This window comes from Streptomyces sp. G45, assembly GCF_049542095.1.
In the GTDB taxonomy this organism is placed as follows: domain Bacteria; phylum Actinomycetota; class Actinomycetes; order Streptomycetales; family Streptomycetaceae; genus Streptomyces.
The window spans coordinates 4,994,740-5,106,972 of the sequence record NZ_JBMUZU010000001.1 but is presented as its reverse complement, the minus strand read 5'-3'; the positions used below and the strand labels follow the sequence as shown (position 1 = coordinate 5,106,972).

The window sequence follows — 112,233 nt, the reverse complement described above, 5'->3', positions numbered from 1 at the left end:
TTCGCCGCCGAGGTCGCCCTCTTCAACGAGCTGCTGGCCAAGGCCGTCGCCGACCTCGACACGCCCGCCTCGCCGGTGCTGCTGGTGCCGCCTCCGGCGTCGTACGACATCTCGGCCGACACGTACGACGGGACGCACCCCAACCAGAGCGGCGAGCGGAAGCTGGCCGACGCGTTCGCGCTGGCGCTGGCTCAGGGGTGGGGCATGGGGGACGTGCCGCTCCCCTGAGCGGGCCCCCAGCGGTGGATCGCGAACGCGTCGCCCCGCCTGCGGACCTCCGCGACCCCCGGGCCCCCGAAGTGGGCCGGGATCACCAGTTCCCGCTCGTCGGCCGCGCGCTGGAGGACCCGGCGGCGGGTGGCGGCCGCCGCCCTCGGGTCCTCGCACAGGCAGGTGCCGCAGTCGGGGGCGAGGATCTGCAGGGGGGTGTGCAGGACGTCGCCGACGAACACCGCGCGATCGGTGCCGGAGGCCAGGCGGAGGACCGCCGAGCCGGGGGTGTGGCCGGGGGCCGCTTCGAGGGTGAGGTGGGCGTCGACACGGTACGCGTCCCGCCACAGCACGGCCTGGCCCGCGCGCACCACCGGCTCGACGCTCTCGGCGAAGAACGGCAGCTGGTCCGCGCTCCGGGCGGAACCGCCGCCGGGGCCGAAGTAGGCGTGGTCGGCGGCGGGCAGCAGATAGCGGGCGCGGGGAAGGCCGGTACCCACGCGCCGTCGTGCTCGCGGGTGTTCCAGCCCACGTGGTCGCCGTGCAGATGGGTGTTCACGACGACGTCCACGTCCTCGGGGCGCACTCCGGCGGCGGCAAGGCGGTCCAGGAAGCCGGTGCGCAGGCGGTGGAAGAGGGGCCGCCCCGGCCGCTCGCGGCCGTCGCCGACGCCGGTGTCGACGAGGACGACGCGGCCCTCGCTGCGCAGCACCCAGGTCTGGACGACACCCACCACGGCGTCGCCGCCGCCCTGGCTTTCGGGGGCCGCTTGTCCTTCGGGGGCCGTCTGCCCTTCGGAGGCCGCCCGTCCTTCGGGGGCCGGGTCCCAGAAGTCCGGTACGAGCCAGTCCTGGTGCGCCCGCCACAGCTCCTCCGGCAGGTCCGGCACCAGCGCGCGGGCCGGTCCGAAGCGCCCCCGCAGCTCCTCGATCCGGATGACCTCGACGTCCCCCAGCATGAACCGCGACGCGTCTCCCACGGCGGCCCCCCTTCTCTCACGTGTCTCACGTGTCTCGCATGTCTCGCGTAACGTCCGCTCACGCTAGGGGGGAGCGAGTGAGCGTCTCAATGCGCGCCTGACTCATGTGGATACGCGAGCGGCTCACCGGCTCGCCTAGGCTGGGGCCATGGATGTGGTGAGCGACGCGATCGCGGCCGTCCGCACGGGGCGGCCGGTGGTGAACCGCGCCCGGGTCGCCGGGCGTTGGTGCACGCGGCTCGCGCCGTACGAGGGCGCCGGGTTCCACGCCGTCCTGGAGGGCAGCTGCCGACTGCTGCCCGACGACGGGCCGCCGGTCACGCTGGGCGCGGGCGATGTGCTGCTGCTGCCGCACGGCTCGGGCCACGTCCTGGCGGACATGACGGCGGACCGGGACACGGCCGGGCACGCGGTGCCGTTCGAGCGGTGGCTCGAAGACGGGGGCGCGGGCGTGGGCGGGGGCGCGCGGGCCGACGGCGGTGGTGGCGGTGACAGTGGTGTCGGCGGTGTCGGCGGTGTCGGCGATGACGGCGGTGACGGCGGTGTCGGTGCGCGGGGCGACGGGGGCGGCTCCGTCGCCCCGGTCGAGGTGCTCTGCGGCAAGTACCGCTTCGACCGCAGCCACCCGCACCCGCTGCTCACCGAGCTGCCCGACGTCGTCCACCTGCCGCACCGCCCCGGCAGCCACCCCGAACTCCGCTCGGCCATCGGCCTGTTGGCCGCCGAGACCGCGGGCCCCCGGCCCGGCGGCTGCATCGCCGTACCGGGCCTGCTCGACCTGCTCCTGGTGTACCTGGTGCGGGCCTGGGCGGCGGAGCGGGCGGCCGGGGGCGCGGCGGGCTGGGCGGGCGCGCTCCAGGACCCGGCGGTGGCGGCGGCCCTGCGCCTGCTGCACGAGGACCCCGCCCGCCCCTGGACCACCGCGCGGCTCGCCGCCCGCGCCGGGGTCTCCCGGGCGACGCTCACCCGGCGGTTCACGGCGCTGGTGGGGCGGCCGCCCATGGCGTACCTGACGTGGTGGCGGATGACGCGCGCGGCGGCGCTGCTGCGCGCGGGCGACGCCCCGCTCGCGGCCGTCGCGCGGCAGGTCGGCTACGGCTCTCCGTACGCCCTGTCGCACGCGTTCACTCGGGCGTTCGGCACGACGCCGGGCCGCTACCGCGCGAACGGCGGTGTCACAGCCCCTTCTTGACCAGGCGGTCCACGAACTTGTCGAGGACCCGGGCGGCGTCGTCGCGCGGCTGGCCCTCCACATGGGCGCCGATGACCAGCGCCGTGGCGGACCGGGCCGCGAGGAAGCCGACGAAGGCGTCCCGGCCGAGCACCCGGCCCCGCTGCCCCGCGCCCCTCGACCCGTACAGCGTGCGGCCGTCGACGCCCAGGTCGGCGTACGTGTGCTCGCCGAGCGTCACCGACCCGTCCCGCGCGCCGGGGGCACCGCCGTCCAGGAGTTCGCCGACGACGTACGCCTGCTTCGGGGAGACCTGGAAGCCCGGGGACGCGGCGAGCGTGGTGCCCTCGGAGTCGAGGATCGCGGCACCGCCGAACGCGCCGCTGCCCATCAGGTAGTAGTCGACGTACTGCTGCCACTCGTCGCCGGGTTCGCGCGACCACTGCTCACCGGGGCGCTGCCACTGGTCCCCGTACTTGTCGCCCTGCTCCAGGAACTTCTGCCACCGCTCACGCATCCGTGTCTCCTCCGCATCCCCGTAGCGGTGTCCCCCGAGTGATCACCCCCGCAACGTAGCGCCCGACAACACCCCGGCGATACGGGGAACTTGGCCAGACACCCCCGACCCGCCCATGCCCCGGCGCACGGCCGCCGCCCGCACGCCCCGCAGCTCCACCGCCACGCGCTACGCCACCCCGCGCCCACCCCCTACGGCATCCCGCCGGACTTCCCTCCCCTTCCGGCGGAAACCGGTGACAACCAGCCAACAGGGGGAGAAGACTGGCCACCACCGACGCGAGGGGGCAGCCCATGAAGGTGTGGCGGTTCACGGGCGAGCGGACGTCCACGGGTGCGCGGGACAGGGTGCGCGGGGCCGAGCGGCGCGCCGCCGAGGCGCAGCGGGCCGCCGCGGCGGCCTTGGCGGACATCGTCCTCATCACCGTCTTCGACTCCGTGACCGGCGGCTTCGTCTCCTTGGCGAACCTGGTGCGGCTCGCCCTGTCCGGGCGCGCGGAACGCGACGCCGCGCGGGCCGCCGCACGGGGCGGCACCAGGGGCCCGGGACACCACGGGCACCACGGTCACCGCTGGGGGCGCCGCCGGTAGGCCGCCGCGGGCCGGAAGGCCAACCACCGGTAGCCGTAAGGCGCCCCGCCCCTAGCCGGAAGGCGGACGCCCGGCGCCCGCCCCGCTTCCTAGCGTCGAGCCATGACGGCCGACACCACGAACGGAACCCCCCGCGCCGCGGCGGGCGCGCCACCGCCCACCGGCGTCGCGGCCGCCGACCGGGCCCTCGCGCCCGACCTGGCGCGCGGTCTGATGCTGCTGCTCATCGCGGCCTCCAACACCGCCTTCCACCTGTGGAAGTCCACCACGTACGGGCCGTCGGGCTGGCAGCCCGTGAACGGCGGACCGCTCGACCACGCCGCCCAGTTCGCCATGATCACCGTGCTGGACCTGCGCGTCTACCCGCTCTTCGCGTTCCTCTTCGGCTACGGCATGACGCAGCTGTTCCTGCGCCAGACCGCCGCGGGCGCCTCGGAGCGCGACGCGGTACGGCTGCTGCGCCGCCGCAGCCTGCTCCTCGTTCCGATCGGGCTCACCCACGCGACGCTGCTGATGGCGGGCGACATCGTGGGCTACTACGGCGTCATGAGCCTCGTCGTCGGCTGGCTGTTCCTGCGCCGCAGCGAGCGCGCGCTGCTCTGGTGGGCGGGCGCGAGCGCGCTCCTGGCGCTCGTGGTCACGCTGGGGCCGACGGTCACCGCGCTGCTCCAGGGCGACGTCGGCTCGCTGGGCGACCCGGACACCGAGCCCGGCGCCGCGGCGTACGCGGCGGACGAGCACAGCTGGGCCGCCGCCACCGCCACCCGCTTCAAGACCGGCCTGTTCGTGACGTTCGCGGCGGCGCCGCTGTCCCTGGTCGGCGGCGGGACACTGGTGTTCCTGCTGGGCTTCTGGGCGGCGCGGCGCCGGATCCTGGAGGATCCGGGCCGCCATCTGCGGCTGCTGCGCCGCACCGCCGTGGTGGGTGTCGCGGTGGGCTGGCTGGGGGCGCTGCCCGCGGCGCTCGCGCACGTCGGGGCGCTCGATGTGCCGGACGACGCGCAGAGCGAGGGGGGTGCCCTCACCGCGCTGCGGGACGCCACCGGCAGCGCGGGCGGGCTCGGCTACGTCGCCGCCGTCGCCCTCTTCGTCCACTGGTGGACGCGGCGGCCCCGGCGGCGCGGGAACCTGGCGGTCACCGCCGTCTCCGCGGTCGGCAAGCGCTCCCTCTCCTGCTACCTCACCCACTCCCTCCTCTTCGCCCCCCTCCTCTCCGCGTGGGGCCTCGGGCTCGGCGCCCACCTCTCCAGCGCGACGATGGTCCTCTTCGCCACGGGGGTGTGGCTGGTGACGGTCGCCGGGGCGCTGGCGCTGGAGCGGTGGGGGCTGCGGGGGCCTGCCGAGGCGGTGCTGCGCCGCGCGATGTATGGCCGCGGGCCCTCGCGGGGCGCCCCAGACCCGCCCCTTTCCCGAAACTAGGGGCCAGCCCCTAGCACCCCGCCCTCATCGGCGCTCCGCGCCTCGCCCTCAAACGCCGGGCAGGCTGAGTCTCGCCTCCTCGCCGTCTTCGGCTCTCCGTGATCCGCCGCTACCGCGGCGGATGTTCCCCGCCCACCCGCCCCCTCCGGGGCGGGTGGTCTGTGTCTAGCCCGCCCGGCGCTTGAGGACGAGCCGCGGAGCGGCGATGGGCGGGGGTCCGGGGGCGGAGTCCCTGGAAAGGGCGGGCGGGTGGGGGAGACAGAGCCCGCCCGGCGTTTGAGGGCGAGGCGCGGAGCGGCGAAAGGGCGCGGGGTGCTAGGGGCGGCTGCCCCTAGTTCGGGGAGGGGCGGGTCTGGGGCGCGCCCCGCGAGGGCATGCCCGACAGGGCCGCGCGCGCCGCCGCCTCCCAGTGGGCGGCCCCGGCCCGCCGGGCCAGCGCCAGCGCCTGGCAGTAGTGCGTGAGGGCGGCGTCATCCCGCCCCAGGTACTCCGCGATCTCGCCCAGGAACTGGGCGACCGGCCCCAGCGTCACCATCCCGCACGCCGCCCCCGCCAACTCCTCGGCGGCCGGGAGCAGTTCCTCGTACACGGCCTCGGCGACATCCCGCTCCCCGAGGCGCACTGCGGCGAGCCCCGCCGCGGCGAGCCGCAGCTCGTAGAGGAAGTCCCGCCGCATGGTGAGGAGTCCGGGCACCAGCGCCCGCGCCTGCGCGGTGCGCCCGGCGGCGGCCAGCGTCAGCACGTGCGTGGCCTCGACGCCCGCGCAGTCGGCGAAGGCCCGCCGCGACAGGTCGAGGTGCTCGGCGAGCCGCCCCTGCTGCTGCCGCAGGCAGAACAGGGCGAGCCCGTACAGGGCGTGCTCGGTGCCCCAGGCGCCGAGCACGCCGAGGGCGTCGCGCGCGGCGGCGTAGGCCCGCTCGGCGTCGTCGTACCGCCGCTCCACGGCCGCGCGCAGCGCGTCGTACAGCATCGGCACGGTGGTCAGCGACGGCAGGTCGTGCTCGGCGGCGAGCCGCCGCACGGCGCGGGCCTGCTCGTCGGCCTCGTGGAACGCGGCGCGGGCCGCGTGCGCCTGCATCAGTACGGTGCGGGCGAGGGCCTCCGCCGCGGTGAGGCCAGCGCCGCGCGCGACGGCGAGGAGTTCCTCGGCGATCCGGGTGCGGCGCGGGGCGAGACCGGCGCTGCCGTAGGTCTGCGTGAGCTGGCTGTTGAGGGCGAGCGCGAGGAGCCGCGGGTCGCCGACGCGGCGGGCGAGCCGCTCGGCGTCGGCGGCGGCGCCCCGCCCGCGCTCACCGCCGACGCCGTCCAGCTCCATGGCGAGCGTCGCGAGCAGGCGGCAGCGCAACTCCTCCTCGTCCTCGGGCAGTTCCCTCAGCAGCCGCTCGACGGCGTCGACGACGCGCCGGTCCGCGCCGGTGCCGCTGCCGCCGTGGTACCAGAGCCCCGGCACGTCGTTGCAGGTGGCGATACGGGCCAGGGCGTACGGGTCGCCGTCGGCCGGGAAGTGCTCCAGGGCGGCGGCCTGCTGGGCGCGCGCGGTCGGCACGTCCCCGGCGAGCGCGAGGGTCCGTACGAGCCCGATGACGAGGTCGGGCCCGTCGTCGACGGTCACCAGCGGGACCGTGCCGAGGCGTTCGTACGCGGCGAGGGCGCGCCGCCACAGCTGCGCGGCCTCCCGGTGGGCGAACCGGCGCCGGGCGAGCGCCGCCGCCGCGTGCGTGTGCCGGACGGCGCGCAGCACGTCGCGGGGGCCCGCCGACTCCAGGCAGTGGTGCGCGAGCGCCGTCACGTCGTCGGGGCGGAGGCGTTCGATGGCGCGGGCGGCGCGGGCGTGCCAGCGGGCGCGGCGCAGCCGGGACACGTCCTGGTAGAGGGTGTCGCGCACCAGGGCGTGTGCGAAGCGGACCCGGCCGGGCTCCGGTTCGGTGACGACCCCGGCCCGCACGGCCTCCTCGACGGCGTCCTCCAGGGCCTGCGCCACACCGTCCGCCGCGCCGTCGGACGGCCCGCCGGGCGCCGCCTCCGACGCGCAGATGTCCAGCAGGACATCGAAGTCGACCTCCGTGCCGACGGCGGCGGCCTGGCGGAGCACGCCACGCGTGTAGGGGGTGAGCTGGCTCGTCCGGCGCCGGATCACGTCCTTGACGCCCAGGGGCACTTGGGAGGTCGCGGCCCGTACGCCCTCGGCGCGCAGCAGCCGCGCGGTCTCGCGGACGAAGAACGGGTTGCCGCCGGTGCGGTCGGCGATGAGCCGGATGGTGTCCGCGTCCAGCTCGGGGTCGTCGGCGCCGCGCCCGGTGACGGCCCGGACGAGCGCGGCCACCGCGTCGAGGCCGAGGCCCGCGAGGACGACGCGGGCCGGTTCGTGGCGGGCGAGTTCGGCGAGCGTCGCGCAGGCGGCGTCGGTGACCTCCTCGGCGCGGTAGGTGACCAGGAGCAGCACGGGCCGCTCGGCGAGGGCGGCGGGCAGGCGGCGCAGCAGCGCGAGGGTCTCGTCGTCGGCGCGGTGCAGGTCTTCGAGTACGAGGACCAGGGGTGCCGCCTCGGCCACCGCCGCGAGGTGGGCACCGGCGGCGGTGTGCGCCTGGAAGCGGGTGACGTCGGCGGCGCGCGGCTCCGGGGCGTCGTGCAGCAGCGGCGCCAGGGCGTGCCGCAGCGCGGGCGGCGGCGCGTGCCCGGCGGCGACGAGCGTGCGCAGGAGTTCCGCCCACGGGTACCCGGCGGGGGCGCCCTCCGCCTCCGGGCACCGGCACCAGGCGGCCGTCCAGCCGTGCCCGGTCAGCCGCCGGGCCACCGCCTCGACGAGCGCGGACTTGCCGGTGCCCGGGGCGCCGCTGACCAGCGCGACGCGGAGCGCCCCCTGGGCGGCGTACCGCGCCTCGGTGGCGAGGCGCCGCAGCTCGGCGGCGCGACCGGAGACGGCACTGGGGACGGGGGCACCACGGTCCGCCGCCCCGGCTTCCGGCAGGTCCGCGAGGCCCGGAGCATCCAGCACGCCCGGTACACCCAGCACATCCGGTACGCCTGACCTACCCGATGCACCTGAAAGGCCCGGCACAGCCGAGAGACCCGAGACACGCGGCCCGTCCACCACATCCAACGTGTCCAACACGTCCAACGCGGGCACCTCCGCAAGCGCGACGGCACCGGCACCGGCGCCCGCACCCGCACCCGCAGACGCACCCGCACCCGCAGACGCACCGGCACCCGCAGACGCACCGGCACCCGCAGACGCACCGGCACCCGCAGACGCAGACGCACCGGCACCGGCAGACGCACCCGCGCCCACACCCGCGCCCCCCGACGCCCCCGAAGACACCGACGCACCCGCCCCCCGCTCGGGGCCAGGGGCCAGCCCCGGTTCCTGGCGCAGGATGTCCCGCTCCAGGTTCCGCAGCGGCAGCCCCGGGTCGATGCCCAGCTCGTCGGCGAGGACCGTGCGGGCGGTGCGCAGGGCGGCGAGGGCGTCGGCCTGGCGGCCGGTGCGGTAGAGGGCGAGGGCGAGCAGGCGCCAGCCCTCCTCGCGCAGGGGGTGGGCGCGGGTGTGCGCCTCCAGGTCGGCGACGACCCGCGCGGCGGCGCCGAGGGCGAGTTCGGCCTCGGCGAGCCGTTCGGCGGCCAGCAGCCGCAGTTCGGTGAGCCGGGTGGCCTCGGGCGCGGCCCAGTCCTGCGCGGCGAACTCCGCGTAGGCGCCGCCCCGCCACAGGTCGAGCGCTGCGGTGAGCCGGTCGCGGGTCTCGGCGGGCCCGTCCGGCGCCGGTGTCCGCACGGACCGCCGGACCAGGTCCTCGAACCGCCAGGCGTCGACGGCCGCGTGGTCCAGGCGCAGGGCGTAGCCGGGCGGGGCGGTGACGAGGACACGGGGCGGGGTGCGGGAGGGGCGGCCCGGTTCGAGGGCCTTGCGGAGCGTGGAGACGAGGGTGCGCAGGGAGCCGAGCGCCCGCTCGGACGGGGTGTCCCGCCACAGGTCGCCGATGAGCAGGTCCAGCGGTACGACCCGGCCGCGGGCCATCAGCAGCCGGGCCAGGACGGCCCGGTGGCGGGGCCCGCGCAGGTCGACGCGGTCACCGCCGTCCCACGCCTCCACGGCTCCCAGTACGCGCAACTCGATCACGGCGCCTCCCCCTTCGGCACAGTCGGCACAGGGGGACGCGCCGCGTCGGTCGCCGCGGCGTGTGGTCTGCCCCCCGATGGCCGACCGCCACGGAGTGCCCCGGACCACCCCGCGCGTCGACCGCGCCGTCCATTGGACGCGGGAGCGTGACCCGGCGTCAATTCGTGTCCGATTCACGGCGCGTCCCGCCCGCCGGGACGCGCCCCTGAGGCGGCGCGGTGCCGGTCACACCGCTCTCACCAGCCGGTTCGCGAGCGTGGACATCGTGTACGTGCCGATGCCGTGGACGACCTCAAGGGCGTTGCGCCGGGTGTGGCCGTGGTCGAGGAAGTCCTTCAGGTCGGTGTCGTCGACGCCGCCCGAGGTGGCGAGGACGCGCAGCGCGAAACGGCGTACGGCGGCCAGGCGGCCCTGGTCCGCGGGCAGTTCGGCGCCGGTGCGCAGGGCGGCGATGAGCGCGGCGTCGGCGCCGAGGTCGCGGAGCCTGCCGGTGTGCAGGGCCACGCACACGCAGCAGCCGTTGCGCACGGCTACGGTCATGATCACGGTCTCGCGGGCCAGCGGTTCGAGGGTGGCGCGCTCGAAGCTCCGGCTCATCTCCAGGAACCCGGTGAGCAGTTCGGGCGACTCGGCGAGCTTGGCGACGGCGTCGGGCAGCTCCCCGAAGGCCCGGGTGACGGCCTCCATGGCGGGCCGGGAGGCGGGCGGCGCGGTCTCGACGGTGTGGGCGGTGAAGGCGGTGGCGGTGGTGGCAGAGGAGGTGGCGGTGGCGGACATGGAGGACCCCTAAAATCGACAACATGGTTGACGAAGCGACGGACCAGGCGAAGGTAAACCAGGTTGTCGAAAAGCGGAAGGGCACCCCCGCGACCAGCGGCGCGCACGAGCCCTCCGAAGACCGCCGGACGCCTCCCGAAGACCGCCGGGAGCCCCCCGGATACGAGCTGCCCCTCCTCCTCTTCGCCGGTTTCCGCACCCTCATCGACCGCCTGCACGCCGAACTCGCCCGCCAGGGCCACCCGGACCTGCGCCCCGCGCACGGCTTCGCGATGCAGGCCGTCGGCCCCGACGGCGCCACCGCGAGCGAGATCGGCCGCCGCCTCGGCGTGACCAAGCAGGCGGCGGGCAAGACCGTCGACCGCCTCGTCGCCCTCGGCTACGCGGAGCGCGCCGACGACCCGTCCGACGCCCGCCGCAAACTGGTCCGCCTCACCCCGCGCGGCCTGGACGCGCTGGCCCGCTCGGCGGCGCTCTTCGACGAGCTGCGCGCGGACTGGGCCCGGACCCTCGGCGCGGACCGCGTACGCGCGCTGGAGGACGACCTGCGCGCGGTCGTGCCGCCGGAGGCGTTCCGCCTGGACGCGGCGGGCTGGCTGGGCGGAACGTGACCGCGCGCGGGCGCGGCTCGCACGTCCGTACGTGACCTGGGCGCCGTGCGTATCGTTGTACTGCGCGGCTGCGCTCGACCGAGCGTCGGCCGGGGAGGAGCGCCACGATGACCGTCGTAGAAGACAGGATCAAGATGGCCGACGAGAACACGCGAACGCTGGATGCGATGTTCGAGGCGTTCGAAGGGCTGCCCATCCTCGAAGGAATGAAGATCGAGGTCGTGGAGGGGTGCGTCCACATGACGCCGCAGCGGTCGACCCGCTGGGAGACCATCTGGTGCATTGTTTCGCAGCTCAGCGCCGATCCCCCGCGCAGGCGGGTGTTCTCCGACGTGCGTATCGACTACCCCGGTCACCTCAACGGCCTGTGCAGCGATGTGGCGCTCCTGGTCGAGGACGCGGAGACAGACAGCGAGGATCGCTGGCGGTGCGAGGACGTCGAGTTCGTCGCCGAAGTGATCTCCCGTGGCACCGCGGAGAACGACTACGGACCGAAGCGGACCGCGTATGCCACGGCCGGGGTCGCCGTCTACCTGATCGCCGACCCTTACGAAGGCAAGGTGCGGGTCTACACCCGGCCCGAGGACGGCGCGTACACGGAGGAGTGGCCGCCCATCGCCTACGGCGACGACGTCGACCTCACCGCCACCCCTCTCGGACTCACCCTCACCACCGCTCGCTTCCCCCGCGACTGACCCCGCCCCCCTTGCCTAGAGCCCACTCCACCCCGTTGGCTTGCTGACCATGAAGTACACGCAGCTGGGACGCACCGGACTCAAGGTCAGCCGCCTCACCCTCGGCACGATGAACTTCGGGCCACAGACGGGCGAGGCCGAAAGCCACGCGATCATGGACGCCGCGCTCGACGCGGGCATCAACTTCTTCGACACCGCCAACGTCTACGGCTGGGGCGAGAACAAGGGCCGCACCGAGGAGATCATCGGCACCTGGTTCGCCCAGGGCGGCGGCCGCCGCGACAAGACGGTGATCGCCACCAAGGTGTACGGGAACATGAGCGCCGACGGCGAGGCCGCCTGGCCCAACCACGACCGCCTCTCGGCCGTCAGCATCCGCCGCGCCGTCGAGGCCTCCCTGAAGCGCCTGGGCACCGACCACATCGACGTCTACCAGTTCCACCACATCGACCGGAACACCCCGTTCGAGGAGATCTGGCAGGCCGTCGACGTCCTCGTCCAGCAGGGCAAGGTCCTCTACGCGGGCTCCTCCAATTTCCCCGGCTACAAGATCGCCCAGGCCAACGAGACCGCCGCCCGGCGCGGCAGCCTCGGCCTGGTCAGCGAGCAGTGCCTGTACAACCTCGCCGAGCGCCGCGCCGAGATGGAGGTCATCCCCGCCGCGCGGGAGTACGGACTCGGCGTCATCCCCTGGTCCCCGCTGCACGGCGGGCTGCTCGGCGGCACGCTGAAGAAGGAGGTCCAGGGCGGGCGCCGGGCCTCGGGCCGGGCGGCCGACGCGCTCGCCGACCCCGCCGTGCGGGCGCGGGTCCAGGCGTACGAGGACCTGCTCGACAAGCACGGCCTGGAACCCGGCGAGGTCGCGCTGGCCTGGCTGCTCACCCGGCCCGGCGTCACCGGGCCGATCGTGGGGCCGCGCACCGCCGACCAGCTCGCGTCCGCGCTGCGCGCCGTGGACCTTGAGCTGGACGGGGAGCTGCTCACCGCCCTCGACGAGATCTTCCCCGGGCCCGGGCCCTCGCCGGAGGCGTTCGCCTGGTGACGGCCCGGGTCAGCGGCCGAGGGCTGCCGCCAGGGCCACGACGGCGAACATCAGCACGAGCACACCGGCCATGATCCGGTTCCTGGTCTTCGGGTCCACGCCACGAGCCTAACGGCAGGTCCAGCAGCCCTCGCGGGGCGCCCCAGACCCGCCCCTTCCCCGAAACCATGGGGCGCCGCCCCCTGGCACCCCCGCCCTCATTGCCGCTCCGCGGCTCGTCCTCAAACGCCGGACAGGCTTGTTCCCCGCCCGCCCGCCCCTAAAAGGGGCGGGCGGGCGGAGAAATCCGCCGCGGTAGCGGCGGATCACGGAAAGCCGACGACGGCGAGCAAGCGACAGATAGGGCGGGGGTGCCAGGGGGGCCGCCCCCTAGCCTCGGGCGCCCCCCGCGAGGGGCCAGGCGTGGAGCGGCTCGTAGCGCGGTCGCGCCCCGGCGCCCAGGTGGCTGCGGACCAGCACCATCCGGTCCACCCCCCACTCCTCGCCCGCGAACGCGGCGAGCCCGGCGGCGAACGGCCGCAGATCGACCTCCCCCCGCCCCCGCGCCAGCGTGAGGTGCGCCCGGTACGCCCGCTCCTCCCGCAGCACCACCCCGGCCTCGCGCGCCGCCGCCTCCGCCCGCCGTGCCAGCGTCCGCAGCGCGGCCACGTCCCCGGCCGCCCCCGCCCACAGGGCCCGGTCGCCGAAGCGCCCGCCGCCGTGGAGGGCCAGCGGGAAGGGCGCGGTGCGCCGCGCCGCCCGCTCCAGGCACTCGTACAGCGCGGGCAGCATTTCGTCGGGGACCTCGCCCAGGAAGGCGAGGGTGAGGTGCCAGCCCGCCCGGTCGGTCCAGCGCAGCCGGTCGGCGCCCGGCAGGGCCCGTACCCGGTCGACGGAGCGGGCCAGCTCGGCCGCCGCCGACTCGGGGGGCAGCACCGCGGTGAACAGTCTCATGCGGAGAGTGTCACGCCGCGGGCGTGAGCACCCGCTCGCGGGGCACGAACCGCACGTGCTGGTGCCCGCGCCTGAGGTCCACCTGGAGCCGCAGGTTCGCGGCCCGCGCCAGCATCAGGCCGACGGCGGCGGACGCGACGGCGACGACCAGGCCGCCGAGCGCGAAGCTGACCCGGACGCCGTAGGTGTCGGCGAGCCAGCCGAACAGGGGCCCGCCGAGCGGCGTACCGCCGACGAAGACCATCATGAACAGGCTCATCACCCGGCCCCGCATCTCGGGGTCGGTGGCCATCTGCACCGACGAGTTGGCGGTGACGTTCACAGTCAGGCCGATCGCGCCGACCGGGACGAGCAGCGCCGCGAAGACGTACGCGTTCGGCACCGCGGCCACCGCGACCAGGAGCACGCCGAACAGGCCCGCCGCGCCCGCGAGCATCCGCAGCCGCGCGGAGCGGCGCCGGGCGGACAGCAGCGCGCCGATGAGTGAGCCCGCGGCCATCAGCGTGGTGAACGCCGCGTACAGGCCGGAGCCGCCGTGGAAGACGTCGTCGGCGTACGCGCTCAGCCAGATCGGGAAGTTGAAGCCGAACGTGCCGATGAACCCGATGAGCACGATCGGCCAGATCAGCTCGGGGTGGGCGCGGACATAGCCCAGGCCCTCACGGAGCTGGCCCTTGCCGCGGCGGGGCGCCAGCGGGGAGTGGGTCAGCTCGCTGGTGCGCATCAGCGCCAGGCAGGTCAGCGGCGCGAGGAACGACAGGCCGTTGGCGAGGAAGGCCCAGCCGGGGCCGACCGCCGCGGTGACCACGCCCGCGACCGCCGGGCCGATGAGCCGGGCGGACTGGAAGTTGGCCGAGTTCAGGCTGACGGCGTTGCGCACCTGGTCGGGGCCGACCATCTCCGACACGAAGGACTGCCGGGTCGGGTTGTCGACGACGGTGACCAGGCCGGTGAAGAACGCCGTGACGTAGACGTGCCAGACCTGGACGTGGCCCGAGAGGGTCATCGCGGCCAGGAACAGGCCGCCCAGGCCCATCGCGCCCTGGGTGCAGAACAGCAGGCTGCGCTTGGCGAAGCGGTCGGCGATGACGCCGCCGTACAGGCCGAAGAGCAGCATGGGCAGGAACTGCATCGCGGTCGTGATGCCCACGGCCGCGGAGGAGCCGGTGAGGCTGAGGACCAGCCAGTCCTGGGTGATGCGGGCCATCCAGGTGCCCGTGTTGGACACGACGGCGCCGGTCGCGAAGAGCCGGTAGTTCCGGATCCTCAGCGAGCTGAACATGGAGTTCTTCGAGGGGTGGATCGTCTTGTCGAGGGTGGTTGGTGCGGGGGCGGAGTCTGCTCCGGATCCCGTACTCAAAGGGGTTCGCCTCCTTGGGGGCCACGTGCGGCGGGCCCCCGAGGGGGCCCGCGGTCGGTCAGAGGTGCGCGAGCTTCTCCAGGACGGGTGCCGCGGCGCGGAGCCTCGCCCACTCGTCGTCGTCCAGTTCCTCGGCGAGTCTCGCCAGCCAGGCGTTCCGCTTGCGGCGGCTCTCCTCCAGCATCGCCTCGGCCTGCTCGGTCTGGGTGACCACCTTCTGGCGGCGGTCGTCGGGGTGCGGTTCGAGCCTGACCAGGCCCTTGGCTTCGAGGAGCGCCACGATGCGGGTCATCGACGGCGGCTGCACGTGCTCCTTGCGGGCTAGCTCGCCCGGTGTGGCACTGCCGCAGCGGGCGAGGGTGCCGAGCACCGACATCTCTGTCGGGCTGAGCGACTCGTCGACCCTCTGGTGCTTGAGCCGACGGGACAGGCGCATCACGGCGGAGCGCAACGAGTTCACGGCGGCGGCGTCGTCGCCATGGGAGAGGTCCGGCATGGTCTTTAGCGTAACTCATTACCCAGGCTAAGTACCACCGCGTATGCACGTGCAGCCGCACGGCCCGCCCGGGACAAGGCACGATCTGCCCACGGCGCGGCGGACAGAACCCGCGAACCACCCGAACGAGTGAGCTGGAATCGGAAACCGGCGCATCGTCCGGCGGGGGGCGGCGACCCTGGCACGCATGGGATCGACAGTGCTCAGCGTGCGGATAGACGAAGAGCTGTTCGACCGGCTCCGGCAGCATGCCGCCAAAAGGGGAATGAGCGTCCAGGACTATGTGGTCCGGACGCTCATCAGGGACGACTTCGACGAACGGTTCAAGACGTCCGTGGAGAAGACGGAGAAGTTCTACGGAGCGGCATGACCCGGGCCTGCCGGGTCACGCCTGGCTCCGCCGCCGCGGCGGCCTAGGTCAGGCCGAGCGCGGGCATCAGGTAGTAGAAGACGAAGACCGCCGAGACCGCGTACATCGCGATCGGCACCTCGCGGGCCCGCCCGGCCGCGACCCGCAGCACGGTGAAGGTGACGAAGCCCATGCCGATGCCGTTGGTGATCGAGTACGTGAACGGCATCATCAGCATCGTCACGAACGCCGGGATCGCGATCGTGTAGTCGCTCCAGTCGATCTCCCTGACCGAGCCGGACAGGATCAGGAAGCCGACCGCGAGCAGCGCGGGCGTCGCCGCCTGCGAGGGCACCATCGTGGCGAGCGGCGTCAGGAACAGGGCGACGGAGAACAGGGCACCGGTGACCACGTTGGCGAGGCCGGTGCGGGCGCCCTCGCCGACGCCCGCGGTGGACTCCACGAAGCAGGTGGTGGCCGACGAGGAGGAGGCGCCGCCCGCGGCGACGGCGATGCCGTCGACGAACAGGACCTTGTTGATGCCGGGGAAGTTGCCCTTGTCGTCGGTCAGGTGGGCCTCGTCGCCGACGCCCATGATCGTGCCCATCGCGTCGAAGAAGCACGACAGCAGCACGGTGAAGACGAAGAGCACGCCGGTGAGGACGCCGACCTTCTCGAAGCCGCCGAACAGGCTGATCTCGCCGATGAGGCCGAAATCAGGCGTCGAGACCGGGTTGCCGGGCCACTCGGGCGTGGTCAGGCCCCAGGAGGGCACATCCGCCGCCGCGTGGATGACCATGGCGAGGACGGTCATGGCCACGATGGACAGCAGGATCGCGCCGGGCACCTTGCGCACCAGGAGCACCAGGGTGAGCAGGACGCCGAGGACGAAGACGAGCACCGGCCAGCCGTTAAGGTGGCCGTCGCCGCCGAGCTGGAGCGGCACGGTGGTGTGGGCGGCGTCCGGGATGCGCGAGACGAAGCCCGCGTCGACGAGGCCGATCAGCATGATGAACAGGCCGATGCCGATCGCGATGCCCTTGCGCAGGCCGAGCGGCACCGCGCTCATCACCCGCTCCCGCAGGCCGGTCGCCACCAGCAGCATCACGACGAAGCCCGCGAGCACCACCATGCCCATGGCGTCCGGCCAGGACATGCGCGGCGCGAGCTGGAGGGCGACCACGGTGTTCACGCCGAGCCCGGCGGCGAGCGCGATCGGCACGTTGCCGATGACGCCCATGAGCAGCGTGGTGAACGCCGCCGTCAGGACGGTGGCGGTGACCAGCTGCTTGTTGTCGAGCTGATGGCCGTACATGTCCTTCGCGCTGCCGAGGATGATCGGGTTCAGCACGATGATGTAGGCCATCGCGAAGAAGGTGGCGAAGCCGCCGCGGACCTCCCTGACCACGGTGGAGCCCCGCTCCGTGATCTTGAAGAATCCGTCCAGGCCGCCCCGCGGGGCGTCGGGCGGTGTGGCGTCGACCGGGGCGGTGGCCGAGGGGGACATGCGAGACCTCATGACCTCTGTTGAACGGGATAGGGCCGAGCTTGCACGATCTTGTGTCTTCGTACGAAAGCAATCGGCCATTCAGAAGCGGTTTCAGTATGAATGCATAAGGCTGAAATGACTATCTCCGCGCGTAGAGCCTTGGGGCCCAAGGGGTGCGGGAGCGCGGCGGGGGCCGGGACACGGCCCGTCTAAGCTGGTGCGCATGGCGAAGTGGACACCCAAGCACGAGGCGCCCGAGCCCCTGGAAGGGCCCGTCGTCGCCACCATCACGGGCGGCACGATCCTCTGGTTCGTCCTCTTCCTGGTCCAGCTGCCGTTCTACGGCTGGTTCGACGACCGCGGCTCCACCTGGTGGGTGTGGACCTGCCTCGCGGGCGGCGGCCTCGGCCTGATCGGCGTCTGGTACGTCCGCAAGCGCGACGCGGCGATCAAGCGCGCCGCCGCGACCCGCGCCGCTGGCGCGGAGCGAGCCGAGAAGGCCGCGTAGGGGCTCCGCTGCTGGGGGTGCCGGACCATGGCGTCGTTCGGCCGCGGCTGTCGTCGTGGCCGGGCGCGCCCCCACGGCGGAGCCGTTTGTCGACACAGGCCCGCGCCCCTTCGGGGCGCACCACGCGCCGCGTACGCTCCGGTCACGCGCAGCCTCACCTCGTACCCCCGCAGTACGGCATGCGACCTGAGGGCAAACCCTGTCCTACCAGGGTCGGATCTTCCGGACATTCGAGGGGTGACAGCGCCCCGGGCGTTTTACCGTCGACTGCATGACGCATATCGACGCGGGCGCCGAGCTGGACCCGGTCCACCCGGTGGCGCCGCCCACGGGTCGTGCCACGGGGCTCACGGCGGCGGAGGTCGCCGAGCGGGTCGCCCGCGGCGAGGTCAACGACGTACCGGTCCGCAGCAGCCGCTCCACCACCGAGATCGTCCGGGGCAACGTCTTCACGCGGTTCAACGCGATCATCGGCGTGCTCTGGGTGATCATGCTGTTCGTCGCGCCGATCCAGGACAGCCTCTTCGGCTTCGTGATCGTCGCGAACACCGGCATCGGCATCATCCAGGAGCTGCGCGCCAAGAAGACCCTCGACGGGCTCGCCGTCATCGGCGAGGCCAAGCCGACGGTGCGGCGCGACGGCGTCGCCGCCGAGATCTCCACCTCCGAGATCGTCCTCGGCGACCTGGTGGAACTCGGGCCCGGCGACAAGATCGTGGTCGACGGCGAGACCGTCGAGGCCGACGGCCTCGAAGTCGACGAGTCCCTGCTCACCGGCGAGGCCGACCCCGTCCTGAAGAAGCCCGGCGACAAGCTGATGTCGGGCTCGTTCGTGGTCGCGGGCGGCGGCGCGTTCACCGCCACCAAGGTCGGCCGCGAGGCCTACGCCGCCCAGCTCGCCGAGGAGGCGAGCCGCTTCACCCTCGTCCACTCCGAGCTGCGCTCGGGCATCTCCACGATCCTCAAGTACGTGACCTGGCTGATGATCCCGACCTCCATCGGCCTGATCATCTCCCAGCTCGTCGTCAAGGACGACAACTTCAAGGAGTCCATCGCCTACACCGTCGGCGGCATCGTCCCGATGATCCCCGAGGGCCTGGTGCTGCTCACCTCCGTGGCCTTCGCGATCGGCGTCATCCGGCTCGGCCGCAAGCAGTGCCTGGTGCAGGAACTCCCCGCCATCGAGGGCCTCGCCCGCGTCGACACCGTCTGCCTCGACAAGACGGGCACCCTCACCGAGGGCGGCATGGACGTCACCGAGCTGCGCCCGCTGAACGGCTCCGACGAGGCGTACGTACGCAAGGTCCTCGGCGCGCTCGGCGAGTCCGACCCGCGGCCGAACGCCTCGCTCCAGGCCATCATCGACGCCTACCCCGACAGCGAGGAGTGGCGCTGCACGGAGTCGCTGCCGTTTTCCTCCGCCCGCAAGTACAGCGGCGCGCGCTTCAGCGAGGGCGACGGCGACAGCTCGACCTGGCTGCTCGGCGCGCCCGACGTGCTGCTTCCCGCCGGTGACCCGGCGCTGGAGGAGATCGAGCACCTCAACCACCAGGGCCTGCGCGTACTGCTGCTCGCACGCGCGGCGGGCGACCTCGACGCCCCCGACGTCGCGGACGGCGCCCGCCCCACCGCCCTCGTCGTCCTCGAACAGCGGCTGCGCCCCGACGCCGCCGAAACCCTGCGGTATTTCGAGGAGCAGAACGTCCAGGCCAAGGTGATCTCCGGCGACAACGCGGTGTCCGTCGGCGCCGTCGCGGGCAAACTGGGCCTGCCCGGCGCCGAGAACACGGTGGACGCCCGGCAGCTCCCCACCGACCGGGCCGAGATGGCCGACGCCCTCGACGCCCACACCGTCTTCGGCCGCGTCACCCCGCAGCAGAAGCGGGACATGGTCGGCGCGCTCCAGTCCAAGGGCCACACGGTCGCCATGACCGGCGACGGCGTCAACGACGTCCTCGCCCTGAAGGACGCCGACATCGGCGTGAGCATGGGCTCCGGCTCGGAGGCCACCCGGGCCGTCGCCCAGATCGTCCTGCTCAACAACAGCTTCGCCACGCTGCCGTCGGTGGTCGCCGAGGGCCGCCGCGTCATCGGCAACATCACGCGCGTGGCGACGCTGTTCCTGGTCAAGACCGTCTACTCGGTCGTCATCGCGCTGCTGGTGGTCTGCTCCCAGGTGGAGTACCTGTTCCTGCCGCGCCATCTGACGCTGCTGTCCACCCTGACGATCGGCGTCCCCGCCTTCTTCCTGGCCCTGGCCCCCAACAAGGAGCGGGCCAAACCCCACTTCGTCCGCAGGGTCATGCGCTACGCCCTGCCGGGCGGCATCATCGCGGCGCTGTCCACCTTCGCGACGTATCTCCTCGCCCGCCACCACTACGTGGGCGACGGCGCCCGCGAGGCCGAGACCAGCGCGGCGACCCTGACCCTGTTCCTGGTCTCCCTGTGGGTCCTGGCGATCATCGCCCGCCCCTACACGTGGTGGCGGATCGCCCTGGTCGCCGCGATGGGCCTCGGCTTCCTGCTCGTCCTGACCATCCCCTACCTCCAGGACTTCTTCGCCCTGAAGCTGGTCGGTACGACGATGCCGTGGGCGGCGGTCGCGATCGCGGCGGTCGCCGCGGCGGCGACGGAGGTCGCCTTCCGCTGGATCGACCGCCGCTTCCCCGCGTAGCGCGGCGGTTCGAGGCGACGCGGGGGCCCTGCGGGGGGGCTCCCGCTAGCGCACGTCCACGGCGTCGCCCTGGGACGTCACCGCCGGGGTCGTCGACGTGCCCGCGAAGACGTACCGGAAGGTGCCGTCGGCGGATGCCTTCACGGTGGTCCTCAGGTTGCCGCGGGCGTCCGACTTCACCGTCTTGACGGTGGTGTAGGCGCTCGCGCCCTTCTTCTTGAACTGGAGCTTCACCGGCTGCCCGGTGTAGCCCGCGTACTTCTTCGTGTCCCAGTTGGCGCGGGTCAGCGCGCCGGACACGGTGAGGGTCCTGCCCTTCCTCACCGGCTCGGGCGTCGCGTTGACGGTGAGCCTGGCGGCGCGCTTGAGGGTGATGCCGGTCTTGTACGCCACGCGGACGACGTAGTCGTCGTCCTTGCCGCCCGCGGCCGCCAGGACCTTCCAGCCGCTGCCCGCCATGTGGTTGCCGAGGCCGTTGTTCTCCCAGGCCGCCCTCGGGTTCACGGTGATGGCCACCGTGCAGGTCGACGTGGAGGCGCTGAGCTTCTCGCACGTCTCGTCGGCGACCGGCGCCAGCACCCCGTCGAGCTGCCCCTCGGTGAACCGCGTGCCGTGCCACAGCAGGCCCCCGGCGCCATCGATGCCCTTGGGGTCGGTCGCGGTGACCGCGAGGGTGACCTTCTTCTTGGCGGTGGTGCCGACCACGATGTCCTTACCGCCGTTGACCACCACCTTGGTGATCTTGGTGTCGCCGCGCTGGGCGTTCCGCAGCGGGAACTCGGGGTCGGCCGCCTGCGCCGCCGGGGCGACGAGGGCGGACAGGGCGACCGCGCCGGAGACGACGGCCACGGTGGTACGGATGCGCATTGCGTTTCCCCAGGTGGAGAAGGGGCCTCACGGTGCCCAAGCCGTCACGTGAGGCCCAAGTGATCTAGGAGTCTCTTGACCCGCAGATCAGACCCACATCCATGGCCAAAGGTTGTAGGTCCGGTGAAGACGGCGTGCAGGGCGGGAAGGCGCCGCGCGGGGCTAGTCGAACCACCGGTCCCGCGCCAGCTCCGCCGTCCGCGACGGATCCTCAAGGAGCGCCGCCACCTCGAAGCGCCGCGGCCACTGCCGCGCCGCCCACGCCAGGCCCGCCGCCACGCCCTCCAGGGTCGCCGCGTGCACCGTGCCGTCGGGGGTGCGGCGCCACTCCAGGTCGACGCCGTCCACGACGATCTCCTCGTGCTCCCGGTACGTCGCCGGGGTCGCGGGACCCAGCAGCACCCGCACGGACTCCGGAACCTCCCGCTCCACCCCGGACTCCGGGTCGACCTCCGCCCGGACGAACGCGCTCAGCCGCTCCGCCTGGAACAGCTCCGCGAGGTCCCCGGCCCGCGACGGCGCCACCGGCAGCAGCGGCAGCCCCGCCGCCAGCGGCAGCAGATCGGGCACGTCCGCGACCACGGCGTCCCCGGTGTCCACGCACATCGTCTCGCCGTCCTCCCCGCCTGGGCCCCCGAGCACCACCCGCACCTCGTCGGGCAGCGTCACCTGCTCCGGGTCGAGGTCGGCGAGCGCCCCGTACAGGGCGTGCAGCTGGGCGGGGACACGGTCCGCGCCGGGTCCGCGAGCCGGTCGAGCAGTTCGGCCGCTCCCCCGGGCTCGGCGAGCAGCGCGCTCACGGACGTCCGCACGCCGAGCGCCCGCAGCACCTCCTCGTCGTCGAAGCCGGTCGCGTCGGCCTCGTCGTACAGGCCCTCAAGGAGCGGATCGCCGCCCGCCGCCCGCAGGCCCGCCGGGCGGCGGCCGTCCAGGACCGGGTGCCCGCGCAGCCACCACGCCGTGTACGGCCGCACCGACTCCGTCGTACCGTCCGGCAGCAGCACCCGCACCGGCTGCGTGAGCGCGTCCCGCAGCGGCGGCCGCGACAGCAGCGCGAGCGCCTGCGGCCAGCGGTCGTCGTCGACGAGGTCCAGATCGCGTACGGCGACGAGTTCCGTCGCCACCGGCGGCACCGGCGCGTCGGGCAGCCGGTCCAGGACGTCCTCGCACCACACGTCGACCGCGTCGAGCAGGCCCGCGTCGTCGGGCTCGGCGAAGTCCCCGTCGCGGGGCTCCAGTTCGTCGGGGTCCAGGACGACGTCCGTGGCCCGTACGAGGGTGAAGGACGCCAGCACCCCGCACGCGGCCAGCGGCTGCTCGCCCCACCGCTCGGCCAGCTCCGCGTCCACGAACGCCAGCTCACCCTCCCGCATGACCTGCGCGAACGCGCTGCCGGGCAGGACCAGTTCACCGGCGGGCGCCGCCTCGCCGTCCTCGTCGGGCAGCGCCAGCGCCCCCAGCCACGGCTCGTCGCCCGGCGCGAGGTCCGCGTCCCGCACCAGCGTGAGGACGACGTCCACCAGCTCGTCGGCGCCCAGGGCGCCGCCGTCGCCGAAGTCGTCGTCGTACCAGGCGTCGTCGTCCAGGGACGCGGCGACGGCCGCCCGCACCTGCGGCGTCGTCAGGACCGCGCGGGGCGTCGCGGGCAGCGCGCCCAGCTTCTCCAGGAGCGGGTGCGCGGCGTCCGCGTGCGCCACCTTCAGGCCGAGCCGGGCCAGCGTCACCGGGTCCGGACCGTCGCCGGGCGCGGGCAGCAGGACCTGGCGCGGCCCGATCGTCGTACGCCCGTCGGCGAGCGGCACCGGCAGGCCCGACAGGCGCTCCGGGTCGACGCCCGCGAGCGTGTCGTACAGCCGCCGCCACCAGGCGGGCTCCCGCTCCAGGCCCGCGAGCCGGTCGACGGCCTCCGTCAGCGGCACCCGCGCCACGCCGAGCGTGCGCAGCTCGCTCCGCCGCTCCAGGCCCGCCGGAAGCAGGCTCGGCATGACCTCCGCGAGCACCCGCACCGTGTCGGCGCCCGCACTCTCCACGACCTCCGCGTCCCGGGGCCGCAGCGCGACCGGCTCGTCGGGGTCGGTGCGCGGGAGCGCGGGCGGCAGGAACTCCGTGCGCGGCAGCCGCTCCAGGATCGCCTGCCGCAGCGCCCCGTCGAGCGCGCTCTGCCCGAGCGGCCCCGGCACGAGCCCGATGATCCCGTCGGTCACCGGCCGCCATCCGGCGAGGAGTTCGGCGTACGCGTCCGCCGCGCGCGCCACCAGGAAGTCCGTGAGCGGGCCCGGCGCGGCGTGACGGCGGCTGGTGTCCAGCGGGAACGTGCCGATGAGCAGCGCGGGCACGCCAAGGGGTTCGTCGCTCGGGGTCGGCGCGTGCACGACGGCGCTGGTGCGCGGCGCCCGCGGCGCGCCGTCGGCGTCCACGGGCACGGCCCACGTCAGCTGCCAGTAGGGGCGCAGCCGCTCCTCCACCGGGCGGTCCGCGAGCAGCTCCGGCTCCAGGGGGCCCTCGTGGGTGACGGTGCGCCAGCGCGTGGTGCCGTCGCGGGTGTCCTCGATGGTCGTGTACGGGGCCTCCGGCGTGCCCGGGGTGCGGCGCAGGACGCGGGTCGCGCCGTCCGGGGTGCGTACGGACACCTCCGTCAGGCCCGGCAGGGCGAGCAGCAGCGCGTCGTCGACGCCGTCGAGGAGGCGGGCCACGAGGTCCTCGGCCGCGGCGTCGCGCAGCGGCAGGATGACGACCGTGTCGTAGCCGTCCGGGGCGGTGCCCGCGGCGGCCAGCGGCAGCCTCAGCAGGGGGACGTGGCCGTCGCGGCGGCGCATCTCGTCACCCAGGCCCGGGCTGAACCGGGCGGTCTCCGCCGCGAGGTCGCGGGCCTCCGCCAGGGACCAGCGGACACCGCCGGTGCGGCCCACCACGGCGGGCTCGTCCGACACCGCGAGCACCGCGGCGAAGCCGACGCCGAAGCGGCCCGTGGCCCGCGTCTGCCCCTCCCGCTTCGCGGACGCGCGCAGCGTCGACAGCGACTCCACGCCCGTCGCGTCCAGCGGGGCGCCGGTGTTCGCCGCGGCGAGGACCCCGTCCTGGAGGGTGAGGGCGAGACGGCCCGGTACGCCCGCGCGGGCGGCGGCGTCCGACGCGTTCTGCGCCAGCTCGACGACCAGGCGGTCGCGGTAGCCGCCGAGCGCCAGGTCCTCCTCGGCGTTGGCGTCCTCCCGGAACCGGGAGGGGCTCGCCGCCCAGGAGTCCAGGACGGAGCGGCGCAGGCGGGCGGTCCCGAAGGGGTCCGTGCCCTCGTCCGCGGGCCGCACGGTCTTGCTCACGGTGGTCGCGCTCCCTCTGGCCGGGGGCCCCATCTGGCCGGGGGCCTGATGGGGGGGTGGGGTGGTGTCGCTCTGGGGTTGCTGGGGTTGCTCTGGGCGTGACGTTATCGCGACGCGGCGCCCGCGCGGTCCGTGCCCCTGGCGTGAGCGCCCCTCGTGGGGGTTTGTTCTCCCACCCGCCCGCCGCCGACTGCGGGCGGGTGGGGGGTGCCTTTCCCACCCGCCCGCCCGTGCCCGCCTCGTGGCGGGGCGACGCCCCTCGTGGGGGTTACGCACCGTCGGCGACTGCCGCTGCGCGGGCAGTGCCTTTCCCACCCGCCCACCCGTAACCGCCTCGTGGCGGGGCGACGCCCCTCGTGGGGGTCACGCACCGTCGGCGACTGCCGCTGCGCGGGCAGTGCCTCTCCCACCCGCCCACCCGTGACCGCCTAGTCGCGACGTGGACGTCCCCCGTAGGGGTTGCGCGCCGTCGGCGGGTGCGGGTGCCGGGGAATGCGGTTCGCGAGAGGCACCCATCGGGCGCGCATCAGCGAGGGGCAGGGCGAAGACGCTCCGCGCCCTCACCCAGCCGCAGCCGCCAACGGCGCGCAACCCCCGCCAGGGGCCTCCACCTCTCGAGAGACAGCCACGGGCGGGCGGGTGGGAAAGCACCACCCACCACACAGCCGCAGCCGCCAACGGCGCGCAACCCCCACGGGGGGCGTCCACCTCTCGGGAGACGGTCACGGGCGGGCGGGTGGGAAAACCCCGCCCACCACACAGCGGCAGTCGCCGACGGCGCGCAACCCCCACGGGGGGCGTCCACCTCTCGGGGGACGGTCACGGGCGGGCGGGTGGGAGGGGGCAGGCCCCAGGGGCAGGCGCGCCCCCTTGGGGGAGTTCAGGAGTGGCCCAAGTCCTCGGTCGCATCCGGCGGGGTAACCGAGCCCGTGTCGGCGGCGGGGTGCAGGGGAAGCGGATCGAGCTTCGTCTCGTCCAGGACCGGCGGCGCCGGACGCGGCGGCTTCGGCATGACGGCCGCTTCGGAGTGCCCCCCGCAGCCGTACGACAGGGACACCACGTGGCCGTCCGCCGGACCGAACTCGTTCGCGCAGACACCGAAGGCCTGCCCCAGGGAGCCGCCGATCGGCACCAGGAAGCCGCAGCTCACGCAGGACGCGGGCGCCGCCTGCGCCATCGGCGTCTTCGCCCCGTACCCCTCGTCCCAGCGGTCGGCCGCCGTGTGCAGCCCGTACCGCGACAGGACCCGGGCCCGGCGCATGCCCAGCTCCTCGGCGACCGCCGCGAGGGAGCCGCGCGCGGGCGTCGGCGCGATCTCGGCGGGGGCGCCGTCGGTGACCTCGGCGTCCTCGGCCTCGACGCGCTCGGCCAGCTCCTCGGACAGGACGGAGTTCGGCGGCGGCGCGTCCTCGCCGGTGAAGCCGGGCTCCAGGCGCAGGTCGTCGGCGTCCGTGGGCAGCAGGTCGCCGGGGCCCATGTCGCCGGGGCGCAGCCGCTCGCTCCACGGCACCCACTCGGGGGCGAGGAGGGCGTCCGGGCCGGGCAGCAGGACCGTCTCGTCGAGCGTGACGACCTTCGCGCGGGACGCGCGGGCCACCGTCACCGCCCAGCGCCAGCCGCGGTACCCCGGCTCCTTGCACTCGAAGAGGTGCGTGACCACGCGGTCGCCCTCGACGACGACCTCGACATGCTCACCGACCACACCCGGCGCCGCGGCCTCCTCGGCCGCCGCGCGGGCGAATCCGACCGCCTCGGCGCAGAGGCGGTCGGGGGTGCGCGGGGTGCGCTGGGTACGGCTTCGCGTTGTCGCTGCGCTCACAGGTATCGCTTCTCTCCTACGCCGTCTCACGAGTGCGCCCCCTTACGCGGGGGCACGGACGGAGCGGACCAGCGGGCCGCGTCGACGTCCGCGCCCGACGTCGCCGGGCGCACCTACGCCATCCATTCTGCGGGATGGCTGACAGGCGCGCGGCCGAAGACTGCTGTCGCAGGCGCGTTACGCACGCTACCTGTTCCTGGCCCCTGGGCCCACACCGGCGCTACCGGGTGCTGGGCACCCGGGCCCTTTTCCTTGCCGCTCCGCGGCGGATTTCCTCCCCACCCGCCCGCCCTTCAGTGCGCCAGCGCGATGAAGGGCGGGCGGGTGGGAGAAGCCCGTCCGGCGTTTGAGGACGAGCCGCGGAGCGGCAATGCGACGCGGTATGGGGCGCCCCCGCCAGAAAGGGGCACTATGACTGGGTGGCTGGCATCAAGGTGTCGACGGCTCGCGGGCGGGCCGCCCGGACGGTGGGGCGTGCCCTGCACCTGCCGTTCACCGGGACCGCCCGCGGCATTCGCAAGGCCACGCACGCGCACGGCGCGGGCGAGTCGGGCCTCGGCAAGCTGATCGAACTGCACGCGGTGAACGGCGCGGGCGACGTCATGATCACCGTCTCGCTGGCGTCCACGGTGTTCTTCTCCGTGCCGACGGACGAGGCCCGCGGCCGTGTCGCGCTGTACCTGGCGATCACGATGGCGCCGTTCACGCTCCTCGCCCCCGTCATCGGCCCCCTCCTGGACCGCCTCCCGCACGGCCGCCGCGCCGCCATGGCGGGCGCGATGCTGGCGCGGGCCCTGCTGGCGTTGCTGCTCGCGGGCGCGGTGGCCTCCGGCGGCCTTGAGCTGTACCCGGCGGCGCTCGGCGTCCTCGTCGCGTCGAAGGCGTACGGGGTGGTGCGCAGCGCCGTCGTACCGAGACTGCTGCCGCCCGCGTTCTCCCTGGTCAAGGCGAACTCACGGGTGACGCTGAGCGGGCTGCTCGCCACGGGTGTGGCGGCGCCGATCGGGGCGGGGCTCCAGGCGGTCGGGCCGCGCTGGCCGCTGTACGGGGCGTTCGCGCTGTTCGTCGCGGGCACCTTCCTGTCCTTCACGCTGCCGCCGAAGGTGGACTCGGCGAAGGGCGAGCGCAAGGCGCTGCTCGCCGCCGACGAGCGGCACCTGCACCTGGCGCGCGCCCGCGACCGCCATGACTCGGCGCGGCGCCAGCGGCTCGGGCTGCGCACCGTCGGCCCCTCCGTCACCCACGGCCTGGCCGTCAACGCCGGGCAGCGCGCCCTGTCCGGCTTCCTCATCTTCTTCCTCGCGTTCCTGCTGCGGGAGCATCCGCTGGCCGGGCAGAGCGCGGCGGTCTCGCTGGGCATCGTGGGGGTCGCCGCGGGGACCGGGAACGCGCTCGGTACGGCCGTCGGGGCGTGGCTCAAGGCGCGGGCGCCGGAGCTGATCATCGTGACGGTGGTGGCGGTGGTGCTCGGGGGGGCGGTGTGCGCGGCGCTGTTCTTCGGGACGGTGATGATCGCCGGGCTCGCGACGGTGGCGGGCTTCGCCCAGGCCCTGTCGAAGCTGTCGCTGGACGCGGTGATCCAGCGGGATGTGCCGGAGGAGGTGCGGACGTCGGCGTTCGCCCGTGCGGAGACGCTGCTGCAGATGGCGTGGGTGGTGGGTGGGGGTGTGGGGATCCTGCTGCCGCTGAACGGGACGTTGGGGATGGCCGTGGGCGCGGGGCTCGTGGGGGCGGGGTGGGTGCCGACGGTTCGGGGGCTGTTGGGGGCGGCTCGGCGGGGTGGGGGGCGGTCGGTGCGGGTCGTGTGACCTCGCGGGTGCGCCCCAGACCCGCCCCTTTCCCGAAACCATGGGGCCAGCCCCCTGGCACCCCCGGTTGTCGCCGCTTCGCGGCTCGTCCTCAAACGCCGGACGGGCTGGATCGTCGCGCTGCGCGCTCGCCCTCAAACGCCGGGCGGGCTTGATCCCACCCGCTCGCCCCGGAGGGGGCGGGCGGGTGGGTCCAAGGGGCTCGTGGGCGGGCGTTGAAGGGCGGTGCGGGGCGCCCCCGCCAGGGAAACGCCGGACCCGCCTCGCGGGGAGGCGGGCGGCGCCCGATAGCCTTCCGGTTATGACCTCCCTGGTACCTCGCTCGGCGCGCAGCCGCCGTACCGTCGCCGCGTTCGGCGCCGTATCCGCCGGACTGCTCGTCCTGTCGGCCTGTGACAAGCCGACCCCGCTGGCCACCGTGACGGTCGGCAGCAAGTCCGTGCACTCCGAGGCGGCCTGCTACGACGACGGCAAGGAGCTGAAGTCCGAGGACGTGAAGGACTGTCTGAAGGACAAGACCGACGCCAAGTCGATCACGGTCGACCCGGACGAGAAGGTCCGCTTCGGCGTCGACCCGGAGATCGCCGACAAGGGCTGGATGCTGCTGGTGAACGGCCAGCCGTTCACCGACGTCAGCAAGAAGACGTACCTCGTCATCCCCGGCATGGCGTTCTTCCGCCAGCAGGACGGCAGCAGCGCCTCGTCGACGACCGTGAGCCTGCTGGAGGCCGGTAAGGACGAGGGCGCCGCGAAGGCGACGGGCCTGTGGACGTTCAAGTTCAAGAAGGACAAGGACGCCTGACCGGGTCAGGCACGCGGACCGGACGGCGGCGTCCGCGCGTTCTCGTGGCCACCGCGGTCCCCGCCGAGCGGGACGCGGTGGCCTCCGGTCTGCCCACGGACACCGGCACCGGGGTCGACCTGCTGGTCGCGGGCGTGGGCCCGGCCGCCGCGGCGGCGGCCACGGCGGCGGCGCTGGCCGCGGCGTCCGCCGCCGGTGACCCGTACGGCCTGGTCGTCTCGGCGGGGATCGGCGGCGGCTTCGCGCCGGGCGCCCCCGTGGGCTCCCTGGTCGTCGCCGACGCGATCACCGCGGCGGACCTGGGCGCCGAGACGCCCGACGGCTTCCTGCCGGTCACCGAACTCGGCTTCGGCCGCGTCACGCACACGCCGCCCGCCCCGCTGGTGGACGCCCTCGCCGCCGCGACCGGCGCCGCGAGGGGCACCGTCCTGACCGTCTCCACGGTGACCGGCACCGCCGAGCGCGCCGCCGCCCTGCGCGCCCGCCATCCGCGGGCCCTCGCGGAGGCCATGGAGGGCTTCGGCGTCGCGGAGGCCGCGGCCGTCGCCGGTGCCGCCGTGTGCGAGGTGCGCGCGGTGTCGAACGCGGTGGGCCCCCGCGACCGGGACGCGTGGCGCGTCAAGGACGCGCTCGCCGCGCTGTCGTCCGCGTTCGGGAAGTTCCCGCACGTGGTGGAGGGTTGGAACAGCCATGACTGAACTCCCGGACCGCCCCCTGCGGATCGCGTACTCGCCCTGCCCGAACGACACCTTCGTCTTCGACGCCTGGGCGCACGGCCGTGTGCCGGGCGCGCCCGCGCTCGACGTGACGTTCGCGGACATCGACATCACCAACGGCATGGCCGAGCGCGGCGAGTTCGACGTCCTGAAGGTGTCGTACGCCGTGCTGCCGTACGTCCTCGACGAGTACGCGCTGCTGCCGTGCGGCGGGGCGCTCGGACGGGGCTGCGGGCCGCTGGTGCTCACCCGGGAGCCGGGCCTGGACCTGACGGGCCGGACGGTGGCCGTGCCCAGCGAGCGGTCCACGGCCTATCTGCTGTTCCGGCTGTGGGCCGCGGACGTCCTCGCGGACGGCGTCGGGGAGATCGTCGTGCTGCCCTTCGACCAGATCATGCCCGCGGTGCGGGACGGGAAGGTCGACGCGGGGCTCGTCATCCACGAGGCGCGGTTCACCTATCAGCGGTACGGGCTGCACAAGCTCGCCGACATGGGCGAGCACTGGGAGGCCACGACCGGGCTGCCGATCCCGCTCGGCGCGATCATCGCCAAGCGGGCGCTGGGGGACGACGTGCTGCGGCGGCTCGCCGGGGCCGCGCGGGCGTCCGTGCGGATGGCCTGGGACGACCCCGAGGCGTCCCGGCCGTATGTCCTCGAGCACGCGCAGGAGATGGATCCGGCGGTGGCCGATCAGCACATCGGTCTGTACGTCAACGAGTTCACGGCGGATCTCGGCGAGGACGGTTACGCCGCCGTGCGCGGCCTCCTCACGAGGGCGGCCGCGGAGGGCCTGGTCCCGGCCCTGGCCCCCGACGCCCTCGCGTTCCCGTAACCCTCGCGGGCGCGCCCCAGACCCGCCCCTTCCCGAACCAGGGGCGGCTGCCCCTGGCACCCCGCTTCATTGGCGCTCCGCGCCTCGTCCTCAAACGCCGGACGGGCTAGAACTCTGCCGCACCGGCAGAATCCAGCCCAGCCCGCGACAATCCAGCCCGTCCGGCGTTTGAGGACGAGGCCGAAGGCCGATTTACGGGGGTGCCAGGGGGCAGGCCCCATGGTTTCGGGAAAGGGGCGGGTCTGGGGCGCCCCCCGCGAGGGCCCCTAGACGTCGAGTTGGTCGGCCACCGCGCGCAAGAGCCCCGCGATCTTCGCTCCGGACGCCTTGTCCGGGTAACGCCCCTTCTCCAGCATGGGGGTGATGTTCTCCAGGAGAGTGGTGAGATCCTGCACGATGGACGCCAGCTCATCCGGTTTGCGGCGCTGCGCCGCCGCGACCGACGGAGTCGGGTCGAGAAGGGTCACCGAAAGGGCCTGGTCACCGCGCTGCCCCGCGACGACGCCGAATTCCACGCGCTGGCCGGGCTTGAGTGTGTCGACGCCGTCGGGCAGTACGGAGGAATGCACGAAGACGTCACCGCCGTCGTCGCGGGAGAGAAAGCCGAAGCCCTTCTCGCTGTTGAACCACTTGACCTTGCCGGTAGGCACGTGAAGTCCTCGTCCTCGTACTAGTCGTCGTGTCGGCAGCCGCGCCGCCGCGGGCGCGGTCCGCCGGGCGTAAACGGCTCTGGATAGCACTACAGCGGGTCGCCCGACCCGCCAGCACCAAGACTATGGGTCCCGGGGCCGGTGACAAGACGTCCCCGGTTTCTTCCTACGCGCTGGGAACTACCCTGGTGCGGTGCGTGACAAAACCCAAGCGAATTCCACCGGACCGGGCGACGGCCTCGTACGGATTGGCGCGATCGTTTTCTTCGTCGGCGCCGTGGCCACCCTGGTCACCGTGGCGCCGCTGTTCCTCGGCGGTGACCCTTTCCCGTCCGTCGCGTATGCCGTGTGCATGCTGATGGGCGTGGGGTTCGTGATCGCCGCCGCGGGCGTGCTGCGCGGGATCGCGGTGCAGCGGCGTCAGGCGCGGGCGGCGGCGGGGCCCCCGGCCCGGTAGTCGGCCAGCCAGGCCGGGAAGCGGCGCAAGTCGTCGAGGACGACGTCGGCGCCCGCCGCGCGCAGTTCCGCTGCGTCACACGGACCCGTCGCGACCGCTACGGACAGCGCGCCCGCGGTACGCGCGCCGCGTACGTCGCCGGTGTGGTCCCCGACGTACACCGACGCCCCGTACGCGCGCAGGGCCTCGGCCTTCTTCTCCGCCCACAGGTCACCGACGACGGCGTCCGCGGCGATGCCCAGGTGCTCCACGTGGAGCTTGGCGTTCGGCTCGAACTTGGCGGTCACGACGACCGCCCGGCCCCCGGCGGCGCGCACCGCGTCGACCGCCTCGCGGGCGCCCGGCAGCGCGGGCGTCGCGGCCACCGCGTATGTGGGATACATCTCACGGTAGAGCGCCGCGGTCGCCGCTATCTCCTCGGCCGGGAACCAGTGCGCCAACTCCTGCTCCAGCGGCGGGCCGAGCCGCGTGACCGCCAGGTCCGCGTCGACGTGGGTACCCGTCCGCTCGGCCAGCGCCACATAGCAGGCGTGGATGCCGGGCCGGGAGTCGATCAGGGTCATGTCGAGGTCGAAGCCGACGGTGAGCGCGGCGCGGTCCCGGGGAGTCCGTGAGGTCATGGGGTCCATTGTGCCGAGGGGTGGACGCCGGGGGCCGGGCCATCGCCCCCGCATAGACTTAGCCAAGCCTTACCAATCTCTTCTCGCCTCTTCTCGCCTCTTCGCGTGGCTGATAGTCGCCGTCCGTCCCCGACCCGAAACGAGCCCAGCCGATGCGTGTGTCCGCCAGACGCGCCACCGCCCTCACGGCGGCCGTCGTGGCCCTGCTGCTCGCGGTCCTGTTCAGCCTCGCCGTGGGGGCCCGCGCGATCGCGCCGGGCGCGGTCCTCGACGCCCTGCTCCACGGCGGGCACAGCGACGCCGCCGAGGTGGTCCGCGAGATGCGGGTGCCCCGCACCGTGATCGGCGTCCTCGTCGGCGCCGCCCTCGCCGTCGCGGGCACCGCCCTCCAGGGCATCACCCGCAACCCCATCGCCGACCCCGGCATCCTCGGCATCAGCCAGGGCGCCTCCGTCGGCGTGGTCCTCGCCATCGCCTACACCGGCGTCCACACCCTCACCGGCTACGTCTGGTACGCCTTCGCGGGCGCGGGCCTCGCGGCCGTCGCCGTCTACGCCATCGCCAGCGGCGGCCGCGGCGGCGCGACCCCCGTCAAGCTCGCCCTCGGCGGCGCCGCCGTCAACGCCCTGCTCGTCTCCGTCACCACCGCCGTCCTCACCACCAAGGCGTCGGCGCTGGACGAGTTCCGCTTCTGGCAGGTGGGGTCGCTGTCCGGCCGCGACGCCGAGATCGTCACGCAGATCTGGCCGTTCCTGCTGGTGGGCCTCGTCCTGGTGCTGTCCGTGGCCCGCGGCCTCGACGCGCTCGCGCTCGGCGAGGACGTCGCCAAGGGGCTCGGCCAGAACGTCGCCGCCGTACGGATCGTCGGCGGGCTCGGCGCCACCGTGCTCACCGGCGCCGGCGTCGCCGCCGCCGGGCCCATCGCCTTCACCGGCCTCGCCGTGCCGCACATCGCCCGCGCCATCGTCGGCAGCGACCACCGCTGGGTGCTGCCGCTGGCCGCCCTCATCGGCCCCGTCATGCTGCTCGTCTCCGACACCGTCGGCCGGATCGTGTTCCCGCCGAGCGAGGTCCCCGCGGGCGTCATGACGGCCCTCATCGGGGTGCCGTTCCTGGTGACCCTGGTGCGCCGGAAGGCGGTGGCAGCGTGAACACGACGACGGACCCGGCCACGACGCCCCGCCCCGCCCCCGGCGCCGGGCGCCCCACCCGGGTGCGCCCGGCCGGACACGCCGTGCTCCGCTTCCGGAAGGCCACCTTCCTGGTGCACCGCAGGGCCACGGCGGTCGCCGCCGTCCTCGCCCTGCTCCTGGCCGCGGCCTGCCTGGCGTACCTGTGCGTCGGCGAGACCTTCGTGCCGCCCGCCGAGGTCGTCAAGGTCCTCCTCGGCCAGCCCTCCCCCGACGAGCTGGTCGTGGGCACGCTGCGCGAACCCCGCATGACCGTCGGCCTCCTCGTCGGCGCCGCCTTCGGCGTGGCGGGCGCCCTCATCCAGACCGTCGCCCGCAACCCGCTCGCCAGCCCCGACATCATCGGCATCAGCCAGGGCGCCAGCGCCGTCACGGTCGCCGCGATGACCTTCGGCCTCACCTCGTACACGCTCCTTCCGTACGTGTCCGTCGCGGGCGGCATCCTCGCCGCGGCCCTGGTGTACGTCTTCGCGTGGCGCGGCGGGCTGCACGCCACCCGGTTCGTGCTGATCGGCATCGGCTTCGCGATCGCCCTGCGGTCGGTGACCACGCTGTTCATGACGAAGGGCGACTACCTCGTCGCGCAGCAGGCGCAGATCTGGATGACCGGCTCCCTCAACGGCCGCGGCTGGGCCGAGGCCGAGCCGCTGTCCGTGACGCTGCTCGTGCTGCTGCCCTGTATCGCCTGGGCGGCCCGCGCCCAGCGCACCGTATCCATGGACGACGACACCGCCACCGCCCTCGGCGTCCGGCTCGGCCGGGTGCGGCTCGGGCTCGTCGCGCTCGGCGTGGTCCTCGCGTCGGTGGCCACCGGCGCCGCGGGCCCCGTCGACTTCGTCGCCCTGCTCGCCCCGCAGATCGCCCGCCGCCTCACCCGCACCGCGCAGATCCCGCTGGTCAGCTCGGCGCTCCTCGGCGCCCTCGTGGTGGTCCTCGCCGACCTGCTGGCCCGCAAGCTGTTCGCGCCGACCGAGCTGCCCGTCGGCGTGCTCACCGCGGCCGTCGGGGCGCCGTACCTGATCTGGCTCATCGTCCGCAGCCGTTCCGTCCGCAATGGAGGCACCGCGTGACCGCCCCCGTCGACTCCGCCCCCGCGCGCCTGACCGCCCGCGGGCTGACCCTCGCCTACGAGGACCGCACCGTCGTGCACGACCTCGACCTCGCGATCCCCGACGGCCGGGTCACCGTCATCGTCGGCCCCAACGCCTGCGGCAAGTCCACCACCCTGCGCGCGCTCGGGCGGCTGCTGCGGCCCCGGGGCGGCGCCGTCCTCCTCGACGGCGAGGAGCTGGCGAAGCTGCCCACGCGGCGCATCGCCCAGCGGATCGGGCTGCTCCCGCAGACGCCCGTCGCCCCCGAGGCCATCACCGTCAGCGACCTGGTGGCCCGCGGCCGCCAGCCGCACCAGCGCTGGTGGCAGCAGTGGTCCGACGCCGACGAGCGCGCCGTCACCGAGGCCATGGAGCGCACCGACGTCGCCGCGCTCGCCGACCGCTCCGTGGACGAGCTGTCCGGCGGGCAGCGGCAGCGCGTATGGATCGCCATGGCCCTCGCCCAGGAGACCGAGCTGCTCCTGCTCGACGAGCCCACCACCTACCTGGACATCGCCCACCAGGTCGAGGTCCTGGACCTGGTCCGGCAGCTCAACCACGACCGCGGCCGCACCGTCGCCGTCGTCCTGCACGACCTCAACCAGGCCGCCCGCTACGCCGACCACCTGGTGGCCATGAAGCAGGGCCGGGTCGTCGCCGAGGGCCCGCCCGAGGACGTCGTCACCGCCGACCTCGTACGGGACGTCTTCGGCCTGGAGTGCGTGGTCGTCCCCGATCCGGTGACCGGGTCCCCGCTGGTGGTGCCCGGCAGCCCCTGGCAGCCCCAGGATCTCGCACCCGAGCAGTCACCTCTCGACGAAAGCCCCGACGAACGCCCCGACGAACGCCTCGACGAAAGGCCCGCTCCATGACCCTGTCCCGTCGCGCCCTCACCACCGGCGCCCTCGCCCTGACCGGCGCGCTCGCGCTGTCCGCCTGCGGCTCCTCCGACGACGACACGCCCTCGGGCTCCGGCAGGACGCACACCGTCAAGACCGCCATGGGCGACGTGAAGGTGCCCGTCGCGCCGAAGCGCGTCGTCGTGCTCGACACCGCCGAGCTGGACTCCGCGCTCACCCTCGGCGTGAAGCCGGTCGGCGCCACGCACGTCGAGGCCGCGGGCGGCTTCCCCAGCTACCTGCCCAAGGACGAGCTGACGGGCGTCAAGGACGTCGGCGAGCTGATGAACCCCAACATGGAGGCCATCGCCGGTCTCAAGCCCGACCTGATCCTCACCTCCAAGGTCCGGCACGCCGCCAAGTACGACGCGCTGAAGAAGATCGCGCCGACCGTCATGACGGAGACCACCGGCTACCCCTGGAAGGAGAACTTCCAGACCCACGCCGACGCGCTCGGCAAGAAGGCCGAGGCGAAGAAGGCCGTCGCCGACTACGACGCGCGCGTCAAGAAGGTCACGGCGGCCCTCGGCGGCCCCGCGAAGGCCAAGGCCACCGAGGTCAACGTGGTCCGCTTCGTGGAGGGCGCCGACATCCGCGTCTACGGCGAGCAGTCGTACATCGCCACCCTGCTCAAGGACGTCGGCCTCGGCCGCGCCCCCTCTCCCAGAAGGCCAAGGACGGCTTCTCGTACGACCTGAGCCCCGAGAAGATCGACCTCGCCGACACCGACGTCATCTTCCGCTCCACGTACGGCGACCCGAAGAAGGCCAAGGAGTCCCAGACCGTGAACAGCGGCCTGTGGAAGAACATGAGGGCCGTCAAGTCCGGCAACGTGCACGTCGTCGACGACGAGCTGTGGATCCAGGGCATCGGCTACACCGCCGCCGAGAAGATCCTGGACGAGATGCGGCGGGACCTGACGAAGAAGAAGTGACCCGGCTCCGACGGCCGGACGACGTGAGGCCGCGAGAAGGTGACACCCTCGGCGCGAGTGTCACCTTTTCCCGGCGACAGGTTCTGCCTCCGGGCCGCCGCCCCGGCCGCGGGGCGGGAGGCTACTCCCCCTCGCCCGGCTCCCCCGCGGGCCGCTGCCTCTGCGAGCGCCACACCAGGAACAGCGCCGAGCCGATCGCCGCGCCGCGCACCACCCACGGCCAGGTGCCCGAAAGCGCCTCGTTCATATGGCCCTTGGCGATCGGCTCGCCCCACTTGCCCTGCGAGCGGCCCCACAGCCAGGCGATGCCGCCCGCGACGGACAGCGCGGGCATGCCGATCACCGCGCACTTCACCTCCGCGCGGCTGAGCTTCTTCGAGAACCACGCGATGACCCAACCGCCGCCCAGCGCGAACCAGTTGCCGATGGCCGCGCCGACGACCAGCGCCGCGGCGGCGAGCAGCAGCAGCGGGTTGGACAGCGAGCGGATGCTGGCGAGGGCGCCCAGAACGGGGGTGGCCTCCCTGCCGCGGGCGGCGCTCCCCCCGGCGCCCTCCGCCCCGGACTCCTCGGACTCCTCGGACTCCTCGGCTTCCTCGGGCTCTTCGTACGCCGTGGGCTTGCGGGGCCCGGGAGGCTTGCGGAGCCTGTCGCGCTCGGCGTCGGCCGCCTTCTCCGTGCCGGTGCCCGGCTTCGCCATGTCGACCGGGGGGCGCTTCAGCATCTCCGGGATCTCGATGCCGCCCACGAAGCCGGGCGCGCCCTCCACGCCCTCCGACGGGGAGTGCTGGACGCGCCACCAGTCGGGCTCGATGTCCGGTGCGGAGTCGCCCAGTTCGTCCAGGCCCAGCAGGTGGGGCGGCGTGGGGCGCGGCGCCGTCGGCGGTTCGGGGGCCGGGGCGGGGGCGGGGGCCGCCTCCGCCGCGGAGCGCGGGCGCGGGACCACCCGGCGCAGGCGTCGGCTCGCCTCGGACCGCAGGCTCGCCGAGAGCCGGGGCTCCGGCTTGCGGGGCTCCGGGCGCCGCGGCTCGGGCTGCGGGGCCGCGGCGGCGGGGCTGGCGGCCGCGTCGCCCGAGGGGTTCGCCGCCGCCTCGACCAGGTCGTCCGGTGTGCCGAGGCGGTCCAGGATGCGGCGGACCGCCACCGGGCCGTCGGGGCCCTTGGCGCGGCGGCGCTCGATCTCGCCGCGCAGCTCGGACACGAGCCGCATGCGGACACCGGACGGCAGCTGGCGCTGCTGTGCCAGGTCGCCGACGCGGCTCAGGTAGTCGAAGACGAGCTGGTCGCTCTCGATCCCCACGAACTTCCCTCCGGGGGGTGCGGTGTTGGGGTGCCCGGCATTGACGTTACCGTTTGCCCTGCCTTGCCGTCGTCCGGCTGCGACTTCGTTGTGGCTGGTCGCGCAGTTCCCCGCGCCCCATCGGGCGCGGTCCCCACCGGGCGCGGTCCCCACCGGGCGCGGGCTCAAGAGTCGTTACTCGTCCGCCAGTTCCGCCACGCCCGTGATGCGGTGCAGGGGGTAGGTGCGGACCTCGTCCGCCGTGTGGTCGTACGCCGTGACGAAGCCGCCCTCCACGCGGATGGGGGCGATGACGTGCTGGCTCGCGGCGCCGTCGGCGTTGACGTAGCCGATCCAGAGGGCCTCGCCGGTGAGGACGGCCGCCTGGACCGTGGCCAGGGTCTCGGCCGGTGTGGTCCGGGGCGGCTCGCCGGGCGCGGCGGTGGTGGCGGGGCCGGGCTTGCGCGGGGTGGTGGACGCCAGGTCCCCGGCGCGGATGGCCCGTACGGCGGCGTCGACGAGGGGGGCGTCGGGCAGCGGCGGGCCGTCGGGGACGGGCTCGGGCGCGGTGCGCGGCGGGGTGCGGTGGCTGTGGGCGCGGGTGATGAGGACGTCGCCGTCGGCGCTCTCGGCGGCGGGCGCGAAGCCCATGGCGCGCAGCCCGTCGAGGAGCGCGGCCGGGTCGGCCTGGGCGGCGAGGACGGTGGGCGCGAGGCGGCGCAGGCGCAGGTCCTGGGAGCGCTTGTCCGCCAGGATCTCCTCCAGGACGCCCTCGTCGTCGCAGCGCACATACGCCGAGGCGGCGCCGACGCGCAGGTGGCCGTGTCTGCGGGCCACGTCGTCGATCAGGTACGTCAGGGGCTGCGGGACCGGCGTACGGGAGTGCGCGGCGAGGAAGGCGTGCAGGTCGGAGGCGCTCTGCCCGGCGTCGAGGGCGCGGCGTACGGAGCCCTGCGTGAAGCGGTAGACGGTGGCGCCGCCCTTGGACTCGACGTCGGCGAGCACGGCGAGGGCGTCCGCGAGCGGGCGCTCCAGCGGGCCCGGCGCGACGGCCGTGAGGTCGGCCTGGAGCAGGACGTGGTCGAGGGGTTCGGGCAGCAGGGGCGCGAGCCGTTTGACGGCGGCCTGCGCGGCGGCGGCCCGCTCGACGGGGGTGGTGCCCTCCCCCAGCAGGGCCCGCCCGTGGCCCGACAGCGCGCCGCGCCCCGTCACGCCGAGGAGTTCGGCCTCCTCCAGGGTCCAGTGGGCGAGGCGGGAGCGCAGGTCGGAGGCGCCCGCGGCCGGGGGCCGCTCCCAGGTGAGGCGGGCGAGCACGGACTCCGGGTCGGGGGCGGCCCCTTCGGGGAGCGCGGCGAGGAGGGTGAGGACGCGGTGGCGCACCTCGGGCGCGGCGGAGCGGTCGAGGCCGGGGCCGAGCGCGGACAGGGCGCGGTCCTTGCCGTCGCGGCCGCCGACGACGCCCGCGGTGCGGGTCGCGGTGAGCCAGGCGGTGGCGAGCGCCGCCCAGCGCTCGGCGGCGGGCAGCTCCAGCCAGGTGTCGTACGCGGGCGTCGCCGCGTACCGCTCGTCGGTCTCGCCGTCGGCGGCGATCAGCCCGGCCGCGTACGCCAGCTCCACCCAGAACGCGGCCCGCGGCTCGGTGGTGTCGAGGGCGACGGCGGTGCGCTTGAGGTCGCGTACGCTCAGGCCGCCCGCGCGCAGCACGGCGGGGCCGCCCTCGTCCCAGTCCTTGAGGAGTTCCTCGACGGTGGCGAGCGCCGTGTGCGCCTGGCCCGCGGCGGTGGCGTCCACCACCTGGGGGCGGTACGTGCGGGCCGCCTCCACGGGCGGCGGCACGGCCTCCAGGGCGCGGTGCGCGCGGCCGCCGCGCAGGTGCAGGGCGGCCTCGCGGGGCAGCACGACGGTGCCGGGCGCGGCCGGGAGCAGCAGGCCCCGGTCCAGGAGCCAGCGCACGTGCGCCGCGGGCTCGGCGCTGACCTGCCCGTACGGCGGCCCCCACACGAGCCGCGACAGCACCTCGACCGACTCGGCGGGCGCGGAGTCGAGCAGCGCGGACATCCGCTCCCGGTCGGTGAACAGGCCCGTCAGCGCCTCGACGGCCGACACCGCGTCGTGCGTGGAGCCGAGGCCCGCCGCCGTCACCAGGCTCTGCACGCGGCCCGGCGACATCCCGGCGACGGCCTCGGCGACGGTCGGCCCGAGCCCGGTCGGCGAGGGCCGCTGCGGCGTCGGCGTCAGCAGCTCCCGCGCGGTCCGCACCAGGCGCAGCCGGTCGTCGGGCCCCCAGACGAGGGCCTGCCCGCGCAGCGTGCCGAGCGCCCGGTCGAGGGCGCCCGCCGGTGCCTCGTCGAGCAGCCCGGCCAGCTCCTCGTACGACGCCGGGTCGGACGCCACCGCCAGGGCCTCCGCGACCTGCTGCGCGAACCGGTCGAGCCGGTCCAGGGCCCGCACCACGGACGCGCGCGTGCCCGCCCGCGTCGCGAGCTGCGTCAGATCGCTCGGAACCGGCGTGAGGAGGTCCGGCCGGGCCCGCAACAGCGCGACCAGCGTCGCGTCATCACTCGCCCGGAGGGCTTCCGCCAGTGAACGGGGTGCGTCCGGGGTGCTCATCCTCGCCACGTTAGCGGGTCCCTCCGACGGCGACGGGCCGCGGCGCCCGCCCGGCGCGCGCGGCGGGGCCGCCCCGGGCGCCGATGCGGCACACTGGACGTTTGGCCCGCGCGGAAGGGATGCACGTACGTGAACGGACCGCTGATCGTCCAGTCGGACAAGACGCTCCTCCTGGAAGTCGACCACGAGCTGGCCGACGCCTGCCGTCGGGCGATCGCGCCGTTCGCGGAGCTGGAGCGCGCCCCCGAGCACATCCACACCTACCGCGTGACGCCGCTCGGCCTGTGGAACGCCCGCGCCGCCGGGCACGACGCCGAGCAGGTCGTGGACGCGCTGGTGGAGTACTCCCGCTACCCGGTGCCGCACGCGCTGCTCGTGGACGTCGCCGAGACGATGGCCCGCTACGGCCGCCTCACGCTGTCCAAGCACCCCACGCACGGCCTGGTCCTCACCACCACCGACCGGCCCGTCCTGGAGGAGATCCTGCGGTCGAAGAAGGTGCAGCCGCTGGTCGGCGCCCGCATCGACCCGGACACGGTCGCCGTGCACCCCTCCGAGCGCGGCCAGATCAAGCAGACGCTGCTGAAGCTGGGCTGGCCCGCCGAGGACCTCGCCGGGTACATCGACGGCGAGGCCCACAAGATCGACCTGAACGAGGACGGCTGGGCGCTGCGCCCCTACCAGCGGCAGGCCGTGGAGGGCTTCTGGCACGGCGGCAGCGGCGTGGTCGTGCTGCCGTGCGGGGCGGGCAAGACCCTGGTCGGCGCGGGTGCCATGGCCGAGGCGAAGGCGACGACCCTGATCCTCGTCACCAACACCGTCTCCGCCCGCCAGTGGAAGCACGAGCTGGTCAAGCGGACCTCGCTCACCGAGGACGAGATCGGCGAGTACAGCGGTACGAAGAAGGAGATCCGCCCGGTCACCATCGCCACGTACCAGGTCCTGACGACCAAGCGGAAGGGCGTCTACCCGCACCTGGAGCTGTTCGACTCCCGGGACTGGGGCCTCATCGTCTACGACGAGGTGCACCTGCTGCCCGCGCCGGTCTTCAAGTTCACCGCCGACCTCCAGGCGCGCCGCCGCCTCGGCCTGACGGCCACGCTGGTACGGGAGGACGGCCGCGAGTCGGACGTGTTCTCCCTCATCGGCCCCAAGCGGTTCGACGCGCCCTGGAAGGAGATCGAGGCCCAGGGGTACATCGCCCCCGCCGACTGCGTCGAGGTCCGCGTCGACCTGACCGACTCCGAGCGGCTCGCCTACGCCACGGCCGAGGCGGAGGAGAAGTACCGCTTCTGCGCCACGACCGCCACGAAGCGGAAGGTGACCGAGGCGATCGTCCGGAAGTTCGCGGGCCAGCAGATCCTCGTCATCGGCCAGTACATCGACCAGCTCGACGAGCTGGGCGAGCACCTGGGCGCGCCCGTCATCAAGGGCGAGACGTCCAACGCGCAGCGCGAGAAGCTCTTCGACGCGTTCCGGGAGGGCGAGATCAGCGTCCTCGTCGTGTCGAAGGTCGCCAACTTCTCCATCGACCTGCCGGAGGCGACGGTCGCCATCCAGGTGTCCGGCACGTTCGGGTCCCGGCAGGAGGAGGCCCAGCGGCTCGGCCGCGTGCTGCGGCCGAAGGCCGACGGGCACCAGGCGCACTTCTACTCCGTGGTGGCCCGCGACACCATCGACCAGGACTTCGCGGCGCACCGCCAGCGGTTCCTGGCTGAGCAGGGGTATGCGTACCGCATCGTCGACGCGGCGTCGCTGCTCGCGGAGTAAGCACCCCCGCCCTCAAACGCCGGGCAGGCTCGATTCCCCCATTGCCGCTGCGCGCCCCGTCCTCAATCGCCGGACAGGCTTTTCCCCCACCCACCCGCCCTCCATGGCCGCTCCGCGGCCCGTCCTCAAACGCCGGACGGGCTTCTTCCCCCACCCACCCGCCCTCCATAGCCGCTCCACGGGCCGTCCTCAAACGCCGGACGGGCTCTTCCCCCACCCACCCGCCCTCCATAGCCGCTCCACGGGCCGTCCTGAAACGCCGGACGGGCTTCTTCCCCCACCCACCCGCCCTTCATTGGCGCTGCGCGCCTCGTCCTCAAACGCCGGACAGGCTTTTTCCCCCGCCCGCCCTTTCCAGGGCGAGCGCGCCAGCGCGACAGATTCAGCCCGTCCGGCGTTTGAGGACGAGGCGCGGAGCGCCGATGCGGGGGCGAGGGGCGGAGCCCCAGGAGGGCGGGTGGGTGGGGGAAACAAGCCCGCCCGGCGATTGAGGGCAAGGCGCGCAGCGCCGATACGGGGGGCGGGTGGGTGGGGAGAATCAAGCCCGTCCGGCGTTTGAGGACGAGGCGCGGAGCGGCGATGCGGGGGCGAGGGGCGGAGCCCCAGGAGGGCGGGCGGGTGGGGGAACAAGCCCGCCCGGCGATTGAGGGCAAGGCGCGGAGCGGCGATGTGGGGGGCGGGGCGGAGGCCCGTGGAAGGGCGGGTGGGTGGGGGAGGGCAGAGCCTGCCCGGCGGTTGAGGGCGAGGCGCGCAGCGGCGGTACCCCTGCTCAGGACGCCCCCGTCAGACCTCGTGCGTGGGGAGGATCCCCAACCGCGGAAAGCTCACCCGCCCCGGCCGCGTCACCGCGAAGGAGATCAGCTCGGCCACGTCCCGGCCGGACGGAAGCTCCCCGAGGGAGGCCACCGCCTCCTGCACGGCGGTGGTCAGCTCCGGGTCCCCCAGGTCGTCCCGCAGCTCGGTGTCGACGGCGCCGGGCTCGACGACGGTGACCCGGACGTCCTTCGGCGCGAGTTCCGCCCGCAGGTTGAGCAGCAGATGGCTCACGGCGGCCTTGGACGCCGCGTACCCGCCGAACCCCGGCAGCACGGTGTGCGCCGCCGCCGACGACACCGTGACCAGGTCGGCGTGCCCGCGCTCGGCCGCCGCCGCGATCAGGTCGGGTACGAAGGCGTCCGCGACGGCGAACGCCCCGGTGACGTTCACGTCGATCATGCGCCGCCAGGTGGTGGCACCGCCCTGGCCGAGCTGGTCCGGCAGGGCCAGGCCCGCGTTGTTGACCAGCAGGTCGACGCGGCCGTACGCCTCGTGGACGCGGTCCACGGCGGCGGCGATCGACGCCGGGTCGGTGACGTCGGCCGGTACGGCCACGGCGGTGCCGCCCGCCGCCTCGATCCCGGCGACGTGGCCGGTGAGCCGCTCGGCGCGGCGGGCGAGGAGCGCGACCTTGGCGCCCTGCGCGGCGAGGAGGCGTGCGGTGGCCTCGCCGATGCCGCTGGAAGCGCCGGTGACGACGGCGACCCGCCCGGCGAGGGGAAGGGCGGCGGACTGCGGGGCGGTAGCGGTAGCGGTCGTGACGGTGGCGGTCATCGTGATCTCCAGGAGGTGAGGTCCGGTGCTCGGTGTGATCACGACTCTGCGCCCGGCCCGAGCGCCCAGCCAGGGCACCGTTCGACCCTGGGTCTGGCAGAACCAGGCTTGGCGGACAATGACCCCATGGATTTCCGCGCCGAACTCGCCAGTTTCCTGAAGTCCCGCCGGGCCGCGCTGCGTCCGGAGGACCTCGGCGTACGGCCCTTCAGCGGCCGTCGGCGCGTCCCCGGCCTGCGCCGCGAGGAGCTGGCCGAGCTGGCCGGGGTCAGCATGGACTACTACACGCGGCTTGAACAGGGCCGGGCCCAGAACGTCTCCGACGCCGTGCTCGACGCCGTCTCCCGCGTGCTGCGGCTCGACGCCACGGAGCGGGCCCACTTCGGCAACCTGGTGCGTGCCCTGCACTTCGGCGGCGGTGGCGGCGGCCCCGCGCCCTGCGAGCCGGGCGCGGCGGGCCTCCGCGACGGTGTCCGGTTCCTCCTGGACTCCCTCGGCGGCGTCCCCGCGTACGTCGTCGGCCCCCGTCTGGACGTCCTCGCCGCGAACCCGCTGGCCCGTGCCGTGTTCGCCGACTTCGACGCGGTGCCCGCCGCGCGGCGCAACGTGGCCTGGCACGTGTTCCTCGACGTCCGGGCGCGGGCCCTGTACGCCGACTGGGAGGAGGTCGCGCGGGACACCGTCGGCGCGCTGCGCCTGGACCTCGGCCGGTACCCGTGCGACGACCGGCTGTGCACGCTGCTCGGTGAACTCTCCGTACGCAGTGAGGACTTCCGGCGGCTGTGGGCGGAGCAGGGGGTGCGGGACGCGGCGTACGGGGCGTGGCGGCTGGCGCATCCGGTGGCCGGGGAGCTGACGCTCCACCGGGAGACGCTTCACCTGGCCGGTTCTCCGGGGCGGTCCCTCGTCACCTTCGCCGCTGCCCCGGACTCGGCGTCCGCCGCCGCGCTGCCCCTGCTGCTGCGGTCGCCCTCACCCGCCGGGCGGGCTTGACCGCGTCCCAGAGGGGGCGGGCGGGGGTGAGCAGGAGGAGGGCGAGGAGGGGGTAGGGGGACGCCAAGGGGTGCTGCCACCACGGGAGGTGGAGGTCCAGGGGGCCCTCGTGGGGGATGAGCCACAGGGTGCGGGCGGTGAAGACGGTCGCCGTCGCCACCGCGAGGCGGACCCGGCCCTGCGCGCCCAGCACCACAAGCAGCGGCACGCACCACACCCAGTGGTGCGACCAGCTGATCGGCGACACCAGCAGCGCGGTGAACGCCACGCCCAGCACCCCCCGCTCCCCCGCGCGAGCCGCCCCCCACAGCCCCAGGACGGCGACCCCCGCCGCGGGCACCGCCCACGCGGCCCCGGGCTCGGCGAGGTGCGCCGCCCGCGCCACCAGGCCCTGAAGGGACTGGTTGTCGACGATCCACGCCTTGCCGACCCGCTCGGTGTCGTACAGCCGCCGCGTCCAGAAGTCCACGCTCGCGGCGGGCAGCGCGAGCAGGCCCACGAGCACCGTCGCCGCGAACGCGGCCCCCGCCGTGGCGGCCTCGCGGTGGCGCCGGGTCAGGACGAGGTGGACGACGAAGAGCGCGGGGGTGAGTTTGATCCCGGCGGCCACGCCGAGGGCGACCCCCGTCCAGGGGGCGCCGCGCGGGCGGGTCAGGTCCCACAGGACCAGGCAGGCGAGGGCGAGGTTGACCTGCCCGAACAGGACGGTCTGGAAGACGGGTTCGAGCCACAGGGCGAGCGCGGTCACCGTCAGGACCGCTCCGGTGCGCGGGGCGCGGCCCGCGAGGCGGAAGGAGAGGCGGACGAGGGCGGCGAGCAGGAGGACGTTGCCGACGAGGAACGCCGCCTTCAGGGCGGGCAGCGGAAGCCAGGCCGCCGGTACGAACAGCAGGGCCGCGAAGGGCGGGTACGTGGCGGGCAGGTCCCAGGCGGTGACGGTGAAGCCGTACAGGTCACGGCCCTCGACGACGGCCGCGCCCTCGGCGCGGTAGACGACGGCGTCCGCCATGGGCAGGCCCTGGACGGCGCACAGGGCGGCGAAGGCGGAGCAGGAGAGGGCGAGGAGGAGCCAGGGGGTACGGCGGTACGCGCGCTGATCGCGGTGCGTACGGGGAGGGTGACGGGCCGTGCGGGCACGGCGTGACCCTAGCGGACGGGGCCGCCCCGGCACGGGGACGGCGGCGGCGGGTCAGCGGCGGCGGACCCCGGCCTCCTCGGCGTACTCGCCGAGCACGGTGACGCCGAACGCGGCGGTCACGAAGACCTTCGCCGCCCGCAGGGCGTTGCCGACGCGGTGCGGGCGGTGGGTGTCGCCGACGGCGGTCGCGCCGTCGGCGCCGCGGACGCCGGTGGGACCGGTGGGGCCGGTGGGTACGGACAGGGACGCGGGGGTGATGACTGCGCTGCTCATGTCTCCATGGTCGGTTCCGCGACGGCGCCGGTCATCGGCCTGCGGGGGTAACCGCGGACGTCCGCCGGTACGACTCGGGGGCCGGGGCCCCTACACCTCCGGAGGGAGGGCGTCCCTGAGGGGGATCTCAGGGATGAGTCAGGGTTTCGCCCCCGGCGGCCAGCCCCACAGCGCCGCCCCGGCCCCCCACCGCGCCGGGAAGAGCCCCGGCACCGGCCCCGGCCCCGGCCCCGAAAATCATTGGCCCCACCACCCAGCCCCGAACTAAGATGCCCCCTTCCCCGCCTCCCGCCCGTCGGCGGAGCGCGCCGCCGTCCGGTCGGAAACCGGCGGCACCGGGCCACGCGCACAGCGCGGCCGAGCACGCCCGTACCCCGCCGGAGGAAAGAAGCAGTGAACGCAGCACCCCGCCCTGCCGCCGACCCGCACCCCGCCGACGACCGGCGCCCGGCCGCCGACCCGCACCCGGCCACCGACCCCCTGGCCCGCGAGCGGGCGCACCTCGCCGCGTCCCGGGCCGCGCTGCGCGCCATGCGGGAGGACGTCGAGTCCCTGGACATCAGGGACGTCACGGCGAACTGGGTGAACGCCGAGGTCCTCCAGGGGCAGATCGACGAGCGGATCAAGGCGCTCGCGGACCTCGCGCACACCCCGCTGTTCTTCGGCAGGCTGGACTTCCTGCACGCTCCGGGCGCCGAGCAGGCGGAGGGCGGCGAGGGCGAGCAGTTCTACATCGGCCGCCGCCACGTGCACGACGCCGACGGCGACCCCATGGTCATCGACTGGCGCGCGCCGGTGTCCCAGCCCTTCTACCGGGCCTCCAAGAAGGACCCGATGGACGTGGCGCTGCGCCGCCGCTTCGGTTACACGGGCGGCGACCTGACGGCGTACGAGGACGAGGACCTGACGGACGCCGCCGGGGCCGAGCAGACCAGCAGGCTGCTCCAGCAGGAGATCGAGCGGCCGCGCGTGGGCCCCATGCGGGACATCGTGGCGACGATCCAGCCGGAGCAGGACGAGATCGTCCGCGGCGGGCTCGCCGGTTCGGTGTGCGTGCAGGGCGGGCCGGGCACCGGGAAGACGGCGGTGGGCCTGCACCGGGTGGCGTATCTGCTGTACGCGCACCGGGAGCGCCTCGCGCGCACGGGCACGCTGGTGATCGGGCCGAACCGTTCCTTCCTGCACTACATCGAGCAGGTGCTGCCCGCGCTGGGCGAGCTGGAGGTGCGGCAGGCGACCGTCGACGACCTGGTGGCGCACGTGGAGGTGCGCGGCACCGACGACGCGGCGGCGGCGCTGGTCAAGGGCGACGCGCGGATGGCGGAGGTGCTGCGCCGGGCGCTGCGCTCGCATGTGACGCCGCCGACGGAGGCCGTGGTGGTGGTGCGCGGCTCGCGCCGCTGGCGCGTCCCGGCGTACGAACTGGACGACATCGTGCGGGAGTTGCTGGAGCGGGGCATGCGGTACGGGGCGGCGCGGGAGGCGCTGCCGCAGCGGATCGCGCACGCGGTGCTGGTGCAGATGGAGCGCTCCGGGGAGGCGCCGGACGACCGGGTGCAGGACGCGGTGGCGCGCAACGCGGCGGTGAAGGCGGCGGTGAAGGCGATCTGGCCGCAGGTGGACCCGGCGAAGCTGGTGCACCGGCTGCTGTCCGACGCGGACTTCCTCGCGGCGCACGCCGAGGGGGTGCTCACCGCCGAGGAGCAGAAGGCGGTCCTGTGGGCGAAGCCCGCGCGGACCCCGAAGAGCACCAAGTGGTCGGCGGCGGACGCGGTGCTGATCGACGAGGCGGCGGACCTGGTCAGCCGCACGCACTCGCTGGGCCATGTGGTGCTGGACGAGGCGCAGGACCTGTCGCCGATGCAGTACCGGGCGGTGGGCCGCCGCTGCACGACCGGTTCCGTCACGGTCCTCGGCGACCTGGCGCAGGGCACCACGCCCTGGGCGACGCGGAGTTGGGCCGAGGCGCTGGCCCACCTGGGCAAGGACGACGCGGTGGTGGAGGAGCTGACGGCGGGTTTCCGCGTGCCGCGGGACGTGATCGCGTACGCCTCGCGGCTGCTGCCGCACATCGCGCCGGGCCTCGCGCCGGTGACGTCCGTGCGGGAGAACCCGGGGGCCTTCTCCGTCCGCCCGGTGGCGTCGGCCGCGGACGTGGTGGCGGCGTGCGCGGAGGCGCTGCGCCACGAGGGGTCGATCGGTCTGATCGCCGCGGACGCCCGTGTCCCGGCGCTCGCCGAGGCCCTGGCGGAGGCCGGGATGGCGTATCTGTCGCCCGGCGAGGAGACCACGGCGGACTCCCGCCTGACCCTCGTACCGGCCTCGCTGGCCAAGGGACTCGAGTACGACTACGTGGTCCTGGACGAGCCCGCGGCGGTGGTCGACGGCGAGCCCGACGAACGCACGGGCCTGCGCCGCCTGTACGTGGCCCTGACCCGAGCGGTCTCGGGCCTCACGGTCTGCCACGCCTCCCCGCTGCCGCCCCAACTCGCCTGACCCCGGCGCCGGGTGGCCTCACCCGGGACCGGCGCCCGCGGCCACCGCGAGAGACGGCGTCAGCCCCCGACGGCGGCCCGCCAGCGGCCCACGGCCTCCGAGGAGACGGGACCGCCCCACCCGTGGGGCCTGGCGGCGCCGCCGATGTGGAAGCCGTCGATCCCGGCCTCCCGCAGCCGCCCCAGGTGGTCGAGGCGGAGGCCGCCGCCGACGAGGATCTGGGGCTCGTAGCCGGGCTCGCCGGCGCGGGCGTGTTCCGCGAGGAGGGTGGGCAGGCCCTCGTCGACGCCCGCGGCGGCGCCCGCGGTGAGGTAGGTGTCCAGGCCCGGCAGGTCGGCGATCTGCTTGCGGAGGGCGTCGCGGTCGGCGGCGCGGTCGATGGCCCGGTGGAAGGTCCAGCGGCAGCCGTCGAGCGCGCCCACGACCTCCTCGACGGCGGCGAGGTCGGGGCCCTGGGCGTCGTCGAGGAAGCCGAGCACGAACTCGTCGGCGCCCTCGGCGCGCAGCTCGCGCGCGGAGCGGACCAGGGCGGCGACGTCACCGGCGGCGAAGCCGTCGGCCTGGCGCAGCATGACGCGCAGCGGGATGTCGACGGCGGCGCGGATCGCCGCGAAGGCCTCGGCGGACGGGGTGAGGCCGTCGGCGGCCATGTCGGTGACCAGCTCAAGCCGGTCCGCTCCTCCGGCCTGGGCCGCGACCGCGTCCTCGGCGTCGAGGGCGATCACCTCCAGCAGCGCGCGCTTGCTCATGGGCGTCGTCTTCCTTCTGGGAGTCGGCTCGTGGGACACACGCACGTCTGGTGTCACACACGTACGTGTGGTGCGGGTACGTGGGGTGCACGTACGTGGCGCCGACAACGGAAACACAGGTCTAGTCCAATTACCAGAGTACGCGCAGATCACCCCGGCGCGAATCCGCTCCGCACCGGGGTGATCAGGCCATGTGGGCCGTGTGGCTCAGCTCAGTGGCTGGAAACCGCGCAGCCGCAGGCTGTTGCCCACCACGAAGACCGAGGAGAAGGCCATGGCCGCGCCCGCGATCATCGGGTTGAGGAGGCCCGCCGCGGCGAGCGGCAGCGCCGCCACGTTGTAGGCGAAGGCCCAGAACAGGTTGGACTTGATGGTGCCGAGGGTCTTGCGGGAGAGCCGGATCGCGTCGGCCGCGGCGCGCAGGTCGCCTCGTACGAGGGTGAGGTCCCCGGCCTCGATCGCGGCGTCGGTGCCGGTGCCCATGGCCAGGCCGAGGTCGGCCTGGGCGAGGGCGGCGGCGTCGTTGACGCCGTCGCCGACCATGGCGACCGAGCGGCCCTCGCCCTGGAGGCGCTTGACGACGTCGACCTTGTCCTGGGGCAGGACCTCGGCGATGACGTGCTCGGGGGCGATGCCCACCTCGGCGGCGACGGCCTCGGCGACGGCCTTGTTGTCGCCGGTGAGCAGGATGGGGGTGAGGCCGAGGTCGCGCAGGCGGCGGATGGCCTCGGGGCTGGTGTCCTTCACGGCGTCGGCGACTTCGAGGACGGCCCGCGCCTCGCCGTCCCAGGCGACGGCGATGGCGGTGCGGCCCGCGGCCTCGGCGGCGTCCTTGGCCCGCTTCAGCCCGGCCGGAAGCTCCATGGCCCACTCGGCGAGCAGCTTCTCGCGGCCGACGAGCACCGCGTGGCCCTCGACGACGCCCTGCACGCCGAGCCCGGCGACGTTGGCGAAGTCCTCCGGGGTGGGGAGCGCGCCGACCTGCTGGGCGGCCCCGGCGGCGACGGCCTGGGCGATGGGGTGCTCGGAGGCGTGCTCCAGGGCGCCCGCGAGCCGCAGCATGTCCCGCTCGTCGGTGCCGTCGGCGACGTGCGTGGCGAGCAGCGTCATCCTGCCGGTGGTGACGGTGCCGGTCTTGTCCAGGACGATGGTGTCGACGCGGCGGGTGGTCTCCAGGACCTCCGGGCCCTTGATGAGGATGCCGAGCTGGGCGCCGCGCCCGGTGCCGACCATCAGCGCGGTCGGCGTGGCGAGGCCCAGGGCGCACGGGCAGGCGATGATCAGGACGGCGACGGCGGCGGTGAACGCGGCGGTCAGGCCGACGCCGTTGCCGAGCCAGAAGCCGAGCGTGGCGAGGGCGAGCGCGATGACGACGGGGACGAAGACGCCGGAGATGCGGTCGGCGAGGCGCTGGGCGGCGGCCTTGCCGTTCTGGGCGTCCTCCACGAGCCTGGCCATGCGGGCGAGCTGGGTGTCGGCGCCGACGCGGGTGGCCTCGACGACGAGGCGGCCGCCGACGTTCAGGGTGGCGCCGGTGACGGAGTCGCCCTCGCCGACCTCCACGGGCACGGACTCGCCGGTGAGCATGGAGGCGTCGACGGCGGAGGCGCCCTCGACGACGCGCCCGTCGGTGGCGATCTTCTCGCCGGGCCGCACCAGGAACCGGTCGCCGACCTTCAAGTCGCCGACGGGAACGGTCTCCTCGCGTCCGTCCCGCAGCACGGTGACGTCCTTGGCGCCCAGTTCGAGCAGCGCCTTCAGGGCCGCGCCCGCCTTGCGCTTGGAGCGGGCCTCGAAGTACCGCCCGGCGAGGATGAAGGCGGTGACACCGGCCGCGGCCTCCAGGTAGATGTTCCCGGCGCCGTCGGTGCGCTCGATGGTCAGCTCGAAGGCGTGCGTCATGCCGGGCTCACCGGCGGAGCCGAGGAACAGTGCCCACAGGGACCACAGGAACGCCGCCGACGTGCCGACGGAGATCAGCGTGTCCATGGTGGCCGCGCCGTGCCGCGCGTTGGTGAAGGCGGCCTTGTGGAAGGGCCAGGCGGCGTACGTCACCACGGGCGCCGCGAGCGTCAGGGACAGCCACTGCCAGTACTCGAACTGGAGCGCAGGGACCATCGCCATGGCGATGACCGGTACGGACAGCAGGACGGCGGTGATCAGGCGCTGCCGCAGGGGCCGCAGCTCGGCGTCGTCGTCGGCGTCGCCGTCATCGCCCCGCGCCCCGGGATCGTCCGGTGCGGGACGGGGTGGGGCGGGCTCGCGCGCCGTGTACCCGGTGGCCTCGACGGTGGCGATGAGGTCGGCGACGGCGAGGCCGTCCCCGTCGAAACTCACCTTCGCCTTCTCCGTGGCGTAGTTGACGGTCGCCTCGACGCCGTCCATGCGGTTCAGCTTCTTCTCGATGCGGGCCGCGCAGGAGGCGCAGGTCATGCCGCCGATGGAGAGTTCTACCTGGGTGGTGGACATGCGGGCCGCTCCTCGTGTCGGGAACCGGAGACCGGATACGGATTCGGATACGGATACCGGGGGCCGGTATGGCTTACGGAGAACATTTATACCCCTGGGGGGTACCTGACGCAAGCAGCTCCCCCACTTGCGCTCGATACCCCCCAGGGGTACTTTCGGAGTGAACGGCAACCCCGTACCCCATACCCCGTACCCCTACCGCACCCAGGAGCCGACGCCATGAACACCGGACTGAAGATCACCGCCTTCGCCGCGGCCGTCGCGGCCACGTTCGGCACCGCGTACGCGGTGGGCACGAGCGTCGACACGGTGGGCACGAAACCGGCGGCGCACAGCGAGGAGCACGACCGCGGGCCGGAGCGGCCGGAGAAGGCGGCCCCCGAGCCCCCCGGCGGCCTCGCCCTCTCCGCCCAGGGCTACGCACTGGACCTGAGGACCCCCCGCGCCACCGCGGGCGAGCGCACCGACCTGCGCCTGCGGATCACCCGCGAGGCCACGGGGCGCGCCGTGACGGCGTACGACGAGGACCACGGCAAGGAACTGCACCTGATCGTCGCCTCCCGCGACCTGACGACCTACCGCCATCTGCACCCGACCCGGGCCGCCGACGGCACCTGGTCGGTCCCGGCGACGCTGCCGAAGGCCGGGGACTACCGGGTGTTCGCCGACTTCAAGCCGCGCGGCGCGAAGGAGAAGCTGACGCTCGGCGCGGACCTGGCCGTGACCGGCCGCTACTCCCCCGCCGCGCTGCCGCGCCCCGCCGCGACCGCCGCGGCCCCCGGCGGTTACGAGGTGCGCCTGGACGGCGCGCTGAAGCCCGGCCAGCCGTCCACGCTGACCCTGCGCGTCAGCCGCGACGGCAAGCCCGTCAAGGACCTCCAGCCGTACCTGGGCGCGTACGGCCACCTGGTCGCCCTGCGCTCCGGGGACCTCGCCTACCTCCACGTCCACCCGAACGGCGAGCCCGGCGACGGCACGACGAAGCCGGGCCCGGCGGTGTCCTTCACGGCGACGGCCCCCAGCACGGGCAGCTACCGCCTGTTCCTCGACTTCCAGCACGAGGGGAAGGTCCGCACGGCGGCCTTCACGCTCCGCTCCGGGGCCACCGGGGCGGCAGCGACACCGAAGCCCTCCGGCCACGCCCACTGAAGCCGCCCCCGCCGCACCCCTCGGTCCCACCCACCCGCCCTCAATCGCCGCTCCGCGCCTCGCCCTCAAACGCCGGGCAGGCTGAATGGTGCGTCCTCGCCGTCGTCAGCTCCTCATGCCCCAGACCAAGCCCGCCCGACGCCCGAGGACAAGCGCGCCAGCGCGACAATCCAGCCCGCCCGGCGCCTGAGGGCGAGCGCGCAGCGCGACGATTCAGCCCGTCCGGCGTTTGAGGACGAGGCGCGGAGCGCCGATGGGCGGGGGTGCCAGGGGGCGGCAGCTCCATGGTTTCGGGAAAGGGGCGGGTCTGGGGCACCCCCCGCGAGGGCACCCACGCGCACCGCCTAGGGTCGGCCCATGGACGAAGCAAGCGCGCTGCGCGCCCGCTGGGCCGCGGACCTGGAGGCGGCCCGCCGGGCCCCCGGCCCGGACCCGACCCCGTACGCGGACAACCTCCTCGCACGCTGGGCCGAGCCCCACCGCCGGTACCACACCCTCACCCACCTCACCGCCGTCCTGGACCACATCGACACCCTCCACCCGCACGCGGACACCCCGCACGTGGTGAGGCTCGCCGCCTGGTTCCACGACGCCGTCTACGCCCCCGACCGCTCGGAGAACGAGGAGCGCAGCGCCCGCCTGGCCGAGCGTGCCCTCCCCGAGGCGGGCCTGCCCCCGGAGGCCACCGCGGAGGTGGCCCGCCTGGTCCGCCTGACGGTCACCCACGACCCGGCGGACGGCGACCGCAACGGCGAGACCCTGTGCGACGCCGACCTGGCGATCCTCGCGGCGCCGCCGGAGGCGTACGCGGCGTACGCGGCGGCCGTCCGCGAGGAGTACGCCTTCGTGCCCGACGACGCGTTCCGCCAGGGCCGCGCGGACGTGCTGCGCCAACTCCTCGCCCTGCCCCGCCTGTTCCGCACCCCGCACGGCGCCGCCCACTGGGAGGCCCCGCCCGGGAAAACCTGACGGCGGAACTGGCCCGGCTCACGTAGCCTCGCCGCATGCTGGAGATGGGCGGGAACCAGGTCGACGAGGCGGTGGCGCACGCGACGCGGGCGCTGCGCGCGGTGGCGACGACGGCGTACGACTGGACGGCACACGCGGGCGGCCTGGAGTGGACCTGCCTGGACACGGCCGAGCACGTCGTGAGCGACTTCACGGCGTACGCGGCGCAGCTCACGGGCCGCGCCCAGGGCGCGTACGTGCCGATCGAGGCCACCTTGGAGGAGGGCACGGACCCGGCGGGCGCGGTGTTCGCGATCGAGGCGTCCGGGGGGCTGCTCGCGGCGGTGGTGCGGACGGCGCCGCCGGACGCGCGCGGCTACCACCCGTATCCGTACGGCAGCGCGGACGCGCGCGGCTTCGCCGCCATGGGCATCGTGGAGCTGCTGCTGCACACGTACGACGTCCTGCGCGCCTTCGACGTCGCGTACGAGCCGCCCGAGAACCTGTGCGAGGCCCTGCTGGCCTGGCAGTTCCCGCATGTGCCGCCCGCCCGGGAGGGCGACTCGCACTGGGCGACCCTGCTGTGGGCCACGGGGCGCGGCTCGCTGCCCGGCCGCGCCCGTCTGGAGCGCTGGCGCTGGCACAACCAGATCCACCTGCCCGCCGACCGCGTCGCCCTCCTGGAGGTCGCGCCCCCGGCCGCCGCGGACCTCGCCGCGGGCGGCACCGGCGGCTTCGACTGGATCGAGGGCGGCCCGTACGAGGGCACGCGCGGCGCCGCCGGACGCACGGCACGGGCGTACGCGGCCGGGACGCACCGCCCCGAGTGGGGCATGTACGCCGTCGTCCGCACCGCCGACCACCGCGCGATCGGCGCCATCGGCTTCCACGGCGCCCCCGACGACGAGGGCTGGGCGGAACTCGGCTACGACCTGGCCCCCGCGGCCCGGGGCAACGGCTACGCGACGGAAGCGCTCCGCACGCTCACCGAGTGGGCCCTGACCCTCCCGGACGTCCGGGGCGTACGCGCCCTGGTGGACGAGGGCAACACGGCGTCGGAGGCGGTCCTCACCAGGGCGGGGTACACCCGTGCCGCGGACCGGGGCGCCCGACGGGCCTATGTAGCCCGTCCGGCGTTTGAGGACGAGGCGCGAAGCGCCAACAAGGCGGGGTGCTAGGGGCGGCAGCCCCTGGTTTCGGGAAAGGGGCGGGCCTGGGGCGCCCCGCGGGGACCGGCGCCCTTGCGCCGCCGCAACCCCGCCGCCGTGAGCCGCCGCACCAGTTCCTTCGACCCCACCTCGACGGCCCCCGCCCGCACGGCGTCCCCGTAGCGGTGCGCGGGCAGGTCGTAGTGGTCCCGCTCGAAGGCCCGCGCGGGCACCCCGATGCGCTGGGCGAACGCGTGCAGTTCGTCGTACGACACGTCGCTGACCAGGTGCGACCAGAGCCGCCCGTGGCCGGGCCAGGTGGGCGGGTCGATGTAGAGGGTCACGTCAGGCCGCCGACCGGTGCCACGACGACCCCGGCCTTGCCGCACACCCAGTGCGGGTCGGGTCCCAGCTCGGGCTCGACGTCGAGGGCGTGCGGGTCCCCGGAGCCGCACACGGGGCACAGCGGCCACCGCCCGTACCGCTCCAGGATCTTGTCCTGGACGTCCTGGGCGACGAGCCCGGCGACGTACGCGGCGCCGTCGGGCCACTGCTCGACCCACCAGCGGCGGTGCGTCACGGCCTCCTCGACGAAGGAGACCACGTCGGCCTGGGCCACCTCGCGCGCGGCGAGGTCGGCGAGGACGAGCGCGCGGGCGGCGTGCAGCGCCTGCTCCAGAGGGTCGATCGTGTCCATGCGGCCATTGTCGCCCCACGCGACGCACAGCGGCGCCCGCGTCCGGTGGCCGCCGACAGAGGTCTTGACCCCTGACCGGCGTGAAAATACCTTTCAGGAATGAGTCCGGACGTGAAGGAAATCTTCGCGGGTGGCGCTCCGCCCGCACCCGCCGCGCTCGCGGCGAAGGTGCGGACGCTCGCGCCGTCGATGACGCGTTCCATGCAGCGCGTCGCCGAGGCCGTGGCGAACGACCCGGCGGGCTGCGCCGCCCTCACCGTCACCGGCCTCGCCGAGCTGACCGGCACCAGCGAGGCGACCGTCGTCCGCACGGCCCGCCTCCTCGGCTACCCCGGCTACCGCGACCTGCGCCTGGCGCTCGCCGGGCTCGCCGCCCACCAGCAGTCGGGCCGGGCGCCCGCCGTCACGGCGGACATCGCCGTCGACGACCCGATCGCCGACGTCGTCGCGAAGCTCGCGTACGACGAGCAGCAGACCCTCGCCGACACGGCCGCCGCGCTGGACACCGTGCAGCTCGGCGCCGCCGTCACCGCGCTGGCCGCCGCGCGCCGCGTGGAGGTCTACGGCGTCGCGGCCTCCGGGCTCGTCGCCCAGGACCTGGCCCAGAAGCTGCTGCGCATCGGGCAGGTGGCGCACGCGCACTCCGATCCGCACCTCGCGGTCACCAACGCGGTGACCCTGCGCGCGAAGGACGTGGCGATCGCCATCACCCACTCCGGTTCCACGGGTGACGTCATCGAGCCGCTGCGGGTCGCCTTCGAGCACGGCGCCACCACCGTCGCGATCACCGGCCGCCCCGACGGCCTGGTCTCGCAGTACGCCGACCACATCCTGACGACGTCCACGGCCCGCGAGAGCGAGCTGCGCCCGGCGGCGATGTCGTCCCGCACCAGTCAACTCCTCGTCGTGGACTGCCTGTTCGTGGGGGTGGCCCAGCGTACGTACGAAACGGCGGCGCCCGCGCTCGCGGCGTCGTACGAGGCGTTGGCGCACCGGCACCGCAGCGGCTGACCGCGTCGCGCGGCGCTCGCCTCCCCCGCCCTGTCTTCGCCCACCCACCCATCCACCCGCATCGAAAGAGCCGCACCCCCATGACCTCCACCTCCGACGGTTTCGGCGAACTCCGCGCGCAGCTGGCCTCCCTCACCACCGAGGCGTTCCGGCCCGAGCTGGCCGAGATCGACCGGCTGCCCACCGAGGAGATCGCCCGGATCATGAACGGCGAGGACGCCTCCGTGCCGACCGCCGTCGCCGCGCAGCTGCCGCGGATCGCCGCCGCCATCGACGCCACCGCGGAGCGCATGGCGCGCGGCGGCCGCCTGGTCTACGCGGGCGCGGGCACCGCCGGGCGGCTCGGCGTCCTGGACGCGTCCGAGTGCCCGCCGACCTTCAACACCGACCCGGGTGTCGTCGTCGGCCTCATCGCGGGCGGCCCCGAGGCCATGGTCACGGCCGTGGAGGGCGCGGAGGACAGCGCGGCGCTGGCCGCGGCGGACCTGGACGGGCTCGGCCTCACCGCCGACGACACGGTGGTCGGCGTCTCGGCCTCCGGCCGCACCCCTTACGCCGTCGGCGCGGTGGAGCACGCCCGGGCGCGCGGGGCGCTGACGGTCGGCCTGTCCTGCAACGCGGGCAGCGCGCTGGCGGCGGCCGCCGAGCACGGCATCGAGGTGGTGGTGGGACCCGAGCTGCTGACCGGGTCCACCCGCCTCAAGGCGGGCACCGCCCAGAAGCTCGTCCTCAACATGATCTCGACGATCACCATGATCCGCCTCGGCAAGACGTACGGGAACCTGATGGTCGACGTCCGCGCCTCCAACGACAAGCTCCGCGCCCGCTCCCGGCACATCGTCTCCCTGGCGACGGGCGCGTCCGACGACGAGATCGAGCGGGCGCTCGCGGCGACGGACGGCGAGGTGAAACCGGCGATCCTCACGATCCTGGGCCGCGTCGACGCCCCCACGGCGGCGCGCCTCCTCACCGAGTCCAACGGCCACCTACGCGCCGCCCTCGCGGCCGCCCGCGCCCACTGACCGCCGGGCCCGCGCCCCCGGTCCCCCGCACCCCTCGGTCCCACCCACCCACCCACCCACTCCCCCGGGACACCTGAACGGAAAGCACTCCGCAGACCGCAACCCCCCAAGCCCGTCCGGCGTTTGAGGACAAGGCGCGGAGCGGCGATGAGCGGGGATGCCAGGGGGCGGCAGCCCCATGGTTCCGGTGAAGGGGCGCCCGCGCGAGGGCCCACCCCGCATCGTGCCGCTCACGGTCTTCCGCAAGACCCGCATGCACGAAGCAGGCCAGATCGAACGCGCCGTCAAGGCCCGGAGGGTCTGCGCGAGCGAGCACGGACCGGCCCACATGACGTACGAGCGGGACAGCCGAGACCAGGAGAAGGACGGAGACGCGACATGAGTCACGCACGGTGGAAGCTGCACCGGCAGGGAAAGCTCGGCGAGGGGCACAGCGAGGCGGTCGACGTCGTCGCCGAGCGGGCCGAGATCCGGCTGGCGATGGCGTTCGCCAAGGCCGTCTACGACCGCCGCCAGGAGCTGGGCCTCACTCAGAGCGAACTCGCCGAACGCGCGGGGCTCAATCAGGCCAAGATCTCCCGCATCGAGGGCGCGGACTCCGTCCCCACGCTCCCCCTCCTGCGCCGCCTGGCGTCCGCCATGGACGCGTCCCTCAGCATCGCCCTGGACGCCGACCATGAACAGGTCACCTTCACCGCGCACGACGCGGCGTGACGCACCCGGGGGGGCAAAGCCCGTCCGGCGTTCGCGGACGCCGTCTCGTTCCGTGGCCGATCCGGCGCCGCCGACGACGTATCACCGCCGGAAGGTGACACCCGGCGCCCGAGCGTCACCTTCCGGCGGCTGACTACCGAGACGGCGGCGGTGGTCTCACCCGGCGCCCCCCTCCCCGCACGGCGGGAACGCCTCCGTGTCCACCGTCGCCCCCAGCGGCTCGGGCAGCGTGAAGCACTCCCCGAACGCCACCCGCTCCGCGTGCCGGTACGCCCCGGCCTGCGGCTCACGGAACACCGTGGCCGTCGGCCCGTGCGCGTCGTACCGGTCCACCAGCAGGTACACCGGCACGGGTGCCTGGCCGTAGGCCCGCAGCCGCCGCCCCCGGTCGCCCCCGGCCCCGGTATCGCCCCGCGAAGCGATCTCCACGACGAGCAGCGCCTCCGCCGCGTCCAAGGGCTCCGCGCTGTCGGGCTCCACGTCGTCCACGACGACCTCCCGGGGCGCGACCACCAGACCGGGCACGTACAGCGCCCCCAGCGGGCCGACGTGCACGCCCAGGTTCTGGTAGACCCCCAGGTCCTCCGGCAGGGCCCGGTACAGCGCCCGGTGCAGCACCTCCACGACACCGTGGTGCCACCGGTGCGGCGGCGGCGCCAAGGCCAGGCGGCCCTCGTCGACCTCCGCCCGCCACCCCTCCGGAACGTCCAGCTGGCGGCGCGCCTGAAGCAGGCGGCTCCACGACCGCCGGTCCCCGGCCACCCCGCCCATCATGGCAGCCGCCCCTCCCGGTTCGCCTGCCGCACCCGCGCCCGCAGCACGTCCCCCTGCGACGCCGGTGCCATCGCTTCCGGCGGGCAGTCCCACTCCCGCCCGCCGCCCACCGGCCGCAGCTGCACGTAGCCGCCCTCGCGGCCCATCACCTGGCCGACGCTGCCGTCCCGTACGTCGACCGCGTACTCTCGCTTCCCGATCACCGCCCCACCTCGCGCAGCGCCGCCGCGAGCCGCATCGCCGTGTCCAGGTTGCAGCGCCCCAACTCCACCAGCGGGTACGGTGCTTCCGCCGCCATCGTCAGCGGGTCCACCCTCAGGGAGGGCAGCGTGATGCCGACCCGGGTCAGCTCCGTACGGAGTGTCGCCACCGTTTCCTCGGCCGCGCGGCCCCTTTCCTCCGCCGTCATCGCCATCGCTTTACGCCTTTCCACTGAGTGTCGCGATTCCCTCACCCAGAGTGTTCGCTCCCGCCTACCCTGAAAAGAGCAGAGCACCCAACAGCCCCCGCTGTCCGAGGAGTTCCCCCACGATGACCCGCCCCAAAGACCTGGACCCGTCCTCCAACCCCCGCGCCCTACTGGGTGCGGAGCTGCGTCACGCCCGCGAGCGGGCTGGCCTCAGCCAGGATGAGCTGGGCCGTCGCCTCTTCGTAAGCGGTTCCTTCATCGGCCAGTTGGAGGCTGGTACGCGTCGCATGCAGCCGGACCACGCCGCCATGTTCGACGAAGTACTGGGTACGAACGGATTCTTCACCCGGAACTGCAAGGCTGCGGCAAAGTCCCGTCATCCCGAGCACTTCGCTGAAGTGGCAGAGACTGAGGCGGAAGCCACGGCTATCAGGCAATACGGGGCGCTGCTGATCCCCGGACTGCTCCAGACAGCCGCGTACGCACGGGCCGTGAACCGCGCGTACGCCCCGACGGCACAAGAGGAGACCATCAACGAGTGGGTGGAAGGCCGGATGGCGCGCACTCGCCTGCTCGACCACCCCACAAAACCGTTGTTGTGGACAGTGCTTGACGAGGCGGCGCTGCGCCGAGTGACAGGCGATCGCGCAGTGATGGCAGAGGCCCTGCGCCATATCGCGGACCTGATCCGCCGAGGCCGGGCCATTGTGCAGGTACTGCCGTTCGGAGCAGGAGCGCACGCAGCCATGTCGGGCTCGCTCAAGCTGATGGACTTCGAGGATGCCCCTCCACTGGTCTACTTCGAGGGTCCCGGCACCGGACGGCTGGAGGACGACCCAGCCACCGTCGCCCGCATGAAGTTCACCTTCGAACTGCTCGCAGCCGCCGCGCTCTCGCCGGAGAAGTCCCTAGCCCTGATTGAGGAGATAGCGCAGGATTACGACCATGAGGAGCAGCCCTGAGTTCGACCTGAGTACGGCTGGCTGGCACAAGTCCAGCTACAGCGGCGGCAGCGGCGGCGAGTGCCTGGAGGTCGCCCGCTGGCGCAAGTCCACGTACAGCGGCGGAGGCGGCGACGACTGCCTCGAAGTCGGCGACGGCCACCCCGCCATAGTCCCCGTACGCGACTCCAAGAACCCCCACGGCCCCAAGCTCGTCTTCCACGCCCCCGCGTGGACCGCTTTCGTCACCAATCTCAAGACGCACCGCCCATAGCCACATCCCCCGCCGGGGCTCTGGCCTTGATAGGGCCCCTGGCGGAGCATGACGGACATGGAGAACAGCACCCGCGACTACGACCTGCGCACAGCCCACTGGCACAAGTCCAGCTACAGCGGCGGAGGCGGCGACGAGTGCCTGGAAGTCGCCCGCTGGCGCAAGTCCACCCACAGCGGCGGCAGCGGTGGCGACTGCCTGGAAGTCGGCGACAGCCACCCGGCCGTCGTCCCCGTACGCGACTCCAAGAACCCCCACGGCCCCAAACTCGTCTTCCACGCCCCCGCGTGGACCGCCTTCGTCAACAACCTCAAGGCGGATCACCCGCTCTGGCCCTGACGGGGGCCGTGCCGCACGATGGCGAACATGGAGAACCCCATCCGCGAGCACGGCCCACGCGCAGCCACCTGCACAAGTCCACGTATAGCGATGCCAGCGGTGGCAACTGCCTCGAAGTCGGCGACAGCCACCCCGTCCCCGTACGCGACTCCAAGAACAGCCCCCACGGCCCCACCCTGGTCTTCCACGCCCCCGCGTGGTCCCCCTTCGTCAGCGACATCAAGAGCCGCACCGCATAACCTCACCCCCGGAACCAACTCCCCCGCCGACCGCGTGTGTTGACACGCGTCCGGCACCGGCGGCGGGGCACACGCGGGCACATCACCGGACGGCCGAGGGGGCGACGTGATCGGGGCACAGGTCGGGCACTACGTGATCAAGCGGGAGCTGGGGCACGGCGGCATGGGCGCCGTCTACCTGGCCCGCTCCCGCGCGGGCCGCGCCGTCGCGCTGAAGGTGGTGAAGGCCGAGTACGCGGCGGACCCCCGCTTCCGGGCCCGGTTCCGCAAGGAGGTGGAAGCCGCCCGCAAGGTAGGCGGCTTCCACACGGCGGCGGTGGTGGACGCCGATCCGGACGCGCCGCAGCCGTGGATGGCGAGCGCGTATGTGAAGGGGCCGACGCTGGACGCGGAGATCCGGCGGCGCGGGGCGCTCAGCGAGAGCGAACTGTGGGCCCTGGGTGCCGCGCTGGCGGAGGCGCTGGAGGCCATCCACGCGTGTGGCCTCGTACACCGCGACCTCAAACCGGCGAACATCATCCTGGCGGAGGACGGGCCCCGGGTCCTGGACTTCGGGATCGCGCGGGCGCTGGAGGGGACGGGCCTGACGGGCGAGGCGGTGATCGGCACGGCGGGGTTCATCGCGCCGGAACAGGTGCGGGCGGACGGGAACATCACGGGCGCGTGCGATGTGTTCGCGCTGGGCGCGGTCCTGGTGGCGGCGGCGGGCGGGAGCGCGTTCGGGGAGGGGACGCCGTACGCGATGCTGTACCGGGCGGTGCACGAGCGGGCGGACCTGTCGGCGGTGCCGGGGGCGCTGCGGGATGTGGTCCGCGCGTGCCTGCGCAAGGAGCCGGAGCGGCGGCCGACGCCGAGGGAACTGCTCAACCAGTTCACGGGCGGCGCGGCGGCCACGCCGATCGGCGGCGCCGGGCACGAGGCGGAGCCCGCTGACGCGGCGCCGACGCGGGTGGGCACGCCGGACGTCGCGCCCGCCCTGTACCGGCGCGACCGGCAGGCCCTGGCGCTGCACCTGGCGACCACCGCCTCGTCGGGGGTGGGGTCCGTGGTGGGGATCGTGGTGGGGGCCCAGTTCTTCGATCAGGTGCCCTGGCTGATGGTGCTGAGCGTCATCGGCGCGGTCATCGCGGGGGCGCGGCTGATCGGGCTGCTCACCGCGTCCAAGGACGGGCTGGTGCTGGGCGACGCGGGCATCGGGGTGGGCGGACCGGACACGCTGGCGGTGGTGGGCTGGGGCGATGTGCGGTCGGTGGAGCTGAGCGAGGGCGGGACGCTGCTGACGCTGCGGGTCGAGGACCGGCAGGGGCTGCCGGTCGGCTTCCAGCATCCGACGTGGGTGCGCAAGGACCGGCAGGGCGCCACCCGCATCCGTACCCGGCTGCTGGCCCCGGCCGAGGGGGCGGCGCCGCTGCCGGACACCGTGCGGGCGCTGGCCGCGCGGCACGGCGTACCGCTGACGGAGGCGGAGCGGTGACGGCCGCGCTGCTCGACGAGGACCCGGAGCGGTACGGGAGCTACTGGCTGGCCGCGCGGCTCGGCTCGGGCGGGCAGGGTGTGGTCTACGAGGCGTACGGCGCCGACGGGGCGCGCGTGGCGCTGAAGGCGCTGCACCGGGGCGCGGAGCCGTTCGTGCGGGAGCGGTTCGGGAAGGAGGCCGACGCGGCGCGGCGGGTCGCGTCGTTCTGCACGGCGCGGATCCTCGACGTGTCGGCCGACGGGGACACGCCGTTCATCGTGAGCGAGTACGTGCCGGGGGTGACGCTCGCGGACGCCGTGCGCGGCGGCGGGCCGCTCCCGGCGGACGCGCTGACGCGGCTGGCGATCGGCGCGGCGACCGCCCTCGTCGCCATCCACGGGGCGGGTGTGGTGCACCGCGACCTGAAGCCCGGCAACGTGCTGCTCGGCCCGGACGGGCCCCGCGTCATCGACTTCGGCATCGCGCGCGCCCCTGACATGTCCCTGACTGCCACGGGGAAGATCATGGGCACGTTCGGCTACATGGCACCGGAGGTCCTTGCCGGGCGGCGGGCCACCCAGGCGTCGGACGTGTTCGCGTGGGCGGCGGTCGTGGTGTACGCGGCGAGCGGCACCGAGCCGTTCCGGGGCGCGCACATCGGGGAGGTCGTGCACCGCACGGCGGCCCTGGACCCGGACCTGTCGGCGCTGCCCCCTCGTATGCGGCCCCTGGTGGCGGCGGCGCTCGCGAAGGAGCCGGAACTGCGGCCCACCGCGCGGGAGTTGCTGCTCGGTCTGGTCGGGGAGCTGCCGGAGTCCGCCGACCCGCGCAAGGGGCTGCTTGAGGCGGGGGCGCGGCGGGCGGCGGAACCGGCCGCCACCGAGGCCGTGCCGCCGCTCGGGGACCGCGCGGAAGCCGCGTACGCCGCGCTGCCCGGCCCGGTCCAACTCGCCGCCCAGGAGCTGCTGTTGCGCCTCGTCGTGCCCGGCGACGCGGCCGACGGTGCGCAGGATTCCGTACGGACGGCGGGCCGGGCGGAACTGGAGGCGGAGCGGCCTGGGAGCGAGCGGCGGGCGACGCGCGCGGCGGTGGACGCGCTGGCCGCCGCCGGGGCCCTGGTGGTCGACGAGGACGGCTCCGTACGGCCCGTCAGCGCGGCCCTGATACCCGCCTGGCGGCGGCTGCGCGAGTGGGTCGCCGCCGACCGCGACCGGATCGCCGCCCACCGCAGGCTCGGCGGGGCCGCGCTCGCCTGGCAGGCGGCCGGGGAACGCGCCGACGACCTGCTGCGCGGCACCGCCCTCACCACCGGCCTCGACTGGCTCGCCACCGCGCCCTACCAGCTGCGGCCCAACCCGCTGGAGCTGCGGTTCGTCACCGCCTCCCGCGACGAGGCGGCCCGCGCCGACCGCCGCAGGCGCCAACTCCTGTCCGGGGTGGCCGCGTTGACGGCGCTCGTGCTGCTCGCCGGGACGGTCGCCTGGTTCCAGGCCCGCGACAGCCGCCGCAACGCCGCCGAAGCCGACCGGCGCCGCGCCCAGGCCACCGCCCGGTCCGTCGCCCAGGCCGCCGACCGGCTGCGCGGCGACCAGCCCGACACGTCCCTGCTGCTGAGCCTCGCGGCCTGGCGGATCGCCGAGACCCCGGAGTCACGGTCGGCGCTGAACTCGGCGGCCACGCAGCGGGAGACGGCGGTGCTGTCGCTGCCCAGCGTCAACGGCGCCCACGGCACCGGCGAACTGCTGGTGGACAGCGGGCGCACACTCCTCCAGTACACGCCGGGCAAGGTCACGCTCCGGGACCTGACCCAAGGGCAGAAGGCCGCCGCCAAGCCCTACGCCACGCTCCGGGGCGAGGTCATGGCGGACGATGTCCCCGAGCCCCTGATCAGCGCGGACGGCCGCTTCCTGCTCCTCACCGGCACCGCCGACGACGCCCCGTACCGGGTCGTGTCCACCCGCGACGGCAAGCCCGTCGCGAAGCCGCTGCCCCACCAGCCCGGCTACGGGCCCGACCAGCTGACGAACCAGGGGCAGGTCCTCTTCGGCTCCCGGGACCCGCAGCCCGAGCGCCACTCCTACCGGCTCCTCACCGCCTCCGGCACGCGCGTCGCCGCCTGGTCCCAGAAGAACTCCGCCGCCCTGTCACCGGACGGCGCGCACATCGTGTCCTGCGCCGTCGGCAGCCGCACCAAGGCGGGCCCCATGGAGGTGCGGACGGTCGGCCCCGACGGCGCGGGACGGCTCGTCTTCGACACCCGGGGCAAGGACCTCTACGACAACCTCAACTGCGGCCGGGGCATCACCTTCAGCGCGGACGGCGCCCGCGTCGCCCTGCACACCGAGACGGGCACGTACGTCTGGAAGACCGCCACCGGCGAGCGGGCGGGCTCCGCGCGCGAGGAGGACCTGGAGAGCCCGGCCCTGAGCCGCGACGGCCGCCACGTCCAGGGCGTCACCGAGGACGGCGAGATGGAGATCTGGAGCCTCGACGACTCCGAGAGCCCCCTCTTCCGCCGCTCACCGGGCCGGGGCGTGACCGACGACCAGATCCAGCTGCTGCTCGACGACCGCACCGACACGCTCGTCTACGTCACCGACGTCCCCCACCAGGTCCACCGCCTCGACCTGCGCACCGTCCTCAGCGGCGGCGCACGCGGCAAGGGCGTCACGGGTGCGGGGGTGTCCGCCGACGGGCGCGTGGGCCTGTACCGCACGGGCGGGCGCGACCGGCCCGTGCAGCACCTCGTCGACCTGCGCACCGGCAAGGAGTCCGGCGCCCCCATCCCCCAGGGGCCGGGCCCCGGACAGGCCGTGACCCGCATCTACAGCACCCTGTCCGGCGACGGCCGCGTCCTCGCCTTCACCGACTACCGTCCGCGCCCCGGCAAGCTGAACCTCTCCGTCAGCGTCTGGGACACCCGCGCCCACAAGGAGCTGTTCCGCGCCCCCGTCCCCGAGGGCCGCCTGGTGGCGAACATCGTCCTGTCACCCGACGGCCGCCACCTCGCGTACGCCTACGACTACGGGGGCGTCCCCACCCCCGGCGGCGGCTCCCTGGACGTCTGGGACCTGCGGACGCGCCAGCGCGTGCACACGTACAAGGGGATCGACGGCTACGGCCAGTTCAGCCAGGACAGCCGCCACCACGTCACCACCCGGGGCGACGTCCTCGACCTCGCCACCGGCCGGGTCCGCCGCGTCGACCTCGGCTCGGAGAACATCGTCGACCTGGCCTTCTCCCCCGACGGCCGCCACCTCGCCGTCATCAAGGAGACCGGCTGGGTGGAGCTGTGGGACGGCGAGGTCACCGAACGCCGGGCGCGGATGCCCAGCAGCACCGTCCGGGGCGCCTCCCGGGGCGGCGCCACCCTGTACCGGCCCGCCATCTCGCCCGACGGGAGCCTCCTCGCGGCCGTCGCCGACGAGGACAGCGTGCAGCTGTGGGACCTCGATGCCCGCCTCGCCCTCGGCGAACCCCTCGAACTCATGGGCCGCGACATCGACGGCCTCGCCTTCGACGCCGACGGCGTGCTGCGCGCCCTCACCGGCGACCGGACACCGTCCCTCGACCTGACGCCCCAGCGGCTGGCCGCCGCCGTGTGCGCCAAGGCGGGGCGGGACATCACGCGCGCGGAGTGGCGCACGTACGTGCCGGACGCGCCGTACCGGAGCCTGTGCTGACGCCTCGTACGGCGTGCGGGAACGCCCGAGGGCGGCACCCCTTGCCGGAAGCAAGGAGTGCCGCCCTCGGAAAGGACGAGCCCGAACCGGACCGGGAGAACCGGACCGGATCAGAAGTCCATGTCACCGCCGGGCATGCCGCCCGGAGCGCCCGCCGGGGCGGCCTTCTCCGGCTTGTCGGCGATGACGGCCTCGGTGGTGAGGAACAGCGCGGCGATCGACGCGGCGTTCTGCAGCGCGGAGCGCGTCACCTTCGCCGGGTCGATGATGCCCTCGCCGATCATGTCCACGTACTCACCGGTGGCGGCGTTCAGGCCGTGGCCCGGGGTGAGGTTGCGGACCTTCTCCACGATGACGCCGCCCTCAAGGCCCGCGTTCACGGAGATCTGCTTCAGCGGGGCCTCGAGCGCCAGCTTGACGGCGGCGGCACCGGTGGCCTCGTCGCCCTCCAGCTCCAGCTTCTCGAAGACCGAGGAGGCCTGCAGCAGGGCCACGCCACCACCGGCGACGATGCCCTCCTCGACGGCCGCCTTGGCGTTGCGCACGGCGTCCTCGATGCGGTGCTTGCGCTCCTTCAGCTCCACCTCGGTGGCGGCACCGGCCTTGATGACGGCCACGCCGCCCGCGAGCTTCGCCAGGCGCTCCTGGAGCTTCTCGCGGTCGTAGTCCGAGTCGCTGTTCTCGATCTCGGCGCGGATCTGGTTCACGCGGCCCTGGACGGACTCGCTGTCACCGGCACCGTCGACGATCGTGGTCTCGTCCTTGGTGATGACGACCTTGCGGGCGCGGCCCAGCAGGTCCAGACCGGCGTTCTCCAGCTTGAGGCCGACCTCCTCGGAGATGACCGTGCCGCCCGTGAGGATGGCGATGTCGCCGAGCATGGCCTTGCGGCGGTCGCCGAAGCCCGGGGCCTTGACGGCGACGGACTTGAACGTGCCACGGATCTTGTTGACGACCAGCGTGGACAGGGCCTCGCCCTCGACGTCCTCGGCGATGATCAGCAGCGGCTTGCCCGACTGCATGACCTTCTCCAGGAGCGGAAGGAGGTCCTTCACGTTGGAGATCTTGGAGTTGACGATGAGGATGTACGGGTCCTCGAGCGCCGCCTCCATGCGCTCCATGTCGGTCGCGAAGTACGCCGAGATGTAGCCCTTGTCGAAGCGCATGCCCTCGGTGAGCTCCAGCTCAAGACCGAAGGTCTGCGACTCCTCGACGGTGATGACGCCTTCCTTGCCGACCTTGTCCATGGCCTCGGCGATCAGCTCGCCGATCTGGGTGTCGGCGGCGGAGATGGAGGCCGTGGAGGCGATCTGCTCCTTGGTCTCGACCTCCTTGGCCTGGTCGAGCAGGGCGCCCGAGACGGCCTCGACGGCCTTCTCGATACCGCGCTTCAGGGCCATCGGGTTGGCACCCGCGGCCACGTTGCGCAGGCCCTCGCGGACCAGCGCCTGGGCCAGGACGGTCGCGGTCGTCGTGCCGTCACCGGCGACGTCGTCCGTCTTCTTCGCGACCTCCTTGACCAGCTCGGCGCCGATCTTCTCGTACGGGTCCTCGAGCTCGATCTCCTTGGCGATGGACACACCATCGTTGGTGATCGTGGGGGCGCCCCACTTCTTCTCGAGGACGACGTTGCGACCCTTGGGGCCCAGGGTCACCTTGACGGCGTCGGCGAGCTGGTTCATGCCGCGCTCGAGGCCGCGCCGTGCCTCCTCGTCGAACGCGATGATCTTGGCCATGTGAAGTGGTCCTCCCGGACAGGGGTGGAAAATCCGGACCGCACTGGTGCCCGCGACGGACGGTCCGCAGGCCTTGTGGTTCCTTGCCCCACCCGGTCTGCGGGCCTCACCGGCCCGATCCAAGTTCTGTCACTCTCACTCGTAGAGTGCTAACGCCAATGATTAGCACTCGCCCCCCGCGAGTGCAAGGTCGCCCCCCAAGGCGGTCCGTCCACCCCCGCCCTCGGGGCCCGCCACCGCCGTTGCGCACCCCTTTCCCACCCGCCCGCCCGTGACCGCCCTCGCGGGACGTGACCGCCCCCCGCCGGGGCTGAGCGCCGTCGGCGTCTGCCGGTCCGTGGGGGCGTCCTCTCCCACCCGCCCGCCCATGACCGCCAGCTCACGGGCGAACGCCCCCCGCCGGGGCTGAGCGCCATCGGCGCCTGCCGCTCCGCGGGGCACCCTCTCCCACCCGCCCACCCGTGACCGTCGTCTTGGGGGTGGACGTCCCTCGCGGGGGCTGCCCACCGTCGGCGTCTGCGACCACCCGCACCCGCACACCCCACACAGCCGCAGACGCCAACGGCGCCCAGCGCCAGCGGGGAGCGGCCACATCCGCGAGGGCGGTCACGGGCGGGCGGGTGGGAAAGCAAACGCCCCACGGACCAGCAGACGCCGACGGCGGCCAGCCCCAGCGAGGAGCGGCCACATCCGCGAGGGCGGAAACGGGCGGGCGGGTGGGAAAGCAAACGCCCCACGGACCAGCAGACGCCGACGGCGGCCAGCCCCAGCGAGGAGCGGCCACATCCGCGAGGGCGGAAACGGGCGGGCGGGTGGGAAAGCAAACGCCCCACGGACCGGCAGACGCCGACGGCGACCAGCCCCAGCGGGAAGCGGTCACATCCCACGAGGGCGGAAACGGGTGGGCGGGTGGGAAAGGAGACGAGACGCGGGGCGGCAGGCGCCGACGGTGGCCAGCGCCAGCGAGGGGCGGTCACGGGCAGGGAAGGGCAGCCGCCGGAGGCGAAGACGGCAGCCGCCGGGGACGGTGGCCCTCGGGGAAAGGGAAGGCCCGCACCCCCTGGTGGGGTGCGGGCCTACGCGTCGGTGGCCGATCGCGCCAAACCGCTCAGACGGTGACCTTGACCATGTCCGCCTGGGGACCCTTCTGGCCCTGCGAGATCTCGAACTCGACCCGCTGACCTTCTTCCAGGGTGCGGTAGCCGTCCATCTGGATCGCGCTGTAGTGGACGAAAACATCCGCACCACCGTCGACCGCGATGAAGCCGTATCCCTTCTCCGCGTTGAACCACTTGACGGTGCCCTGAGCCATGCCTAACTCCCCTATTACTGGCCCTTGCGCAGGACCGCACTTCGCGGACCCGGGTCAGACCTCACCCCCCATGGGTTGGGGGTGTGCGCCGGAACGCGTCGACCGCGGCTGAATGTATCTGTCCAACTGCCGTCTGCAACAGGTCAATCGGACGAGAATTCTGGGCACCGCCGATCGCCAATAACCGGAGAATTCACCGGAGTTCAGGGCAAGTCGGGCCCGGCAAATGCCGCGAACGACGCGAATAGGCAGGACACTTTGGCTACTTCTTGTCGGCCCGAGGCCGAGTTCGTCCACACGTTCGCCCCGCGCCGGGACGGTCCGGCGTCAAAGACGAAGCTCCTTTCCCAACTGTACCGCGCTCAACCATGCAGAATTGCCCCCTCCGCTTCTCTCGCGGAGGGGGCAATCGGTGTCACGCACGGTGTAACGACCCGCAGTTGACAGGAAGTCGATGGGAGACGACGGGAGACGGCGGGAGGCGGGAGGCGGGACACGGCGGGCGGGCAAGCAGGCAGGGCAGGAAGCTGCCAGAGGGGCCCGGAAGGGCCGAGAGCCGGGGCCAGGGCCCGGGAAGCCGTACACACCCCGGCACCCACCACGCCCCGGCGACCATCGCGCCCCGGCACCGCAAAGGCCCCGCAGCCACCGCAACCCCACGGCCACCGCAACCCGGTGGTCACCGCGACCCGGCACCCGCCACCCCGGCGGCCACCACGCCCCGGCACCGCAAAGACCCACAGCCACCGCGACCCCACGGCCACCGCAACCCGGTGGTCACCGCGACCCGGCACCCGCCACCCCGGCGGCCACCACGCCCCGGCACCGCAAAGACCCACAGCCACCGCGACCCCACGGCCACCGCAACCCGGTGGTCACCGCGACCCGGCACCCGCCACCCCGGCGGCCACCACGCCCCGGCACCGCAAAGTCCCACGGCCACCGCGACCCCACGGTCACCACGCCCCCGCAGCCACCACGCCCCGGCGGCCACCAAGACCCCGCGGCCACCGCGACCGGCGGTCGCCCCCCGCCGCGCGACCGCGGCTCAGCAGCCGCCCGCGACCGCCGGGATGATGGAGACGCCCGCGCCGTCCGGCGTGGCCGTCTCCAGGCCCTGCTCGAAGCGGACGTCGTCGTCGTTGACGTACACGTTCACGAAGCGGCGCAGCTTGCCCTGGTCGTCCAGGACGCGCGCGGCGATGCCGGTGTGGTTCTTCTCCAGGTCGGCGATGACCTCGGCGAGGGTCGCGCCCTCGGCGGGGACCTCGGCCTGTCCGCCGGTGTAGGTGCGCAGGATGGTGGGGATGCGGACGTTGACGCTCATGGGGACTCCAGCCTCTTCGGTGCGTGTGTCGGCGGGCTCAGCGGGCCAGGCGGGCTTGACGGCCCAGCGGGCGGGCGGCCCGGCGGGCTCGGCGGCGTGACGGCTCGGCGGGCTCAGCGGGCCAGGCCCGCGTCGCGGAACGCGTCCAGGCTCGGGCGGATGGTGGCGGTGGCCTGGGAGGTCTCGGCGACCGCGTCCAGGGTCTTCAGGCCGTCGCCGGTGTTGAGGACGACGGTGGTGAGGGAGGGGTCGAGGAGTCCCTCCTCGATGAGCTTGCGCGTGACCCCGACGGTCACGCCGCCCGCGGTCTCGGCGAAGATCCCCTCGGTGCGGGCGAGCAGCTTGATGGCGTCGACGATCTGCTCGTCGGTGACGTCCTCGACGGCGCCGCCGGTGCGCCGGGCGATGTCCAGGACGTACGGGCCGTCCGCCGGGTTGCCGATGGCGAGGGACTTGGCGATGGTGTTCGGCTTCTGCGGGCGGACCACGTCGTGCCCGGCCTTGAAGGCCGCCGACACCGGCGAGCAGCCCTCCGCCTGCGCCCCGAAGATCTTGTACGGCTTGTCCTCGACCAGGCCGAGCTTGATCAGCTCCTTCAGACCCTTGTCGATCTTCGTGAGCTGCGATCCGGAGGCGATGGGGACCACCAGCTGGTCGGGCAGGCGCCAGCCGAGCTGCTCGCAGATCTCGTACGCGAGGGTCTTGGAGCCCTCGCCGTAGTACGGCCGCAGGTTGACGTTGACGAAGCCCCAGCCCTCGCCGAGCGGGTCGCCGATCAGCTCGGAGCAGAAGCGGTTCACGTCGTCGTAGGTGCCCTCGATGCCGACGAGGTCGCCGCCGTACACCGCGGCCATGACGACCTTGCCCTGCTCCAGGTCGTGCGGGATGAACACGCAGGAGCGGAAGCCCGCGCGGGCCGCCGCGGCGCCGACCGCGCCCGCGAGGTTCCCGGTGGACGAGCACGAGAGGGTGGTGAAGCCGAAGGCGCGCGCCGCTTCGAGCGCCTGGGCGACGACGCGGTCCTTGAAGGAGTGCGTGGGGTTGCCGGAGTCGTCCTTGACGAACAACTTGCCCGGCTCGACGCCGAGTTCGCGGCCCAGGTTGTCGGCCTTGACGAGCTTGGTCCAGCCCGGGTTGAGGTTGGGCTTGTCGGCGACGTCGGCGGGGACGGGCAGCAGCGGGGCGTACCGCCAGATGTTCGCCGGGCCGGACTCGATCTTCGTACGGAGTGCCTCCGGGTCGCCGAGCGGCAGGTCGTACGCGACTTCGAGCGGGCCGAAGCACTCGGCGCAGGCGAAGATCGGGCCGAGCGGGAAGAGCGTGCCGCACTCGCGACAGGAGAGCCCGGACGCGGGACCGAGGTCGACCGCGGTGTCGGCGGGGGTGGCGGAAGAGGTGCCGGACGGGGTGTCGACGGTCTGCACAGCCATGGAGGCGAGGCCCTTTCTCCTCATCTTCCTCGCGACGCATCTCGCCGCGAGACGGAATTGGCACCTTCCCTAGCCGGGAGCCTCGCGGTGCGCCGATGGCGTCGTACGAGAACCGACTGGAGGGTTGCCGGGGCTTCAACGGGCCGTATCCCTCTGCCCCTCTGGATGAGCGGTATGTGGTTGTTATGCGGTTGTCGATGCGGTTGTCGCGGTGCTTGACGCGCCGCTTGGTGCGCTGGTGAACGGCGGTGACCCCCGACATGCGACGGACACCGGCGTTGTTCAAGACTGTAACCGAAGCCCAGGACAGTTGAGATAGTCGTCCGAACCGCGAGATGGATCACACACCGCCACCCGAGGGAGGAGCCCGCGTGCTGGAAGAGGTCGAGCGCTGGCTGAGCAGGCGTTCCTGGTCCGTGGCCGACCGCCCGCTGTCCCAGCTCGGCGCCGCCAAACGCGCGTCCGGCACCACGGTGAGCGTCGTGCTGCCCGCGCTCGACGAGGAGGAGACCGTCGGCGAGATCGTCGCGGAGATCCGGCGCGAGCTGGTCGAGCGGGTGCCGCTGGTCGACGAGCTGGTGGTGCTGGACTCCGGCTCGCGGGACCGCACGGCGGAGGTGGCGCGCGCGGCGGGCGCCCGGGTGGTGCGCCGCGACGACGTGCTGCCGCGCCTCCCGGCGGTGCCCGGCAAGGGCGAGGTGCTGTGGCGGTCACTCCTGGTGACCAGCGGGGACGTGGTGGCGTTCGTCGACGCGGACCTGCGGGAGTTCTCGGCGGACTTCGTGACCGGCATCGTGGGCCCGCTGCTCACGGACCCGGACGTGCAGTTCGTGAAGGCGATGTACGACCGTCCGCTGACCCTCGCGGACGGCGTGGGCGCAGGTCAGGGCGGCCGGGTGACCGAGCTGGTGGCGCGCCCGCTGCTGAACCTGCACTGGCCCCGACTGGCGGGTTTCGTCCAGCCGTTGGGCGGCGAGTACGCGGCCCGGCGGTCCCTGCTGGAGCGGCTGCCGTTCCCCGTGGGGTACGGCGTGGAGCTGGGGCTGCTCGTGGACGCGCTGCACACGGTCGGCCTGGACGCGCTGGCGCAGGTCGACGTGGGCGTGCGCCGGCACCGGCACCAGGACGGGCAGGCGCTCGGGCGGATGGCCGCCGCGATCTACCGCACGGCGCAGCTGCGGCTCGCCCGCGGGCACCTCGTGCGGCCGGAGCTGACGCAGTTCGTGCGGGGCGCGTCGGGGTTCGAGCCGCGGACGTACGCGGTGGACACCGAGGAGCGGCCGCCGATGGCGGAGGTCGCGGAGTACGTGGCGCGGCGCGCCGCCTGAGAGGCGGGGTCTGAGGGGGTGCGGGGCCAGGGAAGGCGCGGGGCGCGTGTGTCCGGATGACGGCGCCGGTCGCGGGGGCGCGTTTACGGGCTCGCGGGACCGGCTAGGTTCGTTTTCATGGTCTCCGCACACGTCGATGCCGCCCAGGTCCTGGTCGCGTCCAACCGCGGCCCCGTTTCGTACGCCGTCGGAGAGGACGGCGCGCTGACCGCCAAGCGCGGCGGGGGCGGGCTCGTGTCCGGGCTCAGCTCCATCGGTCAGCGCGCGGACTCCCTGTGGGTGTGCGCGGCGCTCGGCGACGGCGACCGGGAGGCGGTGCGGCGCGGGGCCGTCGAGCCCGGTGTCCGGATGCTGGACATCGACCCGGCGACGCACGCGGCGGCGTACAACGGCGTCGCGAACTCGGTCCTGTGGTTCGTGCACCACATGCTGTACCAGACGCCGCTGGAACCGTCCTTCGGGCCGGAGTTCCGGACCCAGTGGGCCGCGTACGAGGCGTACAACGAGGCCTTCGCGCGGGCCCTCGCCGACGGCGCGGCCGACGGGGCCGCCGTCCTCGTCCAGGACTACCACCTGGCGCTCGTGCCCGGCCTGCTGCGCGAGCTGCGGCCCGACCTCAGGATCGGGCACTTCTCGCACACCCCGTGGGCGCCGGTCGACTACTTCCGGATGCTGCCCGACGACGTCGCCGAGCAGCTCCTGCGCGGCATGCTCGGCGCCGACCGGCTGGGCTTCCTCACCGGGCGGTGGGCCGACGCCTTCACGGAGACCTGTGTGCGCTACCTGGGCGGCACCTCCGGCACCCGGATCGGCGTGCACGGCCTCGGGGCCGACGCGGACTTCCTGCGCGAGCGGTCGCGGCGCGACGACGTCGAGGAGCGGCTCGTGGCGCTGCGCGAGCGCGTGGGCGAGGGACGGAAGGTCATCGTCCGCGTCGACCGGACCGAGCTGTCCAAGAACATCGTGCGCGGCCTGCACGCCTACCGGCTGCTGCTCGCCGAGCACCCCGAGTGGCGCGAGCGCGTGGTGCACGTGGCGTTCGCCTACCCCTCGCGGCAGGACCTCGCGGTGTACCGCGACTACACCGCGGAGGTCTCACGGGTCGCCGCGGAGATCAACTCCGCCTTCGGTACGGAGGGCTGGACGCCGGTCGTCCTCCATGTCGAGGACGACTTCGCGCGGTCCCTCGCGGCGTACCGTCTCGCCGACGTGGCGCTGGTGAACCCCATCCGGGACGGCATGAACCTCGTCGCCAAGGAGGTGCCGGTCGTCTCCGACGAGGGGTGCGCGCTGGTCCTGTCCCGGGAGGCCGGGGCGTACGAGGAGCTGGGCGAGGACGCGCTGGGGGTGAACCCCTACGACGTGGCGGGGACGGCGGCGGCGTTGCGCTCGGCGCTCGCCATGCCGGTGGAGGAGCGGGCGGAACGCACGAAGCGGTTGGCCGCCGCGGGTACTGCGCTGCCGCCGGGCCGCTGGTTCGCCGACCAGCTGGCCGCGCTGTCGGCCTCCGCGCCTGCCGACACCTGACCCCCGCCCACCCGCCCACCCGTCACCCCCCGACTGCGGAGGCGACCGCCCCTCGCGGGGGTCGCCCACCATCGGCGCCCGCGGGCCCGTGCGTGGTTGCTTCACCCACCCGCCCGCCCGTTACCCCCCAGCTGCGTGGGGTGGACGCCCCTCGTGGGGGTCGCCCGCCGTTGGCGGCTGCGGGTGGCGGGCCCCACCCGGGCGCAGACGCCGACGGCGGGCAACCCCCGCCAGGAGCGCCCGCCTCGCGCAGCCGGGGCGTCACGGGCGGGCGGGTGGGAGAGGCACCCGGTCACGAACCCGCAGGGGCGGCGGTGGGGTCAGGGGAGGGTTTGGGACAGGGCGGTGAGGAGGGTCACCACTGCTGGGGGGCCCGGGAGGGTCAGGTCGGCGCGCCCCGCGAGTTCCGGTACCTCCTCGCTGCCGCTGCACACCAGCAGCCCAGGGACCCCCTCGTCCGCCCGCAGCTTGTCGACCGCCGCGAACGCGGGCAGGTCGCCCAGGTCGTCCCCCGCGTAGAGGACGGACGCGGCGCCCACCTCCCGTACGTACTCCACGAGCGCCACCCCCTTGTCCACGCCGGGCGGCCGCAGCTCAAGCACGAGGCGCCCCGGCTCGACGATGAGCCCGTGGCGCGCGGCCAGCTCCCCGAGGGGGCCGCGCAGCGCCTCGAAGGCCGCCTCGGGATCCCGCGCGCGGCGCGTGTGGACGGCCACGGCGCGCCCCTTCTCCTCGATCCACGTGCCGTGCCAGGCGCCGATGGAGTCCAGGAACCCGGGCAGTTCGGCCCGTACGGCCGCGACCCCGGGGTGCGGTTCCCCGGCCCGTACGGTCGCCGTGACGGCGTCCCAGCGCTCGGCGCCGTAGTGGCCGAGGACGACGAGGTGCTCAAGCCCTGGCACCCCGGCGAACCCGCCGTGGCGGACGGCGACGCCCGCCGGGCGGCCGGTGACGATGGCGACGGAGAGGACCTTGGGGGCGAGCGCGGCGAGCGCGGGTACGGCGCCGGGGTGGGCGCGGGCCTGTTCCGGGTCGGGCACGATCGGCGCGAGCGTGCCGTCGAAGTCGAGGGCGATCACGGCGCGTTCGGGCCGGGCGAGGATCGCGGCGAGTCCGTCGCGTCCGGCGGGGGTCAACGGCTGCGGCAGGGAGTGCGTCAGGTCACCCATGGCCCCAGAGCCTAGGCCCAGGGCTCAGCGTTCCGCGCGGCGGGCCTCGCGGACGCGGCGCAGCCGGTTGACCGTGACGGGGTCGTGGGCGAGGGCGCGCTCGTCGTCGAGGAGGGCGTTGAGGATCTGGTAGTAGCGGACGGGCGCGAGCCCCAGTTCCTCGCGGATGGCCCGTTCCTTGGCTCCGGGCCCCGCCCAGTTGCGCCGCTCAAGGGCGAGCACGGCCCGGGCCCGCCCGGAAAGCCCCCCACCGCCCTCGACCCCTTCTTCACTCATGCCCTCACACTAGCCCCCTCCCGGCGGGCGACCCCCGCGAGGCGCGGCCACGTCCGCAGCCAGGGGGCCACGGGCGGGCGGGTGGGTGAAGCAACCACACACGAACCCGCAGCCGCCAACGGCGGGCAACCCCCACGAGGGGCGTCCACCCCACGCAGCCAGGGGGCAACGGGCGGGCGGGTGGGAGAAGCAACCACGCACGGACCGGCGGCCGCCAACGGCGGGCACCCCCCGGCCAGGGGAACCGCTGGCCCCGCCCGGCAGGGCGCTAGCGCGCGTTCTCCTCGGCGGCGGCCTTCGCCTCGATCTGCCCAAGCGTCGCCTCAGGGTTGCCGTTCTCGGCCACGGTCGTACCGATGTACTTCTTGATCTGCACGGACACCTGCGCCCACGACGTCCGCCCCACGGGGTACAGCTGGGACGTCGGCAGCTCCTTCAGGAAGCTGCCGAGCTTCGCGGAGTCCTCCTTGTCGTCGGCCATGGCCTGGGACGCCGACGTGGTCACCGGCAGCAGGTCGTACTCGCGCGAGAAGTCGAGGACGTTCTTCTTGCTGTAGACGAAGTTGAGGAACTCGCCGACCTCCTTGCGGTGGCCGTTCTGCTTGAAGGCCATCATCCAGTCGGCGACGCCCATCGTGGCCTGCGTCTTGCCGTTGACGCCGGGCATCGGCACCATGCCGAACTTGACGCCCTTCTTGGCGGCCATCCGCATCAGCGTGGGGTGGCCGTTGAGCATGCCGACCTCGCCGCGCGTGAACGCGGCGAAGGCCTGCGCGCGGTTCAGCTTCGCGGGCGGCGTCGGCCCGGTCAGGCCCTTGCCGACCAGCTCGTTCTTCAGCCAGTTGAACGTTTCCACGTTGGGCTTGGCGTCGATGTCGTACGAGCCGACGTTGTCGGTGTAGCCGCCGCCTCCGCTGAGCAGCCACTGGAGGGTCTCGGCCTGCGCCTCCTCGGGGCCGAGCGGCAGCGCGTACGGGTACTTCACGCCGCGCGCCTTCAGCTTCTTCGCGGCGGCCTGGAGTTCGCTCCAGCTCTCCGGCGCGGTGATCCCGGCGCTGCTGAAGAGCTTCTTGTTGTAGAACAGCAGCCGCGTGGACGCCGCGAACGGCATGCCGTACTGCACGCGGTTGACGACGCCCGCCTTGGACAGCGGGGCGAGGAAGTCGGCCTGGGTGGGGATGGAGAGCAGGTCGTCGGCGCTGTACAGCTTGTCCTGCGCGGCGTAGTCGGCGTACGCGCCGATCTGGGCGAGGTCGGGGGCGTCGCCGTCGGCGACCATCTCCTTGACCTTGCGGTCGACGTCCGTCCACGAGTAGACGCTGACGTCGATCTTGACGTCGGGGTGGTCGGCCTCGTACGCCTTGGCCAGCTTGTCCCAGTACTTCTTGGAGCTGTTGGCCGCCGAGTCGCCGTAGTCGGCCGCGACGAGCTTGAGCGTGATCGTGTCCGATCCGCCCGATCCGCCGCACCCGGCGAGCAGCGCCGCCATGCTCAGTGCGGCCACCGCCGCCGTAAGGCCTGTCCCGCGCCGCTGCACCGCTGTACTTCCCAACCTCGTCGGTCCCTGTGCTGAGGTGCGAGTTTGCCCCGCGCCAAGACTCCAGGTCTACACCACCCCAGTATCACTTCCGCAACGGCCGTCACCGTTGCCGCCCCCGCCACAGCGGTGCTAAGCACTGCTCGGGGCGGCGCCGACCGGCCCGCCCCCGCGCGGTCCGCCGCGCAACTCCCGTACCGGCAAGGAGCCTTGGCAGATGTCGCGCACCGCAGCAGAGACAGCCACCCAGCCCGACTGCTGGCGGCGGGCCGCCACGGCGGCCGCCGCCTTCGGCGGACTGCCGGAGCCGGGCGAGCGCGTCGCCGTGACGGGCTGCGGCACGTCGTGGTTCATGGCGCTCGCGTACGCGGCGCTGCGGGAGGCGGCGGGGCAGGGCGAGACGGACGCGTTCGCGGCGTCGGAGTTCCCGGCCGGGCGGGCCTACGACCGGGTCGTGGCGATCACCCGGTCCGGTACGACGACGGAGGTGCTGGACCTGCTGCGCGCGGTGCGCGGCACGGCGCCGACGCTGGCGCTGACCGCCGACCCGGCGACGCCCGTCATGGACGTGGCGGACACCGTGGCGGTCCTGGACTGGGCGGACGAGGAGTCGGTGGTGCAGACCCGGTTCGCCACCACCGCGCTCGCCTTCCTGCGGGCCGGGCTCGGCGCGGTCCCGGGCCTCGGGCCGGTCGAGGAGGCGGCGGCCGACGCGGAGCGCGTGCTGGCGGAGCCGCTGCCCGAGGAGGCCGTCGCGGCCGAGCAGTGGACGTTCCTGGGGCGCGGCTGGACGTACGGGCTCGCGCTGGAGGCGGCGCTGAAGATGCGGGAGGCGGCGGGCGCCTGGACGGAGGCGTACCCCGCGATGGAGTACCGCCACGGCCCGATCTCCATCACCGCGCCCGGCCGCGTCACCTGGATGTTCGGCGCCCTCCCCGAGGGCCTGGCGGCGGACGTGACCCGCGTGGGCGGCCACCTCGTCGCCCGTGACGACGTGGACCCCCTGGCCGACCTGATCCGCGCCCAGCGCCTGGCGGTCGCCCTGGCGGAGTCCCGGGGGCACGACCCCGACGCTCCCCGCAACCTGACCAGAAGCGTGATCCTCAGTTAAAGCCCGTCCGGCGTTTGAGGACGAGCCGCGAAGCGGCGATGAGACGGGGGTGCCGGGGGCGGCAGCCCCCTGGTTTCGGTGAAGGGGCGGGCCTGGGGCGCCCCGCGGGGGCCCACGCCCGCCCCCACCCGCCCCGCCCCGGCGACCCGCCCCACCCCAACCCCGTAACTGGACTAGACCTTTCCCGGTGTCACACGAGACACTGTGCCCGTGAGACATGTCATCGCCCTCGACGTAGGCGGCACCGGGATGAAGGCCGCCCTGGTCGCCCCGGACGGCACTCTGCTGCACGAGGCCCGCCGCCCGACCGGCCGCAGCCGCGGCGCCACCGCGGTCGTCGAGTCGATCCTCGACTTCGCGGCCGACCTCCGCGCCCACGGCGTCGCCGAGTTCGGCGAGCCCGCCGCCGCGGCGGGCGTGGCGGTGCCCGGCATCGTCGACGCCGAGCGCGGCACAGCCGTGTACGCGGCGAACCTGGGCTGGTCCGACGTCCCCCTGAGGGACCTGCTCAGCGCCCGCCTGGAGGGCATCCCCGTGGCGCTCGGCCACGACGTCCGCACCGGCGGCCTCGCCGAGGGCCACGTGGGCGCGGGCCAGGGCGCCGACCGCTTCCTGTTCGTGGCGCTCGGCACGGGCATCGCCGGTGCCATCGGCATCGGCGGCACCATCGAGCCCGGCGCCCACGGCTCCGCGGGCGAGATCGGCCATATCGTCGTGCGCCCCGGCGGCCCCCCTGCGGCTGCGGCCAGCGCGGCTGCCTGGAGCGCCTGGCGTCCGCGTCCGCGGTCAGCGAGGCCTGGGCGAAGGCCAGCGGCGACCCGCACGCGGACGCGGCGGACTGCGCGAAGGCGGTGCGCTCGGGCGACCCGCGCGCCGCCGAGGTCTGGCAGGACGCGGTGGACGCGCTCGCCGACGGCCTGCTCACGGCGCTCACCCTGCTGGACCCGGACACGCTGATCGTCGGTGGCGGCCTCGCGGAAGCCGGGGAAACCTTGTTCGCACCGCTGCGCAAGGCGGTCGCCGACCGCGTGGTCCAGTTCCAGACGCTGCCCGAGATCGTCCCGGCGGCGCTCGGCGACGCGGCGGGCTGCCTGGGCGCGAGCCTGCTGGCCTGGGACCTCCTGGAGCGCGGCGGGAAGCGACCGGCCGCCACCCCCACCCCCACCGCACCCCCCACCGAATCACGGAGGTAACCACCTGATGGCCACTAGCAAGGTCCTCGCCGGTGCCCAGGTGGTACTGCCCACCGGGACCGTCCAGAACGGCCGCGTCATCGTCGACGGCACGCGCATCGCGGGGAGCGCTCCCGCGGACGCCGAGACGATCGACCTCACCGGCCACTGGCTGGTCCCCGGCTTCGTCGACACCCACAACCACGGCGGCGGCGGCGCGTCCTTCACCAACGGCACCGTCGACGACATCCTGCGCGGCGTCCACACCCACCGCCTGCACGGCACCACCACCGTCGTCGCCTCCACGGTGACCGGCGAGATGGACGCGCTCGCCCAGCGCGCCGGGCTGCTCTCCGAGCTGGCCGAGCAGGGCGAGATCGCGGGCATCCACTTCGAGGGCCCCTTCATCTCGCCGTGCCGCAAGGGCGCGCACAGCGAGGCGCTGCTCCGCCACCCCGACCCGGCCGAGGTGCGCAAGCTCCTCGACGCCGCCCGCGGCCAGGCCAAGATGGTCACCCTCGCCACGGAACTGCCCGGCGGCATCGACTCCGTACGCCTCCTCGCCGAGCACGGCGTGATCGCGGCGATCGGCCACACCGACGCCACGTACGAGCAGACCGTCGAGGCCATCGACGCGGGCGCCACCGTCGCCACGCACCTGTACAACGCGATGCCGGGCCTCGGCCACCGCGCGCCGGGGCCGATCGCCGCGCTCCTGGAGGACGAGCGGATCACCGTCGAGCTGATCAACGACGGCACGCACCTGCACCCGGCCTCCTTCCAGCTGGCCTTCCACCACGCGGGCGCCGACCGGGTCGCGCTGATCACCGACGCGATGGACGCGGCGGGCTTCGGCGACGGCGCCTACCACCTGGGCCCCCTTGAGGTCGTGGTGTCGGACGGCGTCGCGCGGCTCGCCGAGGGCGGCGCGATCGCGGGCTCCACACTCACCCTGGACCGGGCCTTCCAGCGGTCGGTGACGGTCGACGGGCTGCCCGTCGAGGACGTCGTCACCGCGATCTCCGCGAACCCGGCGAAGCTCCTCGGCGTCTACGACCGGGTCGGCTCCCTGGAGCCCGGCAAGGACGCCGACGTCGTCGTCCTGGACGAGCGGTTCGCCCTCAAGGGCGTGCTGCGCAAGGGCGAATGGGTCGTCGACCCGCGCTGACGGCGGCACCCAGGCGGTTGGTCCCGAGGTCTGGGCCAACCGCCTTCTTTTTGGCATGATCAGGACCCGAAAGCCGTACGCGGCAGGCGCGTCGCCCGTGCCGCGGAAGTGCCGACAGGGGTTCTCGGGGGTGAAGCAGTGATCGTCACGGTCACGCTGAACGCCGCACTGGACATCACGTACAAGGTCCCCTCCCTCACGCCCCACACCACGCACCGCGTCACCGACGTCACCGAACGCCCCGGCGGCAAGGGCCTCAACGTGGCCCGTGTGCTCGCCGCCCTCGGCCACGACGTGACGGTCACCGGCTTCGCGGGCGGCGACACCGGCCGCACCCTGCGCGAGCGCCTGGCGGGCACCGCACGCCTCACGGACGCGCTGCGGCCCGTCGCGGGCGCCACCCGCCGCACCCTCGCCGTCGTCGACGCCCGCAGCGGCGACACCACCCTCCTCAACGAGCCGGGCCCGCCCGTCACGCCCGCCGAGTGGGCCGACTTCCTCGCCGGGTACGAGGAGTTGGTGCGCGGCGGCGGCGTCACGGCGGTCGCCCTGTGCGGCAGCCTGCCGCCCGGCGTCCCCGTCGGCGCGTACGCCCTGCTCATCCGCACCGCGCGCGCCGCGTCCGTGCCGGTGCTCCTCGACACCAGCGGCGAGCCGCTGCGCCGCGGCGTCGCCGCCCGGCCCGACGTGGTCAAGCCCAACGCCGACGAACTCGCCGAACTCACCGGCGCCCACGAGCCGTCCCAGGCCACCCGCGACGCCCGCCGCCGAGGCGCCCACGCCGTCGTCGCCTCGCTCGGCGCCGACGGCCTGCTGTCCGTCACGCCCGAGGGCACCTGGCGGGCCGCCCCGCCGTCGCCGGTGCGCGGCAACCCGGCGGGCGCGGGCGACTCGGCCGTCGCGGGCCTGCTGTCCGGGCTCGTGACGGGCCTGCCGTGGCCGGAGCGGCTGGCCCGCGCGGTGGCGCTCGCCGCGGCCACCGTCGCGGCGCCCGCCGCGGGCGAGTTCGACCCGGGGGTGTACGACGACGTCCTGCCGCGGGTCGTCGTCACGGGGACGGCCACGGCGGCCTAGCGCCGCCGCCAGGCTTCGACGGGCCCCCGCGGGGCCCACGGCAACGGGCCGCGCTCGCCCGGGAATTGGGGTTGCATGCCACTGGTCACCACCGGCGAGCTGGTCGCCCGCGCCCACGCCGAGGGGTGCGGGGTCGCCGCCTTCAACGTCATCACCCTGGAGCACGCCGAGGCCATCGCCCTGGGCGCGGAGCGGGCCCAGGCCCCCGCGATCCTGCAGATCTCCCAGAACGCCGTCGCCTTCCACGGCGGGCGCCTGGGCCCGATCGCCGCCGCCACCGCCGCGGTGGCCCGCGCCTCCTCCGCTCCCCTCGCCCTCCACCTCGACCACGTCACCGACCCCGAACTGCTGCGCGCCGCCCACCCCGAGGGCTTCAGCTCCGTCATGGTCGACGCGTCGAAGCTGCCGTACGCCGAGAACGTCAAGGCCACGGCTGACGCCGTCCGCTGGGGGCACGAGCGGGGGCTGTGGATCGAGGCGGAACTCGGCGAGGTGGGCGGCAAGTCGGGCGAGCCGCCCCTGGACGCGCACGCTCCCGGTGCGCGCACCGACCCCGCCGAGGCCGCCGCGTACGTCGCCGACACCGGGGTCGACGCGCTCGCCGTCGCGGTCGGCTCCTCCCACGCCATGACCACCCGCACGGCGTCCCTCGACCACGACCTCATCCACGCCCTGCGCGCGGCCGTGCCCGTCCCCCTGGTCCTCCACGGCTCCAGCGGCGTCCCCGACACCGACCTCCGCACGGCGGTCGCGGGCGGCGTCGTCAAGGTCAACGTCGGCACGGCCCTCAACTCGGCGTACACCTCAGCGGTACGCACGGCCCTGGCGGAAGCCCCGGGGGTGGACCCCCGCCCCTACCTGACCCGGGCCCGCCAAGCGATGACCACCACGGTCACCCACTACCTCAGCCTCCTGGGCCCCTGCTGACCGGCAGAATCAAGCCCGTCCGGCGTTTGAGGACGAGGCGCGGAGCGCCGATGAGGGCGGCGCGGGGCGCCCCCGCCAGAATCAGCCCTGGTCGCCCTTCACCAGCCACAGCTTGTCCAGGTTGGCCTCGCACTTGTTCCCCGGCTCACACGCCAGAGTGATCGTGTTGGTGCCCTTGTTGAGCCGCACCACCGACCAGGAGTGCGTCCACCCGTTCTCCCAGTCCCCCTCCTTGGCCCCGGCGAAGTTCTTCATCCGCAGCGGACGGCTCTCCTTGGTGCCGTTGACGACGAGCGTCGCGTCCGCGTCCTTGCCGGGCACCCCGTACTGCACGTACAGGCTGTAACTGCCGCTCTTGGCGACGCCGTTGACGGTCCACGTCACACGCGCGCCGACCTTGTCGAACCCGCCGACGTAGACGCCGCCGTCGGACTTGGCGCCCGGGACGTCGGAGGCGATGGTGGTGCCGCCCTCCAGTTTGAGGGCCTTGGCGTCGGTCTTGGGGAGTTCGGCGGGCTCGGTGGGCTTGTCCTTGGCCTTGGTCGCGGTCGGGCTGGGCTCGGTGGACTCGCTCTGGGACGTGGCGGGCCCGGAGCCCTTGGCGTCGTCGTCGCCGTCGCCGCCGGTGAGCATGGCCGCGCCGATGCCGAGGGACACCACCGCGACGACCGCGATGGCGCCGATCAGCAGCCCCTTGGTGTTGGGACCGCGCCGCCCCGGGGGCGCCACGGGGGGCGCCTGGCGGATGGGCGCGGTGACGCCGGGCTGGGCCTCGGGGGCGGTGTAGTGGGCGCTGGGCTGGCCGTAGGCGGCCCCCTGGGGCTGGACCGGGGGGTAGCCGTAGCCGGGCGCCGCGGGGGGCTGTGGTGCCTGCTGCCCGTACTGCCGCTCGCCGACCGCCCGTACCTGGTGGTACGAGGACCGGGGGCCGGGGTAGCCGTAGCCGCCGCCCGTGGGCGGGGTGGCGCCGGACGCCTGGCCGTCCGCGTACAGATAGCCGAACGGGTCGTCGTCGCCCTGTGGCGTGTTCGGCGTCTGGTCGCCGTTGTTGCCGGGCGTCATTGGCAGGTCACTCCCTCGCGTCGCGGATGCGGGCGAGCCTACCCGCTCTGAGGGACGGCCCAAGGTGATGTTGACTTCATCCGGTGGGCGGCGGGGAGTTCAGCCCGCGCGCCGGTGCTGCTTGGCACGGGAACGTTTCTCGACGTACATCCGCTGGTCAGCCGAGTGCAACACTTCGTCGGCCGACATGCCGCAGTGTGCCCATCCGATGCCGAAGCTGGCGCCGACGCGGACCGCGCGGCCGTCCACCCGGATCGGGGGGATGATCGCGTTGCGCAGGCGCACCGCGAGGTCCTGCGCGTCGGCCCGGCCGAGCCCGTCGGCGAGCACCACGAACTCGTCGCCGCCGAGCCGCGCGACGGTGTCGCCGTCGCGGACGCCGCTGGTCAGTCGTCTGGCGACCTCGATGAGGACGGCGTCGCCCGTGTGGTGCCCGAAGCGGTCGTTGATCGACTTGAAGCCGTCGAGGTCGCAGAAGAGGACGGCGAGCCCCTTGGTGCCGTCGTCGGCCTCGCCGTCGTCGGGGGGCGCGACGGTGTGCACGTGGTGGTCGTAGTCGGCGTGGGCGCCGCTCGGGGCGGCGGGCGCGGGGACGTGGCCGTGGCCCGCCGGGTGGCCGGTGGGGCCGTAGAGGCCGCTGTGGTCGTAGGCCGCGTCGAGGGAGTCGACGGGGCTCGGCTGGCCCGCGTGGGGCCTGCGACAGAGACGGGCGCTCAACCGGGCCCGCAGCTCGGCGGAGTTGGGCAGTCCGGTCAGGGAGTCGTGGGAGGCGCGGTGGGCGAGCTGCAGCTCGCGGCGCTTGCGCTCCTCGATGTCCTCGACGTGGGTGAGCAGGAAGCGGGGGCCGTCGGCGGCGTCGGCGACCACGGAGTTGCGCAGCGAGACCCAGACGTAGGTGCCGTCGCGGCGGGCGAAGCGCAGTTCGGCCCGGCCGCCCTCGGCGGAGGTGCGCAGCAGGGTGCCGATGTCCTCGGGGTGGACGAGGTCGGAGAAGGAGTAGCGGCGCATCTGGGAGGCGGGGCGGCCGAGGAGGCGACAGAGCGCGTCGTTGGTGCGCAGGATGCGGCCGTGCTGGTCGCCGCCCATCTCGGCGATGGCCATGCCGCTCGGCGCGTACTCGAAGGCCTGCCGGAAGCTCTCCTCGCTGGCCCGCAGCGCCTGCTGTTCGCGCTCCAGGCGGACCAGGGCGCGCTGCATGTTGGCCCGCAGGCGGGCGTTGCTGATGGCGATGGCGGCCTGGAAGGCGTACATCTGGAGGGCTTCGCGGCCCCAGGCGCCGGGCCTGCGGCCGTTGCGCGGGCGGTCGACGGAGATCACGCCGAGCAGTTCGCCGCCGGAGCCGCCGGTGGCGTACATGGGCGCGAAGAGGCGGTCGGAGGGGTGCCACTCGTCTTCGAAGCGGGGCTCGGGGCCTTCCGTGTACCACTGCGGGACGTCGTCCTCGTCGAGGACCCAGCCCTCGGTGTACGGGATGAAGCGCAGGCCGCCCCAGGCCTCGCCCATGCTCAGGCGGCGCTCCCAGGACTCGCGGGAGCCGACGCGGCCGGTGATGAGCGCCTCGGCCGCGGGGTTGCCCGCGAACGCGGCGACGACGAGGTCGCCGTCCGGGCGCACCAGGTTGACGCACGCCAGCTCATAGCCCAGGCCGTTCACGACGCCGTCGGCGACCGTCTGCAGCGTGTCCGCGAGGCTGCGGGCGGTGTTGAGGTCCGCCACCACCTGGTGGAGCTGCCGCAGGGTCGCAAGACGGACGTACGGCTCCGACTCGGTCTCCATGCTCGCTCTCCCCGAGACCTCGACAGCAACTCCAGGATCCGCAGCGCCCTCAGTGTCCGATATCCCTGATACCTCTGATATCCCCGTTGTCCCTGATACCGCTGGTCTTTCCGAAAAGCCCGGTGACTCTCGTAACCCTCGTAGTTCTCGTAACTCCGGTGACTCTGCTCTCTCCGGTTTCTCCGGAGCGCATGCCCCGCGCGCCACTGCGCGCATCCGGGTCCGTGCGCTCCGTCGCCCCCTCCGATCGCCACGGTCACTGAATCACAGCGAGCTGCCCACCCGGTACACAGGGTCAACAAAATATGGGTCCTGTGACTCAAGTCACAAGCTGGAGGCTGGGTTTGAGGCCGGAACGTGAGCGTCCGTTGCGTTCCCGGACGCCCCGGGTCCTAGGACCCCGCCCTAGGTCCCCTCTCGGCCCGGGGGCCGATGTGCCGCGGCCGCTTCCCGGCTAGCGTCGGACGCGTGGTTGCCGATCTGACCTTGAACGCCGTGAGCCCGTCGACCCCTCATCCTGTGGGGGTGAGCAACGACGAGTTCCGCGCCGCCATGTCCCGCCTGGCCGCGGGCGTGGTCCTGGTGACGGCGCACGAGCCCCCGCTGGACCCCGACGACCCGACGGCGCCGGGCGGCGAGGACGTCGGCATGACCGCCACGGCCTTCGTGTCGGTCTCCCTCGACCCGCCCCTGGTCATGGTCAGCCTGCGCACGGGCTCCCGCATGGACGACCTGCTCGCGGAGCAGCCCCTGTGGGCGGTGTCGGTGCTCTCGGAGAGCCAGCGGCACATCGCGGGCCGCTTCGCCATGAAGGGCCGCATCAGCGACCGGCTGCTCTTCGAGGACATCGCCTACACCCGCGGCGAGGCGACCGGGGCGCCGCTGGTGGGCGGCGCGCTGTCCACCGTGGAGTGCCGTACGGAGCAGACGGTGGCGGCGGGGGATCACACCCTGGTGATCGGGCGCGTCCTGACGGCGGGGCTGCCCAGTGCGGACGGGGGGCCGCTGCTGTACTTCCGGGGCCGCTACCGGCAGCTCGGCTAGCGCCGCCGCGGGGTCCCCCGGGGGCCGCTTTCCCACCCGCCCGCCCGTTGCCCCCTGGCTGCGTGGGTGTCCGCCCCTCGCGGGGGTCGCCCACCGTCGGCGCCTGCGGGTCCGTGGGGCGCCTTCTCTCCCAGCCGCCCACCCGTGACGCCCCGGCTGCGCGAGGCGGGCGCTCCTGGCGGGGGTCGCCCGCCGTCGGCGCCTGCGGCCGGGTGGGGCCCGCCACCCGCAGCCGCCAACGGCGGGCGACCCCCCACGAGGGGCGTCCACCCCACGCAGCCGGGCCGTAACGGGCGGGCGGGTGGGTGAAGCAACCACGCACGGGCCCGCGGGCGCCGACGGTGGGCGACCCCCGCGAGGGGCGGTCACCTCCGCAGCCGGGGGGCAACGGGCGGGCGGGTGGGAGAGGTGACCGGCTGCGGGCCCGGAGGGGCCGACGGGGTGGGGGCTACGTCCAGCCCTTGCGGGAGCGTCCCTGCTTGGTTTCCGCGCGGCGCTTCTTCTCGCGCAGCCGACGCTCGTTGATGCCCCGGGGCACCCGCGTGGCCCGCCGCGGCGCGGGCGGCGGCGCGGTCGCCTCGCCCAGCAGCGCCGCCAGGCGCACGGCCGCCGCCTCGCGGTTGCGCCACTGCGAGCGGTGCTCACTCGCGCGTACGGTGAGGACGCCGTCGACCAGCCGGGGCGCGAGCCGCTCCAGCGCGCGCCGCTTCCACGCCTCGGGCAGCGCGCCCGTGCGCGCCAGGTCGAAGCGCAGCTCCACCTGCGAGTCGCTGGTGTTGACGTGCTGGCCGCCGGGCCCCGACGAACGGGAGAAACGCCACATCAGCTCGGCCTCCGGCAGGGAGACCGAGCCGCGGATGACGTGTTCGCGACCAGGCATGCCCCCTATGATCCCGCGCCCGCCCGCGCCGCGACACCGCTTTTCCGCCGCCGTGGCCGCGGGCGCGTCACCTTCGGTCGGGAACGGTCGGTAAAGAACGTAAAGAAGCAGGTCCGCATATGGAACCTTCGATACCCCCCGCGGCGTTCATAAGGGTGCCGGTAGCTTCGCCCCCAGAGCGAAGCCCGCATGCAAGGCGACTAGGAAGGGACTCCCAACAATGGCTGTAAGCCTGTCCAAGGGCGGCAACGTCTCGCTCACCAAGGAGGCACCGGGCCTGACCGCCGTCACGGTCGGCCTCGGCTGGGACGTCCGCACCACCACGGGCACCGACTTCGACCTGGACGCCTCCGCGATCGCGGTGAACCCCCAGGGCAAGGTCTACTCGGACGCCCACTTCGTCTTCTTCAACAACAAGTCCACGCCGGACCAGACGATCGTCCACACGGGCGACAACCTCACGGGCCAGGGCGAGGGCGACGACGAGCAGATCAACGTCAACCTGGCGGCCCTCCCGGCCGACGTCGACAAGATCGTCTTCCCGGTCTCGATCTACGACGCCGAGAACCGCTCGCAGAACTTCGGCCAGGTCCGCAACGCGTTCATCCGCATCGTGAACCAGGCGGGCGGCACCGAGATCGCCCGCTACGACCTGTCGGAGGACGCCGCCACCGAGACCGCCATGGTCTTCGGCGAGCTGTACCGCAACGGCGCGGAGTGGAAGTTCCGCGCGGTCGGCCAGGGGTACGCCTCGGGCCTGGTCGGCATCGCCCAGGACTTCGGCGTCAACGTCTGAGCCGCCGCCCGGCGGTAGTGCGACGGGCCCCGGCCGGTATCCCACCGGCCGGGGCCCGTCCCCGTACGGCCACTCGTACGCTCGTACGCTCGTACGGGGGACCGGAGGGCGGGCCGGGAACTTCCGCGGTACCGGGCGGCGTTGCCAGGTCGACACGGTCGATACGGGCAGAAGCCGAGGTGGCACGGATGGCTATGTGGGATCGCATCAAGGACCAGGCCAAGGTCCTCCAGCAGGGGCAGGGCGGCCACGGCGCGGGCGGGCACGGCTCGTCCGGGCGGTCCGGGTCCGGCGGCTCCAAGGCGCAGCTCGTGGGCCTGCTCAAGTCCCAGCTCAGCTCGCTGAAGTCGGAGCTGAAGAGCGGGGCGTACCGGGACGCGAGCATGGCGATGTGCGCGCTGGTCGCCGCCGCCGACGGCAGCGTCGACCCCGCGGAGCGCCAGCACGTGGAGTCCCTCATCCTGCAGAACGACGTCTTGCAGAACTTCCCGCCGGACCAGCTCCGCCAGCGGTTCAACAAGCACGTGGACCAGCTCGCGGTGAACTTCCCCGCCGGGAAGACCGCGGTGCTCCAGGAGATCGCCAAGGCGGCGAAGAAGCCCGCGGAGGCCCGTGCGGTGGTGCAGACCGGGTTCGTCATCGCCGGGGCCGATGGCTATGTGGCGCCCGCCGAGGAGCAGGCCCTGCGTGAGGCGTGCACCACGCTTGGGCTGTCTCCGCAGGAGTTCGGCCTGTAGTTGCCTCGCGGGGGGCGCCCCAGACCCGCCCCTTCCCGAAACCATGGGGCTCCGCCCCCTGGCACCCCCGTGAATCGGCCTGGCGGCCTCGTCCTCAAACGCCGGACGGGCTGAGTCTTCGCGGGCTGGGCTGGACTCTGCCGGTGCGGCAGGGATTTAGCCCGTCCGGCGTTTGAGGACGAGGCGCGGAGCGCCGATCAAGCGCGGTGCCGGGCGCCCACGCCAGGAAGGGGCGCCCCCCCCGCGCGGGCACCTACCGGCGGTCCGGCTTGCCCTCGCCGTACAGCCAGTCCGACCAGACCCCCTTGAGCGCGCCGCGCGCCTCATCGCTTCCGGCATGCGCGTCGACGTACGCGGTGAAGTCCTCGGTGTCCGCGTTCCGGTGCCGGAAGGTCTTCGTCCAGCCCTGCACGATGTCGTAGAACGTGTCGTCCCCGACGGCCTCGCGGATCTTCTGGATGACCATGGCCCCCCGGTAGTAGACGGGGTCCCCGGAGACGCCCTTGGCGTCCGGCTGCTTCGCGGGCGGGAACTCCCAGACGGACTCGTGGTCTTCCGCCGTCTCCCAGTAGTCGCCCTCGTAGATCGCGTCGACGGTCTCCTTGACCGAGTCGCCGCCGTTGTCCTCCTCGTACAGCCACTGCGCGTATGTGGCGAAGCCTTCGTTGAGCCACATGTCCTGCCAGGACTTCGGCGTGACCGAGTCGCCGAACCACTGGTGGGCCAGCTCGTGGACGAGCGTCTCGGTGTCCGCGTCGGAGACGGGGAACACCGGCTTGGTCTGGGTCTCCAGGGCATAGCCGAGCCCCACGCGGCCGTCGACGATCGCGCCGGTGGAGGAGAACGGGTAGGGCCCGAAGTTGAGTTCGGCCCACTCCACGATGTCCGGGATCTTGGCCAGGACCTTCTTCGTCCGCTTCTTCTTGGCGGCGGGGAGGGTGCTGTCGACGGCCGTATAGACCGGAATGCCCTTCTCCGGGTCCGTCCGCGCGGTCTCCACGTCGTACGCGCCGACGGCGACCGTCGCCAGATAGCTCGCCATCGGCTCGGCGGTGTGCCAGGCGAAGGTGGTGCGGCCGTTGGCCGTGGTCTCGCGGGTCAACTCGCCGTTGGAGATGGCCTTCAGGCCCTTGGGGACGGTGACCTCGATGTCGTACGCGGCCTTGTCACCGGGGTGGTGGTTGCCGGGGAACCAGGCCTTGGACCCGGCGGGCTGGCCCGTGGCGAGGGCGCTCTGCTCGCCCTTCAGCCAGCCCTCCTTGGAGCCGTCCGCGTCGGTGATGGTCTGCGGGGTGCCGGAGTAGCGGACGGTGGCGCGGAACGTCTCGCCCCGGTCGAGGTCGTCGTGCGGACGCACCGTCAACTCGTCGCCCGCCCGCTGGAACCGGGCCCCGCGCCCCTCCACTGTGACGGCCTCGACGTCCAGGCCGTGCAGGTCCAGGTTGAACGCGCTCAGGGTCTTGGTGGCGCGGGCCGTGATCTCCGCCGTGCCCTTGAGGTGGCGGGAGCCGGGGTCGTAGCCGAGCTTCAGGCCGTAGTGCTGGACGTCGTAACCGCCGTTGCCGAGCTTCGGGAAGTACGGGTCGCGGACGCCGGAGGCGCCCGGGGTGCCGTCGACGCCGCCGCTGGTGCAGGCGGCCAGGGTCACGGCGAGCGCGGTGGCGCTGAGGAGGGCGGTGGTGGCGCGGCGGGCGTGGGGGGCGGTGGCACGGTAGTTCACCTCGGTGATCCTATGGCCACCGCTCGCCCGTGCGGGGACGGAGCCCGCCGCGCCCCGGCTCAGCGGCCGAGCGCCGCGACGCCCGCCTTCGCGAACTTCTCGTCCAGGTCGCCGCTGGGCGCGCCCGCGACGCCGATGCCCGCGATCGGTGCGTTCTTGGCGGTGACGGGGGCACCGCCCGCGAGGAACAGGGTGCCCGGGATGTCCTTCAGGTTCGGGGTCTGCGTGAGGCGCTTGGCCAGCTCGGAGGTCGGCGCGTTCCAGGACACCGCCGTGTACGCCTTGCGCTCGGCGGACTCGTACGACTGCGGGCCCGCGCCGTCGCCGCGCAGGGTGACGATGGTGTTGCCGTTGCGGTCGACGACGGCGACCGTGACGCGCTGGTTCTCCTTCTTGGCGGCGTCCAGGCTGGCCTGCGCGGCCTTGGTGGCGGCGGCCACGGTCAGGTGGGTGGACTGGGTGAGGTTCCGGCTGCCCGCGTCGGCGGCGACGGGGGCCTGCGCGGCGGCGTCGGGCGTCCCGGCGGACGCGGACACGGCACCGACCGTTCCGGCGGCGGTGGCCGCGAGGACGGCGGTGACGAGGACGCGGGTGCGGACGGAGGACTTCGAGAGCTTCGAGGGCTTCGCGAGCTTCGAGGGCTTCTTCATGGCGTCGGGCTCCTTCTGGGTACGGGGCGGGGGGCCGGGGTTCGGGCCCGGCGGACCGGCGGTGCGGTGGACCGGCGGCCGGTGGACCGGCGGTGCGGTGGCGCGGTGTCCGGGCCTGCTTCGATCCTGGTGCCGCACCCGGGCCCGGCCCGTCGGCGTACCGGCTCGGGCCCGCGCGCGGTTCGGCCGACCCCCGGGTCAGCCGATCGGTTGACCCGCGTCTGGTCCCCACGGGTCACAATGGGGGTGTTTGCCCAGTTCACACGCGCGGCCAGGGCACGCGCGCCCAGGGAGCGGAGGGAGGCCCATGACCCACCCGGAGACGGACCCCGTGGCGGCCCCCGTGGCTGATCCCGTGACGGGCCGCGCGGCCGACCCCGCCCCGCGCCAGGACCCGGAGCCCGCCTGGCTCGCGGCCGTCATGCACACCGCGTTCTTCCTGCTCCTGACCGCGTCCCTGACCCGCTTCCTGCTGCGGCACCCCGGCGAGCCCCGCACGCCGTGGATCCTCGCCCTGTCCCTCGCGCTGGCGCTGCTCTACGTGCTCGGCCCGGTCCTCGGCGCCACGCCGAACCCGCGGCGGCTGCTGTGGCTGGGCGCGGTCGTCGGGGTGTGGGTGGTCCTGGTGATCCTCGCGCCGAGCTACGCCTGGTGCGCGGTGCCGCTGTTCTACACCGGCCTGCGGACGCTGCCGACGCGGGCGGCGCTCGCGCTCGTGGCGGTGCTCACGGCCCTGGTGGTCGCCGCCCAGCTGCGGCTCGCGGGCGGCTTCGACCCGAACCTGGCGCTCGCGCCGCCCGCGGTGGCGGCCGTGGCGACCGCCACGTTCGTGCACATGCAGCGGCAGACGGCACGGCAGCGCGCCCTGATCGACGACCTGCTCCGCACGCGGCGCGAGCTGGCCGCCACCGAGCGCCGGGAGGGGACCCTCGCGGAGCGCCAACGGCTGTCCATGGAGATCCACGACACGCTGGCCCAGGGCCTGTCCAGCCAGCGCATGCTGCTCCAGGCCGCCGACCGCGTCTGGGACGCCTCCCCCGCCACGGCCCGCACCCACGTCCGCACCGCCGAGTCCATCGCCGAACGCGGCCTGGCCGAGGCCCGCCGCCTGGTCCACGACCTGGCGCCCCTGGACCTGGCGGAAGCGGCGGAGACGGAGCCCGCCCGGCGTCCGACGACGAGCCGCGAAGCGGCGACGGAGAGCACGGAGGGCGCGGAGAGCACGGAGAGCGCGGAGAGCACGGAGAGCGCGGAGAGCACGGAGAGCGCGGAGAGCACGGAGAGCGCCCCCGGTGCCGCCGCCCTGCCCACCGCCCTGCGCCGCCTCGCCGCCCGGCAGGCGGAGGAGGGCCCCGCGGTCCGCTGCCATGTGGAGGGCACCCCCGTCCCCCTCCCCGGCAGGACACAGGGCGCGCTGCTGCGCATCGCCCAGGGCGCCCTCGCCAACGTACGCGAGCACGCCGCCGCGACGACCGCCGCGCTGACCCTCACCTACCTCGGCGACCAGGTCGTCCTGGACGTCGCCGACGACGGCCGCGGCTTCACCCCGCACGAGGCCGCCCCGGGCGGCGCCCGGGGGCACGGGCTGCCCGCGATCCGGGCCCGCGCCGGGCAGCTCGGCGGCACCGTCACCGTGGAGTCCGCGCCCGGCGAGGGCACCGTCCTGTCCGTATCGATCCCGCTGCACCCGGAGGCCCCATGAGCACGCCCGGCGGCACGCCCGCCGCCCCCGCCGCCCCCGTGCGCCTCCTGGTGTGCGACGACCACGCCGTCGTACGCGCCGGACTGCTCGCCCTGCTCGGCAGCGCCCCCGGCATCGAGGTCGTCGGCGAGGCGGGCACCGGCGAGGAGGCGGTGGCGCTCGCCGCGAAGCTCGGGCCCGACGTGGTCCTGATGGACCTCCAGCTCGGCGCGGGCATCGACGGCGTGGCGGCGACCCGCCGCATCACCGAGGCACCGGGGCCCGGCACCCCGCACGTCCTGGTCCTCACCACGTACGACACCGACGCCGACATCACCCGCGCCATCGAGGCGGGCGCCACCGGCTATCTGCTGAAGGCCGAGCGGCCCGAGGAGCTGTTCGCCGCCATCCGCGCCGCCGCCGAGGGCCGCACCGCGCTGTCCCCGCCCGTCGCGACCCGCGTCATGGCCCGCATGCGCGCCCCCGCGCCCGCCCTCACCCCGCGCGAGCGCGACATCCTCGCCCAGCTCGCCCAGGGCCTCGGCAACCGCGACATCGCCCGCGCCCTGTTCATCAGCGAGGCCACCGTCAAGACCCACCTCGGCCGGATCTACGACAAGCTGGGCGTCGACACCCGCGCGGGCGCCGTCGCCGTGGCGAAGGAGCAGCGGCTGCTGCCGTGACCGGCCGCCGCCCGCGCCCGTGACACCATCGGCTACGTGCTCGACATCGGCTACGCCCTCTCCCACCGCTTCCCCGACCCGCCGCAGACGGACTACCGGCGCGCGGACACCCGCGCGCTGCGGCACGACCTGTTCTGCGGGGACGTCTACCTGGCGGACACCAAGGCGGACCGGGAGCTGTCCACAGCCTGGGGATGGGTGCCGGTGCTCGACTTCGCGTGGGCGCTGTGCGACATCGTCGAGCGGCTCGACGAGGACCCGCTGGGCAGCCGGGCGTCCCGGCCGCAGTACGCCGACCTCGACTTCACCGAGTCGACGGACCGGATGCTGTTCACGCGGCGGTTCGGCTGGGTCGACATCGAGGCCGACTGGCAGCCCGCCGAGGAGGCGCCGCTGACGTTCTCGCACGCCGAGCTGCGCCGCGAGGCGCGGGACTTCCTGCACGACCTGCTCGCCGACCTGACCGATCTGCACGAGCCGCTCGGCGAGAACCCGGCCGTCTGGACGCTCCAGGCCCGCTTCCCCGGGTCCCGTGACCGTCGGCGCGACGAAACCTCCCCCGCGTCGAGAACCCGGCGCCCCGCCCCCTGTCCCCCGCGTTTTGTGACAGTCGGCGCCCCCGTGTCACATTCCGCGGGGCCTGTTCCGTCGTACCCGTGACAGACGCGTCACGTCGACAGAACGGACTTCCCATGGCCCGCTCCGGAGAGCCCCTGACCCGACCCACGACCCGCATCAACATCGTCGGCGGCGGCTTCGCCGGACTCACCGCCGCCATCGCGGCCGCCGAGGCGGGCGCCCGCGTGACGGTGCACGAGTCGCACCACACCATCGGCGGCCGCGCCCGCACCGCCGAGGGACCGTACCGGACGAACGAGGGGCCGCACGCGCTGTACAACGGCGGCCCGCACTGGACCTGGCTGAAGCAGCGCGACCTGATCGGCGAGCTGGCGCCGATCCCGCCCCTGGAGGGCACCCGGCTGCGGCTGCGCCACCGCGGGGCGCTGCGCCGGACGCCGCCGTTCGCCATGCTGCGGCTGCTGCGGCGCGCGCCCGAACGGGCCCCGGTGGACGTGGACTTCCTGACGTGGGCGACCGAGCAGGTCGGCGAGGAGGGGGCGCGGGCGGCCGCGCACTACACGGCGGTGGCGCTGTTCCACCACGACCCGGGCTCGTTGTCCGCGCGGTTCGTGCAGACCCGGCTCCGCCGCGCCGCCAAGCTGCCGCCGGAGGCGCACTACCCGGTCGGCGGCTGGGGCGCGGTCATCGACCGGATGGCGGGCCACGCCTGGAACCTGGGCGTCCGGGTGGAGACCCTGGCCCGCGTCGACGACATCGCCGCCCTGGCCGCCGAGGGCCCGGTCATCGTGGCGACCTCGCTGGACTCCGCCCGGCGGCTGCTCGGGGACGAGTCGCTGCGCTGGGAGAGCGGCCGCACGGTCCTGGTGGACGTGGCGGTGCACTCCCGCCGGGGCGACCTGTTCGCGCTCTCCGACCTCGACCGGACCGGCTGGATCGAGCGCTTCACCACCCAGGACCGGACGCTGGCCCCCGAGGGCGAGCAGCTGATCCAGGGGCAGATCCCGATCGCCCCGCACGAGTCGAAGGCGGACGGCGTGGCCCGCGCGGAGAGCCTGCTCGACCTGGGGTTCCCGGGCTGGCGCAGGCGCGTGACCTGGCGCCGCTCCTCGGTGGCCAACGGCCGCACGGGCGCGCTCGACCTGCCCGGCACGACCTGGCGGGACCGGCCCGCGGTGGACCGCGGCGACGGCGTGTACCTGGCGGGCGACCAGGTGGCGGCGCCGGGGCTGCTCAGCGAGGTCTCCTTCAACAGCGCCGTCGAGGCGGTGTCGCTCGCCCTGACCGGCACCGGGCGGCTGACGTCCGCGACGCCCTGGGTTGACCTCAAGTCCGCTTGAGGTTGAAGGGTGGGGGTCGTCAGCGGTCCAGGACACCCCCAGGAGCCCTCATGCGCGCCATCCGCCTCCACGCCTTCGGCCCCGCCGAGAACCTCGTGTACGAGACCGTCGCGGACCCGGTGCCCGGCCCGGGCCAGGTGCGGATCGCGGTCGCCGCGGCCGGGGTGCACCTCCTCGACACCGCGATCCGGCGGGGCGACAAGGGGCCCCTGCCGGAGCTTCCGGAGCTGCCGACGGTCCCGGGCCGGGAGGTCGCCGGGACCGTCGAGTCCGTGGGCGCGGGCGTCGCCGACGCCTGGCTCGGCAAGCGCGTCGTCGCGCACATCGGCTTCGCGCCGGGCGGCTACGCCGAGCTGACCGTGACGGAGGCGGAGCGGCTGCACGAGCTGCCCGACGGCCTGGGCTTCGCGGAGGCCGTCGCGCTCATCGGCACGGGCCGCACCACCATGGGCGTCCTCCAGTTCGTGGAGCTGGACGCCGACTCGGTGGTGGTCGTCCCGGCGGCCGCCGGGGGCATCGGCACGCTGCTCGTCCAGTACGCCAAGCACGCCGGGGCCACCGTCGTCGGCCTCGCGGGCGGGCCCGACAAGGCGGCCCGGGTCGCGGCGAACGGCGCCGACCTCGCCGTGGACTACACCCGGCCCGCCTGGCCCGACGAGGTCCGCGCGTACCTCAAGGAGCTGGGCCGGGAGGCCACCGTCGTCTTCGACGGCGTGGGCGGCGACACCGGCCGCACGGCCGTGGACCTGCTCGGCCCCGGCGGCGTCCACCTCACCTTCGGCTGGTCCGCCGGGCAGGGCCCGGTGACCCTGACCGCCGAGGAGCTGGCCGCGCGCGGCATCACCCAGATCCACCCGCTGGGCGCCGCGATGACCGCGAAGGCGGGCGGCGACAACCCGATCCGCACCCTGGAGCTGGCCGCGCTGCGCGCGTACGCGGGCGGGTACTTCACGCCCGCCGTGCAGCCGTTCCCGCTGGCCGACGCGGTCGCCGCGCACCGCGCCCTGGAGTCCCGCGCCACGGTCGGCAAGGTCGTCCTCGTCCCGTAGCCGTGACTGCGTGACTGCCAAAGGAGGCGCAGGCGAACGCCGCACAAAATGGGATGCCCGTACGACATACGGGAACTACCGTCCGTTTCATGGACTCCGCCGACCCTGTCGCCCCCTCCACGGTCACGTTCCGGGAACTCCCGGAGACCGACATCGACCGCGCCCTCGACCTCGCGTACCTGGTCTTCCACGAGACCGTCGAGGACGAGAAGCGCAAGCACCACCACGACCTGCTGAGCACCTGCCACCGCGTCGGCGCCTACGACGGCGACGCGCTGGTGGGCCTGCTCGCCGCGTTCCCGTTCACGGTGTCCGTGCCCGGCGGCGAACTGCCCTGCCCGAGCCTGACGTTCGTGTCGGTGGCGCCCACGCACCGCCGCCGGGGCGTGCTCTCCGGCATGGTGGCCGCGCTCTTCGAGCGGGGCGCGCAGCTGGGCCACCCGGTGGCCGCGCTGTGGGCGTCGGAGGACGCGATCTACGGCCGCTTCGGCTTCGGCCCGGCCACGTACGCGACCACGATCGACATCGACACGACCCGCCCCCTGGCCCTGCGCGTCACCCCGGACGAGCGCCCGCTGCGCCTGGTGGACCCGGCGGACGCGCCCGCGCTGCTCGCCGACTACTACGACCGGACGCGCGCGGACCGCGCGGGCCGCACCGCCCGCGGCGAGTCCTGGTGGCGCGAGGAGTGGATGGCCGCGGAGGACGAGGAGGACGACGACCTGTCGCCGCCGCGCATCGTGGTCGTCGGCGGTCAGGACGGCCCCGAAAGCCTCGCGGGGTACGCGATCTACCGCACCAAGACCCGCGACGACGCCCCCGGCATGATCCGCGTGGACGAGCTGGAGGCCGACACGCCCCAGGTCGCCGCCGCGCTGTGGCGCTACCTGGCGGGTATCGACCTCACGGGCCTGGTCCACGCCTGGGGCCGCCCCCTGGACGACCCGCTGCTGCTGTTCGCGGGCGACCGCGACCAGGTCCGCCAGACCAAGCAGTTCCCGGCGCTGCGGCTGCGCCTGCTCGACGCGCGCGCCGCGCTCCTGGCCCGCTCCTGGGCGGCCCCCGTCGACGTGGTCCTCGACGTCCGCGACCCGCACCTGCCGGTCAACCACGGCCGCTTCCGCCTGACGGTCACACCCGACGGCACGGCGGCCTACGCGCGCACCGACGCGCCCGCCGACCTGTCCCTGGACGTGGCGGACCTGGCGTCGGCCTACATGGGCGCCACGCGCACCGACGCGTTCGTCCGCGCGGGCCTGGCCACGGAGCACACCCCGGGCACCACCGCCGCCCTGGACGCGGCCCTCGCCACGCCGTACCTGCCCCACACGGCCGACGAGTTCTAACGCCCCCCGCCCGCCCCGAGGGCCGCGAGCGCGTCGCCGGTCAGCCGGTAGACGGTCCACTCGTCCTGGGGGCGGGCCCCCAGGGACTCGTAGAAGCCGATCGCCGGGGTGTTCCAGTTCAGTACGGACCACTCAAGGCGCTCGTAGCCGCGCTCCGCGCAGATCCGGGCCAGTTCGCGCAGCAGCGCCTTGCCGTGGCCGCCGCCGCGTGCCTCGGGGCGGACGTACAGGTCCTCCAAGTAGATGCCGTGCACCCCGCGCCAGGTGGAGAAGTTCAGGAACCACAGGGCGAAACCGACCGGTTCGCCCGTCGCGTCGTCCTCCGCGATGTGCGCGTACGCGGCGGGCCGCGGGCCGAACAGCGCCTCGCGCAGCTGCCCTTCCGTGGCCCGCGCCTCGTGCGGTGCCTTCTCGTAGGCGGCGAGTTCACGGATCAGGGAGTGGATGACGGGGATGTCGGCGGGGTTCGCGGTACGGATCATGGGCGCAGCAAGCCACGCCGCGCGCCCTCGCGTCAACCGGGCGCCGGGCGCGGCCCGGCGGCTCGCCCTGGCCCTGGTCCTCCTCGCGGCCGCGCTCACCGGCTGCGGCGAGCGGCGGCCCGCCGACCCCGGCTGGTGGTCCCCCGCGCCGGGCGAGGTCACCGACTGGGACTGGCAGATCAGCGAGCCGTACGACCTGTCGGCGCGCCGCCAGATGTACGACCTGGACCTGTTCGACCTCGCCCCGGAGGGCTCCGAACTCCGCTACGCCGACGGCGAGTCGGTCGCCGTCCCGGCGGGCCCGCTCGCCGGGAGGATCGCCGAACTCCACGCCCGCGAGCCCCGCCCCGTCGTGATCTGCTACGTCGACACGGGCGCGTACGAGCACTACCGGCCCGACGCGCACCGCTTCCCCGGCCACGAGCGGCGCGCCCGGGACATCCCGAACCGGCCGAGCGCCCCGGCCGGGGGGTCGGTGATCGGCTGGGACACCGGCTGGGAGGGCGAGCGCTGGCTTGACCTGCGCGAGGGCGCGCGGGACGCCTTCGCCGACGTCATCTGGGCCCGCCTGGACCTGGCGGAGCGCATGGGCTGCGACGGCGTCGAGCCCGACCAGAACAACCCGCGCGGCAACGACCCGGGCTTCCGGATCCCGCTCGCCGACCAGCTCTCCTGGTACCGGGAGGTGGCGCGGCAGGCACACGCGCGCGGCCTGTCCGTCGGCATGAAGAACGGCCACAACGAGCCCGGCACGGCGGCCAGGCTCGTGGACCACTTCGACTGGGCGCTGCCCGAGGAGTGCGTGGAGTTCGACGAGTGCGGGGAGCTGAGGCCGTTCGTGGAGGCGGGCAAGGCGGTGTTCGCCGTGGACTACCGCGGCTCGGTGGCGAGCCCGGCCAGGGCCTGCGCCACCCACCGGCGGCACGGCCTGGACGGCTTGGTCAAGGACGAGCCGCCGACGGGCGGGTACCGCAGGGGGTGCGGGTGAGGGGCGCCTGCCGCGGGGGGCGGCTCGCGGGCGCCCACCGCGGGGGCGGGTGACGGCGGCCACCGCGTGCGGTGCGCGGGGGCGGCGGCGGGGCGCGGCGGGCACACCGGCGCCCGACGGTTCAGGTGCCGAGCAGGCGGCGGGCCAGGACCAGGTCCTCCTCCGGCAGCGGGCGGCCGTCCTCGACCTCCCACAGCGCGTTCTGGAGCACCCGGCCCAGCGTCCACGCCAGCGCCCGCTCCCGGTCCAGGCCCAGGACCTCCGTCATCGCGTCGAAGCGCCACCGCACCTCGTCCGGGTCGAAGAGGTTGTTCAGGCCCGGCCACAGGTCGAAGCCGGGGTCGCCCGCGAGCGGCTTGGGGTCGATGGCCAGCCACGGCTCGCGCTCCGCGGCGAGGACGTTGTCGAAGTGCAGGTCCCAGTGCAGCAGCCGGTCGCCGGGCTCGCCCACGACCTCGCGCACGGCGCCCGCGCACCGCTCGACGAGCGCCCGGTCGGCGGGGTCGGCGATCTCCTTCAGGGCGGCGGGGGTGGCGTCCAGCATCTCCCGGGCGATGTCGCCGAGGGTGCGCATGCCCGCGGGCGCGGGCCCGGCGGTGAGCCGCGCGAGCAGTTCGGCGAGGACGATCACGGCCTGGCGGGTCTCGGCCTTCCCGGCCTCGGCGAACCGGGACAGCTCCCGACCGTCACCGGCCCGCTCCAGGAGCATGGTGCCGGTGGAGCCGTCGTGGTCGAGGAGCCGGACGGCGCCGTCGCCGTCCCACACCCGCAGCGCGACCGGCTCGCCCTCGGTCTCCTCGTCCAGGACCTGGAACTTCACCACCGCCGGTGAGCCGTCGGCCCGCCGCACGGGCAGCACCAGCGCCGCCATGCCGTGCATGGGGTCGCCGACGGGCGTCAGCCGCCACCGCTGGAGGGTGCGCGCGGCCAGCTCCGGCAGCCCGGCGACGAAGGCCCGGCCCGCCTCGCCCGCGTACAGGTGCTGGGACCTGACCAGCGCGTCGGGTACGCGAATCTCGATCACCCGCGCGACGCTACCCGCCGCGCCGCCCGCGCCCCAGCGGTTTTTCAGGCCCCGGCCTTCTTCAGGAGCGCGGCGAACTCCTTCTCGCTGTACAGGGCGTCGGCGGGCGCCTTCTCGCCGTCGATCTCGACGGTGGGCGTCCCGCTGACGCCGTCCTTGGTGAAGGCGCTCATGGCGGTGGTGACCCAGCTCCGGTAGGCGCCCTTGGTCACCGCGTCGGTGAACTTGGCGTCCTTGATGCCCGCCGCCTCGCCGATCTTCACCAGGAAGGCGGGCGTGAAGCCGTCCTCGCTCTCCTCGGGCTGGTTGGCGAAGAGCGCGGCGTGGAACTGCGGGTAGCGGCCGGTGTCCACGGCGGCGCGCAGCGCGTTCGCGGCGTTCTTGGAGCCGGAGCCGCCGAAGTTGTTGTCGAGGAACGAGGCGATGGTGTACTCGACCTTCACGTCCCCCGAGGCCAGCTCGGGCACCAGGGCCTGCGCGCCGCCCTCCTCGAACTTCTTGCAGTAGGGGCAGCGCGGGTCCTCGTACACCTTGACCGTGATCTTCGCCGACGGCTCGCCGACCGTGATCACCCCGCCGTCGACCTTGGCGGGCACCCCGTCCAGGTCGTTCACGGAGGCGGGCGGCACCTTCGCCGCGGGCACGTCGGCGGGCTCCGGGGAGGCGTCCGCCTCGGGGGACGCCGAGGCGGACCGGGAGGCCGACGGCGACTCCTTCGCCTCGTCGAACAGCCCGCCCCCGTCGTCGGAGTCGCCGCAGGCGCTCACGACGGCCCCCAGCAACACCACGGCGGCGACCGACGCACCGACCCGCCCGACCTTGCGCACGCCCATGAAAACCAGCCCTCTAGAGATGTCACACCACGATGGCCTCCCGCACAGGAAGACGAGAGGCCGGGGATTCCAAGCCCGTCCGGCGTTTGAGGACGAGCGCGAAGCGCGACAAACGGAAAGCCCAGGAGACGTTCCCCCTGGAGCGCGGGGCACCCTCGCCGCCCAAGGCGCCCACGCCAGCAAAGGGCGCCCACGCCAGTGAAGAGCCCCCTGTCGGATTCGAACCGACGACCTTCGCTTTACAAGAGCGGCGCTCTGACCAGCTGAGCTAAGGAGGCGCGCGCGGCCGCCGCACGACCGTGCCCGAGCAGTGTAACCAACCCACCCCCCACCCCAGTCGAAAATCTCGTCGAAGGTCATCGCCCCCCGGCTACTGACAGACCGATGACCAGCGGGGTAGCGTCACGGGCAGTCCGGGCAACTGGACTAGACCCATCCTTTACTCGGATCGTCCGGCACGTTCCTGCCGGTGAAGGGGGCCCTCACCATGGCCACTGTTACGTTCGACAAGGCGACCCGGATCTACCCGGGCTCCGACAAGCCCGCCGTAGACGGCCTCGACATCGCGATCGAGGACGGCGAGTTCCTCGTCCTGGTCGGCCCGTCCGGCTGCGGCAAGTCCACGTCCCTGCGCATGCTCGCGGGTCTGGAGGACGTGAACGCGGGTGCCATCCGCATCGGCGAGCGCGACGTCACGCACCTGCCGCCCAAGGACCGGGACATCGCCATGGTGTTCCAGAACTACGCGCTGTACCCGCACATGACGGTCGCCGCGAACATGGGCTTCGCCCTGAAGATCGCGGGCGTCGACAAGGCCACCATCCGGCAGAAGGTCGAGGAGGCCGCGAAGATCCTCGACCTCACGCAGTACCTGGACCGCAAGCCGAAGGCGCTCTCCGGCGGTCAGCGCCAGCGCGTCGCGATGGGCCGCGCCATCGTCCGCGAGCCCCAGGTCTTCCTCATGGACGAGCCGCTGTCCAACCTGGACGCCAAGCTCCGCGTGAGCACCCGCACCCAGATCGCCTCCCTCCAGCGCCGCCTCGGCATCACCACGGTGTACGTCACCCACGACCAGGTCGAGGCCATGACGATGGGCGACCGGGTCGCCGTCCTGAAGGACGGCCTGCTCCAGCAGGTCGACTCGCCGCGCAACATGTATGACCGCCCGGCGAACCTCTTCGTCGCGGGCTTCATCGGCTCCCCGGCGATGAACCTGGTCGAGGTCCCGATCACCGACGGCGGCGTGAAGTTCGGCAACTCGGTGGTGCCGGTGAGCCGCGAGGCGCTGTCCGCCGCGGCCGACAAGGGCGACCGCACGGTGACGGTCGGCGTCCGGCCCGAGCACTTCGACGTGGTCGAGCAGAACGGCGGCGCCGCGAAGTCCCTCTCCAAGGACAGCGAGGACGCCCCCGCGGGCCTGGCCATCTCCGTGAACGTCGTCGAGGAGCTGGGCGCCGACGGCTACGTCTACGGCACCGCCGAACTCGGCGGCGAGCCGAAGGACCTCGTGGTCCGCGTGAACGGCCGCCAGGTCCCGGAGAAGGGCTCCCAGCTCCACGTCGTACCGCGTCCGGGCGAGACCCACGTCTTCTCGACGTCGACGGGCGAGCGCCTCAGCGACTGAGCACCCACGAGCGACCAGGGGCCCGCGCCACGGCGCGGGCCCCGCCATATGCGCGGGCACAGACCCCCGCGTTGTCGACAAATACCCCGGCACATCGGTCATTTCGACCCGTGTGCGTCAAGGCCCGCTCCGGCAAACATCTTTCTTTGTCGCTCGACCGGGTGACTAAATGTCGCCAAATCATTACCGCCCGCTACTCTCACTCGCGTGACGCACTCCGCCAACCACACCCAGAAGTCGCGCCGAGGCCACCGCGGCCCCGGACGCCGCATCGGGCGCACGCTCGCCCTCGTCCTGCCGGTCGTCCTGGTCCTGTCCGGCACGCTCGCGGTCACCCGGGTCAACTGGTCCGGCAGCTCATCGGACTCGGTCCTCACCGCGTCCGCGGGCGACCTGTCCGTGCCCGCCAAGTCCCGCGCCCCGCAGGACGTCCTGCGCCACCGGCTGCTCCTGGAGCTCCAGGAGAAGAACCCCGGCGTCGCGCTCACGCACCTCCAGCAGGAGGTCGACCGGCACCCGTCGCTCGCCAAGCACTGCGTGACCATCGCCCGCGCCCTCGGCCGCGCCGCCGTCCGCACCTACGGCCCGAGCCGCGCCCAGTCGTTCGCCCGCCCGGTCTGCGACACGTCCTTCGCGACGGGCGTGGCCGCCGCCCACCACGGCTGAGCGCGCCCCGACCGGCCCCCGGGACGCCGGTGGCACGTCGGAACCCCGCACGCCCGCCGCGTAGGGTTCCGCCATGACCACCGGCGACACCCATGACACCGACGCGGCACGGCCCACGCAGGCCGTCGTCCTGGCCGGAGGCCAGGGCTCGCGTCTCCGCCCGTACACCGACGACCGGCCCAAGCCCATGGTCGAGATCCCCGGCACGGGGACCCCGATCATCGGCCACCAGCTCGCCTGGCTCGCCGCGGAGGGCGTGACGGACGCCGTCGTCTCCTGCGGCCACCTCGCCGAGGTGCTCCAGGACTGGCTGCGCTCGGCCGACCTGCCGCTGAACGTCACCACGGTCGTGGAGACGGAGCCCCTGGGCCGCGGCGGCGGCCTCAAGCACGCGGCCCGCAGCCTGCCGCACCCCGACCGCCCCTGGTACGCCACCAACGGCGACATCTGGACCCGCTTCTCGCTGCGCGACATGGCGGCCTTCCACGCCGAGCGCGACGCCACGGCCACCCTCGCCCTCGCCCGCCCCCGCATCCCCTGGGGCGCCGTCGAGACCGACGCGTTCGGCCACATCACGGACTTCATCGAGGCCCCGCCGTCGCCGTACCTCATCAACGCGGGCGTGTACGTCTTCTCCGCGGACTTCACCGCGCTGCTGCCCGACCGCGGCGACCACGAGCGCACCACGTTCCCGCGCCTGGCCCGTGAGCGCCGCCTCGCGGGCTTCCCGCTGCCGCAGGGCGCGTACTGGCGCGCCATCGACACGGCGAAGGACCTCACGGAGGCCGCCAAGGAACTGGCCGCGCAGAGCGCCGGATAACCCCCGACCCCCGGACACACCGATGGGCCCCGCACACACGCCGTGTGCGGGGCCCATCCGCTTCCGTCTGCTTCCGTCTGCTCGGTACGTCAGCCCAGGACGCCCCCGAGCAGCCCCGGACGGCCGCCGCTGCCGCCGCTGCCGCCGGTCGTGCCGCCGGTGGTGGAGCCGCCCGTCGTGCCGCCGCCGGTGGTGGAGCCGCCGCTGGTGGTGGAGCCGCTGGACGTCGGGCCGCTGGTGGCGGCGGGCGGGCGCTCCTGGGTGGGCGCGGGCTGCTGCTGCGCCGGGGCCTGCTCGCCGGTGCCACTCTGGCCCTGCGTGGCGCTCGGCGCGGTCTCGCCGACGGTGCTGCCGCCGGTCTCGCGGGCCGCGTCCGGGGTGCTGACGCCGCCCTGCGTGGGGCTGGCCGTGCTGCCCTGCGTGGGCGTGCCGGTCGACGCGGAGGGGCTTTCGGCGTCCCTGCGGTGCTCGCGCCCGCCGTCGGGGTCCCGGGGCAGCGGGGAGCCGGGCTGCTCGTTGCGGGGCGCCTCGCCGGGGCCCGGCACGGTCACGCGGTCCGCGTCCCGCACGGCGCCGCCGAGCACCGAGCCGATCAGCAGGGTCAGACCGACGACGACGGCGCCGATGATCCCGCCCCGCCGCAGCACCCGGCGGCGCAGCTCCCACAGCGCCGCGCGCGGGCCCAGCGTGCGCCAGGCCTCACCGGCGAGCCGGGCGTCGACCGAGTAGACCGGGGCGCCCGCGATGATCAGCGGCGACCAGGCGGCCAGGTAGATGATGTCCGGCGCGTCGTAGGCGGGCACGGTCTTCCAGCTGACCGTCACGAGCAGCGCGATCGACAGCAGCATCCCGATCCCGGCGGCGACGCGCTGCCAGAGCCCCAGCACGGTCAGGACGCCGACGATCACCTGGAGGAAGGCGATGACCAGCCCGGCGCCCACGGGGTGCTGGAGCGCCCAGTCCCGCAGCGGCTCGGCCAGCGCCCAAGGGTGCAGCGAGTTCAGCCACTTGACCATGGAGCCGCGCTCGCCGCCGTCGAAGTAGACGGGGTCGCAGAGCTTGCCCATCCCGGCGTAGATGGAGATGAACCCGAGGAAGACGCGCAGCGGAAGCAGCACCACGCCCAGGTTCAGCCGACGGCCCGGGTAGTAGCCGTGCCGCGTCCCGGCGGCGCCCTTGCTCGCGCCGCCGCGCCCCTGCTCCCCGGCCGCGTCGCGGTCGTCGTACCCGTCGTCGGCGTACGGGGCCCGGGTGCCGTCGTGCATCTCGTCGTCGGCGCTGCCGGGCAGCCGCATCTGCGGCAGCAGCCGCGTGCCGTCGTCGGTGCCGCGGGGGCCGACCAGCGCGGGGGTGCGTACGGTGTCGTCGTCCCGCCGGTCGTCGAGGTCGACGCGCGGGATGACCTGCGTGGCGCCCGCGTCGTCGAAGCCGTGGGGGGCGCCCGGCGCGTCGGGCGCGTGGCGCACACCGCTGCCGCGTACGGCCTGGAGCAGTCCGCCCGCGCCGGGGTCGCCCGGCGCGGACTTGCCGCTCCAGACGACCGGCGCGCGCCGCCGCGCCCCGGCGCCGCCGACCGCGGGCATGCGCACGGTGTCCTCCGCGGCGCTCACGTGGCGGGCGACGCGGGCCGACTGGGTCCGCCCGGCGGAGGGGAGCTGCACGCGGAAGCTCGCGTGATTGACGATGACCTGCGCCGGGTCGCAGGGCACCTTCACCATGCTCAGCGAGGGAGTGTCGTCGAACCCTGACGAGCGGCCCCCCGTGGGTGTGCGGGGTGTTCTGGTGTCCACACTCATCTAACCGAGTGACGCGAGGTTTGGACACTGCCTTGACCCTCCGGGATCTGTCCGGACCCCGTCAACCCCCGGACAGACGCAACCTCCCCCACCCACCCGCCCTTCCAGGGGCTCCGCCCCCGGCCCCCCGGCTGTCGCCGCTCCGCGGCTCGCCCTCAAACGCCGGGCAGGCTCGATCCCTCCCACCCACCCGCCCACCCCTCGCGCTGACGCGCTTGTCCTCAAACGCCGGACAGGCTGGAAGCCCCGCGTCCTCGCCGTCGTCGACTTCCCGTGATCCACCGCTACCGCGGCGGATGTTCCCCGCCCACCCGCCCCCTCCGGGGCGGGTGGGGAAAACAAGCCCGTCCGGCGTTTGAGGACGAGCCGCGGAGCGGCAACAGCGGGGGTCCGGGGGCGGAGCCCCTGGGAGGACAGAGCCCGCCCGGCGTTTGAGGGCGAGGCGCGGAGCGCCGATGAGGGGCGGGGTGCCAGGGGCAGCCGCCCCTGGTTCGGGAAGGGGCGGGTCTGGGGCGCCCCCGCGAGGGATCACCCCCGGCGGCGCGCCGCCTCGTACAGCACAACCCCCGCCGCCACACCAGCGTTGAGCGACTCCGCCCCGCCCGGCATGGGAATCCGCACACGGAAGTCGCAGGTCTCCCCGACGAGCCGCGAGAGCCCCTTGCCCTCGCTGCCGACGACGATGACGACCGGCCCTTCGAGGGCGTCGAGATCCCCGATCTCGGCCTCCCCGTCCGCGGCGAGCCCCACCACCACGATCCCGGCCTTCTGGTACGCCTCGAGCGCCCGCGTCAGATTCGTCGCCCGGGCGACGGGCGTCCGCGCGGCGGTACCGGCGGACGTCTTCCACGCGCCCGCGGTCATCCCCGCGGCCCGCCGCTCCGGCACGACCACGCCGTGGCCGCCGAACGCGGACACGGACCGCACCACGGCGCCCAGGTTCCGCGGGTCGGTGACGCCGTCGAGCGCGACGATCAGCGGGTCCTCGCCCGCGTCGTACGCGGCGGCGGCCAGGTCCTCGGGGTGCGCGTACTCGTACGGCGGCACCTGGAGGACGAGGCCCTGGTGGTTGAGGCCGTTGGTCATGCGGTCCAGCTCGGGCCGCGGCGCCTCCATGAGGTTGATGCCGCCGCGGTCGGCGGCCAGCTTCAGCGCGTCCCGCACCCGCTCGTCGTTGTCGATGAACTGCTGGACGTACAGCGTCGTCGCGGGCACCCCGTCGCGCAGCGCCTCGAAGACCGGGTTGCGCCCGACGACCAGCTCGGCGGAGGACTTGCCGCCGCGGCCCTTGGCCTGCGGACGCCCCTGCGCGCGCCGCGCCCTGGCCTGCGCGGCCCGCTGCTTGGCGTGCCCCTTGCGCATCTCGGCGGGCGGCGTCGGCCCCTTGCCCTCCAGGGCCCGGCGCCGCTTGCCGCCGCTGCCGACCTGCGCGCCCTTCTTGCCGGACATGCGGCGGTTGTTAGCGGCCATGACCTACCTGTTCCTCGGGGGTACGTATGCACGTACGTCAGTACGTACGTCTGTGCGTCTGTGTAATGCAGTGTGCCGCCCGGGTCGCCGGGCGGCACACGGAGCGGCACACTCGGGGCCGCGCCGTCAGCGCTGGCCGAGCGTCCAGCGCGGCCCGCTCGGGCTGTCCTCGATGGCGAGTCCCGCCTGCGTGAGCCGGTCGCGGATGGCGTCGGCGGTGGCCCAGTCCTTGCGGGCCCGGGCCGCCTCGCGCTGTTCGAGGACGAGCCGGACGAGACTGTCGACGACGCCGTTCAGGTCGTCGGCCTCGCCCTCGGCGCCGCCCGCCCAGCGCGGGTCGAGCGGGTCGAGGCCGAGGACGCCGAGCATGGCCCGCACCTCGGCGAGGCGCGCGACGGCGGCCTCCTTGTCGTCGGCGGCGAGCGCGGAGTTGCCCTGCCGGACGGTGGTGTGGACGATCGCGAGCGCCTGCGGGACGCCCAGGTCGTCGTCCATCGCCTCGGCGAACGCGGGCGGCACCTCGGCGGCGGGCTCCACGGAGCCCCCGGCCAGCTCCACCACGCGCTGTGCGAAGCCCTCGATGCGGGCGAACGCCGCCTCGGCCTCGCGCAGGGCGTCCTCGCTGTACTCGATCATCGAGCGGTAGTGCGGGGTGCCCAGGTAGTAGCGCAGGACGATGGGGCGCCAGCGCTTGACCATCTCACTCACGAGCACCGAGTTCCCGAGGGACTTCGACATCTTCTCGCCGCTCATGGTGACCCAGGCGTTGTGCACCCAGTACCGGGCGAACTCGTCGCCGTACGCCTTGGCCTGGGCGATCTCGTTCTCGTGGTGCGGGAAGATCAGGTCGAGGCCGCCGCCGTGGATGTCGAAGGCGGAGCCCAGGTACTTGTGCGCCATGGCCGAGCACTCCAGGTGCCAGCCGGGGCGGCCGGGGCCGAAGGGCGTCTCCCAGGCGGGCTCGCCCGGCTTGGCGGCCTTCCACATGGCGAAGTCGCGCGCGTCGCGCTTGCCGGTGATGCCCTCCTCGGCGGGCTGCTGCATCTTGTCCAGGTCCTGGCGGGACAGCTCCAGGTACCGGGGCCAGGAGCGCACGTCGAAGTAGACGCTGCCGTCGGCCTCGTAGGCGTGCCCGCGCTCGATGAGGCCGCGCATCATCGCGACCATCTCGGTGACGTGGCCGGTGGCGCGGGGCTCGTAGGTGGGCGGCAGGCAGCCGAGGACGTCGTAGCCGTCGTTGAAGGCGCGCTCGTTCTCGTACCCGATGGACCACCAGGGGCGGTCCTGCTCCGCGGACTTCGTGATGATCTTGTCGTCGATGTCCGTGACGTTGCGGATGAACGTCACGTCGTAGCCGCGGTACGTGAACCAGCGGCGCATGATGTCGAAGTTGAGGCCCGAGCGGATGTGCCCGATGTGCGGTGCCGCCTGCACGGTGGCACCACAGAGGTAGATCGAGACGCAGCCCGGGGTGAGGGGCTGGAAGTCACGGATCTGCCGGGCGCTGGTGTCGTACAGGCGAATCGTCACGACTCCAAGGGTAGTGGGCGCCGGGCAGTGCCCCACGCCCCTAGGGGCAACAGGGCACCCAACCGTGACGTGGCCGGGCCGGGGCCCTCAGATCGAGCCGACGACCTTGCGGGGCGTGACCCGGACGACGACGCGGGTGTTGTCGTCGGCGGACCGCGGGTTGAACTCGGCGTACTTCTGCCCCGTGTACTTCAGGGACAGCTCGTCGATCAGCTCCGCGCCGCCCTCCTCGGTGAGGGTGGCGGTGCCGCGGATCTCCGCGTACGAGTACGGGGCGTCGAACGGCTGGAGCAGCACCGTCACGCGCGGGTCCCGGCGCAGGTTCTTCTCCTTGCGCCGCCCGACCGTGGTGGAGAACAGCACGTCGTCCCCGTCCCGCTTCACCCAGACGGGCGAGACCTGGGGGCTGCCGTCCGGCTGGATGGTGGCGACGGTGATGAAGACGGGGGTGTCGAGCAGGGCCTTGAGGTGGTCGGAGAGGGTGGCGGACATCGTGCCTCCTGGTACGGGAGTACGGGGATGGGCGTCTTCCCGGAGCCGAAGTCTTCTCGTACGGGTCGTACGGGCTCCTCCGGTTACGCGTACCCGATCCCCCGTCGCCCGATCAACCGCACCGGGTCCGAACGAGCCGGACCCGGCCGGTCACCCCGTGCGGAGCACCAGCGCCGTGGCGATGCCCGCGAGGCCGTCGCCGCGGCCGGGGAAGCCGAGGCCGTCCGTGGTCGCGCCGGAGACCGTGACCGGCGCCCCGACGGCTTCCGAGAGCACTCGCTGCGCCTCGTCCCGCCGCTTGCCGATCTTGGGGCGGGGGCCGATGACCTGGACGGCGACGTTGCCGATGGTGAACCCGGCGGCCCGCACGACGCGCGCGCTCTCCCGCAGCAGCGTGAGCCCGGAGGCCCCGGCCCACTCGGGCCGCCCGGTGCCGAAGTGGGCGCCGAGGTCGCCGAGCCCGGCGGCGGAGAACAGCGCGTTGCAGGCGGCGTGGGCGACGACGTCGGCGTCGGAGTGCCCGGCGAGCCCGGGCCCCTCGCCCTCCCACTTCAGTCCGGCGCACCACAGCTCGCGGCCCTCTTCGAAGGCGTGGATGTCGGTGCCGATGCCGACCTGGGGCAGCGGGTAGGGCAGCCCGGCGGGGGCCGCGGGGGTCGCTTCGAGGGTCTCCTCGGGGGTCTCCTCTGGGGTCTCAGAAGCCATCGGTGGCCCTCCTGCGTGCCAGGACCGCCTCGGCGAGGACCAGGTCGAGCGGGCGGGTCACCTTGAACGCCTCCTCGTGTCCGGGGACGAGCACCACGGGCAGGCCGAGCTGCTCGACCATGCTGGCGTCGTCGGTGACGTCGTCGGTGACCGTCCGGTGGGCGCGGACCAGGGTGTCGTGGTCGAAGCCCTGGGGCGTCTGCACGGCGCGCAGCCGGGAGCGCTCGGGGGTGGCCACGACGGGTTCGGGCGTCCCGGGCGCCGCGTCCTGGACGGGCGCGACCTCCTTGACGGTGTCGGCGAGCGGCAGCGCGGGCACGACGGCCACCGCTCCGTCGCGCACGGCCTCGATGACGCCGTCGACCGTGTCGACGGGCACCAGCGGGCGGGCCGCGTCGTGCACGAGCACGATGTCGACGCCGGGCGGCAGCGCGTCCAGGCCGAGCTTCACGGACTCCTGCCGGGTGGCGCCGCCGGGCACCACGAGGATGTCCGTGCGCTCGGGCAGCGCGTGGTCGGCGAGCAGGGTCTTGACCTCGGCGGCGCCGTCGGGCGGGGCGACGACCACGACCAGGGACACGGCGCGCGAGGCGGCCATGGCACGCACGGCGTGGATCAGCATGGGGGTGCCGTTGAGGGCACGCAGGGCCTTGGGGGCGCCGGGGCCGAGGCGTACGCCGCGTCCGGCGGCGGGGATCACGGCCGCGGTGCGAGTGGTTGCGTCAGACATCGGTTCCGTTCAGGTTTGTGCGCTCGGTTGACATGGGTATGGCCACACCGTGCCGGGCGCGACGCCTTGACCGGACCCTTCCGTGACATCTGGTCGAGCCAGCTTGCCCGGGCCCGGCACGCCAAAGTACCGGGGGATCTTTCCGCATCCGCGAACCACCGGTGAAGTCCGGGGGACGATCGCTCCTGGGACTCCGGTTCCGTACGGGACGTCGTACGCCGTGGCACGAGCGCGCTCGGCGTCCGAGCACCGCGTACGAAGCGGTCCGGACGCAGCGTACGAAGAGGTCCGGACGCCCGGGGACCTGATCGCATCGCCGACGAAGATGCCGCAGTGCCCGGCGACGCCCCTGGGGGTCGGCGGGCACTGCGGCATTCGGTCATCCCGGAGTCGGCCCGGTCGCGAGCGGGCTCACGCGGAGCGTGGTCCGCGGGCGCCGCACCTCAGGCGGCCGTGCGGGTCAGGACGCGAGGACCTCGTCGAGCAGGGCCTCGGCCTTGTCCTCGTTCGTGTTCTCCGCGAGGGCGAG

96 protein-coding genes, 1 tRNA gene, 6 pseudogenes and 1 riboswitch (2 of these 104 cut by a window edge) are annotated in these 112,233 nt (G+C 74.1%); of the genes and pseudogenes, 55 read left to right on the top strand and 48 right to left on the bottom strand.

Features of this window, described 5'->3' with window-relative positions:
• Positions 1-228: the final stretch of a GDSL-type esterase/lipase family protein gene (locus ACOBQU_RS21475; protein WP_423628940.1), read on the top strand. Its footprint begins 447 nt before the window's first position; the window shows 228 of its 675 coding nt (coding positions 448-675); the start codon falls outside the window, past its left edge; it ends in the stop codon at positions 226-228.
• Here ACOBQU_RS21475 and ACOBQU_RS21470 read toward each other — a convergent pair.
• A pseudogene (locus ACOBQU_RS21470) lies at positions 192-1,168 on the bottom strand (MBL fold metallo-hydrolase). The gene ACOBQU_RS21475 and the pseudogene ACOBQU_RS21470 sit on opposite strands and share 37 nt — an antisense overlap.
• A gap of 169 nt (positions 1,169-1,337) precedes the next feature.
• Here ACOBQU_RS21470 and ACOBQU_RS21465 point away from each other — a divergent pair.
• Complete coding sequence (locus ACOBQU_RS21465; protein ID WP_423628939.1) at positions 1,338-2,381, top strand: AraC family transcriptional regulator; 1,044 nt, start codon at positions 1,338-1,340, stop codon at positions 2,379-2,381.
• On the opposite strand, the gene ACOBQU_RS21460 is transcribed toward ACOBQU_RS21465, so the two are convergent.
• The gene (locus tag ACOBQU_RS21460; protein ID WP_423628938.1) at positions 2,365-2,877 is read right to left on the bottom strand and encodes a profilin; all 513 of its coding nucleotides are present in this window, start codon (positions 2,875-2,877) and stop codon (positions 2,365-2,367) included. The two genes, ACOBQU_RS21465 and ACOBQU_RS21460, sit on opposite strands and share 17 nt — an antisense overlap.
• A 293-nt stretch (positions 2,878-3,170) precedes the next feature.
• On the opposite strand from ACOBQU_RS21460, the gene ACOBQU_RS21455 reads away from it, so the two are divergent.
• Together ACOBQU_RS21455 and ACOBQU_RS21450 are read left to right on the top strand one after the other, a co-directional pair.
• Complete coding sequence (locus ACOBQU_RS21455; RefSeq protein ID WP_423628937.1) at positions 3,171-3,467, top strand: hypothetical protein; 297 nt, start codon at positions 3,171-3,173, stop codon at positions 3,465-3,467.
• Positions 3,468-3,569: 102 nt separating this feature from the next.
• Complete coding sequence (locus ACOBQU_RS21450; protein ID WP_423628936.1) at positions 3,570-4,886, top strand: DUF418 domain-containing protein; 1,317 nt, start codon at positions 3,570-3,572, stop codon at positions 4,884-4,886.
• Between the two features lie 331 nt (positions 4,887-5,217).
• Here the strand turns inward: ACOBQU_RS21450 and ACOBQU_RS21445 are convergent, their stop codons facing one another.
• Together ACOBQU_RS21445 and ACOBQU_RS21440 are read right to left on the bottom strand one after the other, a co-directional pair.
• Positions 5,218-9,000, bottom strand: coding sequence for a BTAD domain-containing putative transcriptional regulator (locus ACOBQU_RS21445; protein WP_423628935.1), 3,783 nt, complete (start codon positions 8,998-9,000; stop codon positions 5,218-5,220).
• Positions 9,001-9,225: 225 nt separating this feature from the next.
• Positions 9,226-9,777 carry a carboxymuconolactone decarboxylase family protein gene (locus ACOBQU_RS21440; RefSeq protein WP_423628934.1) on the bottom strand — a complete coding sequence of 184 codons (552 nt, stop codon included), beginning with the start codon at positions 9,775-9,777 and terminating at the stop codon, positions 9,226-9,228.
• 14 nt (positions 9,778-9,791) lie between these two features.
• On the opposite strand from ACOBQU_RS21440, the gene ACOBQU_RS21435 reads away from it, so the two are divergent.
• The 3 genes from ACOBQU_RS21435 (at position 9,792) to ACOBQU_RS21425 (ending at position 12,125) form a co-directional block, all read left to right on the top strand.
• Positions 9,792-10,388, top strand: a complete 597-nt coding sequence (locus tag ACOBQU_RS21435; RefSeq protein ID WP_423634625.1) for a MarR family winged helix-turn-helix transcriptional regulator — start codon at positions 9,792-9,794, stop codon at positions 10,386-10,388.
• 107 nt (positions 10,389-10,495) lie between these two features.
• Positions 10,496-11,083: a Uma2 family endonuclease gene (locus ACOBQU_RS21430; protein WP_423628933.1), complete on the top strand. Its 588-nt coding sequence runs from the start codon at positions 10,496-10,498 to the stop codon at positions 11,081-11,083.
• Between the two features lie 49 nt (positions 11,084-11,132).
• On the top strand, positions 11,133-12,125 hold the full coding sequence (locus ACOBQU_RS21425; RefSeq protein WP_423628932.1) for an aldo/keto reductase: 993 nt from the start codon (positions 11,133-11,135) through the stop codon (positions 12,123-12,125).
• 369 nt (positions 12,126-12,494) lie between these two features.
• Here ACOBQU_RS21425 and thpR read toward each other — a convergent pair whose 3' ends face one another.
• From thpR to ACOBQU_RS21410, 3 genes are read right to left on the bottom strand one after another with little or no spacing between them, the layout of a single operon-like run.
• Complete coding sequence (thpR, locus tag ACOBQU_RS21420) at positions 12,495-13,058, bottom strand: RNA 2',3'-cyclic phosphodiesterase (protein ID WP_423628931.1); 564 nt, start codon at positions 13,056-13,058, stop codon at positions 12,495-12,497.
• Between the two features lie 10 nt (positions 13,059-13,068).
• Positions 13,069-14,418, bottom strand: coding sequence for an MFS transporter (locus ACOBQU_RS21415; protein ID WP_423628930.1), 1,350 nt, complete (start codon positions 14,416-14,418; stop codon positions 13,069-13,071).
• Positions 14,419-14,476: 58 nt separating this feature from the next.
• Complete coding sequence (locus tag ACOBQU_RS21410; RefSeq protein ID WP_423628929.1) at positions 14,477-14,914, bottom strand: MarR family winged helix-turn-helix transcriptional regulator; 438 nt, start codon at positions 14,912-14,914, stop codon at positions 14,477-14,479.
• 187 nt (positions 14,915-15,101) lie between these two features.
• Here ACOBQU_RS21410 and ACOBQU_RS21405 point away from each other — a divergent pair, with 187 nt between their 5' ends.
• Positions 15,102-15,284 (top strand): ribbon-helix-helix protein, CopG family, encoded by a 183-nt coding sequence (locus tag ACOBQU_RS21405; protein WP_423628928.1) that lies wholly within the window; start codon positions 15,102-15,104, stop codon positions 15,282-15,284.
• A gap of 43 nt (positions 15,285-15,327) precedes the next feature.
• Here the strand turns inward: ACOBQU_RS21405 and ACOBQU_RS21400 are convergent, their stop codons facing one another.
• On the bottom strand, positions 15,328-16,770 hold the full coding sequence (locus ACOBQU_RS21400; RefSeq protein WP_423628927.1) for an NCS2 family permease: 1,443 nt from the start codon (positions 16,768-16,770) through the stop codon (positions 15,328-15,330).
• 205 nt (positions 16,771-16,975) lie between these two features.
• Here ACOBQU_RS21400 and ACOBQU_RS21395 point away from each other — a divergent pair, with 205 nt between their 5' ends.
• Both ACOBQU_RS21395 and ACOBQU_RS21390 read left to right on the top strand, forming a co-directional pair.
• Positions 16,976-17,260 carry a DUF2530 domain-containing protein gene (locus ACOBQU_RS21395; protein WP_423628926.1) on the top strand — a complete coding sequence of 95 codons (285 nt, stop codon included), beginning with the start codon at positions 16,976-16,978 and terminating at the stop codon, positions 17,258-17,260.
• A 271-nt stretch (positions 17,261-17,531) separates the two neighbouring features.
• Entirely contained in the window at positions 17,532-19,934 is a 2,403-nt protein-coding gene (locus ACOBQU_RS21390; protein ID WP_423628925.1) for an HAD-IC family P-type ATPase, read from the top strand.
• A gap of 45 nt (positions 19,935-19,979) precedes the next feature.
• Here the strand turns inward: ACOBQU_RS21390 and ACOBQU_RS21385 are convergent, their stop codons facing one another.
• From ACOBQU_RS21385 to ACOBQU_RS21375, 3 genes and pseudogenes are all read right to left on the bottom strand, one after another.
• Positions 19,980-20,801, bottom strand: coding sequence for a calcium-binding protein (locus ACOBQU_RS21385; RefSeq protein WP_423628924.1), 822 nt, complete (start codon positions 20,799-20,801; stop codon positions 19,980-19,982).
• A 162-nt stretch (positions 20,802-20,963) separates the two neighbouring features.
• Positions 20,964-24,118: pseudogene (locus ACOBQU_RS21380) on the bottom strand (sacsin N-terminal ATP-binding-like domain-containing protein).
• An 880-nt stretch (positions 24,119-24,998) separates the two neighbouring features.
• On the bottom strand, positions 24,999-25,937 hold the full coding sequence (locus ACOBQU_RS21375) for a DUF3027 domain-containing protein (protein WP_423628923.1): 939 nt from the start codon (positions 25,935-25,937) through the stop codon (positions 24,999-25,001).
• 419 nt (positions 25,938-26,356) lie between these two features.
• On the opposite strand from ACOBQU_RS21375, the gene ACOBQU_RS21370 reads away from it, so the two are divergent.
• The 4 genes from ACOBQU_RS21370 to ACOBQU_RS21355 all read left to right on the top strand — a co-directional run bounded on the left by ACOBQU_RS21370 (position 26,357) and on the right by ACOBQU_RS21355 (position 30,095).
• On the top strand, positions 26,357-27,745 hold the full coding sequence (locus ACOBQU_RS21370; protein WP_423628922.1) for an MFS transporter: 1,389 nt from the start codon (positions 26,357-26,359) through the stop codon (positions 27,743-27,745).
• A gap of 301 nt (positions 27,746-28,046) precedes the next feature.
• Entirely contained in the window at positions 28,047-28,547 is a 501-nt protein-coding gene (locus ACOBQU_RS21365; RefSeq protein WP_423628921.1) for a DUF2771 domain-containing protein, read from the top strand.
• A 44-nt stretch (positions 28,548-28,591) separates the two neighbouring features.
• Positions 28,592-29,245, top strand: a complete 654-nt coding sequence (locus ACOBQU_RS21360; RefSeq protein ID WP_423628920.1) for a futalosine hydrolase — start codon at positions 28,592-28,594, stop codon at positions 29,243-29,245.
• Positions 29,238-30,095 carry a 1,4-dihydroxy-6-naphthoate synthase gene (locus tag ACOBQU_RS21355; RefSeq protein WP_423628919.1) on the top strand — a complete coding sequence of 286 codons (858 nt, stop codon included), beginning with the start codon at positions 29,238-29,240 and terminating at the stop codon, positions 30,093-30,095. The genes ACOBQU_RS21360 and ACOBQU_RS21355 overlap by 8 nt, the downstream gene beginning before the upstream one ends.
• Positions 30,096-30,361: 266 nt before the next feature.
• Here ACOBQU_RS21355 and ACOBQU_RS21350 read toward each other — a convergent pair whose 3' ends face one another.
• On the bottom strand, positions 30,362-30,745 hold the full coding sequence (locus ACOBQU_RS21350) for a cold-shock protein (RefSeq protein ID WP_030363393.1): 384 nt from the start codon (positions 30,743-30,745) through the stop codon (positions 30,362-30,364).
• Between the two features lie 193 nt (positions 30,746-30,938).
• Between ACOBQU_RS21350 and ACOBQU_RS21345 the strand changes: the two genes are divergently transcribed.
• Positions 30,939-31,202, top strand: a complete 264-nt coding sequence (locus tag ACOBQU_RS21345; protein WP_423628918.1) for a hypothetical protein — start codon at positions 30,939-30,941, stop codon at positions 31,200-31,202.
• Here ACOBQU_RS21345 and ACOBQU_RS21340 read toward each other — a convergent pair.
• Complete coding sequence (locus tag ACOBQU_RS21340; RefSeq protein ID WP_423628917.1) at positions 31,166-31,822, bottom strand: HAD family hydrolase; 657 nt, start codon at positions 31,820-31,822, stop codon at positions 31,166-31,168. The two genes, ACOBQU_RS21345 and ACOBQU_RS21340, sit on opposite strands and share 37 nt — an antisense overlap.
• 152 nt (positions 31,823-31,974) lie before the next feature.
• On the opposite strand from ACOBQU_RS21340, the gene ACOBQU_RS21335 reads away from it, so the two are divergent.
• The 4 genes and pseudogenes from ACOBQU_RS21335 (at position 31,975) to ACOBQU_RS21320 (ending at position 35,936) form a co-directional block, all read left to right on the top strand.
• Positions 31,975-32,973 carry a FecCD family ABC transporter permease gene (locus ACOBQU_RS21335; protein ID WP_423628916.1) on the top strand — a complete coding sequence of 333 codons (999 nt, stop codon included), beginning with the start codon at positions 31,975-31,977 and terminating at the stop codon, positions 32,971-32,973.
• Positions 32,970-34,082 carry a FecCD family ABC transporter permease gene (locus ACOBQU_RS21330; RefSeq protein ID WP_423628915.1) on the top strand — a complete coding sequence of 371 codons (1,113 nt, stop codon included), beginning with the start codon at positions 32,970-32,972 and terminating at the stop codon, positions 34,080-34,082. The genes ACOBQU_RS21335 and ACOBQU_RS21330 overlap by 4 nt, the downstream gene beginning before the upstream one ends.
• Positions 34,079-34,975 (top strand): ABC transporter ATP-binding protein, encoded by an 897-nt coding sequence (locus tag ACOBQU_RS21325; protein WP_423628914.1) that lies wholly within the window; start codon positions 34,079-34,081, stop codon positions 34,973-34,975. The genes ACOBQU_RS21330 and ACOBQU_RS21325 overlap by 4 nt, the downstream gene beginning before the upstream one ends.
• Positions 34,972-35,936 (top strand): annotated as a pseudogene (locus ACOBQU_RS21320) (ABC transporter substrate-binding protein). Before ACOBQU_RS21325 ends, ACOBQU_RS21320 begins: the two are co-directional and overlap by 4 nt.
• 121 nt (positions 35,937-36,057) lie before the next feature.
• Here the strand turns inward: ACOBQU_RS21320 and ACOBQU_RS21315 are convergent.
• Both ACOBQU_RS21315 and ACOBQU_RS21310 read right to left on the bottom strand, forming a co-directional pair.
• Positions 36,058-37,236, bottom strand: coding sequence for a hypothetical protein (locus ACOBQU_RS21315; RefSeq protein WP_423628913.1), 1,179 nt, complete (start codon positions 37,234-37,236; stop codon positions 36,058-36,060).
• Positions 37,237-37,410: 174 nt separating this feature from the next.
• Entirely contained in the window at positions 37,411-39,825 is a 2,415-nt protein-coding gene (locus ACOBQU_RS21310; RefSeq protein ID WP_423628912.1) for a helicase-associated domain-containing protein, read from the bottom strand.
• Positions 39,826-39,954: 129 nt separating this feature from the next.
• On the opposite strand from ACOBQU_RS21310, the gene ACOBQU_RS21305 reads away from it, so the two are divergent.
• Entirely contained in the window at positions 39,955-41,595 is a 1,641-nt protein-coding gene (locus ACOBQU_RS21305) for a DNA repair helicase XPB (RefSeq protein ID WP_423628911.1), read from the top strand.
• 783 nt (positions 41,596-42,378) lie between these two features.
• Here ACOBQU_RS21305 and ACOBQU_RS21300 read toward each other — a convergent pair.
• Positions 42,379-43,185 (bottom strand): SDR family oxidoreductase, encoded by an 807-nt coding sequence (locus ACOBQU_RS21300; RefSeq protein WP_423628910.1) that lies wholly within the window; start codon positions 43,183-43,185, stop codon positions 42,379-42,381.
• Positions 43,186-43,311: 126 nt separating this feature from the next.
• On the opposite strand from ACOBQU_RS21300, the gene ACOBQU_RS21295 reads away from it, so the two are divergent.
• Positions 43,312-44,178: a helix-turn-helix domain-containing protein gene (locus tag ACOBQU_RS21295; RefSeq protein WP_423628909.1), complete on the top strand. Its 867-nt coding sequence runs from the start codon at positions 43,312-43,314 to the stop codon at positions 44,176-44,178.
• Here the strand turns inward: ACOBQU_RS21295 and ACOBQU_RS21290 are convergent.
• Together ACOBQU_RS21290 and ACOBQU_RS21285 are read right to left on the bottom strand one after the other, a co-directional pair.
• Complete coding sequence (locus ACOBQU_RS21290) at positions 44,093-45,187, bottom strand: glycosyltransferase 87 family protein (RefSeq protein ID WP_423628908.1); 1,095 nt, start codon at positions 45,185-45,187, stop codon at positions 44,093-44,095. The genes ACOBQU_RS21295 and ACOBQU_RS21290 overlap by 86 nt on opposite strands.
• Before the next feature lie 180 nt (positions 45,188-45,367).
• Positions 45,368-45,589: a hypothetical protein gene (locus ACOBQU_RS21285; RefSeq protein ID WP_423628907.1), complete on the bottom strand. Its 222-nt coding sequence runs from the start codon at positions 45,587-45,589 to the stop codon at positions 45,368-45,370.
• 393 nt (positions 45,590-45,982) lie between these two features.
• Here ACOBQU_RS21285 and ACOBQU_RS21280 point away from each other — a divergent pair, with 393 nt between their 5' ends.
• Positions 45,983-48,085 carry a HelD family protein gene (locus ACOBQU_RS21280; protein ID WP_423628906.1) on the top strand — a complete coding sequence of 701 codons (2,103 nt, stop codon included), beginning with the start codon at positions 45,983-45,985 and terminating at the stop codon, positions 48,083-48,085.
• Positions 48,086-48,144: 59 nt separating this feature from the next.
• Here ACOBQU_RS21280 and ACOBQU_RS21275 read toward each other — a convergent pair whose 3' ends face one another.
• Entirely contained in the window at positions 48,145-48,834 is a 690-nt protein-coding gene (locus ACOBQU_RS21275) for a copper homeostasis protein CutC (protein ID WP_423628905.1), read from the bottom strand.
• A gap of 207 nt (positions 48,835-49,041) precedes the next feature.
• Positions 49,042-51,303, bottom strand: a complete 2,262-nt coding sequence (locus tag ACOBQU_RS21270; protein ID WP_423628904.1) for a heavy metal translocating P-type ATPase — start codon at positions 51,301-51,303, stop codon at positions 49,042-49,044.
• A 219-nt stretch (positions 51,304-51,522) separates the two neighbouring features.
• Here ACOBQU_RS21270 and ACOBQU_RS21265 point away from each other — a divergent pair, with 219 nt between their 5' ends.
• From ACOBQU_RS21265 to ACOBQU_RS21255, 3 genes and pseudogenes are all read left to right on the top strand, one after another.
• Positions 51,523-52,452: a hypothetical protein gene (locus ACOBQU_RS21265; protein WP_423628903.1), complete on the top strand. Its 930-nt coding sequence runs from the start codon at positions 51,523-51,525 to the stop codon at positions 52,450-52,452.
• Between the two features lie 357 nt (positions 52,453-52,809).
• Positions 52,810-53,447: pseudogene (locus ACOBQU_RS21260) on the top strand (hypothetical protein).
• A 9-nt stretch (positions 53,448-53,456) separates the two neighbouring features.
• The gene (locus tag ACOBQU_RS21255) at positions 53,457-54,578 is read left to right on the top strand and encodes a GNAT family N-acetyltransferase (RefSeq protein WP_423628902.1); all 1,122 of its coding nucleotides are present in this window, start codon (positions 53,457-53,459) and stop codon (positions 54,576-54,578) included.
• Here ACOBQU_RS21255 and ACOBQU_RS21250 read toward each other — a convergent pair.
• Positions 54,575-54,892, bottom strand: a complete 318-nt coding sequence (locus tag ACOBQU_RS21250; RefSeq protein ID WP_423628901.1) for a DUF4031 domain-containing protein — start codon at positions 54,890-54,892, stop codon at positions 54,575-54,577. The genes ACOBQU_RS21255 and ACOBQU_RS21250 overlap by 4 nt on opposite strands.
• Entirely contained in the window at positions 54,889-55,245 is a 357-nt protein-coding gene (locus tag ACOBQU_RS21245) for a hypothetical protein (RefSeq protein WP_423628900.1), read from the bottom strand. The genes ACOBQU_RS21250 and ACOBQU_RS21245 overlap by 4 nt, the downstream gene beginning before the upstream one ends.
• Before the next feature lie 99 nt (positions 55,246-55,344).
• Between ACOBQU_RS21245 and ACOBQU_RS21240 the strand changes: the two genes are divergently transcribed.
• The 4 genes from ACOBQU_RS21240 to ACOBQU_RS21225 all read left to right on the top strand — a co-directional run bounded on the left by ACOBQU_RS21240 (position 55,345) and on the right by ACOBQU_RS21225 (position 57,992).
• Positions 55,345-56,256, top strand: coding sequence for a MurR/RpiR family transcriptional regulator (locus ACOBQU_RS21240; RefSeq protein WP_423628899.1), 912 nt, complete (start codon positions 55,345-55,347; stop codon positions 56,254-56,256).
• An 80-nt stretch (positions 56,257-56,336) separates the two neighbouring features.
• Positions 56,337-57,278, top strand: coding sequence for an N-acetylmuramic acid 6-phosphate etherase (gene murQ, locus ACOBQU_RS21235; protein ID WP_423628898.1), 942 nt, complete (start codon positions 56,337-56,339; stop codon positions 57,276-57,278).
• A gap of 178 nt (positions 57,279-57,456) precedes the next feature.
• Complete coding sequence (locus ACOBQU_RS21230) at positions 57,457-57,660, top strand: hypothetical protein (RefSeq protein ID WP_423628897.1); 204 nt, start codon at positions 57,457-57,459, stop codon at positions 57,658-57,660.
• Positions 57,657-57,992: a helix-turn-helix domain-containing protein gene (locus tag ACOBQU_RS21225; RefSeq protein ID WP_423628896.1), complete on the top strand. Its 336-nt coding sequence runs from the start codon at positions 57,657-57,659 to the stop codon at positions 57,990-57,992. The genes ACOBQU_RS21230 and ACOBQU_RS21225 overlap by 4 nt, the downstream gene beginning before the upstream one ends.
• 156 nt (positions 57,993-58,148) lie before the next feature.
• Here the strand turns inward: ACOBQU_RS21225 and ACOBQU_RS21220 are convergent, their stop codons facing one another.
• The 3 genes from ACOBQU_RS21220 to ACOBQU_RS21210 are packed head-to-tail and all read right to left on the bottom strand — an operon-like array spanning position 58,149 to position 59,175.
• Positions 58,149-58,766, bottom strand: a complete 618-nt coding sequence (locus ACOBQU_RS21220) for a Uma2 family endonuclease (protein WP_423628895.1) — start codon at positions 58,764-58,766, stop codon at positions 58,149-58,151.
• Positions 58,763-58,969 (bottom strand): hypothetical protein, encoded by a 207-nt coding sequence (locus ACOBQU_RS21215; protein ID WP_423628894.1) that lies wholly within the window; start codon positions 58,967-58,969, stop codon positions 58,763-58,765. Before ACOBQU_RS21215 ends, ACOBQU_RS21220 begins: the two co-directional genes overlap by 4 nt.
• Positions 58,966-59,175: a hypothetical protein gene (locus ACOBQU_RS21210; protein ID WP_423628893.1), complete on the bottom strand. Its 210-nt coding sequence runs from the start codon at positions 59,173-59,175 to the stop codon at positions 58,966-58,968. Before ACOBQU_RS21210 ends, ACOBQU_RS21215 begins: the two co-directional genes overlap by 4 nt.
• Positions 59,176-59,297: 122 nt before the next feature.
• Between ACOBQU_RS21210 and ACOBQU_RS21205 the strand changes: the two genes are divergently transcribed.
• The 6 genes from ACOBQU_RS21205 (at position 59,298) to ACOBQU_RS21180 (ending at position 66,107) form a co-directional block, all read left to right on the top strand.
• Positions 59,298-60,137, top strand: coding sequence for a helix-turn-helix domain-containing protein (locus ACOBQU_RS21205; protein ID WP_423628892.1), 840 nt, complete (start codon positions 59,298-59,300; stop codon positions 60,135-60,137).
• On the top strand, positions 60,121-60,390 hold the full coding sequence (locus ACOBQU_RS21200) for a DUF397 domain-containing protein (protein WP_423628891.1): 270 nt from the start codon (positions 60,121-60,123) through the stop codon (positions 60,388-60,390). The genes ACOBQU_RS21205 and ACOBQU_RS21200 overlap by 17 nt, the downstream gene beginning before the upstream one ends.
• 57 nt (positions 60,391-60,447) lie before the next feature.
• On the top strand, positions 60,448-60,729 hold the full coding sequence (locus tag ACOBQU_RS21195; RefSeq protein WP_423628890.1) for a DUF397 domain-containing protein: 282 nt from the start codon (positions 60,448-60,450) through the stop codon (positions 60,727-60,729).
• Complete coding sequence (locus tag ACOBQU_RS21190) at positions 60,678-60,968, top strand: DUF397 domain-containing protein (RefSeq protein ID WP_423628889.1); 291 nt, start codon at positions 60,678-60,680, stop codon at positions 60,966-60,968. Before ACOBQU_RS21195 ends, ACOBQU_RS21190 begins: the two co-directional genes overlap by 52 nt.
• A 106-nt stretch (positions 60,969-61,074) precedes the next feature.
• Positions 61,075-62,442 carry a serine/threonine-protein kinase gene (locus tag ACOBQU_RS21185; protein ID WP_423628888.1) on the top strand — a complete coding sequence of 456 codons (1,368 nt, stop codon included), beginning with the start codon at positions 61,075-61,077 and terminating at the stop codon, positions 62,440-62,442.
• Positions 62,439-66,107: a protein kinase domain-containing protein gene (locus tag ACOBQU_RS21180; protein ID WP_423628887.1), complete on the top strand. Its 3,669-nt coding sequence runs from the start codon at positions 62,439-62,441 to the stop codon at positions 66,105-66,107. Before ACOBQU_RS21185 ends, ACOBQU_RS21180 begins: the two co-directional genes overlap by 4 nt.
• A gap of 110 nt (positions 66,108-66,217) precedes the next feature.
• Here ACOBQU_RS21180 and groL read toward each other — a convergent pair whose 3' ends face one another.
• The 4 genes from groL to thrC all read right to left on the bottom strand — a co-directional run bounded on the left by groL (position 66,218) and on the right by thrC (position 71,936).
• A complete protein-coding gene (gene groL / locus ACOBQU_RS21175; protein WP_423628886.1) occupies positions 66,218-67,843 on the bottom strand; it encodes a chaperonin GroEL in 1,626 nt (541 codons plus the stop codon).
• A 1,108-nt stretch (positions 67,844-68,951) separates the two neighbouring features.
• Positions 68,952-69,155, bottom strand: a complete 204-nt coding sequence (locus ACOBQU_RS21170; protein WP_190135646.1) for a cold-shock protein — start codon at positions 69,153-69,155, stop codon at positions 68,952-68,954.
• A 1,048-nt stretch (positions 69,156-70,203) separates the two neighbouring features.
• The gene (locus ACOBQU_RS21165) at positions 70,204-70,482 is read right to left on the bottom strand and encodes a MoaD/ThiS family protein (RefSeq protein ID WP_423628885.1); all 279 of its coding nucleotides are present in this window, start codon (positions 70,480-70,482) and stop codon (positions 70,204-70,206) included.
• Between the two features lie 113 nt (positions 70,483-70,595).
• Positions 70,596-71,936: a threonine synthase gene (gene thrC / locus ACOBQU_RS21160; protein WP_423628884.1), complete on the bottom strand. Its 1,341-nt coding sequence runs from the start codon at positions 71,934-71,936 to the stop codon at positions 70,596-70,598.
• Positions 71,930-72,084: riboswitch (SAM riboswitch) on the bottom strand. Its footprint overlaps the gene before it by 7 nt.
• 199 nt (positions 72,085-72,283) lie before the next feature.
• Between thrC and ACOBQU_RS21155 the strand changes: the two genes are divergently transcribed.
• Both ACOBQU_RS21155 and ACOBQU_RS21150 read left to right on the top strand, forming a co-directional pair.
• Positions 72,284-73,240 carry a glucosyl-3-phosphoglycerate synthase gene (locus ACOBQU_RS21155; protein WP_423628883.1) on the top strand — a complete coding sequence of 319 codons (957 nt, stop codon included), beginning with the start codon at positions 72,284-72,286 and terminating at the stop codon, positions 73,238-73,240.
• A gap of 117 nt (positions 73,241-73,357) precedes the next feature.
• Positions 73,358-74,767, top strand: a complete 1,410-nt coding sequence (locus tag ACOBQU_RS21150) for an alpha,alpha-trehalose-phosphate synthase (UDP-forming) (protein WP_423628882.1) — start codon at positions 73,358-73,360, stop codon at positions 74,765-74,767.
• A 320-nt stretch (positions 74,768-75,087) separates the two neighbouring features.
• Here the strand turns inward: ACOBQU_RS21150 and otsB are convergent, their stop codons facing one another.
• The 3 genes from otsB to ACOBQU_RS21135 form a co-directional block, all read right to left on the bottom strand.
• The gene (gene otsB / locus ACOBQU_RS21145) at positions 75,088-75,936 is read right to left on the bottom strand and encodes a trehalose-phosphatase (protein WP_423628881.1); all 849 of its coding nucleotides are present in this window, start codon (positions 75,934-75,936) and stop codon (positions 75,088-75,090) included.
• A gap of 24 nt (positions 75,937-75,960) precedes the next feature.
• Positions 75,961-76,212 carry a DUF3263 domain-containing protein gene (locus ACOBQU_RS21140; RefSeq protein WP_423628880.1) on the bottom strand — a complete coding sequence of 84 codons (252 nt, stop codon included), beginning with the start codon at positions 76,210-76,212 and terminating at the stop codon, positions 75,961-75,963.
• A 268-nt stretch (positions 76,213-76,480) separates the two neighbouring features.
• A complete protein-coding gene (locus tag ACOBQU_RS21135) occupies positions 76,481-77,701 on the bottom strand; it encodes an ABC transporter substrate-binding protein (protein WP_423634623.1) in 1,221 nt (406 codons plus the stop codon).
• Between the two features lie 265 nt (positions 77,702-77,966).
• Here ACOBQU_RS21135 and ACOBQU_RS21130 point away from each other — a divergent pair, with 265 nt between their 5' ends.
• The 5 genes and pseudogenes from ACOBQU_RS21130 to ACOBQU_RS21110 all read left to right on the top strand — a co-directional run bounded on the left by ACOBQU_RS21130 (position 77,967) and on the right by ACOBQU_RS21110 (position 83,201).
• On the top strand, positions 77,967-78,860 hold the full coding sequence (locus ACOBQU_RS21130; RefSeq protein ID WP_423628879.1) for an SIS domain-containing protein: 894 nt from the start codon (positions 77,967-77,969) through the stop codon (positions 78,858-78,860).
• 210 nt (positions 78,861-79,070) lie between these two features.
• Positions 79,071-80,053: pseudogene (locus tag ACOBQU_RS21125) on the top strand (ROK family protein).
• Between the two features lie 7 nt (positions 80,054-80,060).
• Complete coding sequence (gene nagA / locus ACOBQU_RS21120; protein ID WP_423628878.1) at positions 80,061-81,200, top strand: N-acetylglucosamine-6-phosphate deacetylase; 1,140 nt, start codon at positions 80,061-80,063, stop codon at positions 81,198-81,200.
• Positions 81,201-81,338: 138 nt separating this feature from the next.
• The gene (locus ACOBQU_RS21115) at positions 81,339-82,274 is read left to right on the top strand and encodes a 1-phosphofructokinase family hexose kinase (RefSeq protein WP_423628877.1); all 936 of its coding nucleotides are present in this window, start codon (positions 81,339-81,341) and stop codon (positions 82,272-82,274) included.
• 75 nt (positions 82,275-82,349) lie between these two features.
• Positions 82,350-83,201 (top strand): class II fructose-bisphosphate aldolase, encoded by an 852-nt coding sequence (locus ACOBQU_RS21110; RefSeq protein WP_423628876.1) that lies wholly within the window; start codon positions 82,350-82,352, stop codon positions 83,199-83,201.
• Between the two features lie 81 nt (positions 83,202-83,282).
• Here ACOBQU_RS21110 and ACOBQU_RS21105 read toward each other — a convergent pair whose 3' ends face one another.
• Both ACOBQU_RS21105 and cdgB read right to left on the bottom strand, forming a co-directional pair.
• A complete protein-coding gene (locus ACOBQU_RS21105) occupies positions 83,283-84,263 on the bottom strand; it encodes a carbohydrate-binding protein (protein ID WP_423628875.1) in 981 nt (326 codons plus the stop codon).
• Between the two features lie 99 nt (positions 84,264-84,362).
• Positions 84,363-86,039 carry a diguanylate cyclase CdgB gene (gene cdgB, locus ACOBQU_RS21100; RefSeq protein ID WP_423628874.1) on the bottom strand — a complete coding sequence of 559 codons (1,677 nt, stop codon included), beginning with the start codon at positions 86,037-86,039 and terminating at the stop codon, positions 84,363-84,365.
• Positions 86,040-86,507: 468 nt separating this feature from the next.
• Between cdgB and ACOBQU_RS21095 the strand changes: the two genes are divergently transcribed.
• The gene (locus tag ACOBQU_RS21095; RefSeq protein ID WP_423628873.1) at positions 86,508-87,083 is read left to right on the top strand and encodes a flavin reductase family protein; all 576 of its coding nucleotides are present in this window, start codon (positions 86,508-86,510) and stop codon (positions 87,081-87,083) included.
• Positions 87,084-87,531: 448 nt separating this feature from the next.
• Here the strand turns inward: ACOBQU_RS21095 and arfB are convergent, their stop codons facing one another.
• Positions 87,532-87,972, bottom strand: coding sequence for an alternative ribosome rescue aminoacyl-tRNA hydrolase ArfB (gene arfB, locus ACOBQU_RS21090; protein ID WP_423634621.1), 441 nt, complete (start codon positions 87,970-87,972; stop codon positions 87,532-87,534).
• Between the two features lie 211 nt (positions 87,973-88,183).
• Between arfB and ACOBQU_RS21085 the strand changes: the two genes are divergently transcribed.
• Positions 88,184-88,759, top strand: coding sequence for a TerD family protein (locus ACOBQU_RS21085; protein ID WP_423628872.1), 576 nt, complete (start codon positions 88,184-88,186; stop codon positions 88,757-88,759).
• A gap of 188 nt (positions 88,760-88,947) precedes the next feature.
• Entirely contained in the window at positions 88,948-89,496 is a 549-nt protein-coding gene (locus ACOBQU_RS21080) for a tellurite resistance TerB family protein (RefSeq protein ID WP_423628871.1), read from the top strand.
• A 253-nt stretch (positions 89,497-89,749) separates the two neighbouring features.
• Here ACOBQU_RS21080 and ACOBQU_RS21075 read toward each other — a convergent pair whose 3' ends face one another.
• Positions 89,750-91,216 carry a M1 family metallopeptidase gene (locus ACOBQU_RS21075; protein WP_423628870.1) on the bottom strand — a complete coding sequence of 489 codons (1,467 nt, stop codon included), beginning with the start codon at positions 91,214-91,216 and terminating at the stop codon, positions 89,750-89,752.
• Positions 91,217-91,275: 59 nt separating this feature from the next.
• Positions 91,276-91,866 (bottom strand): GlcG/HbpS family heme-binding protein, encoded by a 591-nt coding sequence (locus ACOBQU_RS21070; RefSeq protein ID WP_423628869.1) that lies wholly within the window; start codon positions 91,864-91,866, stop codon positions 91,276-91,278.
• Positions 91,867-92,173: 307 nt separating this feature from the next.
• Here ACOBQU_RS21070 and ACOBQU_RS21065 point away from each other — a divergent pair, with 307 nt between their 5' ends.
• The 6 genes and pseudogenes from ACOBQU_RS21065 to ACOBQU_RS21040 all read left to right on the top strand — a co-directional run bounded on the left by ACOBQU_RS21065 (position 92,174) and on the right by ACOBQU_RS21040 (position 98,544).
• On the top strand, positions 92,174-93,568 hold the full coding sequence (locus ACOBQU_RS21065; RefSeq protein WP_423628868.1) for a sensor histidine kinase: 1,395 nt from the start codon (positions 92,174-92,176) through the stop codon (positions 93,566-93,568).
• Positions 93,565-94,230, top strand: a complete 666-nt coding sequence (locus tag ACOBQU_RS21060) for a response regulator (protein WP_423628867.1) — start codon at positions 93,565-93,567, stop codon at positions 94,228-94,230. The genes ACOBQU_RS21065 and ACOBQU_RS21060 overlap by 4 nt, the downstream gene beginning before the upstream one ends.
• 36 nt (positions 94,231-94,266) lie before the next feature.
• Positions 94,267-94,755: pseudogene (locus ACOBQU_RS21055) on the top strand (hypothetical protein); the annotation flags it as partial.
• Between the two features lie 167 nt (positions 94,756-94,922).
• Positions 94,923-96,149 (top strand): NAD(P)-binding protein, encoded by a 1,227-nt coding sequence (locus ACOBQU_RS21050; RefSeq protein WP_423628866.1) that lies wholly within the window; start codon positions 94,923-94,925, stop codon positions 96,147-96,149.
• 50 nt (positions 96,150-96,199) lie between these two features.
• Positions 96,200-97,198, top strand: a complete 999-nt coding sequence (locus ACOBQU_RS21045; RefSeq protein WP_423628865.1) for a zinc-binding dehydrogenase — start codon at positions 96,200-96,202, stop codon at positions 97,196-97,198.
• An 89-nt stretch (positions 97,199-97,287) separates the two neighbouring features.
• Positions 97,288-98,544, top strand: coding sequence for a GNAT family N-acetyltransferase (locus ACOBQU_RS21040; RefSeq protein ID WP_423628864.1), 1,257 nt, complete (start codon positions 97,288-97,290; stop codon positions 98,542-98,544).
• On the opposite strand, the gene ACOBQU_RS21035 is transcribed toward ACOBQU_RS21040, so the two are convergent.
• Positions 98,541-99,026 (bottom strand): GNAT family N-acetyltransferase, encoded by a 486-nt coding sequence (locus ACOBQU_RS21035; RefSeq protein WP_423628863.1) that lies wholly within the window; start codon positions 99,024-99,026, stop codon positions 98,541-98,543. The two genes, ACOBQU_RS21040 and ACOBQU_RS21035, sit on opposite strands and share 4 nt — an antisense overlap.
• Here ACOBQU_RS21035 and ACOBQU_RS21030 point away from each other — a divergent pair.
• A complete protein-coding gene (locus ACOBQU_RS21030; RefSeq protein WP_423628862.1) occupies positions 99,025-100,014 on the top strand; it encodes an endo alpha-1,4 polygalactosaminidase in 990 nt (329 codons plus the stop codon). The two genes, ACOBQU_RS21035 and ACOBQU_RS21030, sit on opposite strands and share 2 nt — an antisense overlap.
• Positions 100,015-100,135: 121 nt before the next feature.
• On the opposite strand, the gene ACOBQU_RS21025 is transcribed toward ACOBQU_RS21030, so the two are convergent.
• The 3 genes from ACOBQU_RS21025 to ACOBQU_RS21015 all read right to left on the bottom strand — a co-directional run bounded on the left by ACOBQU_RS21025 (position 100,136) and on the right by ACOBQU_RS21015 (position 102,149).
• Complete coding sequence (locus tag ACOBQU_RS21025) at positions 100,136-101,038, bottom strand: aminoglycoside phosphotransferase family protein (RefSeq protein WP_423628861.1); 903 nt, start codon at positions 101,036-101,038, stop codon at positions 100,136-100,138.
• A 44-nt stretch (positions 101,039-101,082) separates the two neighbouring features.
• Positions 101,083-101,871, bottom strand: a complete 789-nt coding sequence (locus tag ACOBQU_RS21020) for a DsbA family protein (protein ID WP_423628860.1) — start codon at positions 101,869-101,871, stop codon at positions 101,083-101,085.
• A gap of 204 nt (positions 101,872-102,075) precedes the next feature.
• Positions 102,076-102,149, bottom strand: a tRNA-Thr gene (locus tag ACOBQU_RS21015).
• A gap of 209 nt (positions 102,150-102,358) precedes the next feature.
• Between ACOBQU_RS21015 and ACOBQU_RS21010 the strand changes: the two genes are divergently transcribed.
• The 3 genes from ACOBQU_RS21010 to ACOBQU_RS21000 all read left to right on the top strand — a co-directional run bounded on the left by ACOBQU_RS21010 (position 102,359) and on the right by ACOBQU_RS21000 (position 104,981).
• The gene (locus ACOBQU_RS21010; protein ID WP_423628859.1) at positions 102,359-103,495 is read left to right on the top strand and encodes an ABC transporter ATP-binding protein; all 1,137 of its coding nucleotides are present in this window, start codon (positions 102,359-102,361) and stop codon (positions 103,493-103,495) included.
• Between the two features lie 207 nt (positions 103,496-103,702).
• Entirely contained in the window at positions 103,703-104,161 is a 459-nt protein-coding gene (locus tag ACOBQU_RS21005) for a hypothetical protein (RefSeq protein ID WP_423628858.1), read from the top strand.
• 73 nt (positions 104,162-104,234) lie between these two features.
• Positions 104,235-104,981: a nucleotidyltransferase family protein gene (locus ACOBQU_RS21000; RefSeq protein WP_423628857.1), complete on the top strand. Its 747-nt coding sequence runs from the start codon at positions 104,235-104,237 to the stop codon at positions 104,979-104,981.
• 89 nt (positions 104,982-105,070) lie between these two features.
• On the opposite strand, the gene ACOBQU_RS20995 is transcribed toward ACOBQU_RS21000, so the two are convergent.
• From ACOBQU_RS20995 to ACOBQU_RS20965, 7 genes are all read right to left on the bottom strand, one after another.
• The gene (locus ACOBQU_RS20995; protein ID WP_423628856.1) at positions 105,071-106,777 is read right to left on the bottom strand and encodes a DoxX family membrane protein; all 1,707 of its coding nucleotides are present in this window, start codon (positions 106,775-106,777) and stop codon (positions 105,071-105,073) included.
• Between the two features lie 528 nt (positions 106,778-107,305).
• Positions 107,306-108,247, bottom strand: coding sequence for a 23S rRNA (guanosine(2251)-2'-O)-methyltransferase RlmB (gene rlmB / locus ACOBQU_RS20990; protein ID WP_423628855.1), 942 nt, complete (start codon positions 108,245-108,247; stop codon positions 107,306-107,308).
• Between the two features lie 126 nt (positions 108,248-108,373).
• Positions 108,374-109,777, bottom strand: coding sequence for a cysteine--tRNA ligase (cysS, locus tag ACOBQU_RS20985; RefSeq protein WP_423628854.1), 1,404 nt, complete (start codon positions 109,775-109,777; stop codon positions 108,374-108,376).
• Between the two features lie 87 nt (positions 109,778-109,864).
• Positions 109,865-110,269 (bottom strand): PPOX class F420-dependent oxidoreductase, encoded by a 405-nt coding sequence (locus tag ACOBQU_RS20980; protein WP_423628853.1) that lies wholly within the window; start codon positions 110,267-110,269, stop codon positions 109,865-109,867.
• Between the two features lie 150 nt (positions 110,270-110,419).
• Positions 110,420-110,974 (bottom strand): 2-C-methyl-D-erythritol 2,4-cyclodiphosphate synthase, encoded by a 555-nt coding sequence (gene ispF, locus ACOBQU_RS20975; protein WP_423628852.1) that lies wholly within the window; start codon positions 110,972-110,974, stop codon positions 110,420-110,422.
• Positions 110,964-111,704 carry a 2-C-methyl-D-erythritol 4-phosphate cytidylyltransferase gene (ispD, locus tag ACOBQU_RS20970; RefSeq protein WP_423628851.1) on the bottom strand — a complete coding sequence of 247 codons (741 nt, stop codon included), beginning with the start codon at positions 111,702-111,704 and terminating at the stop codon, positions 110,964-110,966. The genes ispF and ispD overlap by 11 nt, the downstream gene beginning before the upstream one ends.
• 460 nt (positions 111,705-112,164) lie before the next feature.
• Positions 112,165-112,233 carry the end of a CarD family transcriptional regulator gene (locus tag ACOBQU_RS20965; RefSeq protein ID WP_003953493.1) on the bottom strand. It continues 414 nt past the right edge of the window, so the window shows 69 of its 483 coding nt (coding positions 415-483); its start codon lies off the right edge, out of view — the gene reads right to left on this strand; the stop codon is at positions 112,165-112,167.

Excerpts from the sequence above, each read along its gene's own strand:
- ACOBQU_RS21035 (WP_423628863.1), bottom strand. The coding sequence starts at position 99,026 with ATGATCCGTACCGCGAACCCCGCCGACATCCCCGTCATCCACTCCCTG.
- ACOBQU_RS21170 (WP_190135646.1), bottom strand. The coding sequence starts at position 69,155 with ATGGCTCAGGGCACCGTCAAGTGGTTCAACGCGGAGAAGGGATACGGC.
- ACOBQU_RS21020 (WP_423628860.1), bottom strand. The coding sequence starts at position 101,871 with ATGGGCGTGCGCAAGGTCGGGCGGGTCGGTGCGTCGGTCGCCGCCGTG.
- ACOBQU_RS21130 (WP_423628879.1), top strand. The coding sequence starts at position 77,967 with ATGTCGCGCACCGCAGCAGAGACAGCCACCCAGCCCGACTGCTGGCGG.
- ispF (WP_423628852.1), bottom strand. The coding sequence starts at position 110,974 with ATGGCTTCTGAGACCCCAGAGGAGACCCCCGAGGAGACCCTCGAAGCG.
- ACOBQU_RS21195 (WP_423628890.1), top strand. The coding sequence starts at position 60,448 with ATGGAGAACAGCACCCGCGACTACGACCTGCGCACAGCCCACTGGCAC.
- ACOBQU_RS21365 (WP_423628921.1), top strand. The coding sequence starts at position 28,047 with ATGACCTCCCTGGTACCTCGCTCGGCGCGCAGCCGCCGTACCGTCGCC.
- ACOBQU_RS21440 (WP_423628934.1), bottom strand. The coding sequence starts at position 9,777 with ATGTCCGCCACCGCCACCTCCTCTGCCACCACCGCCACCGCCTTCACC.
- ACOBQU_RS21065 (WP_423628868.1), top strand. The coding sequence starts at position 92,174 with ATGACCCACCCGGAGACGGACCCCGTGGCGGCCCCCGTGGCTGATCCC.
- ACOBQU_RS21230 (WP_423628897.1), top strand. The coding sequence starts at position 57,457 with ATGGTTCCGGTGAAGGGGCGCCCGCGCGAGGGCCCACCCCGCATCGTG.
- ACOBQU_RS21060 (WP_423628867.1), top strand. The coding sequence starts at position 93,565 with ATGAGCACGCCCGGCGGCACGCCCGCCGCCCCCGCCGCCCCCGTGCGC.
- otsB (WP_423628881.1), bottom strand. The coding sequence starts at position 75,936 with ATGGGTGACCTGACGCACTCCCTGCCGCAGCCGTTGACCCCCGCCGGA.
- ACOBQU_RS21135 (WP_423634623.1), bottom strand. The coding sequence starts at position 77,701 with ATGGCGGCGCTGCTCGCCGGGTGCGGCGGATCGGGCGGATCGGACACG.
- ACOBQU_RS21285 (WP_423628907.1), bottom strand. The coding sequence starts at position 45,589 with ATGAGCAGCGCAGTCATCACCCCCGCGTCCCTGTCCGTACCCACCGGC.
- ACOBQU_RS21070 (WP_423628869.1), bottom strand. The coding sequence starts at position 91,866 with ATGAAGAAGCCCTCGAAGCTCGCGAAGCCCTCGAAGCTCTCGAAGTCC.
- ACOBQU_RS21110 (WP_423628876.1), top strand. The coding sequence starts at position 82,350 with ATGCCACTGGTCACCACCGGCGAGCTGGTCGCCCGCGCCCACGCCGAG.
- ACOBQU_RS21455 (WP_423628937.1), top strand. The coding sequence starts at position 3,171 with ATGAAGGTGTGGCGGTTCACGGGCGAGCGGACGTCCACGGGTGCGCGG.
- ACOBQU_RS21340 (WP_423628917.1), bottom strand. The coding sequence starts at position 31,822 with ATGACCTCACGGACTCCCCGGGACCGCGCCGCGCTCACCGTCGGCTTC.
- ACOBQU_RS21000 (WP_423628857.1), top strand. The coding sequence starts at position 104,235 with ATGACCACCGGCGACACCCATGACACCGACGCGGCACGGCCCACGCAG.
- ACOBQU_RS21400 (WP_423628927.1), bottom strand. The coding sequence starts at position 16,770 with ATGTCCCCCTCGGCCACCGCCCCGGTCGACGCCACACCGCCCGACGCC.
- thpR (WP_423628931.1), bottom strand. The coding sequence starts at position 13,058 with ATGAGACTGTTCACCGCGGTGCTGCCCCCCGAGTCGGCGGCGGCCGAG.
- ACOBQU_RS21225 (WP_423628896.1), top strand. The coding sequence starts at position 57,657 with ATGAGTCACGCACGGTGGAAGCTGCACCGGCAGGGAAAGCTCGGCGAG.
- ACOBQU_RS21355 (WP_423628919.1), top strand. The coding sequence starts at position 29,238 with ATGACTGAACTCCCGGACCGCCCCCTGCGGATCGCGTACTCGCCCTGC.
- ACOBQU_RS21220 (WP_423628895.1), bottom strand. The coding sequence starts at position 58,766 with ATGATGGGCGGGGTGGCCGGGGACCGGCGGTCGTGGAGCCGCCTGCTT.
- ACOBQU_RS21465 (WP_423628939.1), top strand. The coding sequence starts at position 1,338 with ATGGATGTGGTGAGCGACGCGATCGCGGCCGTCCGCACGGGGCGGCCG.
- ACOBQU_RS20995 (WP_423628856.1), bottom strand. The coding sequence starts at position 106,777 with ATGAGTGTGGACACCAGAACACCCCGCACACCCACGGGGGGCCGCTCG.
- ACOBQU_RS21390 (WP_423628925.1), top strand. The coding sequence starts at position 17,532 with ATGACGCATATCGACGCGGGCGCCGAGCTGGACCCGGTCCACCCGGTG.
- ispD (WP_423628851.1), bottom strand. The coding sequence starts at position 111,704 with ATGTCTGACGCAACCACTCGCACCGCGGCCGTGATCCCCGCCGCCGGA.
- ACOBQU_RS21270 (WP_423628904.1), bottom strand. The coding sequence starts at position 51,303 with ATGTCCACCACCCAGGTAGAACTCTCCATCGGCGGCATGACCTGCGCC.
- murQ (WP_423628898.1), top strand. The coding sequence starts at position 56,337 with ATGACCTCCACCTCCGACGGTTTCGGCGAACTCCGCGCGCAGCTGGCC.
- ACOBQU_RS21410 (WP_423628929.1), bottom strand. The coding sequence starts at position 14,914 with ATGCCGGACCTCTCCCATGGCGACGACGCCGCCGCCGTGAACTCGTTG.
- ACOBQU_RS21265 (WP_423628903.1), top strand. The coding sequence starts at position 51,523 with ATGAACACCGGACTGAAGATCACCGCCTTCGCCGCGGCCGTCGCGGCC.
- ACOBQU_RS21205 (WP_423628892.1), top strand. The coding sequence starts at position 59,298 with ATGACCCGCCCCAAAGACCTGGACCCGTCCTCCAACCCCCGCGCCCTA.
- ACOBQU_RS21240 (WP_423628899.1), top strand. The coding sequence starts at position 55,345 with ATGAGTCCGGACGTGAAGGAAATCTTCGCGGGTGGCGCTCCGCCCGCA.
- rlmB (WP_423628855.1), bottom strand. The coding sequence starts at position 108,247 with ATGGCCGCTAACAACCGCCGCATGTCCGGCAAGAAGGGCGCGCAGGTC.
- nagA (WP_423628878.1), top strand. The coding sequence starts at position 80,061 with ATGGCCACTAGCAAGGTCCTCGCCGGTGCCCAGGTGGTACTGCCCACC.
- ACOBQU_RS21140 (WP_423628880.1), bottom strand. The coding sequence starts at position 76,212 with ATGAGTGAAGAAGGGGTCGAGGGCGGTGGGGGGCTTTCCGGGCGGGCC.
- ACOBQU_RS21045 (WP_423628865.1), top strand. The coding sequence starts at position 96,200 with ATGCGCGCCATCCGCCTCCACGCCTTCGGCCCCGCCGAGAACCTCGTG.
- cdgB (WP_423628874.1), bottom strand. The coding sequence starts at position 86,039 with ATGGAGACCGAGTCGGAGCCGTACGTCCGTCTTGCGACCCTGCGGCAG.
- ACOBQU_RS21080 (WP_423628871.1), top strand. The coding sequence starts at position 88,948 with ATGGCTATGTGGGATCGCATCAAGGACCAGGCCAAGGTCCTCCAGCAG.
- ACOBQU_RS21425 (WP_423628932.1), top strand. The coding sequence starts at position 11,133 with ATGAAGTACACGCAGCTGGGACGCACCGGACTCAAGGTCAGCCGCCTC.
- ACOBQU_RS21255 (WP_423628902.1), top strand. The coding sequence starts at position 53,457 with ATGCTGGAGATGGGCGGGAACCAGGTCGACGAGGCGGTGGCGCACGCG.
- ACOBQU_RS21050 (WP_423628866.1), top strand. The coding sequence starts at position 94,923 with ATGGCCCGCTCCGGAGAGCCCCTGACCCGACCCACGACCCGCATCAAC.
- ACOBQU_RS21300 (WP_423628910.1), bottom strand. The coding sequence starts at position 43,185 with ATGACCGCCACCGTCACGACCGCTACCGCTACCGCCCCGCAGTCCGCC.
- ACOBQU_RS21385 (WP_423628924.1), bottom strand. The coding sequence starts at position 20,801 with ATGCGCATCCGTACCACCGTGGCCGTCGTCTCCGGCGCGGTCGCCCTG.
- thrC (WP_423628884.1), bottom strand. The coding sequence starts at position 71,936 with ATGAGGAGAAAGGGCCTCGCCTCCATGGCTGTGCAGACCGTCGACACC.
- ACOBQU_RS21210 (WP_423628893.1), bottom strand. The coding sequence starts at position 59,175 with ATGACGGCGGAGGAAAGGGGCCGCGCGGCCGAGGAAACGGTGGCGACA.
- ACOBQU_RS21460 (WP_423628938.1), bottom strand. The coding sequence starts at position 2,877 with ATGCGTGAGCGGTGGCAGAAGTTCCTGGAGCAGGGCGACAAGTACGGG.
- ACOBQU_RS21290 (WP_423628908.1), bottom strand. The coding sequence starts at position 45,187 with ATGGCGGACGCCGTCGTCTACCGCGCCGAGGGCGCGGCCGTCGTCGAG.
- ACOBQU_RS21405 (WP_423628928.1), top strand. The coding sequence starts at position 15,102 with ATGGGATCGACAGTGCTCAGCGTGCGGATAGACGAAGAGCTGTTCGAC.
- ACOBQU_RS21165 (WP_423628885.1), bottom strand. The coding sequence starts at position 70,482 with ATGAGCGTCAACGTCCGCATCCCCACCATCCTGCGCACCTACACCGGC.
- ACOBQU_RS21200 (WP_423628891.1), top strand. The coding sequence starts at position 60,121 with ATGAGGAGCAGCCCTGAGTTCGACCTGAGTACGGCTGGCTGGCACAAG.
- ACOBQU_RS21040 (WP_423628864.1), top strand. The coding sequence starts at position 97,288 with ATGGACTCCGCCGACCCTGTCGCCCCCTCCACGGTCACGTTCCGGGAA.
- ACOBQU_RS21295 (WP_423628909.1), top strand. The coding sequence starts at position 43,312 with ATGGATTTCCGCGCCGAACTCGCCAGTTTCCTGAAGTCCCGCCGGGCC.
- ACOBQU_RS21030 (WP_423628862.1), top strand. The coding sequence starts at position 99,025 with ATGGGCGCAGCAAGCCACGCCGCGCGCCCTCGCGTCAACCGGGCGCCG.
- ACOBQU_RS21085 (WP_423628872.1), top strand. The coding sequence starts at position 88,184 with ATGGCTGTAAGCCTGTCCAAGGGCGGCAACGTCTCGCTCACCAAGGAG.
- groL (WP_423628886.1), bottom strand. The coding sequence starts at position 67,843 with ATGGCCAAGATCATCGCGTTCGACGAGGAGGCACGGCGCGGCCTCGAG.
- ACOBQU_RS21105 (WP_423628875.1), bottom strand. The coding sequence starts at position 84,263 with ATGACGCCCGGCAACAACGGCGACCAGACGCCGAACACGCCACAGGGC.
- ACOBQU_RS20980 (WP_423628853.1), bottom strand. The coding sequence starts at position 110,269 with ATGTCCGCCACCCTCTCCGACCACCTCAAGGCCCTGCTCGACACCCCC.
- ACOBQU_RS21335 (WP_423628916.1), top strand. The coding sequence starts at position 31,975 with ATGCGTGTGTCCGCCAGACGCGCCACCGCCCTCACGGCGGCCGTCGTG.
- ACOBQU_RS21310 (WP_423628912.1), bottom strand. The coding sequence starts at position 39,825 with ATGAGCACCCCGGACGCACCCCGTTCACTGGCGGAAGCCCTCCGGGCG.
- ACOBQU_RS21395 (WP_423628926.1), top strand. The coding sequence starts at position 16,976 with ATGGCGAAGTGGACACCCAAGCACGAGGCGCCCGAGCCCCTGGAAGGG.
- ACOBQU_RS21450 (WP_423628936.1), top strand. The coding sequence starts at position 3,570 with ATGACGGCCGACACCACGAACGGAACCCCCCGCGCCGCGGCGGGCGCG.
- ACOBQU_RS21245 (WP_423628900.1), bottom strand. The coding sequence starts at position 55,245 with ATGGACACGATCGACCCTCTGGAGCAGGCGCTGCACGCCGCCCGCGCG.
- ACOBQU_RS21150 (WP_423628882.1), top strand. The coding sequence starts at position 73,358 with ATGGTCTCCGCACACGTCGATGCCGCCCAGGTCCTGGTCGCGTCCAAC.
- ACOBQU_RS21010 (WP_423628859.1), top strand. The coding sequence starts at position 102,359 with ATGGCCACTGTTACGTTCGACAAGGCGACCCGGATCTACCCGGGCTCC.
- ACOBQU_RS21275 (WP_423628905.1), bottom strand. The coding sequence starts at position 48,834 with ATGAGCAAGCGCGCGCTGCTGGAGGTGATCGCCCTCGACGCCGAGGAC.
- ACOBQU_RS21430 (WP_423628933.1), top strand. The coding sequence starts at position 10,496 with ATGACCGTCGTAGAAGACAGGATCAAGATGGCCGACGAGAACACGCGA.